Raw genomic sequence first — 89137 nt, 5'->3', positions numbered from 1 at the left:
GGTGTCAAACGGCCGAAAAGCGTGGCCGTTTGACACCCCTCCTCGCGTGCAGCGAGTGCTTGTAGCGCTAGACGGGGGAGCCACCACCGCGACCTCGCTTTGCTCGGGACTGCTCGGCTGCGCCATCGCTGGGCTCGCCTTCGGCTTCGCCGTCGCGTGTGCTTGCCTTCGGCCTCGCTTGATGCCGGCTCCACCGGGCTGCGCGACTCTGGTGTGACCCATCAGCCACTCGATTTAGTTGGCCTAGCTAACTATCTCCAGATATAGTTGTATGACATCAACTAATTACTGGAGGTGTGCTTGAACCGGCCCTCGTCGCATCGGGAGATCCTCGAAGCTCTGTCCGGCATCTGGGTGGCGCTTCTCGTCGCGATTCTCAGCTCCACCATCGTCTCCAACGCTCTCCCGACGATCTTGGCCGAGCTCAAGGGCACGCAGACCCAGTACACGTGGGTCATCACGTCGATGTTGCTGGCGTCCACCGCCAGCACGCCGGTGTGGGGGAAGCTCGCGGATCTCTTCGACAAGAAGAAGTTGTTGCAGGGCGGCATCGTCCTGTTCGTGGTCGGCTCCGTGTTGTCGGGGCTCAGTCAGAACATGGAGCAGCTCATCGCGTTCCGGGTCGTGCAGGGGCTCGGGATGGGTGGTGTGCAGGCGCTCGGGCAGGTTGTGGTCGGGGCGCTGTTGAGTCCGCGGGAGCGTGGGCGGTACAGCGGGTACACGGGCATGGTCATCTCGGCCGGGACGGTCGGTGGGCCGTTGGTCGGCGGGTTCCTCGTCGACTGGCCCGGGTGGCGGTGGTGCTTCTTCGTCTGCGTGCCGTTGGCGCTGGTGGCGCTGGCCGTGTTGCGCAAGACGCTGCACCTGCCGACGGTGAAGCGGCACGTGAAGATCGACTACCTCGGTGCCACGTTGATCACCGGTGGGGTGAGCCTGGTGCTGATGTGGGTGTCGTTCGCCGGCAAGGACTTCGCGTGGGTCTCTGGTGAGAGCGCGTTGTTCGCTGGCGGGGCGGTGCTGGCGATCGTGGGTGCCTACTTCGTGGAGCGGCGGGCGTCCGCGCCGGTCATTCCGCTGCACCTGTTCAAGAACCGGACCGTGGTGCTGGCGATGCTCGGGGGCGTGGCGGTGGGGACCGCGATGTTCGGGGCGTCGGTGTTCATGGGGCAGTACTTCCAGATCGCTCGCGGGTTCTCGCCCACCAAGGCCGGGTTGCTGACGGTGCCGTTGGTGCTCGGGCTGAGCATCTCGTCGACGGTCAGCGGGCAGTTGATCGCCAAGAGCGGGAAGTGGAAGAGCTACCTGGTGTGGGGCTCGTTCTCACTGGTCGCCGGGCTGGCGTTGCTCGGGACGATCGACCACTCCACGAACCTCGTGCTGATGGGGGCCTACCTGGCGCTGGTCGGTGTCGGGGTAGGGCTGACCATGCAGAACCTCGTGCTGGCCGTGCAGAACGGCGTGGGGATGGCGGATCTCGGGGCGGCCAGCTCCACGGCCACGTTCCTGCGGTCGTTGGGCGGGACGGCCGGCGTCTCGGTGCTCGGGGCCGTGCTGGCGGCTCACGTGAGCACGAAGACGCTCGACCGCGGCTCCCTCTCCCCGGTGGTGCGGGACTCCTACGGCGATGCGATGGGGCAGCTGTTCCTGATCGCCGCCGGGCTCGCGGTGTTCACGGTGATCGCGGTGCTGCTGATCAAGGAGCAGCCGTTGCGGGACTCCGTGGATGTCACTCCAACGGGTTCTGGTGCACAGACGGTCGCCACTGAACCTGATTCACCTGTGGATACTGACCAGCGGATTGTGGATAACCCGGCTCCTGCTGTGGACAAGCTGTTGGTGCTTTCGAGTGACGGTCGTCAGGAGGTCGCGGCGCGTTCGGCTGCGCTGCGTTCCACGCAGAACTCGTTGCCCTCGGGGTCGCGCATCGTCACCCAGCCCGTGCCGTCGGCCCTGCGCTGATCGTCGAAGACCGTCGCGCCCAGGGCGAGGAGGCGTTCGACCTCCTCGTCTCGGGTGCCGTCGGACGGTTGCAGGTCGAGGTGCAGGCGGTTCTTCAGCTCCTTGCCCTCCGGCACGTTGATAAACAGGTAGCGGATGCCGATCGGCAGCTCGATCAGGCACTCGGGGTCGCCCGGGTTGTCGTCGGCGTGCAGCGGGTGGCCGAGGACCTTGCTCCACCACGTGGCGATCTCGTAGGAGTCGCGTGCGTCGATGGTGATGCTGTGGATGATGGACGTCATGGGGTGATCTTCGCCCAACCCGGTCTCGCTGACGTGCGATTTTCGGGACGGCCGTCACGTTCTCGTAGTTGAGCGGAACAGACTCAACTTTTCTGACGTTGTGCGGGATGATGGTCCATGCTGGAGGCTGACCACGAGGTGGAGGAATGGACGCTTTCAACCCGACGACGAAGACGCAGCAGGCGGTTTCCGCCGCGGTCCAGGCCGCGACGCTCAACGGGAACCCGGACGTGGGGTCCGTGCACCTGCTCAGTGCACTGCTGGCGCAGACGGACGGGTTGACCGCGCCGCTGCTCGAGGCCGTGGGCGCCGACCCGACGCTCGTGCGCAAGGAGCTGGAGCAGCTCTCCCGGTCGTTGCCCAGCGCTTCCGGCTCGACGGTCTCCGCGCCGCAGCTCTCGCGCGACGCCGTGCGGGTGCTCGGCAAGGCGCAGGAGCTCGCGACCGAGATGGGCGACGAGTACGTGTCGACCGAGCACCTGCTGGTCGGTCTCGCGCAGCACGGTGGCCAGGTGGCCGACCTGCTGCGACGGCACGGTGCGACGCCCGACGCGTTGAAGGAGGCTTTCAGCCGTGTGCGTGGGTCGGCTCGTGTGACGTCCCCGGACCCCGAGGGCACCTACAAGGCGCTGGAGAAGTACGGCGTCGATCTGACCGAGCGCGCGCGCAAGGGCGAGCTCGACCCGGTGATCGGCCGTGACGCCGAGATCCGCCGTGTCGTGCAGGTGCTGTCGCGGCGCACCAAGAACAACCCCGTGCTGATCGGTGAGCCCGGTGTCGGCAAGACGGCGATCGTCGAGGGCCTGGCGCAGCGCGTCGTGGCCGGTGACGTGCCCGAGTCGCTGCGCGGCAAGAAGGTCGTGTCGCTCGACCTGGGCTCGATGGTCGCGGGCGCCAAGTACCGCGGTGAGTTCGAGGAGCGGCTCAAGGCCGTGCTGAAGGAGATCACCGACTCGGCCGGCCAGGTCATCACGTTCATCGACGAGCTGCACACCATCGTCGGCGCCGGTGCGACCGGGGAGTCGGCCATGGACGCCGGCAACATGATCAAGCCGATGCTCGCCCGCGGTGAGCTGCGCATGGTCGGTGCCACGACGCTCGACGAGTACCGCGAGCACATCGAGAAGGACGCCGCCCTGGAGCGCCGCTTCCAGCAGGTGCTGGTCGGCGAGCCGTCGGTGGAGGACACCGTCGGCATCCTGCGCGGGCTCAAGGAGCGCTACGAGGTGCACCACGGCGTGCGCATCACCGACGCCGCCCTCGTCGCCGCCGCGACGCTGTCCGACCGCTACATCACCGCGCGCTTCCTGCCGGACAAGGCGATCGACCTCGTCGACGAGGCCGCGTCCCGGCTGCGCATGGAGATCGACTCCCGGCCCGTCGAGATCGACACCGTCGAACGCGCGGTCCGCCGTCTCGAGATCGAGGAGATGGCGCTCGCGAAGGAGTCCGACCCGGCGTCGGTCGAACGGCTGCACGCGCTGCGCGCCGAGCTGGCCGAGAAGCGCGAGGAGCTGGCGGCGCTGACCGCCCGCTGGCAGAACGAGAAGGGCTCCATCGACCGCGTGCGTGATCTGAAGGAGCAGCTGGAGTCGTTGCGCGGCGAGTCCGAACGGGCCGAGCGCGACGGCGACCTCGGCCGTGCCGCCGAGCTGCGCTACGGCAAGATTCCGCAGCTGGAGAAGGAGCTGGGTGCCGCCGCGGAGTCCACTCAGGACGCCGCGATGCTGAAGGAGGAGGTCGGCCCGGACGACGTCGCGGACGTGGTGTCGGCGTGGACCGGCATCCCGGCGGGGCGTCTGCTGGAAGGCGAGACGGCGAAGCTGCTGCGCATGGAGGACGAGCTGGGCCGTCGTGTCGTCGGCCAGGCAGAGGCCGTGCGCGTGGTGTCGGACGCGGTGCGCAGGACGCGCGCCGGAGTCGCCGACCCGGACCGCCCGACGGGCTCGTTCCTGTTCCTCGGCCCCACCGGCGTGGGCAAGACGGAGCTGGCCAAGGCGCTGGCGGCGTTCCTGTTCGACGACGAGCGGGCGATGATCCGCATCGACATGAGCGAGTACTCCGAGAAGCACTCGGTGGCCCGCCTGGTCGGAGCGCCTCCCGGCTACGTCGGCTACGACCAGGGCGGCCAGCTGACGGAGTCGGTCCGCCGCCGCCCGTACTCGGTCGTGCTGCTGGACGAGGTCGAGAAGGCGCACCCGGACGTGTTCGACGTGCTGCTGCAGGTCCTCGACGACGGCCGCCTGACCGACGGCCAGGGTCGGACCGTGGACTTCCGCAACACGATCCTGGTGCTCACCTCGAACCTGGGCTCGCAGACGATCGTGAACCCGTCGCTGACCGAGCTCGAACGCCGCGACGCGGTGATGGGCGTGGTGCAGCGGCACTTCAAGCCGGAGTTCCTGAACCGGCTGGACGACGTCGTGGTGTTCCACGCGCTCGCCACCGAGGAGCTGACGTCCATCGTGGACATCCAGATCGCTCGCCTGGCGGACCGGCTGGCCGCGCGCCGGCTGACGCTGGAGGTCACGACGGCTGCCCGCGACTGGCTGGCGTTGAACGGCTTCGACGCGATCTACGGCGCCCGGCCGCTGCGGCGGCTCGTGCAGTCGGCGATCGGCGACCAGCTGGCGAAGGAGCTGCTGGCGGGTGAGGTGCGCGACGGCGACACGGTGCGGGTCGACGTGCTCGACGACCAGACGGGGTTGATCGTCGGCCGCACGGCGTGACGTCCGGATCCCCTGCGAGACCGGTAGGTTCGGTCTCGTGGGGGATCTTCGCTTCGTCCGGTACCAGGCGGTCGAGCCGAACGCGCGCGGGACCTTCCCGGGGATCTTCGGGCTGGTGAACGGCCTGCGGCGTGATGGGCGGCTCACCGCTGAGCAAGAGGCGTTCATGCGCGTGAACAACGCCTGGTACGACGCGGCGTACACCGATCCGTCGACAGTGGATCCGACGGTGTACGACCGCGAACTCAACCCCGGTGCCCACGCCTGGTTCAAGGCGGAGGCGACCCACCTGCTGGAGCGGGTGCACGGTTATCTCGCCCTTCTCGACGCGCACGGGGTGCGGTGGGCGCGGCTGACGTCGGACGCGCCCGGCAGGGTCGTCTACGAGGACGAGGTCCAGGTCGTCGTGGTGCCGGTCGCAACGCCAGCTTCACGAACCCCGCCACCGTGAGCCTGGCCGTGTACCAACGGCCCGGCGCAGCGGCGTGGTTCCGGTGCACCTCGCCGCACCTGATCGACCGGGTCTCCGGCTACCTCGCCGTCCTCGACGCCCACGGCGTTCCGTGGGTGCGGCTGGACCGCGACGACCCAGGCCTGATCGTCTACGCGGACGCTGAGCAGGTCGTCGTCGTTCCCCGTGAGCACCCGTGCGGCACCCCTCACCACCTCGAATAGGCACCTGCGGGCACGACGCGCGGAAGTGATCTTCGTTCCTCGCCCTCGACCCACTACGCTTCAGCTGTGGGCATACCGGCGTGGGTCTGGTTCACCGTCGCCGCGGTGGCGGGTGTGGCGGGGTTCGCCCTGCTCGCGACCGACCGGGCGCAACGAACCGCGCGTAATCGTGAACGGCGCCGTTGGGCTGCTCTGCGCGGCTGGCAGTTCGAGGAGACAGACCACGTGCTGCCGACCCGGTGGGAGGCCGGGGCCATCGCGTACTACGGCACCGGGCTCGCCCGTGACGTCGTCGCCGGCTCGACCTTCACCGCGGACGGGCGGCGGCAGGTCTACGTGCTCGACCACGAGACCAGCGGCAAGGTCAACTCCGTGCTGGTCGGCGTCCGGTGCCGGCGGGCGTTGTCGGTGGTGATCGAGCTCTGGCTGTCGACCGTGCCGTTCCAGCGCGACAACGAGAAGATGCCGATGCCCGACCTGCTCGGGCCGGTGGGCTCGCGGTACGCGTTCGTCACGGACGTGCCGGCCGCTCGCAAGATCATCACGCCCGACCTGATCGACGCCGCCGAGGAGATCGGCGGGGACGTCACGGTCGTCTGGATGGAGAACGACTGGGTGCTGGCCGCCGCGCCGCCCAACTCGTCGCCCGCGCGCCTCGAGCGGCTGCTGCGCGACGTCGGTGAGCTCGCGGACGTGATCGACCCGTTCGACCCCGACCCGTCGGAGGTCGAGGAACCGGTGTCCGAAGAGGACGAAGGTGGCGAGGTCTACCGGCCGTCGTTCGGTCGAAAGCAACAGTGAGTATTTGTACGGAGCGTGACGAACCGCACCGTAACCCGCTACCGCAAGCCCTCCACCAGCACGATTCCAATTAGTGACTAAAGTCCTGTGATCTAGATCACAGCACGCTCCGTGTAAAACATCCGAGTTTGATTCAGATACTCCCTTCGTAACACCGTCGTGTCCCCGAGCCCCCGGAAAGGGATCCACGATGTACGGAGGAAAAGCAGTTGCACCCGTTGCCGTCGCCGGCACGGCGTCCGTCGTGACGCTGGCCAACACCGGCGCGTCGGTCGGGTGGTTGCTCGCAGGTGGAGTCGCTCTGGTCATTTCCGGCCTCGCGCTGCGACTCGCGGTTCTCCGCCGCCCGGCGAAGAACGAAGTGTGATCATCGGCGGCCTTCGACCCCGGCGACTTTCCGACTACCGTGCGGTGGCATGCCAACCGCACTGGTGACCGGATCGACCGTCGGGATCGGGGCCGCCTTCGCCCGCAGGCTCGCGGCTGAGGGATATGACCTCGTGCTGGTCGCGCGCACCGCGTCCGCGCTCGAGGAGCTCGCGCAGCAGCTGCGCGACCGCCACGGCGTCCAGGTGGACGTCCTGCCCGCCGACCTCGGCGATGCCACCGACCGCGCCAAGGTCGAGGCCCGCCTCGCCGAGTCCGCCGTCGACCTGCTCGTCAACAACGCGGGCTTCGCCAACAGCGGCGAGTTCTTCGCCGCCGACGTGGAGAAGCTCCAAGCCCAGCTCGACGTGAACGTCGCCACGGTGCTGCGCCTGTGCCGGGCCGCGATCCCGCCCATGATGAAGCGCGGCAAGGGCGACGTGATCAACGTGTCCAGCGTCGCGAGCTTCCTGCCCGGCCGCGGCACCAGCTACAGCGCCGACAAGGCGTGGGTGACGACGTTCTCCGAGGGCATGGCGCTCGCGACGGAGGGCTCCGGCGTGCGGATCATGGCGCTGTGCCCCGGTTTCGTGCGGACCGAGTTCCACAAGCGCGCGAACATCGACATGTCCAAGACGCCCAACTTCCTCTACGTCGACGCCGACCGGTTGGTCCACGAAGGACTGCGCGACCTGCGCCGCGGCAAGCCGTTGTCGATTCCCGGCGGGCAGTACAAGGCGATCGTGACGATCTCGCGGCTGCTCCCGCGGGCGCTCGTGCGCAAGATGGCCTCCCGCATGGCGGGTGGGCGCGGACGCACGTGACGGCGGCGTGTGCGAAGGTAGCGACCTGTGCGAACTGAAGTGGTCTTGGACGCGAACGCGAAGTCGGAGCTCGCCCGTCTGGTGAGCGAGTTGGCCGTCGTGCACGGCAAGGTGACCCTGTCCAGTGGCAAGGAAGCCGACTACTACGTCGACCTGCGGCGGGCGACGCTGCACCACGCAGCCGCCCCGTTGATCGGCAAGCTCCTCCGTCAGCTCACGAGCGACTGGGACTTCGTCGCCGTGGGCGGTCTCACGCTCGGTGCCGACCCGGTCGCCTACGCGATGATGCACTCCGCCGCGGCCGACGGTGACGTGCTCGACGCGTTCGTCGTGCGCAAGGCCAGCAAGGCGCACGGCATGCAGCGCCAGATCGAGGGCATCGACGTGCGCGGGCAGCGCGTCCTGGCCGTCGAGGACACCTCCACCACGGGGGGTTCGGTGTTGACGGCCGTCACAGCGCTGCGCGAGCACGGGGCCGAGGTCATCGGCGTCGCCACGGTCGTCGACCGAGGTACGGGCGCCAAGGAGGCCATCGAGGCCGAGGGTCTGCAGTACCGCTACCTGCTCGACCTGGACGACCTCGGGCTGTCCTGAGGTTTTATCGAGAGCGCTGCGAGTCACCCCGTCCTAGTCTGGAGGGCGGGGTGGTGCGAATGGCCGGGTTGTTCGCAGAAGCGGTGGTGGTGCTGCACTTCACGGTGCTGGCGTTCCTGCTCGTGGGCGGGTTCCTGGCGTGGCGGTGGAGGTGGGTCATCTACCCGCACCTCGCCATGGGCGCCTGGGCGATCCTGAGCATCATCACGCCGACCGTGTGCCCGCTGACGGTGTGGGAGAACGACTTCCGCGTGATGGCCGGCATGCCGCCGCTGGAGACCGGGTTCATCGACCACTACATCGACGGCGTCTGGTACCCGGAGAGCGCGTCGACGCTGGTCCAGCTGGTGCTCGGGGCGGTCGTGCTGGCGTCGTGGATCGGCTTCTACGCTGGTGCGCGTGCTGCTCGAAGGCTTTCACACGGTTAAGCACGCGCTGCGCTTCGGCGCGGCCGTGGACCCGTTGCTCACCACGGACCTCGATGCCGCGGTGAAGCTCGCCGAGTCGCACGCGCCGGACCTCGTCGCCGCGTTCGCCCAGGCCACCGAGGTGGACCAGAAGGCGTTCACTCTGCGGGTCGGCCGTACGCACCCGACCGGTGTCGCCGGTTTCGCCGAACGGCCTGAGCTGCCGTTCGACCGCGGCGCACCGGTGGTGCTGCTCGACAACCCGCGCAACCTCGGCAACTTCGGCGCGGCCATCCGCGTGGCGGCGGGGCTCGACGCGGGCGGCGTGATCTCGACGGGCGACGTCGACCCGTGGCACCCCAACGTGCTGAGGGGGTCCGCGGGCCTGCACTTCGCGTTGCCGGTCGCCAAAGCGGAAAGCCTCGACTTCGCGGGCGAGCTGATCGCGTTCGACGCCGAGGGCGACCTGCTGAAGGGCCCGATCCCCGACGACGCCGTGCTGGCGTTCGGCTCGGAGCGCCACGGCCTGTCCGCCGAGGTGCGGGAGAGGGCCACCCGGATCGTGCGGCTGCCCATGCGCGACAAGGTCAGCAGTTACAACCTGACAACTTCTGTGGCCATGGGCCTGTACCACTGGGCGGTTCACCGAGCTTCTTGACCGATCAAGCACTCACGATGATCGGGTGGTGATCGCGAAACTGCTGGCGGCACGCGCGGGCGTCGCGGAGCGCGCGGTGTACTCCAGGCACCTGCGCCGGGTCTGGGGCGTGCCGGGCACGTTGCTGGGAGCCCGCGCGTGGCCCCCGCTGTTCCGGGACAAGCTGCACGCCAGCTTCAACTACTGGTGGCAGGCCCACCTGCTCGACTGCCTGGTCGACGGCTACCTGCGCTCGCCCACCGAGCTGCGCAGGGCCGCGGTCACCAAGGTCGTCCGCGGCATCCGGGTGCGCAACGTCCTCGGTTGGACCAACGACTTCTACGACGACGTCGCGTGGCTCGGCCTCGCCCTGCAACGCGCCGAGGAGCACGTCGGCGTGGCCAAGCCCAAGGCGCTGCAGGCCATCGCCGAACGGCTGCGCGACGGCTGGACCGACCACGCGGGCGGCGGCATCTGGTGGAAGCGCAACGACGACTTCAAGAACGTGCCCGCCAACGGTCCCGCCGCGATCTTCCTGGCCCGCCAGAACGAACGCACCGACCTCGCCCGCGCCCGGTCCACCGTGGACTGGATCGAGGAGCACCTGGTGGACGAGAGCAGCGGCCTCGCGTGGGACGGCCTGCACGTCCACCCCAACGGCGAGATCCGCGAGTACGAGAAGAACATCTACACGTACTGCCAAGGGGTGCTCATCGGCGCGTGCGTCGAGCTCGCGAAGCACGGCCAGCAGGACAAGTGGCTGGACAGGGCCGCGCGGACGATCACCGCCGTGCACGACGACCTCGCCACCAACGGCGTGATCAAGGGCCAGGGCGGCGGCGACGGCGGCCTGTTCGCGGGCATCCTCACCCGCTACCTCGCGCAGGCCGCGCTCACGATCCCCGACCTCGACCCCGAACGGGCGGTGACCGCGGACCTCGCGCGGGAGCTCGTGGTCCAGTCGGCGGAGGCCCTGTGGAGCAACCGCGTGTCGGCGGTGAGCGGGCCGCTCTTCGGTCCGGAGTGGACCGCGCCGGTGGTGGAGGACGAGGGCCGCGACCTGTCCGTCCAGCTCGGCGGCTGGATGTGCCTGGAAGCGGCCGCCCTGCTGGAGCGCAACGGCCTCGACGTCGCTCCCGCCTGACTACTGACCGAGGTAGCTCAGCAGGGTCTTCGCGTCCTCGCGGAACTGCTCCGGCGAGTCGTCACGCACGAACTCCAGCAGCGCGTTGCGTTCGACGCCGTCGCGCGCCAGCTCGCCCAGCACCGGTTTCCACAGGTCACGGCGGTCGGCGAGCGGCAACCGGTCCTGGAAGCCGCCGGGGCCCCACGAGAAGACGTGCGCCGTCACCGGTTCCAGCGTCCGCACCTCGTGCACGGCCGAGAACACGTCCTGGCCTCCCCGCGGCTGCCAGTACGAGACCACGCCGTCGACCTCGTCCAGCAGCTGCACGGCCGAGTCGAGCGTGTCCGTCAACGTGTTCGCGTGGTACTCCAGCGCGATCTTCGTGCCCATCGCGTCGGCGTGCTCGACCGCGTGCTGCAACGCCTCGACCACCGCGCCCCGGTCGGCGCACTCGGCCGACCCGGTCCTGCCCGCCCAGACCCGCACGAGCGGCGCGTCCAGCTCGGCCGCTGTCTCGAGGACCGGCGCCAGCTCCGCCCGGTCGGACACGCCGGCCCGGTAGTACGACCCGTACGCGGCGACCTTCAGCCCGGTGTCGAGCGCCTGCCGTGCCGCCGCGAAGTCGCCGGGCGGCACGTGCACGTCGGCGCCCCATTCCACGGCCTGCAGCCCGCACCCGGTCGCGAGGTCGCCGATCTGCGGGACCGTGAGCTGCCGGAACGTCACCGAGACGACGCCGGGGATCAGCATCCGCAGGACTGCCGGTGCATGAGCGAGGGCGCGAGCCGGATGGTCTCCGGCGCCCGGTCCGGGTCGGCGATCCGCGACAGCAGCAGCTTCACCGCGGTCCTGCCGATCTCCTCGACGGGCTGGGCCAGCGTCGTGAGCGGCGGGTCGATCAACGTCGCCCACTCGACCTCGTCGTAGGCGACCACGGCCAGGTCTGTGCCGAGCTTCAGCCCGCGGGCGCGCGCCTCGTGCAGCATGCCCACGGTCACGAGGTGGTCCGCCGCCACGACGGCGGTCGCCGGGTCGGCCTGGTCGAGCAGCGGCGCGAGCCAGCCGCTCTGCGACACCATCGCCTCGTCCCACTTGAGCCCCGCCCGGCCGAGGCCGAGCCGGTAGCCGAGGATGCGCTCCTCGGTGGTCGCCACGCCCGTCTTGCCGCAGACGATGCCGATCCGCCGGTGGCCCAGCTCCGCGAGGTGCTTGACCAGGCCCGACGTGGCCTGCACGTTCTCCGGGCCGACCTGGTCGATGTCCTTCGACACGGTCAGCCGGTCCACCAGCACGGTGGGGATGCCCAGCTTCTTGAGCTCGGGCAGCACGAGGCTGCCACCGCCCGCGGACGGCGTGAGCAGCAGCCCGTCGACGCGTCTGGAGCGCAGCATCCTGACGGCGGCCTGCTCGGACTCCGGGGTGTCCCGCGTGTCGATCAGCACGAGCGAGTAGCCGCTGCGGGTCGCTTCCGACTCGATGGCGGCGATGAGCTCGGCGAAGTACGGGTGGGAGACCAGCGACACCGCCAGGCCCAGCGACTTCGTGCCACCCATGACCAGCGACCGCGCGATGGCGTCACCGGTGTACCCGGTTTCGTCGATCGCCTTCTGGACGCGCTCGCGCGTGTCCCCGGCGACGGGCCTGGTCTCGTTGATCACGTGTGACACCGTGGTGATGGAGACCCCCGCGAGAGCCGCGACATCCCGCATGGTGACCATGACCTGGGACCATACCCGTTTGGAGGAAGCCCTGATGGCAGCCGTGCTGTGTGTCGGGCTCACAACCCTCGATGTGATTCAACGGGTGGAATCGTTCCCGGCGCCGGGACAGAAGGTCCAGTCGCTCGGCGCGGCCCTGTCCCCCGGTGGTCCGGCGGCGAACGCGGCCCGCGCGGTCGCCGCGCTGGGCGGCTCGGCGGCGTTGCTCACCGCATTGGGTGCGGATGCGCTCGGTGAGTTCGTCCGCGCTTCCTTGGAGCCGGTCCAAGTCACCGCCGTGGCGGGCACGACGCCCGTGAGCATGGTCGTCGTCAGAAGCGCTGATGGGGAGCGCACGGTCGTCTCCCGCAACGCGTCCGTGCCTGTCGTCGCGCCCGATCTGTCCGATCTCGTGGCCGCCGCGGACGTCCTCCTCTTGGACGGGCACCACGAAGGACTGGCCATCCCCGCCGCCCAGCAGGCGAAAGAGCGGGGATTGCCTGTGGTGCTCGACGCCGGGAGCTGGAAACCTGTCCTCGATCACCTGTTGCCGCTGGTCGACGTGGCCGCCTGCGCTTCGGGGTTCGAGCGGTCCGATGCCGAGGTGCACTCGTACGGGGTGCCGCTGGTGATACGCACGCAGGGTGCGGCACCGGTGACCTGGTCGCGGAACGGCTCGACCGGAGCCGTGCCCGTGCCGGCGGTGGAGGTGGTGGACACGAACGGTGCCGGTGACGTCTGGCACGGCGCGTACGCCTACGCGCTGGCGTCGGGGACGGACCCGGTGGCGGCCATCGGCTTCGCGTCGGAGGCGGCCGCCGTTCGCGTCGCTGCGGTCGGGGACTGGGTTGAGAGGCTGGCGCGGTGGCAGGACAGCAGGTCAGGTTCGAGGAGCTGCTAGAACGGGCTCGAGTGCTCACGGACCAGGGGGAACGCAAGATCCTGGGCATCGGCGGCGCTCCCGGTTCCGGCAAGTCGACACTCGCGCGGCGGCTCGTCGAGGCACTCGACGGCCAGGCCGTGCTCGTCGAGATGGACGGCTTCCACCTGGCGCAGAGCGAGCTCGAACGGCTCCGGCTCGTCGAACGCAAGGGCGCGCCCGACACGTTCGACATCCCCGGCTACGTCGACCTGCTCGGCCGGATCAAGGCGTGCGGGCCGGACATGATCTACGCACCGCAGTTCCGCCGCGAGATCGAGGAGCCGATCGCCTGCGCCGTGCCGGTGCACCCGGACGTCCCGCTCGTCGTCACCGAGGGCAACTACCTGCTGCTCAACTACGACAAGTGGAAGCGCGTCCGGATCATCCTCGACGAGGCGTGGTTCCTGTTCATCGACGAGGACGTGCGCGTGCAACGCCTGATCGACCGCCACCTGCGGTACGGGCGCACTCTCTCGGAGGCGGAGGAACGCGTGCTGCACGGCACGGACCACGTCAACGCGTTGATGGTGAACTCGTCGAAGGGGTCGGCCGACCTGCTGATCACCGAAGTGCTCTAGCGGAGCACGCTAGAACGCGACGTCGACGGGCTCGTCGATCGGCTTGGCCATCTCCTGGCGGTAGCGCCAGATGCCCCAGCCGGTGCCGCCGAGGAAGAACGCGACGCTGACGACGATGGCCGCCGTCTCGAGCCACGGGAACTGCTCCAGGACACCGGCGCCGTAGTAGCCGGCGAGCACCAGCGTCGGCACCCACGCGACGGCGCCGAGGGCGGTGGCCAGCGTGAACCGGCGAATGTCCATGCGGGCGGCACCGGCGATCACGGGTGCCAGCGTGCGGATCCACGGGATCCAGCGGGCGAGCACGACGGCCCAGAACCCGCGCCGGTCGAGGAAGTCGCCGGCGCGCTTGAGGTTGTGCCTGTTCAGCACCTTGCCGCCCTTGCGCGCGAGCACGCGCGTGCCGGTGGCCCTGCCGATGTAGTACCCGACCTGGTTGCCGACGACGGCCACGACGAGGGCGGCGAGGGACAGCATCCACGCCGACAGCTCGCTGCTGTGGGTCGCCAGCACCACACCGGCGGCGAACAGCAGCGAGTCACCGGGCAGGAACAGCCCGAAGATGAAAGCGCACTCGACGAAGATGAAGCTCAGCACGATGACCCAGACGGCCACCGGACCCGCGGTCTCCAACGAGGCGAAAGCATGCGCCACGGTGAGCCAGCGTACGTCGTGCTACGCCGTTGGCGTGGCGACATCGGTCCAACGGGTGGGCGAAATCTGGGTTGATCACACCGAGTCACCAGATGAACTGCCGCACGAGATCGCTCTCGAGTGAACCGCTCGAACCGGACTAGCGTGATCGGCATGGAGACGTTGCTCGCTGAACTCCGCACCGCATTGGGTGACGCCGGCGTCCTGACCGATGCCGACGTCACCGCGAGTTACCGACGCGACATGATGCCGCTGGCGCCGCACGGCAGCCCGTTGGCAGTGGTGTTCCCCCTGAACACGGAACAGGTCCAGGCAGTCGTGCGCGCGTGCGCGAGCCACCGGGTCCCGATCGTTCCCCGAGGCGCGGGCAGCGGTCTCTCCGGCGCGGCGAACGCGATCGAGGGCTGCGTCGTCCTGGTCACGACCAAGATGAACGCGATCGTCGAGGTCGACGCCGACAACCGCCTCGCCGTGGTCGAGCCGGGCGTGGTGAACCTCGACCTGCGCGGCGCCGTCGAGAAGGACGGCCTGTTCTACCCGCCGGACCCGAGCAGCTACGACTGGTGCACGATCGGCGGCAACCTCTCCACCAACGCCGGCGGTCTGTGCTGCGTGAAGTACGGCGTGACCACCGACTCCGTGCTGGGCCTGGAGGTCGTCCTGGCCGACGGCGAGGTGCTGCGGACCGGCCGCCGCACGGTCAAGGGCGTCGCGGGCTACGACCTGACCAAGCTCTTCATCGGCTCCGAGGGCACGCTCGGCGTGATCACCAGGGCGACCTTGGCGTTGCGCCCGCTGCCGCAGGCCCCGGCGACGCTGGTGGCCGCGTTCGGCAGCACCGCCCTGGCCGGTGCCGCGGTGAGCAAGATCGTGCGCGAGGGCCTGGTCCCGTCGCTGATGGAGATCATGGACCGCACCTCGATCGAGGCCGTGGAGCAGTACCTGAAGACCGAGCTCGGCGCCGGTCCCGGCTGCGCGGCGCTGCTGATCTGCCAGTCCGACGCGGGCGGCGAGCAGGCCCGCGACGAGCTGCGCAAGATCGAGGAGATCTGCCTGGAGGCCGACCTCGTCTACGCGACCCACGACGTCAACGAGGGCCGCGACCTGCTGACCGCCCGCCGTGCCGTGCTGACCGCGCTGGAGGTCTACGGCTCCTGGCTGACCGACGACGTGTGCGTGCCCCGCACCCGCATCGCCGAGCTGATCCAGGGCTGCGAGGACATCGCGGCGGAGGTCGGGCTGAAGATCGCCGTCGTCGGCCACGCGGGCGACGGCAACATGCACCCGACGATCGTCTACGACCCCGCCGACGCCGACCAGTTCGCCCGCGCCCAGAAGGCGTTCGACGACATCCTCGCCGTCGGGCTGGCGCTGGGCGGCACGGTGACCGGCGAGCACGGCGTCGGCAAGATCAAGCGCGAGTGGCTGGCGAAGGAGATCGGGCCGGTCGGGCTCCGGGTGCACCGCGAGATCAAACGCGCGCTGGACCCGGAGAACCTGTTCAACCCCGGCTCGATGTTCAGCCTCTGACGGAACGCGAGAGGCCCGCCTGCGTGGGCAGACGGGCCTCTCGCGGTGCGTTCGGTGTCAGCGTTCGACGCGCGGGATGATCTGCGTCGAGTCGTCCTGGACCTGGGCCTCCATCACCTGCGTGATGTCGTCGGCCTCGGTCTCCAGCAGCGCCTTCTTCTCCTTGCGCGCCTTGATCACCTCGATGATGATCGGCACGACCGACAGCAGGACGATGGCGATCAGCGTGATCTCCAGGTTCTCCCTGATGAAGGTGACCTGGCCGAGGAAGTAGCCGAGGATCGTCAGACCCGCGGCCCACGCCACGCCGCCGATCGCGGAGTAGGTGAAGTACTTCTTCGGGTCCATCCTGCCCACGCCGGCCATCGCCGTGATGAACGTGCGCACGATCGGCACGAACCGGGCGAGCACGATGGCGCGGGCGCCGTACTTGTCGAAGAACTCCTGCGTCTTGTCGACGTACTCCTTCTTGAAGATCTTCGACTCCGGCTTGCTGAACAGCGCAGGGCCGGCCTTCGCGCCGATGTAGTAGCCGGCGACGTTGCCGATGAACGCGCAGATCGTCAGGAGCGCGCAGACGAGCCAGAGCGGTGTGTCGATGGTGCCCGCGGCGACGAACAGACCCGCCGTGAACAGCAGCGAGTCGCCCGGCAGGAAGAAGCCGACGAGCAGCCCGCACTCCGCGAAGATGATGAGGCACAGCCCGATGAGCATGTACGGGCCGAGCCCGTTCAGCAGAACGGTGGGGTCCAGCCAGTCAGGGCCCAATGCAACAGTCACGCGCCCAACGGTACAGGTCAGCTGAGCGTGATCACTGCGGCCACCGTGCCCGCTGCCAGGCCCAACAGCAGCGCGAGGCCCAGCACCCACCACGCGGACATGGGTGCCGGACGCTCGTCAGCAATTGGGACATGTGCGGCAAATCCGGCATTCGTGCTGGTCGCCTGCGCTCTCAAGGCGTCGGTCACCAACCGTTCCGGATCGTCCGCCATGCACCTAGTCCTTGACCCACTCGCCCCTGACCAACACGTCCTTCGGCTTCAATTCTGCATCCAGCACGACGAGGTCGGCCGCACAGCCCGCCTGGAGCTTGCCCGTGTCGAGGCCGAGGAGCTCCGCGCCGCGGGTCGACGTGGCGTACGCGGCCTCCACGAGCGACAGCCCGCACGAGTTGACGGCGTTGCGGAACGCCACGTCCATCGTGAGCGTGCTGCCTGCCAGCGCGGCGCCACCGGCCAGCGTCGGCACGCCGTCGACGACGCGCACTTCGAGCCCGCCGACGTCGTACACGCCGTCACCGACACCGGCCGCCGCGATGGCGTCGGTGATCAGGACGGTGCGCTGGAGGCCGGCGTGCCGGGCGGCGAGGCGGACCGCGGTCGGGTGCAGGTGCACGAGGTCGCAGATGAGCTCGACGGTGACGCGTTCGTCGTCGAGCAGCGCGCCGATCGGGCCCGGTTCGCGGTGGTGCAACGGGCGCATGCCGTTGAACAGGTGCGTCGCGACCGAGGCGCCGGCGTCGACGGCCGGCCGGACCTGCGCCTCCGTCGCGTCGGTGTGGCCGATGGCGGCGATGACGTTGTTGTCGACCAGCTGGCGCACGGCCTGGACCGCGCCCTCCAGCTCGGGCGCGACGGTGATCATCCGGACGGTGCCCTTGCCCGCGTCGAGCAGCTTCGTCACCGCGGTCTGCTCCGGCGGGCACAGGATCGCCGGGTCGTGTGCGCCACAGCGGGCGGCGGACAGGAACGGGCCCTCCAGGTGGATGCCCGCGACGACGCCCTCCTGGACCAGCTCGGCCAGCGCGGACACCTGGTCGGCCAGCTCCGGGACCGGGCGCGAGACCAGCGAGGCCAGCATCGTCGTCGTGCCGTGCCTGCGGTGCGCGGCGGCCGCCTTGCGGATCTTCACCGGGTCGCTGCTGGTGAACGCGTCGCCGCCACCGCCGTGGCAGTGGATGTCGACGAAGCCCGGCACGACCGTGCCGCCGCCGACGTCGGTGGTCGGGCCGTCCGGCGCGACGCCGTCGCCGACCGCGACGATCCGGCCGTCCCTGACGCTGACCCACCCGTTCTCGAGCACCCCGTCCGGCGTGACGACCCGACCGTTGGTCAGGGTCACGTCGACAGGTCCACCCCACGTGCTCATCACGCCTCCAGCGTGTCGATGGCCAGCAGCGCCGCGCCGAGGAAGCCCGCCTCGTCGCCGAGCGCCGCGAGCCGCAGCTCCGGTCGGCGCTGGAAGGCGATCAGCCCGTCCAGCCTCTTCTCCAGGGGCTCCACCAGCAGGTCTCCTGCGAGTGCGAGCCCACCGCCGAGCACGACGGCCTCGGGGCCGAGCAGCGTCGCCAGCACCAGGATCCCCCTGGCCAGCGCGTCCACGGCCTCGTGCCACACGGCCACGGCGTCCTGCTCCCCGTCGCGCACCCTGCGTGCGACCTCGGCGGCGCCGTTGACGGGGGTGCCGGTACGTGCGGTGTACCGGCGGGCGATCGCCGCGGAGGACGCCACCGTCTCCACGCAGCCGATCTGGCCACAGGCGCAAGGCTCGCCGTGGCCGACGTTCACGTGTCCGATCTCGCCCGCGAAGCCGCCGGCGCTGAAGATCTTGCCGTCGAGCAGCAGCGCACCGGCGATCCCCGTGCCGATGGGCATGATCACGGCGTTGCGCAGGTCCTTGGCGGCACCCATGCGGCACTCGGCCAGGCCCGCCGCGCGCACGTCGTGGCCGAACGCGGTGGGCACGCCGAGCCGCTCGGTCAGGACGGTGCTGAACGGGAACCCGCTCCACGGCAGGTTGGCCGTGTACACGCCGACGCCGGTGGCCTCGTCCACGATGCCCGGCGCCACGACGCCGACGGCGTCGATCTCGTGCTCCGAGGCGCCGCTGAGCTCCTCGACGAGCTCGGCGATCACGGCGAGCAGGGGCTCCAGCTCGGTCGGAGTCGCCCTGCGCGCGTGCTTCTGGGCCGCCACCTCGTCCGAGGTGCCGGTGACCAGAGCCGCCTTGGTTTCGGTGCCACCGATGTCGACGGCGACCACGTGTCTGCGTGCCACGGGGACTGATCCTGCGGCATGAGAGGGCTATTGGTCTATACCAAGCACCGGATTGGGCGCGCGTTCCTACGAGCTGAAACCGCCCGCATCGGGCAAAACGGCGTCAGCTGGGGAAACCGCGGAGCTCGCTGCCGGTGGCCGTCAGCCAGCCATGATCTTCTGGAGGGCGTCGAGGGCACGGGACGCCGTCGACTTCACGGTGCCCTTCGAGATGCCGGTGGCCTCGGCGATCTCGGCCTCGGACAGGTCGCCGTAGTAGCGCAGCACGAGCACCTCGCGCTGGCGCGGAGGCAGCTGCTGCAACGCCTTGACCACGGCCTGGTGCTCCGCCGTCAGCATCGCGAGCGACTCGGCCGACCGCGCGTTCGCGACGTGCGGCGGTGTGTAGTCGCGCGCGGTCTTGCGGCGGCGCAGCACGCTGCGCGAGCCGTTGACCACGGCGGTGCGGAGGTAGCCCACGGCGGCCTGTGCGTCGCGCAGGCCCTTCCAGTTGCGGTGCAGGCCGGTGAAGGCCTCCTGCACCACGTCCTCGGCTGTCGCGGGCTCGTCCACGAGCAGCAGCGCGAGCCTGATCAGGCGCATGCGGTGCTGCTTGTACAGGTCTTCGAGCGTGAGCGGCCCTGTGGGAGGTCCTGCGACGCCGTCCTTGATTCGCAGGTTGGTCAGGGTGTCCTGCACGGTGCGCGGTGTTTCGTCGCCAACCACAAGGTAGGACGGTACCGGTCACCGTCGCTACGGTGGTCGCATGGCCCGCTTTGCAGTCGAATTGGTGTTCGGTCCCGATAACGAGAAGCGTCTCGCGGTACGTCCCGCGCACCGCGAGTACCTCGCCTCGCTCGTCGAGAAGGGCGTGCTCCTGGTGTCCGGCCCCTACGCGGACGACACCGGTGCGTTGATCATCTACGAGGCGGCCGACGAGGCCGCGGTGAAGGAGATCATCGCCGCCGACCCGTACACGCCGGCCGGCGTCGTGGAGTGGCGCATCCGCGAGTGGAACGTCCTGATGGGCTCTTGGCTGTGACATGGCCGCGCCTCCGGCGCGGCGGCGAGTCCGTCCTGAGGTCGGTCGTCCGGCCGAATCGCTCGTGCGCGAAATGGGCTTCGCCGATTTCGCGCACGAGCGGTTGACCGGACGACCGACACGGACTCGCGGTCAGCGATCCGCTGCTCGGCCGCCTGGTCCTACCAGGCCCGATGTGTCGTTCGCGGCCATCTGCCGGTCGGCGTCGGCCACCTCCTCGACCGCCTGGCGGTCCACGACCAGCGGCGTGAACGCGCGGAAGTACTTCAGAGCGCCGACCCAGCCGGGGACGTGGACCGCCTTCGACCGCTTCTCGATGCCCCTGACCACGGCCCGCCCGACGGTGCGGACCGGGTACTTCTTGCTCGCCAGTCCCGGCATGCCCTGCCGCAGCTTCCCGAACACGGGGTGCTCGTCGGCGCTGTTGACCATGTCCGTGGCGATCCACGAGAAGTACGCGGTGCCGACACCGACCCCGAGGTGCCTGACCTCGGCGCGGAGGCTGTCCGCGAACGCCTCGCTGCCGGCCTTGGCCGCCGAGTAGGCCGCGTTGCCGGGGATGTGGACGATCGCCGCGAGCGACGACACGACCAGGCAGTAGCCGCGGCTCTTGACGAGGTGCGGCAGCGTCGTGCGGACCGTGCGCCACACGCCGAGCAGGTTGACCTCGATGACCCGTTCGAACGCCTTGGGGTCCATCGAGCGCACGAAGCCGGTGGCCGCGATGCCCGCGTTCGCGACCACGACGTCGATGCGCCCGAAGTGCTCGGCGACCTCGTTCGTGACGCGGTCGAGCGCGTCCCAGTCGGTGACATCGGCTTCCCACGCCTTGCCACCGGTCTGCGCCGCCACCTCGTCGAGCTGGGCTTTCTCGAGCCCGACGAGCGCGAGACGAGCCCCGCGCGCCGCCAGCTGCCTCGCCACCTCGGCGCCGATGCCCCTGGCCGCGCCGGTGATCAGTACCACCTTGCCCGTGACGTCCATGCCGTCACGGTAACTCAACCTACTCGCAGTAAGCTACTGGCAAGTTAAATTGCGCTGAGCCGGTCGACCTCGTCCTGGGCGAGTTCGAGGTCGAGGACCGGCAGCAGGTCGTTGAGCTGCTCCAACGTCCGCGCGGACGCGATCGGCGCCGCGACCGTGGGCTGCTGCGCGAGCCACGCGAGGGCGACCGCGGACACCGTCGTCGCGTGCGTCTCGGCCAGCTCGTCGAGCACTTCGAGGACCGTGAGGCCGTGCTCGTCGAGGTACTGCGAGGCTGCCTGGGCGCGGACGCTCTCGACCTTGACGCCGGGCCGGTACTTGCCGCTCAGGAACCCCTTGGCGAGCGACGAGTACGGCAGCGTCGCCAGCCCGTGCTCGGCCACCGTCCGCTGCAGCGCGCCCTCGAACTTGGCGCGGCTGACCAGGTTGTACTCGGGCTGCAACGCCACGAACTTCGCGAACCCCTCGCGCTCCTGGATCGCCAGCGCCTCCGCCAGGCGTTCGGCGGAGAAGTTGGAGGCGGCGACGTAGCGGACCTTGCCCTCGCGGACGAGCTGGTCGTACGCGGCGAGGGTCTCCTCGAGCGGCGTGTCCAGGTCGTCGCGGTGGTTGTAGTAGAGGTCGATGTGGTCGAGGCCGAGCCGCTTCAACGACCGCTCGGCGCCGGTCAGGACCGTGTCGCGCTTCTGGTTGTCGAACCGGGTCAGCATGCCGACCTTGGTGGCGACGACGATCCGGTCGCGGTCGGCGCGCTTGGCCAGCCACCGGCCGACGATGGTCTCCGACTCGCCGCCGGAGTTCCCCTCGGCCCAGGCCGAGTAGGCGTCGGCGGTGTCGACGAAGTTGCCGCCCGCGGCCGCGTAGGCGTCGAGGACGGCGAACGACTGGTCCTCGCCGGCGGTCCAGCCGAACACGTTGCCGCCGAGGCAGAGGCGGGAGACGTCCAGATCGGTGCTGCTCAAGATCCCCATGCCTGAACGGTAGTTCGTCACGGGCGGGAGGACACGACGGCGGAGCGGCCGTCCAGGGGGTGGACGGCCGACCCGTGGCGTCAAGCCGTGATCTCCACGCCCTTCCAGAACGCGACCCGCCCCTTGATCTCCGCCGCTGCCTCCTTCGGCTCGGCGTAGTACCAGGCCGCGTCGCGGTTCTCCGCGTCGTCGACCTGCAGCGAGAAGTAGTTCGCGGTGCCCTTCCACGGGCAGACCGACGTGTGGTCCGACGCCTTCAGCACGTCCGGGTCCACCGCGTCGAGCGGGAAGTAGTGGTTGCCTTCGACGATCACCGTGTCGTCGCTCGAGGCGATGACCTTGCCGTTCCACCGTGCGGTTGCCATGTCATCCACTATGCCCCCACGCTCGGAGCGTGACGACTTTCGGAACTTTCGGCGTGTGGGGCACGGAGCACAACTGGTCGGTGGAGGAGGTCGTGGAGCTCGAACGGCTGGGGTTCGGCACGTTCTGGCTCGGCGGTTCGCCGCCGGTGGACCTGGATTTCGCGGAGAGCCTGGTGTGGGCGACCGAGTCGCTGACCGTCGCCACCGGCGTCGTGAACGTCTGGCAGTCCGAGCCGGAGGAGCTCGCCCGCTCCTTCGCGCGCATCGACAGCGACCGGCTCGTGCTGGGCGTCGGGGTCGGGCACCGGCAGATCGACCAGGCCTACGAGAAGCCGTACGGCAAGCTCACGAACTACCTCGACCGGCTGAGCGGCGTCCCCGCGGACAAGATCGTTCTCGCCGCGCTCGGGCCGAAGGTGCTCAAGCTCGCCGCCAAACGCACGCTGGGCGCACACCCGTACCTCGTCCCCGTCCAGCACACGGCGAACGCGCGCGAAGTCCTCGGGCCGGACAAGCTCCTCGCACCCGAAGTCACCGTCGTGGTCGAGGAGGACCCGGCTGAGGCGCGCAGGATCGCGCGCGAGCGGCTGGCGTACTACTTCGAGCTCACCAACTACACGAGCAACTGGTTGCGCTGGGGTTTCACCGAGGAGGACGTCGCGGATCGCGGCTCCGACGACTTGATCGATGCACTCGTACCGCACGGTAACCCCGGCCAGGTGGCCGAGAAGCTGCGCGCCCACCTGGCCGCGGGCGCCGACCACGTGGCCATCCAGTCCCTGAACGGGCACTATGCCGAGCTGGCCACCGCGTTGGGGTCGTGACCCGGCCTCGTAGGATGCGGTCGACACCCGTCAGGGCGCCTGAGGAGGACCACCGATGCCCATCGCAACTCCCGAGGTCTACGCGGAGATGCTGGACCGGGCCAAGGCGAACGAGTTCGCCTACCCCGCCATCAACGTCACGTCGTCGGAGACGCTCAACGCGGCTCTGCGCGGCTTCGCCGAGGCTGAGAGCGACGGCATCATCCAGGTCTCGACCGGCGGTGCCGAGTTCGCCTCGGGCACCAAGGTCAAGGACATGGTGACCGGCGCCGTGGCGCTCGCCGAGTACGCGCACGTCGTGGCCGCGAAGTACCCGGTCAACATCGCGCTGCACACCGACCACTGCCCGAAGGACAAGCTCGACGGGTACGTGCGGCCGCTGATCGCGATCAGCCAGGAGCGGGTGGACAAGGGCGGCAACCCGCTCTTCCAGTCGCACATGTGGGACGGCTCCGCCGTGCCGCTGGAGGAGAACCTCCAGATCGCGAGCGAGCTGCTCGACCTCTCCGCCAAGGCCAAGCTCGTCCTCGAGATCGAGGTCGGCGTCGTCGGTGGCGAGGAGGACGGCGTCGACAACGAGATCAACGACAAGCTCTACACGACGCCCGAGGACTACCTGAAGACCGTGCAGGCGCTCGGCGCCGGTGAGAAGGGCCGCTACCTCCTCGCCGCGACGTTCGGCAACGTCCACGGCGTCTACAAGCCGGGCAACGTCAAGCTGCGCCCCGAGATCCTCAAGCAGGGTCAGGACGTCGTGGCGGAGAAGCTCGGCCTCCCGGCCGGCTCGAAGCCGTTCGACCTGGTCTTCCACGGCGGCTCCGGCTCGCTGCTCGAGGAGATCCACGAGGCCGTGTCGTACGGCGTCATCAAGATGAACATCGACACGGACACGCAGTACGCGTTCACCCGTCCGATCGCGGCGCACATGTTCGCCAACTACGACGGCGTGCTGAAGATCGACGGCGAGGTCGGCAACAAGAAGGCCTACGACCCGCGCAGCTACCTCAAGGCCGCCGAGCAGGCCATGGCCGCCCGCATCGCCTCGGCGTGCGAGCACCTCAAGTCGTCGGGCCGCATGATCGCGGGCTGAGCAGGCTGAACGGCGAAGGCCCCGGCACGCGTGCCGGGGCCTTCTCGTTTCTCAGCGGAAAGCCTCGACGTGGCGGCGGGCCCAGTCCGCGAACGAGCGCGGCGCCCTGCCGAGCACCTGCTCCACGTCCGGCCTGACCCGCACCTCGTCCGGCGTCGGAGCACCGAGGATGTCCAGCGTGTCGTCCGCGAGCTCGCCCGGCATCATCTTGACCATCCCGGCCTTGGCCTCGGCGCGCGTGAACTCGTGGAACCGCACCGGCGTGCCCAGCACCTCGGCGAGCGCAGCCGCCTGCTCGCGCGGCGTGACCACCTGCGGGCCGGTGAGCTCGTAGACGCCTTCGCTGTGCCGGTCGTCCAGCAGGCACGCGGCCGCGACGTCGGCGATGTCCGCCGGGTCGACCACGGGCACCCCGACGTCCCCGAACGGCGCGGCGACGAGCCCGTGCCGGCGGACCGACTCCGCCCACCACAGGGCGTTCGACGCGAAACCGCCCGGCCGCAGGACCGCCCAGTCCAGCCCGGAGTCCCGCACCTCGCCCTCGAGCGCGCTCATCATGATCCGCGTCGGCCCGAACGGCCTGGTCACGACGCCCAGCGTGGACAGCAGCACGACCCGGCGCACCCCGTGGTCCGCCGCCAGCCGGACCGTGTCCGCGGGGTTCGACCCCGCGGCGTGCAGGTCGCCGGACAGCAGCAGGAACAACGACTTCGCCCCGGTCAGCGCCGGTGCGAGGCTCTTCGGGTCGCTCAGGTCGGCCACCACGTGCCGGACGCCGTCCGGCACCTCCGCCGGGTTCCGCGACACCGCCGTCACCTGCTCGCCCGCGGCCGCCAGTGCCCTCGTCAGCGGTCGACCGATGTTCCCGGTCGCCCCCGTCACCACGATCATGAACAGCTCCTTCGTCGATGTGCGGACGACGGTAGGAACCGGGCTTACCTTTCGTAAGGACGTACCTCGACGTAAGCTCCGTACGTGGCAGGAGGCGCGCAGATCACCCAGGACGAGGCGGACCGGCGGTATGAGGTGTTTCACACCGACTGCCCGGCCCGCGAGATGGTCGACCACGTCACCAGCAGGTGGGGTGTGTGGGTGCTGATCTCGCTGGGGAGCAACGACCTGAGGTTCTTCGAGCTGCGGGAGAGCATCCGCGGCATCAGCGAGAAGATGCTCTCCCAGACCCTGCGCGGGCTCGTCGACGACGGCCTCGTCTGGCGGCGGGTCGAACCGACGAACCCGCCCCAGGTCACCTACGGGCTGACCGAGTTCGGCCAGGAGGTCGGCGAGTCGCTGACCGACCTCCTCGACCGGATCACCCGGCGGTTGAAGCCCGTCAGCTGAGCTTCAGCCGGGACGCGATCATCTGCGCCTCCGGCCGGTGGATCACCATGTCCCCGACCGTCCACAGCACCGCCAGCAGCACGGCCGTGACCGCCGCCGACGCGAACGCGATCGGCGGACCCCACAGGTACTCCTGCTGGAACCAGATGCCGACGTACCCGACCGTCGTGACGGCCGCCGACCCCAGCAGGGCCGCGGCCGGCGTGGGCATCTTCACCGCGTGCGCCGCGTCGATCGCGAGCCCCACGAGGACCAGGAAGAACGGCACGGCGGACTTCGGGAAGTCGATGCCCGCGAGCAGCGGCCAGATCAGGCACCGGTACGCGACGTACCCGCCCACGACGGCGGTGGCCGCCCACGGCCGGTCGATCGTGCGCCGCGCGATGACCAGCACGATCGCCGCCGCGACGAGCCCCCACACCGGGTAGACCCAGTCCGCGATCGGCAGCGCGAAGTGCACGACCGCCTCCCGCCCGACCGGCACGCCGAGCTGGTCGGCGGCGAACTGCAGCAGGATCGGCTCGGCCTCGGGCTTGCCGTTGTCCCAGGCCTGCAACGCGCGCACGCCGTACTCCTGGTGCTGGTTGGGGAACCAGACGTTCTCCAGGAAGAAGAACCACAACGCGACGAGACCGAACGTGCGCGCGTTGCCCTCGGGGAAGTACTTCATCCACCCGCGGATCGCGCCGGCGAGCATCACCGCCGTGCCGAGGTAGAGCAGCGCGTGTGAACCACTCCACGACGTGATGTCGAGCCCGTTGATGCGGTGGTTGATGATGTCGATCGGCAGGGCGACGAGGAAGATTCCGCACCCGATCTGCATGAGCCGCAACGTCAGCTTGTCGACGCCGTACCCGGTGAACGTGTGGAACAGCGTCAGCGCCACCACGATGACCGTGCCGACCGTGTTGATCAGATGCGGCGGCGCCAGGTCGTCGCGCAGCCACTTGAAGTGCCACGACACGTCCCACGACGAGCCGATCAGCTTGAGGAGCAGTCCGACGAGCCACAGCCGGTAGAGCTGCTTCGTGAGCGTCGCCGGTGTCTCCCTGCCCGGAACGCCCCGCTCCCAGTACTGGTCCCGGAACTGCCTTGCCCCCTGAATCATCCGCACATCATGAGCCGGTGTTCACCTATCAGGAAGTCGAATCCACCCTGGTTTTACCCTGATGTTGTCAATTCGTGTGCACGACCGGGTGAACCACGTTGATCTGATCGGCCCAGCGCGGCAGCATGCACGGCCATGGGCAGGAAGTTGGTCGCGGCCGTGATCGTCACCGCGTTGGCGCTGGGTGTTGTGGCCACGGTCATGACGGTCTTCATCTCCTGAGCGGGACTCATGCGGTTGGATGAGCCGCATGGTTGAGAACCTCCTGGGGCCAGAGCCGACCCGCCTTCCCGACCGCCCCGAGGCGCAGGCCGCCGCGGACGGTGGCACCGATCCCGCCAAGATCGTGCGGGCCTATCCGGACTTTTCCGAGGCCTGGGCGTTGCTGGCTGAGCGTTCGCTGCACGCCGGCGACCCGGTTGCCGCCTACGCGTATGCGCGTACCGGGTACCACCGGGGGCTTGACCAGTTGCGTCGGGCCGGGTGGAAGGGGTTCGGGCCCGTGCCGTGGGACCACCGGCCCAACCAGGGGTTCTTGCGGGCGTTGGGGGCGTTGGCTCGGGCTGCTCGGGAGATCGGGGAGGACGAGGAGTGGGAGCGGTGCAGCACGTTCCTCGCTGACTCGGACCCCAAGGCTCCGGCTGCGCTCGGCCTGGTCTGAGCCGCGCTTGGACGAGTCGCGACTCTCGCGGGTGGTTGCCTTGCGGGCGGCGAGATTGCGGTTGCGTGCTTTCCCTCAGGGGCTCTGCCCCCGAACCCCCGGCAATCTGATCGGGGGCCCAGCGCCCTCGGCGGGTTGATGGCACGCCTGGTGCTTTGGGCGGCTGCCGGTTTCTTAGTTTGGTTGCGTTGCGGTGGGGTCCCCGTCACGAGTCGCACCAGGAGCTGGCCACACGCGAGGAGGGGTGTCAAGCGGGCGAAAAGCGTGCCCGCTTGACACCCCTCCTCGCGTGCAGCGAGAGCTGTGGCGCGACTCGTGACGGGGACCCCACCGCAGAGAGCTGCGCTCAAAGGCCAAGGGCGCTCGCCTTGCCTTCGGCTTCGGCTGGTCGTGGTGGGGCAGACTGGCCGAGCGCGTGTGGAGGCGGGTGGAGCGTGGGTGCTGTTCGGGACGCGGTCGGGCGTGGGCTGACGCGGTGGCGCGGGGCCGCGCTGCCGATCGTCCAATGTGCACTGTCCGCGGGACTGGCGTGGGTCTTCGCGACCCTCGTGATCGGGCACGAGCACCCGTTCTTCGCGCCGATCGCCGCTGTCGTCTGCCTCGGTGTCTCGTTGGGGCAGCGGCTGCGGCGGGTCGGTGAGCTCGTCGTCGGCGTGTCCGTGGGTGTCGGGGTGGGCGACGCCCTGATCGGCTGGATCGGCAGCGGGCCGTGGCAGATCGCGCTGGTCGTCGCCCTCGCGATGTCGACGGCGGTGCTGCTCGACGGCGGCACGGTCATCGCGTTGCAGGCCGGGAGCAGTGCGGTTCTGGTGGCCACGTTGCTGCCGCCCAGTGCCGGTGGCGGGTTCGACCGGATGATCGACGCCTTGACCGGCGGCCTGGTCGGGCTGGCTGTGGCGGCGCTCATTCCCGCGAACCCGATCACGGTGGCGCAGCGGCAGTTGAAGGCGTTGACGAACACGTTGAGCGGGGCGTTGCGGAATCTTGCCGACGCGTTGGACGAGAAGGACGCGGTCAAGGCGGCCGGGGTGCTGGCCGAGTTGCGGACCAGCCAGGACACGATCGACGCCTACAAGTCGGCGTTGCAGACCGGTAGTGAGATCACGAAGATCGCGCCTATCCGGTGGCGGTCCAAGGACGAGCTCAGCCGGTATCACACGGCGGCAGGGCCGGTGGACTACGCGATTCGGAACACGCGGGTGCTGGCGCGGCGGACCATGGCGGCGCTCAAGGCTGACGAGCAGATCCCGGACGGCGTGCCCGAGGTGTTGAAGAGCTACGCGGACGCCGTCGACTGTCTCAAGGGCGAGCTGGAGAAGGGCAAGGAGCCCAGCGGGACGCGGGAGGTCGTGCGGGACGCCGCGCGCCAGCTCACCGCGCGGCGTCTCGGTGGGGACGGGTTCTCGTCCAAGGTCGTGCTGGCGCAGATCCGCAGCATCGCAGTGGACCTGCTGCAGTCGACCGGACTCAGCCGGGGTGAGGCGATGGAGGCGTTGCCGCCGCTCAGCCCTCCGGCCGGTTCAGGATCCCCAGCAGCAGGGAGTGGACCTGTTCGTGGTCCTGAGGATCCGCCAGGGCGCACGAACCGCCCGTGATCGCGTACCACTCCTCCGCGCCCTCGTAGCGAACCAGTGCGCGCAGCTTCCCGTCGTCGGAGAGTTCCGTGCACAGCTCGAGGTCGCCGGTGACGACGCCGACCTCGTCGGTCATCACGCCGCCGGGGCCCGCCACGAAGAGCGAGGAGTGGGACGCCATCAGCACCTTCCGAGCATGCCCGTCAGTTCGGTCTTCTCCGCCGAGTTCACGCTGAGGCTCCAGCGGTACTTGGTGTGTACCCACATCTTCGCGTAGGTGCACCAGTACGACGTCAGCGGAGGCTTCCACGTCGCCGGCGTCTGGTCGCCCTTGGCCTGGTTCACGTTGTCGGTGACCGCGATCAGCTGCGGGCCGGACATGTCGTTGGCGAACGACTGGCGCTGCGCGGTCGTCCAGGACGCGGCCCCGGACCTCCAGGCGGCCGCGAGGGGCACGACGTGGTCGATGTCCAGGTCGGAGGCCGCGGTCCAGGTCGCGCCGTCGTAGGGCGAGAACCAGCGGCCCGAGGTGGCGGCGCACGACGAGTCGGTCACCACGTTCGTGCCGTCGCGCTTCAGCACGGCCTCGCGGGTGTTGCAGGTGCCCGACTGGGTGATCCAGTGGGGGAACTTGTCGCGCGAATAGCCCGTCATCGAGCCGTCCGCGCGCACGGTGAGACCGGCCAATTCCGACTTGGCCGTGGCAGTGCTGGGGATGTTCGGTGGTGTCGCGAGTGCAGGGGAAACGAAACCAATGGTGAGAGCCACCGCGGTGACCGCCACACCAATGATCCGTTGAACTTGTGACATCATCCCGACCTTCCTCGTTGGAAAGTGATCGGGATCCACCCTCAGTCACACTCTGGAATTAGGCAATGCCTTCGAGTGACACTCTGACGAATTACAAGTTGACAGATAGTCCCTCAAGACAATGCTCACACGCCTCGAACGAGCCTCAGGTCCTCGGTGTGGCGGTACCAGGTCCACTTGTCGACGGCCCGCGGGTGCTTGTGGCCGTCCAGCACGGCGGTGGTGGGCAGGCAGCCGAGCTGGAACGCGCGCGGGCGGCTCTCCTTGACCTTGGACCCGATCAGGCGCCTGTTGACGATCCTGACGACGAGCCCCAGCCCGCCCTCGGTGTCGGGCGTGCACTCGATCCGCGACGCCTGCCCGCGCAGCACGTTGTCCGCGTCGCTGTAGCCGACGCCACGAACGGGCGACAGCACGCCGAGTCCCATGAGGACACCGCCGACGTCGTCGCGCACGAACGGGACGGGATCCACGTCACCGTTCAGGGCGACGTCCAGCGCGCGTTCCTGGTTCGTCGAGAGGCCCCAGAGCGCGGCCACCGCGGACTCGCCGGTGGGCACGTAACCGAGCGCTACCGAGCCGAGCTTCTCCTTGCGCAGCAACCGGACCGCGACCGCCGCGAGGTCGGCGTCCGTGCCCACGACGACGAGCCGTTCCGCGTCCAGGAAGGGGTCGACGTGGTCCTTGCCGGGGCGGGACGGGACGACGTGGACGTCGTCACGTTGAGTGATCATTGGCGACTGCGTGTTTCCGCAGGCCAACACGATTCCGTGCACGGTCATCTCCTGGTCTACCCTCGCTTACCGGCGTTCGCTCGAACCAGTCCAAGCGCTTGGAGTTTCACATGCCGGCCGTCGTGCTGATCGGTGCCCAGTGGGGCGATGAGGGCAAGGGGAAGGCCACCGACATCCTCGGTGAGCGTGTCCAGTGGATCGTCCGCTACCAGGGCGGCAACAACGCGGGTCACACCGTGGTCCTCCCGGACGGCCAGAAGTTCGCCCTCCACCTCATCCCGTCCGGCATCCTCACACCCGGCGTGAAGAACGTGATCGGCAACGGCGTCGTGGTCGACCCCGGCGTGCTGCTCGAGGAGCTCGCGGGCCTGGAGGAGAAGAACGTCGACACCAGCAGCCTGCTGATCTCGTCCGACGCGCACTTGATCATGCCGTACCACGTGGCCATCGACAAGGTGACCGAGCGCTACCTGGGCAAGGCGAAGATCGGCACGACCGGCCGCGGCATCGGCCCCGCCTACCAGGACAAGCTCGCCCGCGTCGGCGTCCGCGCGCAGGACCTGCTGGACGAGAAGATCCTGCGGCAGAAGGTCGAGGCCGCCCTGGACTTCAAGAACCAGGTGCTGGTCAAGGTCTACAACCGCAAGGCGCTCGACCCCGAGCAGGTCGTCGACCAGGTCCTGGAGCGCGGCCAGCACTTCGTGCACCGCATCGCCGACACCCGCCTGCTGCTCAACCAGGCGCTCGACCGCGACGAGATCGTGCTGCTGGAGGGCTCGCAGGGCACCCTGCTCGACGTCGACCACGGCACCTACCCGTTCGTCACGTCGTCGAACCCGACGTCGGGCGGCGCGGCCGTGGGATCCGGTGTCGGCCCGACGCGGATCAACACCGTGATCGGCATCCTGAAGGCCTACACGACCCGCGTGGGCTCCGGTCCGTTCCCGACCGAGCTGAACGACGACATGGGCGAGTTCCTGCGCAAGCAGGGCGGCGAGTTCGGCGTCACCACGGGCCGGTCGCGTCGCACCGGCTGGTTCGACGCCGTGATCGCCCGCTACGCCTCGCGCGTCAACGGCATCACCGACTACTTCCTCACCAAGCTGGACGTGTTGTCGGGCCTGGAGAAGGTGCCGGTCTGCGTCGGGTACGAAGTGGACGGTCGCCGGGTCGACGAGATGCCGATGACGCAGACCGACGTGCACCACGCCGTGCCGGTGTACGAGGAGCTGCCGGGCTGGTTCGAGGACATCTCGGCGTGCCGCTCGTTCGAGGAGCTGCCGGCCAACGCGCGCTCCTACGTCGAGTACCTGGAGAGCATCAGCGGTGCCCGCGTGTCGGCGATCGGCGTCGGTCCCGGCCGCGACCAGACCATCGTCCGGCACGACGTTCTCGGCTGACCCAGACTATCTCGAAGTACGACGCATTTTCACGATTTGGGCGTCGTTGACGAAGGGCCACGGCTCGCCTGTAATTCGGCACCGTGGCCCTTTCGCTTGCTCGGAAAACCACGCTGCCGGTGCGCTGGATCAGCCCGGTGGCGCTGGTCCTGCTGTGGCAAACCGCCAGCTCAACCGGTGTGCTGCCGCCGGAGAAACTGGCTTCCCCGCTGACCGTCGCGCAGTCCGCCGGTGAGCTGATCGCCGACGGCCAATTGATCGACGCATTTCTGGTTTCGCTGGGCCGGGTTTTCTTCGGATTTCTCATCGGCGGCCTGGTCGGAGTCGTTCTCGGCCTTGTTTCCGGCCTTTCCCGGTGGGGCGAGACGCTGCTGGACCCGCCTGTCCAGATGTTGCGCACACTTCCGCACCTCGGCCTGATCCCGTTGTTCATCCTGTGGTTCGGCATCGGCGAGGAACCGAAGCTCGCGCTCGTCGCGGCCGGTGTCGCCTTCCCCCTCTACCTCAACCTGCACGCCGGAATCCGGCAGACCGATCCCGGTCTCGTCGAGGCCGCCCGCGCGCTCGGTTACAGCCGCTACGAACGGATCGTGCACGTCGTGCTGCCCTCCGCCGTGCCGCAGACCCTGGTGGGACTGCGGATCGCGCTCGGCACCGCGTGGCTGTCGCTGATCGTCGGCGAGCAGATCAACGCCGACTCCGGGCTCGGCTATCTGATCAACAACGCCCGTGAGTTCCTCCGCACCGACGTCGTGGTCGTCGGTCTCGTGGTCTACGCGCTCCTCGGACTCTCGACGGACGCGCTGGTCCGGTTGCTGGAAAGGAGAGTGCTGCGATGGCGAGCCCGGTGAGCGTGCGCGGACTGAGCAAGGCTTTCGGTGCGCGAACGGTTCTCGACGACATCGACCTGGAGATCGCTCCCGGCGAGTTCGTCGCCCTGCTCGGCCGCAGCGGCTGCGGGAAGTCGACGTTGCTGCGCATCCTCGCGGGCCTGGACCGGGAGGTCACCGGTGAGGCGCGGGTCGACGGCACGGTGTCGATCGCGTTCCAGCAGCCGCGCCTGCTGCCGTGGCGCAAGGTCTGGCGCAACATCTCCCTCGGCCTGCACAAGCCCGACGGCCGCGCGGTGGCGTTGAAGGCGCTGGAGGAGGTGCGGCTGGCCGGTCACGCCGACGCGTGGCCGCTCACGCTGTCCGGCGGTGAGGCGCAACGGGTCTCGCTCGCCCGCGCCTTGGTGCGCGAGCCGGACGTGCTGCTGCTCGACGAACCGTTCGGCGCGCTGGACGCGTTGACCAGGCTCGCCATGCACCACCTGGTGGAAGACCTGTGGGACCGGCACAAGCCCGCCGTGCTGCTCGTGACGCACGACGTCGACGAGGCGTTGCTGCTGGCCGACCGGGTCCTCGTGCTCGACGGGGGCCGGATCGTCGCCACGCACCACGTCGACCTGCCCCGCCCGCGCCGCCGGGCCTCCGTTGTGGAGCAACGCACCCGCGTGCTCGCCGACCTGGGAGTGGACGTTGAAGAAGCCGCATAGCCGGAGCTGGCTCACCCTGCTCGCCGCGATCCTGTTCACCACCGGCTGTTCGACGGCCACGCAGTCGCAGGACACCCCGGCCGCCGACGTCGTGCTGAAGGTCGGCGACCAGAAGGGCGGCGCGAAGTCGCTGCTGACCGCCGCCGGTCTGCTGAACGACTTCCCCCACAAGCTGGAGTGGTCGACCTTCACCTCGGGCCCGCCCCTGCTGGAGGCCGCCTCGGCCGGCGCGATCGACGTCGGCGGTGTCGGGAACACGCCGCCGATCTTCGCCGCCGCCGCGAACGCGAAGATCGCCGCGGTCGGCTCGTCCCAGGGCAACGTGGACAGCGACGCGATCCTGGTGCCCGCGAGCTCGCCGCTGAAGACGGTGGCGGACCTCAAGGGCAAGAGCATCGCCGTCGCCAAGGGGAGCTCGGCGCACGGGCAGATCCTCACGACCCTGCGCGCGGCCGGCCTCACGACCAAGGACGTGACGCTGAACTTCCTGCAGCCCGCCGACGCCTACGGCGCCTTCACCCAGGGCAAGGTCGACGCGTGGGCGACCTGGGACCCCTACACCGCGCAGGCCGAGAAGGAGGCCGGTGCGCGCGTCCTCGCCGACGGCAAGGGCACCGCGAACGGCTACGGCTTCCAGGTCGCCGGCAAGAAGGCGTTGGAGGACAAGGGGAAGGTCGCCGCGATCAAGGAGTACCTGATCCGGTACTACAAGGCGCAGAAGTGGGCCGACGAGCACCGCGAGGAGTGGGCCAAGGCGTGGTCCGCGGAGACCGGCCTGAAGTACGAGGTGGCGCTCGCCGCCGTGCAGCGGGGCGGTGACCTGCCGGTGAAGCTGGACGACACGGTGATCAAGTCGGAGCAGCAGCTCGCGGACGCGTTCACCGAGGACAAGACGTTGCCCGGCAAGGTCGACTTCGCGAAGTTCGTGGACACCCGGTTCCAGGGAGATCTCGCATGAGCATCACGCTGCACTGGTTCCTGCCGACGTCCGGCGACGGGCGCACGGTCGTGGAGCACTTCCACGCCAACCGCGCCCCGGCCGCGGGCGCCCGCCGCGAGCCGGACATCGACTACCTGGCGCAGATCGCGCGCACGGCCGAGCAGGTCGGGTTCACCGGCGTGCTGACGCCGACCGGGACGTGGTGCGAGGACGCGTGGCTGACGACGTCCGCGTTGATCGCGCAGACGAAGACGCTGAAGTTCCTGGTGGCGTTCCGGCCAGGCGTGCTGTCGCCGACGCTCGCCGCGCAGATGGCCTCGACGTACCAGCGGATCTCCCGCGGCCGGTTGCTGCTGAACGTCGTGACCGGCGGCGACTCCGTTGAGCAGCAACGGTTCGGCGACTGGCTCGACCACGACCAGCGCTACTCGCGTACCGACGAGTTCCTGCAGATCGTGCGCGGGATCTGGACCGGCAAGCCGTACACGTTCCAAGGTCAGCACTACCAGGTGCAGGACGCGACCGTGCTCGCGCCGCCGGACCCGGTGCCGCCGATCTACTTCGGCGGATCGTCGGACGCCGCTCTGCCGGTGGCCGCCGCCCGCGCCGACGTGTACCTGACCTGGGGCGAGCCGCCGGCCGACGTAGCGGCGAAGATCGCGCGCGTGCGGGCGTTGACGGACCGGCCGATCCGGTTCGGCATCCGGCTGCACACCATCAGCCGGGACACGTCGGCGGAGGCGTGGGAGGCGGCCGCGAAGCTGCTCGACGCGCTCGACCCCGAAGCGGTGGCGAAGGCGCAGGCTCAGCTCGGCGCGTCGGAGTCCGTGGGGCAGCAACGGATGGTGGCGTTGCACGGCGGCGATCTCAGCCGTGGCGTGCGCGGGCTGGAGATCTACCCGAACCTGTGGGCGGGCGTCGGTCTGGTGCGTGGCGGTGCGGGAACGGCGTTGGTGGGCTCGCACTCCGAGGTCGCCGACCTGATCGAGGAGTACCACTCCATCGGCATCGAGGAGTTCGTGCTCTCCGGCTACCCGCACCTGGAGGAGGCGTACTGGTTCGGCGAGGGCGTGCGGCCCCTGCTGAAGCAGCGCGGGCTGCTCGACGGGGACCGCACGCTTGCTCTGACCGGCGTTTGATTTCTCAGCGCTTGACCTTGGCCTCGACGGCCGTGTCCGGGTTGTCCGCGAACACGCCGTCAAGTCCCTGCTTGAAGAACAGGTCGTACTCCTCGAAGGCCCGGCCGTACGCGGCCGGGTCGGTCGAGGACCGGAAGTCGGCCGGCAGGAACGAGTTCTCGTTGCGGAACGTCCAGGAGTGCACGACCAGGCCGACCTTGTGCGCGTCCTTGACGACGGTCGTCGGCGCCTTCAGGTACCCGTTGGCGTCGCGCGGGATGATGATGTCCTTGGTGAGCCCGACGCCGTCCGCGTACGAACGCACCTCGCGCAGCCCGGCCGGGGTGACCAGGTCGGCGTAGGTGCGCTTGTCGCCGGCCACCACGAAGTCGTACGGCGCGCCCGACCCGTTGACGAGCTGGACGATCGGCACCCGCAGCGACTTGGTGAGCTGCTTGAGGTTCGCCACCTCGAACGACTGCACGTAGACCTTGGCGCCGCTGCGGTTGAGACCGTTGCGGTTCAGCAGGTCGACGAGCTTCGGCTCCAGCGCGAGACCGATCGACTGGAAGTACGTCGGGTGCTTGGTCTCCGGGTAGATGCCGATCTCACGGTGCAGCTCGCGGGACAGGCGCTTCGAGAGGTCGACGACCTCCTGGAAGGTCGGGATCTCGAAGCGGCCGTCGTAGAGCGTGTTGCGCGGGCGGATCGCGGGGATGCGTTCCTTGGCGCGCAACGTCTTCAGCTCGGCGAGCGTGAAGTCCTCCGTGAACCAGCCGGTGATCGCGACACCGTCGACGGTCTTGGTGGTCTTGCGCCCGGCGAACTCCGGCTTGGTGTCGACGTTCGTGGTACCACCGATCTCGTTCTCGTGCCGGGCGACGAGCTTGCCGTCCTTGGTGGGCACCAGGTCCGGCTCGATGAAGTCGGCACCCATCCGCGCCGCGAGCTCGTACGACGCGAGCGTGTGCTCTGGCCGGTACGCCGACGCGCCGCGGTGCCCGATGACGATCGGGCCCTTGTCGTCGTGTGCCGAGGCGGAGGGCAGGGTTGCCACGACCGCACCCGCGAACACGAGCACTACGGCGGCGAGACCTCTCCGATGCATCGTTCGACCTCCCATTTCGTGTTGAGAGCGCACCCAAGCATCGCAACACGAAATGCAGGTGAACGGTTACTCACGGGACAGTGCGGCTTCTTCCAGGTCCAGCTCGCGCAGCACCCGGAACAGCACCTCGTCGTCGATCTCGCCCTTGTCCCTGGCCTTGATGAACTCGTCACGTTCGGCGCCGAGCATCACCCGCCGCAGCCTGCGGTAGGCGGCCGCCGGGCTTTCCTCCTCCTGCCGCCCGAGCCGTTCCCACGCGGCGTTGCCCCGGTGTTCGGCCAGCGACCGCAGCTGGTCGCGGACGTGGTCGGGGGTGTCGTCGACCTCCTCGTCCAGCCTCGTCACCGCGGCCTGCGCGGCCCGGTGCTGGACCTGGGCCTCCGCCAGCGCGTCCTGGCGCGCGTCGTCGCCCTCGAAACCGATCTTGTTGATCACCCACGGCAGCGTCAGGCCCTGCAACAGCAACGTGGCGACCGTGACGACGAAGGCGCAGAACAGGATGACGTCGCGTCCCGGCACGTTCTCCGGGATCGCCGCGGCGGCCGCGAGGGTGACCACGCCGCGCATGCCGGCCCAGGCGATCACCGTGACCTGCCCGAGGTGCGGCGGCTTCTCCCGTTCGCGCAACCGCTTCGACAGGTACCGCGGGATGTAGGTGGCCGGGTACATCCACACGAACCGCGCGAGGATCGTCGCCAGCAGCACCGCTCCGGCGCCGAGCAGCAGGGCGGTGTCCAGCTCGACGTCCCGGATGATCGCCGACACCTGCAGGCCGATGAGCGCGAAGACGAACGCCTCCAGCAGCGCGTCCAGCGCCTTCCACACGGCGGCGTCCTGCAGCCGCGTCGAGTACTTGCCGCGCGGCGAGTGGTGGCCGACGTAGAGACCGGCGACGACGACCGCGAGCACACCGGAGACGTGCGCGACCTCCTCGGCGAGCAGGTAGGCGCCGAACGGCACCAGCAGCCCCAGCGCGCTCTCCAGCACGCCCTCGCAGAGCCGCTTGCGCAGGAACCGCACCACCACGCCGACGACCAGGCCGACCGCGATACCGCCGGCCGTGACCAGCAGGAACAGTCCGACGCCCTCGACGGGGTGCATGGCCGCTCCCGCCGCGGCGGCGACCGCGACCTTGAACGCGGTGAGCGCCGTGGCGTCGTTGATCAGGCTCTCCCCGACCAGCAACGTCATCGCGCGGCGTTGCAGCCCGAGCCGGCGGCCGATCGCGACGGCGGCCACGGCGTCCGGCGGGGCGACCACGGCACCCAGGACCAGTGCGGCGGCGAACGGCAGGTCCGGGAAGACCATCTTCGCCGTCACGCCGACCACGAGCGTCGTGAACAGCACCAGTCCCACCGCGAGCAGCCCGATCGGCCGCAGGTTCGCGCGGATGTTCAGGTACGAGCTGTCGAGCGCGGCGCTGTAGAGCAGCGGCGGCAGCACCACCAGCAGGATCAGGTGCGGGTCGAGCTCGAACTCCGGCACCCCCGGTATGAACGAGACGACGAGCCCGACGGCGACCAGCACCAGCGGTGCCGACAGGTTCAGACGGCGCGAGATCGACGTGACGACCAGCGCGCCGAGCAACAGCAGCAGGAGTTCAGGCCCGACCATGCGCTCATTCTGCGTAATGGCGGAAGCCCCGACAGCACGAGTCTTTGCACTCCCTTTGGAATGATCCTCTCCTGCTGTGATCGCGACCACAGTACGGTCGGTCCGTGGCCAACCCGGACCTCGCCCGCATCGTCGCGGAGCACGACGAGGAGATGCCGTCGCGCTCGCTCCCACCCCGGTGGGAACGAGCCCTGTGGGTCGCCGGTCTGCTGATCGCGCTCCTCGTGCTGAAGCAGGTGTTCTTCCCGTTCGCCAAGGGGAGCCAGTACTACCTGATCATCTTCCTGGCGGTGACGCTGCCACTGGTCTTCCTGGCCTACGGTCGCGGGCACACGCCGCCGTGGTGGGACTGGGTGCTGGCGTTCCTGGCGTTCGCCGTCGCCTCCTACCCGTTGTTCGGCGGCTACGACGAGTTCCTCGACCGGCAGGGCCTGCTGACGCCGCTGGACGTCGTGGCGGGCACGGTGCTGCTCGTGCTGATCCTGGAGGCCTGCCGGCGCACGACCGGCTGGGTGCTCCCGGTGGTGTGCCTGGCGTTCATCGCGTACGCCTACTACGGCGGGTACCTGCCGCAGACGTGGTCGCTCGCGCACGCCGGCGTCGACTTCTCGCAGATCATCAACGGCTTCTTCAACGACGCCAGTGGGTTCTACGGCACGCCGTTGGACGTGGCGGCGACCTACATCGTGCTGTTCACGATCTACGGCGCCGTGCTGGACGCGTCCGGTGCGGGCAAGTTCTTCGTGGACGTGAGCTTCGCCGCGTTCCGGAAGTCGCGGACCGCTCCCGGCCGCACGGCCGCCACCGCGGGCTTCCTGCTGGGCACGGTCTCGGGATCCGGTACGGCGACCACGGTGTCGCTCGGCGCCGTGACGTGGCCGATGCTGCAGAAAGCCGGGTATCCCAAGGAGAACGCGGGCGGGCTGCTCGCCGCGTCCGGCATCGGTGCGATCCTGTCGCCGCCCACGCTGGGCGCCGCGGCGTTCATCATCGCCGAGTACCTCGAGGTCTCCTACCTGGAGGTGCTGGTCTGGGCGATCATCCCAACGCTGCTCTACTACCTCGGCATCGCGCTGGCCGTCGAGGCCGACGCCCGGCGGTTCGGGGCCAAGCCGGTCGACGTGGACGCGCCGCGGTTCTGGGACGTGCTCAAGCTCGGCTGGTACCACTTCCTGTCGCTCGGGATCATCATCGTGTTCCTGGCGCTGGACATCCCGGTCTACAAGGCGGTCGTCTACGCGACCGGTGTCGCCGCGCTGTTCGCCTTGATCAACCACCGGCGCGAGTGGTTGCGGCTGATGGCGAACGCGCTGTCGACGGGGGTGCGGTCGGCGTTTCCGGTGATCGCGGTGTGTGCCGCGGCCGGTGTCGTGACCTCGACGATCACCAAGACCGGGCTGGGGGTGGTGCTCGCGGGGAAGTTGGTCGAGTGGGCTTCCGCGCTGGCGTCGTCCCCTGTCGCGATCCTGATGCTGACGGCGGTGTTCGCGGCCGTCGCGGTGTCGGTGCTCGGTCTGGCTGTGCCGGTGACGGCGTCGTTCATCATCTCGTGGGTCGTGATCGGGCCGGCGTTGATCACGCTGGGCGTCGAGCCCGCCGAGGCCGCGATGTTCATCTTCTACTACGCGGTGCTGTCCGAGGTGACGCCGCCGACCGCGCTCGCCGCCGTCGCCGCTGCCGCGCTGACCGGCGGCGACGTGATGAAGACGATGTGGCAGACGTGGAAGTACACGCTGCCGGCGTTCCTCGTGCCGCTGGCGTTCGTGCTGACGGAGTCCGGTTCCGCACTGCTGCTGCGCGGTCCGTTGCTCGACTCGGTGTGGACGTTCGGGGCGTCCGCTCTGGGGGTCGCCGCCCTCGCCGTGCTGACGGGCGGCTGGTTGTTCGGTCCCGCGCGCTGGCCGGAACGCCTGTTGTGCGTGCCGGCGGCGTTGTTCCTGCTCTACCTGCAGCCGTTGACGATCGCCATCGGGGCCGGGTTCCTCGTGGCGGCCGTGGCGGTCCACCTGGTCACCCGTGGGAGGGTTCGCGATGCAGTTGCGTAGGTACGCGATCGGTGCGGTCGCATTGGCGCTCGTGGTGTCCGGCTGTGGCGGCAAACGCACGCCCACGACCCCGGACGCCTCCGGCGGCGGGGCGTCCTGCGAGGCGTCCGACGGCAGGATCACGATCGCGACCGGCAACTCCGGAGGCGTGTACTTCGTGGTCGGCGGCGGGCTGGCGAAGCTGATCAGCGACAACTCGAAGCTGAAGGCGTCGTCGGCGGAGACCGGCGCGTCCGTGCAGAACATCCAGCAGCTCGTCGCCGGCACGTACGACATCGCGTTCTCGCTGGCCGACACGGCCGCCGACGCGGTGAACGGCACCGGTGCGTTCAACGGCAAGAAGGAGAAGGTCGCGGCGCTGTCGCGGATCTACCCGAACTACACGCAGGTGCTGGTCAGGGCCGACTCCGGGATCAACTCGGTGGCCGACATGAAGGGCAAGCGGATCTCGACGGGCTCGCCGAAGTCCGGCACCGAGGTCATCGCCGGCCGCCTGCTGAAGTCGGCGGGGCTGAACATCGACTCGGACGTGGCCGCGCAGCGCCTCGACCTGACCAAGACCGCGGACGGGATGAAGGACGGCAGCATCGACGGCCTGATCTGGTCGGGTGGTCTGCCGACGCCGCAGATCACCGACATCACGACGTCGTTGAGGGACCGGGTGAAGTTCATCGACATCACCCCGCTGCTGCCGGAGATGAAGAAGATCAGCCCGGTGTACGACTCGGCGCCGATCCCCGCGGCGACCTACGGCGTGGCCGAGGTCTCCACGATCGTGGTGCCGAACCTGCTGCTCGTGCGCGAGGACTTCGCGGCGAACAACGCGTGCGCGGTGACCAAGCTGATCTTCGACAAGAAGGCTGACCTGGAGAAGGTTCACCCGGCCGTGAAGGACATCGCGAAGGACAAGGCCTCGGCCACGGATCCCGTCCCGCTGCACCCTGGGGCGAAGCAGGCGCTCGGCTGAACTACGCTGGGCCATCGTGCGCGTCCTGGTCATCGGGTCTGGAGCCCGTGAGCATGCCCTTGTCCTCGCGTTGTCACGCGACCCGCAGTTGACTGCCTTGGCGTGCGCGCCGGGCAACGCGGGAATCGCGGGACACGCCGAGATCTACGGCGTCGACGTCGCGGATGCCTCGGCGGTCGCCACCCTCGCGAAGGAGTGGAAGGCCGACCTCGTCGTCATCGGCCCCGAACAACCACTGGTCGTCGGGGCCGCCGACGCGGTCCGCGAGCTCGGCATCCCGTGCTTCGGCCCTTCTCGTGCGGCTGCCTGCATCGAGGGCTCGAAGGCGTTCGCGAAGGACGTCATGAACGCCGCGGGGGTGCCGACCGCGCACAGCGAGGTCGTGGACAACCCGGCGCGTCTCGACGCCGCTCTCGCGCGGTTCGGGCCGACGTGGGTCGTGAAGGACGACGGCCTGGCCGCCGGCAAGGGCGTCGTGGTGACGTCCGACCTGGCCGCCGCCCGTGCGCACGCGATGACGTTGCTCGACGGCGGCCACCCGGTGCTGCTGGAGTCGTTCCTGGACGGTCCCGAGGTCTCCCTGTTCTGCGTCACCGACGGCGTGTCGGTCGTGCCGCTGCTCCCGGCGCAGGACTTCAAGCGCGTGGGCGACGGCGACGCGGGCCCGAACACCGGCGGCATGGGTGCGTACGCGCCGCTGCCGTGGGCGCCCGAGGGCTTGGTCGACGAGATCGTGTCGCGGTGCGTGCAGCCGGTCGTCGACGAGCTGCGTGCGCGCGAGACGCCGTTCGTGGGGCTGTTGTACGCGGGTCTGGCGCTGACGTCGACCGGTGTGCAGGTGATCGAGTTCAACTGCCGCTTCGGCGACCCGGAGACGCAGTCCGTCCTGGCGCTGCTGAAGTCGCCGATCTCGGCGCTGTTCCTGGCGGCCGCCAACGGTTCTCTCGGGGACCTGCCCGCTCTGGAGTGGGAGAACGGTTACGCCGTGACCGTCGTGGTCGCCGCCGAGGGCTACCCGAACCGGCCGCGCACCGGTGACGTGATCACCGGCTCCGAGGCCGAGGGCGTGCTGCACGCCGGGACGCGCCGCCGTGAGGACGGGGCGGTCGTGTCGTCCGGCGGCCGCGTGCTGTCGGTCGTGGGCACCGGCAAGTCGTTGTCGAAGGCCCGTGACCGTGCCTACAAGCGGATCGAGGACATCCACCTGACCGGCTCGCACCACCGTTCGGACATCGCCCTGAAGGCGGTCGACGGCAAGATCACAGTGCCGTGAACCTCCTCGGGTGTCTTCTCGGAGGGGCCGTCGGCGACGCACTGGGCGCGCCGATCGAGTTCTCGTCGATCGACGAGATCCGGCGCCTGCACGGCCCCGACGGCGTGGTCGACCTTCCGTTGCTGGAGATCACCGACGACACCCAGATGGTGTTGTTCACGTTGGAGGGCCTGATTCTGGCCCGCCGGCACGGTCTGGACCCGATGCTGACCGTGCGGGCCGCCTACGCGCGCTGGCTGCACACGCAGGGCGGCCCGCTCGTCGAGGACGACGGCTGGCTGATGTCGGACCAGCGCCTGCACTCGCGGCGGGCGCCGGGCCACACCTGCCTGACCGCGTTGAGGCACAACGAGAAGAACAACTCGAAGGGCTGCGGCGGCGTGATGCGCGCCGCCCCCGTCGCGGTGTGGTCGTCCGACGTCCGCGAGGTCTTCGAACTGGCCGTCGGCACCGCGCGCATGACCCACCACCACCCGAGCGGCTACCTGTCGGCAGGCGTCCTGGCGGTGATCGTGCGCGCGTTGTTCGACGGAGCGGATCTACCTTCGGCCGTGGCGGTGTCCCGTGCCGAACTGGTCCGCTGGGACGGTCACGAGGAGCAGACCACCTTGCTGGACAAGGTGATGGGCCTCGGCCCGCTGACCCCGGAGGAGATCGAGTCCTCGCTGGGCGGCGGCTGGGTGGGCGAGGAAGCCCTGGCCATCGGCCTGCACGCCGCCCTGGTGGGCGCGGACTTCCCGTCCGCTGTGCGGCTCGCCGTGAACCACTCGGGTGACAGCGACTCGACGGGGTCGATCTGCGGCAACATCCTCGGCGCCCGCGACGGCGTTGCCGTGATTCCTTCGTCGTGGCTTTCCGTGCTGGAGCTGCGAGACGTGACCGAACGCCTCGCGCTCAGCTGGTGACCGGAATCCACAGCTCCGCTCGCGCCGTGTCGCCGTCGATCTCCGTGTGCAGGATCGACGGCCCCTCGACGCTCTCGTAGCTGTTGGACGGGAACCACTGCGTGTAGACGTCCCGCCACATGTACTGGATCGTCTCCGGATACGGCCCCTCGCTCTTGAACACCGCCCACGTGTTCTTGGGCACCGTCATGACCTCCATGTCCTCCAGCGCTTCCTGGCTGGTCACGACCCCCTGGAAGTAGTCGAGCATGCTGCCCTCCTCGACGCCCTCCTGGTTGGACGTGAGCGCCAGCATCCCGGCCGGCTCCCCGTCGCTCAGCTGTTTGATGCGCTCCAGCGTCGGCATCCCGATGCCCTTGACGAACTCGACGATCGCGGGGTTCTGCCCCAGGTGCACCAACGGCACTCGCGTTCCGCGGCCCACGACCCGGAACTCGTCCTTCTCCACGATCCGGTACTCCATGCTCGTGCTCCCTTCGACAACCAGTCTGAACGTGAGAATCTGCTGTGACTGCAACGGTTTCTTCTGCGTCCGCGCCTCTTGCGGGTTGACCCCGTGCACGGCCCTGAACGCCCGAGCGAAGGCCTCGTTGGACCCGTAACCCCACTTGGTCGCGATGTCGAGCAGTGAGCCCTGTCCACTGAGGACCTCTGCCGCCGCTCTGGTGAGCTTCCTTCTGCGCACGTACTCGCTGAGCGGCAACCCGGCCAGCGCGCTGAACATCCGCCGGAAGTGGTACTCGCTGGTCCCGGCGATCCGGGCGAGCCTGGTGACGTCGACCTCACCCTCGAGGTCGTCCTCGATGCGGGCCATCGCTTCGTTGAGTCGTTCCAGCACGCCCCGAACGCTAGGCGGCTGAGTTCCCGGGCACCCGACTTCCTGTGCCCGATCCGATCGGCCCTGCGTACCGAGGGTGACGTGGGAACCGACAGCGGGTGGAGTTCGTCCAACCACAGGTCCGTATTACGCAGGCGTTGGTAACCTGCGAAGTGGGACCGAACCGTTACCGACCGTACGGGGGTAGGACGTCGTGACACAGGAGAACGCGGGGGCGGATGCCGTTCTCGGTGCCGCTGCGGGACTGGCTGGTGGCGCGGTGGCTGGTGCGGTCAGCGCCTTCGCGGCTGCTTCGGCGGTGATGGACCGGCTTTCGTCGGGCCCGTCGACCCAGAAGTTCCACGTCGAGAAGGACACCGTCATGCAGGCGGGCAAGGTCATCAACGACCAGTGGCTGCTCCTCAACGAGGCTTACATTCGCATCACGCCCAAGCTCCGGATCGTGACGATGGACGGCAAGGTCACTTCGGACGTCGTCAACGCCTGGAATGACCGCCTGCTGTTCCACGATGATTCGTACGCGAGCCGCATTCAGGCTTACATGAAGTCCCTGGAGAGCCTTTCTGATCAGCTGAGGGAGTCGGCGAAGCAGTACGGCTTCACCGAGGAAGAGATCCAGGCGACGTTCAAGCCGAAAGCGTGAAGATGCGTATCTCCAAGGTGGCTGCCGTGGTGGCCTTCGCGGCAATCCTGTCGGCTTGTACGGGAACTGCCGGCGAGAAAGGCACCCCCACTCCGGCGCCGCAGACAGGCTCGTCGTCCGGGTCCGACAGCAAGTTGCCGGAGCGTCCGGCGAGCTTGAAGGTCGACTCTGTGGACACCTGCAAGCTGCTGACGGCTGACCAGATGAAGCAGGTCGAGACGCTCGCCTCCCGGCCGGAGAACCTCGAACTGGTCGAGGGCAAAGAATCGGCCAGCTGCCACTATTCGAATGCCGGCCGCTACACTTACACAATTGGCGCCGTCACTCACAAAGGTGTCGACTACTGGCTTCAGGGTGGAAACTTCACCACCAAACTGATCAAGGTTGCCGACTACGGTGCGGTGAAGATCGAGCTGTCCGGCGGTAGCGGCTTCGACTGCTCCGTGGCGGTTGACGTGGCCGAGGGTGAGCAGCTGATGGTGAGCTACATCCCGACCACGACAGGTGAAAAAGACCAGTCCGTGCTCTGCGGCAAGGCCGAGAAAGCCGCTGGTTTCGCGCTCGCGACGCTCAAGACATTGAAGTGAGGGGGAGCCATGTCGGGATATCGGCAGCTCAGTGACTGGAACTTCGACGGTTGGTCCAACCAGGATCTCGCCAACGAGGTCCAGAAGCTCTCGGGCACCACTGCCGCCATCAAGTTCGGCGAGGCTTCTGCGGCGCTGCGAGAACTGGCCGGCACCCTGGAGTCCGTCGACAAGACGATCCAGGGCGAGCTGAAGAAGCTCGAGATCGACTGGGGCGGCGCGGCCGGCGAGAAGGGCCAGCAGAAGACCGACGTGGTCGCCAAGGGCATCGACGACAGCAGCCAGGCGTCGGACCAGAACTCCCAGGCCATGACCCAGCAGGGCGAGAGCACCAGCACCGCCCGCTACAGCACCCCGCCCGCCCAGGACCTCCGCGGCGACACCCAGCAGAACTTCGGCGACAAGGTCGCCGGTTTCGTCGGCATCGAGACCGACCACGCCGCCGAGGTCGAGCAGACCAACCAGGCGCGCCAGCAGGCCATCGACAGCCTCAACGGCTACGTCTCGAACAGCCAGGGCTCCCTCGACGGCTTCCGCGCCCCCGACAAGGCACCCGACATCGTCGTGACGAGCGGCGCCGTGGCCACGCCCGTCGGCACTCCGGTCGGCCAGCCGCAGGTCGGCACGCCCGGCATCCCCGGCGGACCCGGCTTCACCGGCACGCCCGGCAGCCCCGGTGCGCCCGGTGTCCCGCTCACCCCGACGCCCGGCATCACCGGCGGCGGCGTGCCCGGCAACTCCACCGGCATCCTGCCCGGTGTCACGCCCGGCGGGATCCCCGGTGTGTCCGGCCTGCCCAAGCCGATCCCCGTTCCGTCCGCGCTCAACACCGCGCTGACCGCCGGGGCGAGTGGTCTCGCCGGCGCGACCGGTGGCGCTCGTGGACCGCAGGTCGTCGGCGGTGGGCGTGGGCCCAGCCAGGCGCCGAAGACTCCCATCGCGCCCGCCGGTCCGAAGGGTGCGCCCAGCACCATCGGTGGCGGCAAGGGCGGTGCGGGCGGGGCTGGTGCCGGTGCGGCCGGCAAGGGTCCCGGCGGCGCGATGACGCCCGGTGGCGCCAGCGGTGTCGGTCCCGAGGGCAACCGTCCCGGTGCCGCTGCCGGCCGGGGTGGCGTCGGGGGCAAGGGTTCCGGCTCGCTCATGTCACCCGCGGCCGGCGGTGCCAGGGGCGAGGGCGAGGAGGACGGCGAGCACGTGAACAAGTACGGCGTCGACTCCGACGAGATCTTCGGCGACGACCGCATGGTGGTCCAGTCCGTCATCGGCGAAGACCCGAAGGACCAGTAAAACCTTGAGCTCACCAGGTTCTGTGGTGCTGTCCACAGTGGAGTTCGCCGTGGTCTGGGAGGCGCAACGCCTCCCGGCCGCGCACGTCGCGCTGGACACGCGGATTCCGTCCATCACCCACACCGAGAAGGCCGAGGTGGTGAAGCGGGCCTGGGAGTCGCTCGAGTCACGAGACCTGGCCCGCAACGGCCGGGTCTCGCCAGAACTGGCCGACGGGTTCGCGTTGCTGGGCAACCACCAGGTCGCGATCGACCTGTGGATCTGGGCCGACCGGGAGATCAAGGGACTCGCCGCGGCCATCGGTGACGAGGCGATGCTGGCGGTGCAGGACCGCGACGAGATGTGGCTGATCCCGGCCCGCGGCACCGCACTCGCCGAGGCCGCGGTGTCGGTCGCCGGCGAAATGCCCGCCGGGTTCGGGCGGTCGATCAGCCTGCCCTACGACGACCTGGTGGCCGCCGCCAAGAACGTCGGCCTCGACGCCCAGCGCATGATCACCACGTTGGAGCGCCAGGGACTGCGCCTCGGCGACGCCCAGGAACTCGCCGCAATGCTCGACGGCATCTCCACCCGCGGTCAGTTCGGTGTGCAGCGCAACGGACGACGTGCCGGCCGAGTTGTTTCCTTCCACGACACGCACAACGGCCGCTATCTCCGTCAGCTCAAGCCGAGCAGCGACGGGCGTCAGTGGTGCACGATCACCCCGGTCGACAACCACCGCCTCGCCGGTTCCGTCTGGGAGCTGTTGCAAGAAGTCTGATCACGGAACCCCCACCCGTGCCCGCCCGTCGAACAATCGACGGGCGGGCACGGTCGTTCGAAAGAGCGAATCGACGCCCCGCCCGGTGAAAATCGTTCTATGGTCTTCGAGGGAACGGCGAGGGGGTAGGTGCGCGTGGCTGTCGCGAAGTTCAACAGTGAAGCCATGGAACAGTGCCGCACGACCGTGAGCAGTCAGGCCGGACAATTCGGCGCGATCGGCGACGGCTTTTCCAATCAGTACGGCAATCCGGACATTTTCGGGAAACTCGGATCTTCCGGCGCCGTCTCCGGCGCGGTGACCGCGATGGACCAGGCGGGCGCGCAGGAGTTCGACGCCGCCGAGAAGGTGCTGCGCAAGGTCGAGAGCACGATCGACGTGATCCAGACCAACGTCGACGACGTCGAGGAAACCACCAAGAACTCCTTCAGGGCGGTGTGACGTGAGCGCGATGGACGAGGTCTCCGCACTGCCCGGCGGCGCCGAGCTGGCCGCACTCGCCGACAAGATCGAGACTGCTCAACCCCAAGCCGTGCGCGACATCGCGAGCCGCTGGAAGCAGGCGGCGGGCAAGTGCGGCGACCAGACGAACGTCCTGCAGAAGTCCGTAACGCAGCTCGACGGCGCCTGGGAGGGCAAGTCCGCGGACGGCTTCGTCGCCTACATGGGCACCGTGACGAAGTGCGGCACCTCGATGGCCGACGCGCTCAACGGCGCCGCGACCGACCTGGAGGCGGCCGCGACCGCGTTGGACACCGCGAAGACCTCGATGAGCCGCACCTGCGAGACCCTCCTGAGCCGCGCCCGCCAGACGCGCCAGCAACTCCACGGCCAGCCGCAGGAGGACGTGGACAGCGTCATCCGCAGCTACGTCGCCGAGGCCGTCTCCGATGCCAGCCCCGTGATCGCCCAGGCAGAATCCGCCGTGAGCTCCGCGGCCGGCAGCCTGAAGGGCCGCCCCGGCGCCCTGGCACCGAAGTTCTCGACCCTCGAAGACCCGAACACGCAGTCGTTCGTCCCGGCACCCGGCAAGCCGATCGAGTGGGCCCCGACCCCGCCGCCCGACGACTCCACGAAGCAGTCCGCCGTCGCGGACACCAAGCCGCAACCGACTGCCACTCCGGCCTCTGGTGATCACGGCGGCGGTGGCGGCGGCGCTTCCGGTGGTGGAGGAGGCGGCGGTGGCGGCGGTGACATGGGCGGCCTCGGACCGAGTGGTGGTCCGCCCTCGGGCAGCCCGCCGCCTGGCAACGTCGAGGAGTGGATCCGCGAGGCCATCAAGATCCTTCAGGCCAACGGCATCCCCGTCACCGACGAGAACATCGACGAGATCTGGAAGATCATCGAAAAGGAGTCGAGCGGCAACCCGCACGCCATCAACCTCTGGGACTCGAACGCCCAGGCGGGCACCCCGTCCAAGGGCTTGATGCAATGCATCGACTCGACGTTCAACGCCCACAAGCTGCCGGGCCACGACGACATCTGGAACCCGGTCGACAACATCATCGCCGGCGTCCGCTACACGTTCTCGCGCTACGGAGGCTTCGAAGGCCACCCGGGCCTCAAGGCAATGGCTCAAGGCGGCGGCTACCAAGGGTATTAGTGTCGCTCGATCGGGTGAGCTTTGTCCGGAATCCGGCCCAGCTCCGTCCTGTAGGTCGTGACGGAAAAAGGCCGGGTTTCGTTTGTCCACACCCACACGGGTAGTGAATGTCCTGAAACACCTCGTCGTTTCTCCCGCATATGGGGAAGCGCGGGGACAGCGGCCGGAGGCGAAGGGCGGAACGGGTCGAGGAGGTGTGGCGTGTGGAACGGCGAACGAGCCGCCTCGCCGGGGGACGACGGGGTCCGATGACGGGCGCGAGTGATGGGCGACGGACGGGCGCACGCGCGCGTGGGGTGTTGCGGGAGAAATGGCCGCCGCTCGTGACGACGTATCGGCGCGAGATGGGTGGTGGCCGCAGGAGTGTTGGGCTCGGGCTGGGAGCGGCACGGCTGCGATGGGCACGGGCTGCGATGGGCTTGGACTGCGAGGAACTCGGGCTGCGTTCGGGTGCGGTGGATGGACTGGCAAAACCCGCAAGGGTGCGTGAGTGAGGCGGCTACCGGTGTGCGCGTCGAACCCGCTGGGCGGCATGTGAGCGGGATGGCAAGGCGAGCGCCCGGAAAGCGGAGCCTCGGCTGGGCGATGGGGAGTTAGCCTGGCGGCATGTTGACCGTGGCTGCTCGCGCCGACGTCCCGCCCTTCCACGTCATGGACGTGTTGTCCGCCGCCGCGCGCAGGCAGCGGACTCACGGCGACGTGATCTCGCTGGCTGCCGGCCAGCCGTCCAGTCCGGCGCCGCGGCCTGTGCGGGGGGCGGCGGTTCGGGCGCTGGGTGAGCAGGCGCTGGGGTACACCGAGCAGTTGGGGATTCCTGAGCTCCGCGGGGCGATTGCCGGGCACTACCAGCGGCAGTACGGGCTGGCGGTCGACGCGGATGATGTCGTGGTGACGACCGGGTCGTCGGGGGCGTTCACGTTGGCGTTTCTCTCGGCGTTCGACGCCGGGGATCGGGTGGCGTTGGCGCGGCCCGGGTATCCGGCTTACCGGAACATCTTGAAGGCGTTGGGGTGCGAGGTTGTCGAGTTGCCGTGTGGGCCGGAGACGCGGTTTCAGCCGACGGTCGAGATGTTGGATCCGTCGCTCAAGGGTGTGATCGTGGCCAGTCCGGCCAATCCCACCGGGACGGTCGCGGATGTCGAGCCCATCGCGAAGTGGTGTGAGGGCAACGGGGTTCAGCTGATCAGCGACGAGATCTACCACGGGATCAGCTACGGCGAGCCGCTCCGGTGTGCCTGGGAGGTCTCGCGGGAGGCGATCGTCGTCAACTCGTTCTCCAAGGCGTTCGCGATGACCGGGTGGCGGCTGGGGTGGATGTTGCTGCCGGAGAGGCTGCGCAGGGCTGTGGACTGTCTGACGGGCAACTTCACGTTGTGTCCGCCGGCGTTGGCGCAGTACGCCGCGGTCGAGGCGTTCCACGAGGACTCGTACGCGGAGACGGCTGCGGATCTCCAGCGGTACAAGGTGAACCGGGACCTGCTCGTCGGAGGGTTGAGCGATCTCGGGATCGACAAGCTCGCGCCTGCGGACGGGGCCTTCTACGTGTACGCGGACGTCCGGCACCTCACGGACGACTCGATGGGGTTCTGCCGCCGGCTGCTCGACGACACCGGTGTGGCGATCGTGCCCGGCATCGACTTCGACCCTGTGGACGGGCACCACTTCGTGCGGCTGTCGTTCGCGGGCGCGACCCAGGACATCGAGGAAGCCCTGCGGCGGTTGAAGGCCTGGCTCTGAGCGACCGAGCGACCGAGCGAGCAACCGGGCCCCAACGCGGCTGGGCGAGCAACAAAACGGGCCGCCGGGACGTTCACAGCGAAAGAGGGAGGAACGTCATGTGGGCGATCATCGGGTGGCTGGTGGCGATCTGGATCGTGCTGGCCGTTGTCGGCGCCGTCGTGAAAGGGTTGTTCTGGCTCGCTGTGATTGGAGGACTACTCCTCGCAGGCACCGCGGCTTACGGTGCGATCAAATCCAGGAGATGACCCTCGAATCCGGGAGCTGACCCCTGGATTAATTCCAGAACTCCGCTCACCATGAACTGGTGCTGGTTGCCGGTGAAGCCCGCCTCGAGCGGTGGGAGCGGAAGGTCGAGTGGCCGTTGACGGCGCTCGCCGTGCTGTTCCTCGTCGCTTACGCCTGGCAGGTGCTGGACGACCACGCGGCGTTGCACCTGCCGCTCGAGGTCGTGTTGTGGCTGGTCTGGGGTGTGTTCGCGGCGGACTACGTGATCCGGTTCTCGTTCGCGGTCGACAAGTTCCGGTTCATCAGGACGCACCTGTTCGAACTTGCTGCCGTCGTGCTGCCGATGATCAGGCAGCTGCGGGTTCTGCGGTTGATCACCGTCATCACGTTGCTCAACAAGAAGTTCCAGCACAAGATCAGGCAACGGGTCAGCATTTACGTCGCCGGCGTGACGATAATCGTCGGGTTTTGCGCGAGCCTCGCCGTTCTCGATGCGGAAAGGCACGCGGAAAACGCCAGCATCACCACGTTCGGCGACGCGTTGTGGTGGACGCTGACCACCATGTCGACGGTCGGGTACGGCGACCGCTACCCCGTCACGGCCGAGGGGCGGATGGTCGCCGGGTTGCTGATGGTCGGCGGCATCGCGCTCCTCGGTGTCATCACCGGCACGATCGCCAGCTGGCTCGTGGAGAAGCTGCGCGGTGTCGAGGAAGCGGAGCTCGAGACCGCGCAGGAGCTCCGGAGCCTACGGGCCGAGATCGCCGAACTCCGCGCGCAGCTGGGTGCGCGCAGCGAGGGCTGAGGTCCACAGGCGGGCGTCCCAGCCCGCGGCCAATGCACCGTCCACGTTGGACTGGCGGTCGTCGTAGAAGACGATCTCCGACGGCGAGCAGCCGAGCACCGACTCCACGTGCTTCCAGATCGTCGCGTCCGGCTTCGCGTGCCCGAGGTCGCCCGAGAACACCAGGTGACGGAAGTGCCGGGCCCACGACACCTTCTCGGCCAGCCGCGCGAACGTCGACGGCGCATTGGAGAGCAGTGCCAGCGGCACGTCCAGGGCGGCCAGGTCCTCGATCAGCGCCACGGTCTGGAGCACCGGGTCGTCGAGCCAGCCCGCGTTGTCCATCGCGGTGAGCTCGAAGACGAGGGCGTCGTCCAGGTCCACGCCCAGCGCGGTGCCGATGCCCGCCCAGTACGCGGCGTCGGTCCCGCCGCGGTCGTAGGCGTCGCGGTCCCAGTACGCGGTCTCGAACACCTCCAGCGTCACCCCGAGCTTCGCCGCCATCGCGGGCCGCGCCGGGTTCCGCTGGCTGATCACCTCGCCGAAGTCGAACACGATCCAGCGCATCTCAGACGTCCTCTCGTAGGCGGCGCAGCACCTCGGCGACGTCGGAGGAACCCACGTCGCCGTGCGTCACGAACCGCACCTTGCCGGACATCGGACTGGCGGCGACTCCGACCTCGCGCAAGGACAACAGCGTCTTCTCCAGGTCCGGCACGGTGGCCAGCACGATGTTCGTGGCGGGCTCGTCCACCTCCCAGCCCAGCGCCCGCAACCCGGAAGCCAATTCATAGGCATTGGAATGATCGTCGGCGAGCCGGTCGATCCGGTCGAGAGCCACTAGACCCGCCGCGGCGAGCACCCCGCCCTGCCGCACCCCGCCGCCGAGCATCTTCCGCACGCGACGCGCCTCGACGACGAACGACGCCGACCCGGCCACCACCGACCCGACCGGTGCCCCGAGTCCCTTCGACAGGCACACCTGCACGGTGTCCACACCCGCCGCCAGCGCGGAGGGAGACACCCCGAGCGCTACCGACGCGTTCCACAGCCGGGCGCCGTCGAGGTGCACGGCCAGCCCCGCGGACCGGGCGGCGGCGACCAGCGCCATGTGGTCGTCGACCGACGTCACGGTGCCGCCGGACGAGTTGTGCGTGTTCTCCAGCGACAACAACGTGGTCCGCAGCCCGTAGTAAGGAGACTCGCCGCCAGCCGCGGCGACCACGGTCTCGGGCGTCACGACGGGCAGCGCGTGCGGCATCCCGCCCGCCAGCCACGCGGCGGTTCCGAGCTCCGCGTCCAGCACGTGCGCGCCCAGCGGTGCCAGGAACCGGTCGCCTCGCGAGAGGTGCAGGTACAGCGCGATCAGGTTGCCCATCGAACCCGAGGGCACCCACAGCGCGGCCTCGACGCCCAGCAGCCCGGCGACGCGCTCCTCCAGGGCCGCCATCGTGGGGTCGTGGTCGAGGACGTCGTCGCCCACCTCGGCCGACGCCATCGCGCGGCGCATCTCCTCGTCGGGGCGGGTGACGGTGTCCGAGCGCAGGTCAATGGGGGTCACGACGCCGATCACATCACATCAGGTGAACGACCGAGGGGGTGATGTAGCTCTCCCCTCAGGTTCGTGCAACCGTTGGTGCCTCAGTTTCCGTCCAGTCAGTGCAACCGAGGAACGAGCGGAGAGCAGTCCGCGTGGATCAGCGCGACGAGCAGGAGTTCGCGGAGTACTTCGTGGCTCGCCGTGAGGCCGTGCGCCGAACGGCATACCTGCTGTGCGGCGACTGGCACCGCGCCGACGACTTCGCGCAGACCGCGTTCGTGGCACTGCACAGGAGGTGGCGGAAGATCCGGGACAAGCAGGCTCTCGACGCCTACGTCCGGCGCAGCGTCGTGCGTGCGGTGATCGACGAGTCGCGGCGTCCGTGGCGGCGCGAGAAGTTCACCGACGAGCTGCCGGAGTCACCGACGCCGGACAACGAGGTCGGCGACACCGTCGCGACGCGCGAGGCGTTGATGAAGGGCCTGCGCAGAGTCCCGCCCAGGCAACGGGCCGTGCTCGTGCTGAGGTTCCTCGAGGGCCTCGACGTGACCGCCACGGCCGAGGTGCTGAAGTGCTCGGAAGGAACTGTGAAGAGTCAGACCGCGCGCGGGCTGGCGGCGCTGAGGGAAGCTCTCGGCGACGCCATCGAAGACCTGCGACCGGCGTCGTGACCGGCGAGAGGAGGACGTAGATGGACGAGCAGAAGCTCGCGGACCTGTTCCGCGACGCCGCGCACGACGCGCCACCGGCGTCCTTCGACGCGGGCGACGTCCGCACGGCCTCCCGCCGTGCCGCGCTGCGCAGGCGCAACTCGATCGCCGCCGGCACCACCCTGGTCGTCGTCCTGGGTTTCGGCGGCGTCCTCGCTGCCAACTCCTGGTACGGCCAGGACGGCGGCAGTCCGACGGCCGCGGGACCTGTGCAACAGCAAAGCGACACGGCACAATCGCCGATGACCCTGCTGGAGGCCCAGCCTCCGCCGAACAAGGACTTCCCAGGCGACGACTCGTCCACGCAGGGGGACGCGTCGAAGCCCGGGAGCACCGGTTTCTCGACCGGTGCACGCGCAGTGCAGGGCTGCGCGGCGGTGGACCGGGAGCTCGCGGACGCCCTCGCCGGCGAGCTTTCGGTCCCACCCAGCTCCGCGGAGCCGCCCTCGGTCGGGTGCTCGACCGACTCGCGCTCGGCCGCGTTCAAGATCGACGGGCTCACCATCACCGCGATCGTCACGCCAGACGAGTTCGTGCCGCCCGCCGGCGCCGAGAAGGTCAGGACCTCCGGCGGCCAGGACCTCTACGTGTTCACGCAGGGCGACGGCGAGCTGAAGGGCCAGGCCAGGCGGGTCGCCGAGGCGCTGGCCCCCCGGTTCTGACCTCCCGCCCAGTACCCTGGCCCGACTATGACGGCAGCAACCCCGAAGGGTGAGCGCAGGCGGCAGGCGCTCGTCGAGGCCGCGTCCGCCCTGCTCGTGGAGGGCGGGTTCGACGCGGTCCGGCACCGCGCGGTCGCCGAACGCGCAGGTCTGCCGCTCGCGTCGACCACGTACTACTTCGACTCGCTGGACGAGCTCGTCACCGCCGCCGTCGAGTTCCACGGCCGCGGCGAGCTGGAGAGCTCCCGGCAGCGCCTCGCGACGATGGCGCAGCGGCTCCCCGACGACGACGTGCTGATCGAGTTCATCCTCGACCTGCTGGTCGGCGAGTCCGTGACCGACACCGAGACGATGCTGCTGCGCTACGAACGCCTGGTCGCGACGGGCCGCCGGCCGTACCTGCGGCCGCTGATGCGCGTGCTGTCGAAGGAGCTGCACGAGCTGATCGCCGAGATCTTCGCGCGCTCCGGCAGGGAGATCTCCCGAGACCGCGTCGAGGAGCTGATCGCGCTCGTGGACGGCTCGGTCGTCAACTCGTTCATCGAACTGAAGTCGGACCCGCGCGGTGTCGCGGCCAGGATGCTCCGTTCAGCTCTTTCGCGTCAGGAGTGATGCAACCTCACGTTCCCCTGATGCGTTCCCCTGGGTGAGGACGCGAGAGGGGATCGCATGCGCAAGGCCGATGAGCAGGGCTTTCGCGAGTTCGCGGCAGCCAATGCCGCGTCTTTGCGACGCACTGCCTATCTGTTCTGTGGCGACTGGCACACGGCTGAGGACCTGATGCAGTCGAGCCTCATGAAGATGTACATGGCCTGGAAGCGCATCAAGGACCTCGACAACCTGATCGCGTACGCCCGCAAGGTGCTGTTGCGCACCTGGCTTGACGAGAAGCGCAGGCCGTGGCGCAGAGCCGAGCAGCGCGACGGGGAGCTGCCCGACGCCGCCGACGCCACCGTCGACCCGGACACCACCAGCGCGAAGCTGTGGGCACGTGAGCTCGTGCACACCGCCTTGCTGCAGGTGCCTCCGAGGCAACGGGCGGTGCTCGTGCTGCGTTATTTCGAAGACCTGTCGGTCGCCGAGGTGGCGGTGGCCATGGGTTGTACTGAGGGAACGGTCAAAAGCCAGACGGCGCGCGGTCTCGCGACACTGCGCACCATCGTGGAGAAGCTCGACAACAGTTCGGGGAGGGTCGCGTCGTGAGTGAGCAGGAGATCCGCGAGGGAATGCTGCTGGCCGTCTGGGACGAGCCGCCGCTCGACTTCGACCCCGACCAGCTGATCAGGCGGGTCGAGCAGAAAAAAAGTCGTCGACGAGCGCTGGTCGCTGTGGGCGTGGCTACGGCGATGATCGCCGTGGCGTCGTTCTCGCTGCCCGGGCTGCTGCCGCGCGACGGTGACGGCCAGCTCGCCTCCGAGGTCCAGACGACCCAGTCGTCCCACGCCTCCGCCGAGTCGGAGGAGAAGCGGGTGCAGCGCATCGGCGACACGCTCGCGGACAGGCTCAAGGACGTGAAGGGCGACGCCAAGGACATCTACGCGAGCCTGCGCGTCGGCGAGTACGGCTATCCGGGCTACCAGTCGGTGCCGACCACGACGAAGCGGCCGAGCGACCCGGACTTCTCCGGCTTCGTCATGTTCACCGACATGATCGGACCGACGGCGGTGCGCGTGGAGGCCGGCCGGTTCGGCTTCTCGGAGGCCTCCTTCTGCGGTGGCGCGACCACGTGCCGGCAGGTGCCGCAGAGCGACGGCACGGTCGTCCACGAGGCCGAGTACGACGAAGGCGGCCCCGACGTCGCACGGGCGCAGGTCGCCAGGGTGTACCAGAGCGGGTTCGTCGTGCGCATGTCGAGCCACAACTACAACCCGTCGACGCAGGCCGGTCTCCGGCAGACGGTGCCGGTGCGCGTGGGGGTGCTCACAACGCTCGTCACGGACCCCGCGGTCGCCTGGCAGTGAGGTCGGCGTGCACTAGCCTGGCGGCGTGAGCAAGCCGCGCATCGCCAACGTCCTCGCAGGTCGCTACGCCTCCACATCGCTCGCGACGCTGTGGTCGGCCGAGCACAAGATCGTGCTGGAACGCCAGCTCTGGCTCGCGGTGCTGCGCGCCCAGGCCGCCGCCGGCATCGACGTGCCGGAGACCGCGGTCGCCGACTACGAGCGCGTGCTGGAGCAGGTCGACCTCGAGTCGATCGCGGCGCGCGAGCGGGTGACGCGGCACGACGTGAAGGCGCGCATCGAGGAGTTCAACGCGCTCGCGGGCCACGAGCAGGTCCACAAGGGCATGACCTCGCGCGACCTGACCGAGAACGTCGAGCAGCTGCAGGTGCTGCGCTCGCTCGAGCTGGTCCGGTCCAAGGCCGCCGCCGTGCTGGGCCGCCTCGCGCGCCTGGCCGCCGAGCACTCCGACCTCGTGATGGCCGGTCGTTCGCACAACGTGGCCGCGCAGGCCACGACGCTGGGCAAGCGCTTCGCCACCGGCGCCGACGAGCTGCTGGTCGCGTTCTCCCGCCTCGACGAGCTGATCTCGCGCTACCCGTTGCGCGGCATCAAGGGCCCGGTCGGCACCGCCCAGGACATGCTCGACCTGCTCGGCACCCCGGAGAAGCTGCAAGAGCTGGAGGAGACCGTCGCCGGGCACCTCGGCTTCGAGCGCGTGCTCACCAGCGTCGGCCAGGTGTACCCGCGCTCGCTCGACTTCGACGTCGTCTCGACGCTGGTGCAGCTCGCGGCGGCGCCGTCGTCGGTCGCGAAGACGATCCGGCTGATGGCGGGCCACGAGCTGGTGACCGAGGGCTTCAAGCCCGGCCAGGTCGGCTCCAGTGCCATGCCGCACAAGATGAACACCCGCTCGTGCGAGCGCGTGAACGGCTTCGCGGTGATCCTGCGCGGCTACCTGTCCATGGTCGGCGAGCTGGCGGGCGACCAGTGGAACGAGGGCGACGTGTCGTGCTCGGTGGTCCGCCGGGTCGCGCTGCCCGACGCGTTCTTCGCGTTCGACGGGCTGCTGGAGACGTTCCTGACCGTGCTCGACGAGTTCGGTGCGTACCCGGCCGTGGTTGCCCGCGAGCTGGACCGCTACCTGCCGTTCCTCGGCACGACGAAGGTGCTGATGGCGGCGGTGCGCGCGGGCGTCGGCCGGGAGACCGCGCACGAGGCCATCAAGGAGAACGCGGTGGCCGTGGCGCTCGCGATGCGCGAGCAGGGCCTCGCGGAGAACGACCTGCTGGACCGCCTGGCCGCCGACGAGCGCCTGCCGCTCGACCGCGCCGCGCTCGACGCGCTGCTGGCCGACCGCCTGTCGTTCACCGGCGTGGCGTCGGCGCAGGTCGCCTCCGTCGTCGAGCAGGTCGCCGCGGTCGTCGACAAGTACCCGGCCTACGAACCGGAGCCCATTCTGTGATCGTCTCCGGCCTGCACGTCTATCCGGTGAAGGGGTGCGGCGGGTACTCCGTCGCCTCCTCGCCCGTCGACCTCACCGGGTTGCGGGGCGACCGGATGCTGATGCTGGTCGACGACGACGGCGTGTTCCTGTCGCAGCGCAAGATGCCGGCGATGGCCGCGCTGCGACCGTCCCTCGTGGACTCCTCGCTCGTGATCGGCGGCGAGTCGTTCCCTGTCGTCGTCGAGGGACAACGGGTTCCGGTCGTCGTGCACAAGTGGCAGGGCTCCGGGATCGACCAGGGCGACGCGGTCGCCGCGTACTTCTCCGACGCGCTGGGGAAGTCCGTGCGGCTCGTGCGGACGCCGCCGGACCTGCACCGGGAGTCCGCCGGCCTGACCACGGGCCTGGTCGGGTACGCGGACGCGCACGCGGTGCTGGTGACCTCGCTGTCCTCTTTGGACGGCCTGAACGAGCGGATCCTGGAACGCGGCGGGGAGCCGGTGCCGATGAACCGCTTCCGCCCCAACGTCGTCGTGTCCGGCTGGCCGGAACCGCACACCGAGGACCGGGTGCGGTGCGCGGTGATCGGCGACGTGGAACTGGGCTACGCCAAGGACTGCGTGCGGTGCGCCGTGCCGATGGTGGACCAGGAGACCGGTCTGCGCGACGGCCCGGAACCGACCAGGACGCTCGCGACCTACCGGCGTGACCCGGACGGCGGCGTGACCTTCGGGATGAAGGCGGCCGTCGTCGCCACCGGCACCGTCGCGGTGGGCGACAAGATCGACGTGCTGGAGTGGGCCCCGGCCTCCTGAGCGCTTCCCGGGGCGCTTCCTAGGCCTTCTGCCAGCGCAGGCGGTCGCCGCGCTGCGGGTCTTTGCGGCACACCAGCGGTTCGTTGAGCAGGCCGATGCCGCGGGCGCCCTCGGGATCGCACGTCGCGCCCTCGTTGACGAGCAGGCCCCGTTGCGTGGACTCGGTCGTCGTCGGCGGCTGCTGCACGGGCGGGGCGCTCTGGACGGGCGGCGGTTTCGGCTGCGTGGTCCGGGTGGTGGACGTCGTCGTGGCCGAGGTGGTGGTCTGGACCGTGATCTCGGCGAGGTCCGGGGTCGGCACGATGCTGACCGACTGGGTGCCGCTCGTGCTCGGCGCACCCGACGGAGGTGTGGAGGACACGGGGCTCGAGTCGAAGCTCCACCCGACGATGCCCAGCACGACGAGCAGTCCCGCGCTGATCAGCACGGGGATCCACAGCGACTTTCGGGTGAACACGGGTGCACTGTAGGTGTCTTTGTCCCAGGTTTGTAGTAGTGCGGGGTGTGCATCGTCGACCGGTGTATTCCCACGTAGGCTGACCGCCGTGCCCACGCTCGCTGATTACCAGCACGTCGCCCGCGGCAAGGTTCGCGATCTGTACGACGTCGACGACGAGCTGCTGCTGTTCGTCGCGTCCGACCGCATCTCGGCCTACGACCACGTCCTGAGCTCGGAGATCCCCGACAAGGGCCGTGTGCTCACCGCGATGAGCGTGTTCTGGTTCGAGCGGCTCACCCCGAACCACCTGGTCTCCTGCGACGACCCGCGCATCCCCGCCGAGGTCCGCGGCCGGGCGCTGCTGGTGCGCAAGCTGCAGATGGTCGACGTCGAGTGCGTCGCGCGCGGGTACCTGACGGGCTCCGGCATGGCCGACTACACGGCGACCGGCGCGGTGTGCGGGATCGAGCTGCCCGCCGGGCTGGTCGAGGCGTCCGAGCTGGACCCGCCGATCTTCACGCCCGCGTCGAAGGCCGAGCTGGGCGCGCACGACGAGAACGTGTCGTTCGAGGTCATCGCGGAGAAGCACGGCGTCGAGCTGGCGTCGAAGCTGCGCGACCGCACGATCGAGCTGTACAGCGAGGCGCGCGCGTACGCGTTGACGCGCGGCCTGATCCTGGCGGACACGAAGTTCGAGTTCGGGCTCTCCCCGGACGGCGAGCTGATCCTCGCGGACGAGGTCTTCACGCCGGACTCGTCACGCTACTGGCCGGCCGAGGGCTACGAGCCCGGTCGCGTGCAGCCGTCGTTCGACAAGCAGTACGTGCGCGACTGGCTGACGTCGCCCGCCTCGGGCTGGGACCGCAAGAGCGACACCCCGCCGCCCGCGCTGCCCGCCGAGGTCGTCGCGGCCACGCGGGCGCGGTACGTGGAGGCCTACGAGAAGCTCACGGGCCGGGCTTTCGCTGACTGGCTCGCGTGAGTTAGCTCTGCTTTCACGCGGATGTCACCACGGCGTGGCGCACTCATTGCGTGCACTCACAGCTCGTGGTCTCACTGTCCGGCATCGGTCCGCAGACACTCGACCGATGCGCTGATCTCGCCGCGGCCCTCGGCCCGCGGCAGGTGCCGTTGTCCCTGCTCGTGATCCCCCGCGAGCTGGGCAGGGCGCAGGACTGGGTGCGGCACCGCGCCGCGCTCGGCGACGCCGTCGTGCTGCACGGCCTCGGCCAACGGCGGCTGCCCGCCTACGAAGCGGGGCTGCTGCTGACGGGCGCGCGTGTGCAGATGGAAGCCATCGGGCTCACCGCGGACACGTTCGCCCCACGGCGTTGCGTGGCGTCGCCCGGCACGTTGATCGCGCTGGCCAAGCACAAGTTCACCCGGTGCGCCGACGCGCTGGCCGTCCGCGAGGTCGGCAGCGGCCTGGCGACGCTCGGGCGCCTGCACGCGCTGACCGAGCGCACCAGCTTCGGCGAGCTGCGGTCGTTGGCGCTGGTCTACGCCACGGCTCGATCCGCCCGCCGCGGTGGTCTGACCCGGGTCACCGTGGACGCCCGCGACCTGCACCGGCCCGGTGCGCGGCAGGCCGTGCTCGACGCCGTGGACATCGCGCTCGCCCACGCCGCCGAGCCCACCACCTACGTCAGACTGCCGTCGCCTCGCCAGGCTTCAGCTGCCTGACCTCGGTGCCCTCCGGCTTCAGCATCTCGAAGAACCGGGTCGCCATCCCGACGCTCGCGAGCGTCTTCTCGTGGATCGGCACGGCGACCCGCGGCTTCACGGCGCGCAGGAAGTCGACGGCCTCGCCGGTGCGCAGCCACGGCGCGCCGGCGGGCACGCCGAGCACGTCGACGTCCTCGTCCGGCACGAACAGCGAGTCGCCGGGGTGGTAGAACGCGCCGTCGCCGATCACGTACCCGGCGTTCGGGACGACCGGGATGTCCTCGTGGATCAGCGCGTGCCGGCCGCCGACGGCCTTGACCGCCAGCTCGCCGATCTTGAACACGTCACCCGGCCTCGCGACCGTCGGGTTCTCGACGTCGGGCACCGTGCCCTCGTCGACGATCAGCTGGGCCTGCGGGTTCGCCTCGAGCAGCGCCGGCAGCCGTTCGGGGTCGATGTGGTCGAAGTGCTGGTGCGTGATCAGCACCGCGTCCAGGTCCGTGAGGTCCTCGAAGCCCGCGGAGAACGTGCCGGGGTCGATCAGGATGCGCGTCGCCCCCGAGTCCAGAAGCACGCAGGCATGACCGAAATGGACAAGTTGCACAGAATCCTCCATTACCGACGTTTGGCGGGCTGACACGGTCAGGTGACGTCGGAAGTATCAAAGGGCATGAGGAAAACCCTGCAACTCCTCACGGCACTGGCACTCGCCCTGCCGATGACGACCTTTGTCCCTGCTACCACCACCTCTACACCTGCTCAGGCCTCGTCGCCGCAGTCCCAGGAAATCGGCACCGAGGAATCCGTCTCGGTCCGCGTGGGTGGTCCGGTTCGGTCGACCTCGATCGAACGACCGGGATCCGGATACGTGAAACTGCATTTCACGGACCTGCGGATTCTTCCGGGTGACGTGCTCACGGTGTCGAACCCTGACGGCACCGAGAAGTACACGTACACCCGTGACCTGCGTTCCTCGCTGACGGCGACTCCCGACTCGACCGGCTTCTGGGCCATGTCGATCACCGGCTCCACCGCGGTGGTCTCGGTGACCAACCCGCTGTCGCGCGTCCGGGTCGACAAACTGACCCGCGGCTACACCGAGGCGGAGATGTCCGCGCAGCCGTCCGTGAAGAGCATCTGCGGCACGAACGACTACAAGGACGCGGTCTGCTACCAGTCGAGCAACCCGACCGAGTTCGGCAAGACCGCGTCCGTGGCGAAGCTGCTGCGCAACGGCAGCTCGCTGTGCACGGCGTGGCGCGTCGGCCCGAACAACCGCATGCTGACCAACAACCACTGCTTCACCAGCGTCAGCGGCATCGAGGTGTGGTTCAACTACCAGTGCCCGACCTGCGGCGGCACGGCTTCGGCCACCGTCACGAAGGTGCTGGCGTCCCAGGTCCTCAAGACCGACGCACCGCTCGACTACACCCTCTTCTCCGTGAACAACTTCGCGGCCATCAGCTCGTTCGGCTACCTCGAGCTGGACGCGCGCGTTCCGGACGTGGGTGAGGAGATGTACGTCATCGGCCACCCGGCCGGGAAGCTCAAGAAGCTGTCGTTGCGCGACACGCAGAACGGCAGCGGCTACTGCATCGTGCGAGCGGTGCGCGTGGCCGGCAACGTGTCGCAGTCCGACATCAGCTACATGTGCGACACCGAAGGCGGCTCGTCCGGTTCGCCGGTCCTGTCGAGGCGCACGCACAAGGTGATCGGGCTCCACCACTTCGGCGGCTGCCCGAACCAGGGCGTGCGCATCGACCTCGTCGCCGCGCAGATCAGCTCACTGCTGTAAGGATCTCCTGCTCCTCCTGCTCGCTGAGCCCCGCCTTGCGGGGCCGGTCGAGCCCGAGGCCGCGCTCGTACTCCAGCGAGTCGAGCGCGGTCTCGGCCACCGGGCGCGGCTTGAGCCCGTTGGCCAGCGCGGTGCTCGCGTCCCGCCCGACCATCCCGGCCCACGCCTTGGGCAGCCACAACGGCAACGACCGCGGCCCGGCCCACGGGTTGATCTCCAGCTGCTTCAGGACGTCCTCGCTGACCGGCACCAGCTGCGTTCCCGCCGGCGCCGTGGCCCCCGCGATCTCGCCGATGGCCATCTGGAACGGCATGACCGGCCCGGTCGAGTCGTACGTGCCGGTGACGCGCTGCTCAGCGGCGAACACGATCCACTGCGCCAGATCCCGCACGTCGATGTGCTGGAACCCCAGGTCGGGGCTGTCCGGCACGACCACCCGGCCGCCCCGGGACATCCGCGCGGGCCAGTAGCCGAACCGGTCGCTGGGGTCGTCCGGCCCGGTGATGAGCCCCGCGCGGACGATGAACTCCCTGCCCCTGACGGCGTCGTTCACGGCGTTCTCGCTGGCCACCTTGACCCCGCCGTACCGCTCGGCGGTGAACTCGGCGTCCGGGTCGTCCTCGAGCGCAGGCAGGAGCTCGTTCGTCGCGTGGTCGGCGTAGACCGAGATGCTGGACACGAACGTCCAGTGCGGTGTCGTGTCGCCGAACGCCTGGAGTGCCTCGCGCACCCAGTCGACCGAGTACTTCGAGACGTCGATGACGGCGTCGAACCGCTCGTCCGCGATCTGGTCGTACGCGCCGGGCTGGTCGCGGTCGATCGGGATCAGGCGCGCGCCGTCCGGGACGGTGCCGGAGGTGCCTCGCGCGCCGCAGAGGACTTCGTGGCCCCGGCGGACCGCCTCCGCCGTGACGGCCTTGCTGAGGAACACGGTTCCGCCGAGCACCAGGATCTTCATGATCCCAGCATCCGTCCGATCGGGGCGGGGTGCCACCGCGATCCGCTGTCGGCGGAATAGCTCGTTCTGATGGATCCGGTGAAGATTCGTTCGGACCCGGCCGATGAACGTTCCGTGAGTCTGCACGCCTTCGTCGACGAGTCGCGGCGAAACAACACGTACCTGCTGGCCGTCGCGCTGGTATCGCCAGGCGAACTGGCCAGGTTCCGCAAGTTCCTCCGCTGCATGCTGATGCCGGGGCAGCACGAGTTGCATTGCAAGAAGGAGACGTCCAGTCGGCGAAGGCTGATCGCATCGCGGCTGGTTGCCGAGCGGGTCTCCGTGCGCCTCTACACCCGGAGATGTGACCTGGGAGACGAGGCAGCCAGGCAGAGGTGTCTCGAGAGCCTGGTCGCAGACCTGCTGAAGGTCGGCGCGCACCGGCTCGTTCTCGACTCCCGCGACCAGCGCGACCGCCTCGACGCTCGGACGATCCACGCAGCACTGGGCCCCGGCGCCCCGTCGTTCCACCTGGTCTACGAGCACCGCCGCAGCAGCAGCGAAGAGCTTCTGTGGATCGCGGACGTCGTGGCCTGGTGCTACGGGTCCGGCGGTGAATGGCGGGAACGGGTGTTGCCGGTCGTCGAGTCGATCGTCGACCTCGACTGCCCCAGATAGCGCAATACCCAGCCGCCGACCGTCCGGACGTGGGCTGGGTACACTTCCTCGGCCTACAGGGCCTTGGCGATATCCACACTACCAAACAGTGTCGCCAGTACAAGCGAGTTCACCCGATGGTGAGGCTGCCCGAATATGTGCTGCCCAACACCTGTCGAGTTGATGAACACCCAGGTCAGGTAGGCTCTCCGGGTACCGCCAGCCCCCTCAAACCCGGGAGCAGTCTGTCGTGGCCCGAGTCGTCGTCGACGTCATGCCGAAGCCCGAAATTCTCGACCCGCAAGGCCAGGCGGTGGCGAACGCGCTGCCGCGTCTTGGCTTCGACGGCATCACCGCCGTCCGCCAGGGCAAGCACTTCGAGCTGGAGGTCGCCGACGACGTCGACGACGCCACGCTCGCCAAGATCGCTGAGACCTTCCTCGCGAACCCCGTGATCGAGGACTGGACCGTGCGCAGGGTCGAGGCATGAGGGTCGGTGTCATCACCTTCCCCGGCACCCTCGACGACGTCGACGCGCAGCGTGCCGTGCGGTACGCCGACGGGGAGGCCGTGCCGCTCTGGCACGGCGACCACGACCTGAAGGGCGTTGACGCGGTCATCGTGCCCGGCGGGTTCTCCTACGGCGACTACCTGCGTTGTGGTGCCATCGCGCGGTTCGCGCCGGTCATGCAGGAAGTGATCGAGGCCGCGAACAAGGGGATGCCGGTCCTGGGCATCTGCAACGGCTTCCAGATCCTCGCCGAGGCCCACCTGCTGCCGGGCGCGCTCGTCCGCAACAGCGGTCTGCACTTCGTGTGCCGCGACCAGTGGCTGAAAGTCGAGAACAACAGCACCTCCTGGACCACCAGGTACGACCTGAACGCCGAGATCCTCGTGCCGTTGAAGTCCGGCGAGGGCGGTTACCAGGCGAACGAGGACACGCTGAAGGAACTGGAGGACGACAACAGGATCGTCTTCCGGTACGTCGGCGAGAACCCCAACGGCAGTCGGAACAACATCGCCGGCATCACCAACGCCAGGGGCAACGTCGTCGGCCTCATGCCGCACCCCGAGCACGCCATCGACGCGCTCACCGGCCCGACCGACGACGGACTGGGCATGTTCCTGTCCCTGCTGGACTCGGTGGTGAAGGCATGACCGTGGACACCGTCAAGAACGCCGAGAGCACGCCCGAGCAGGACCAGCCCTACAAGGAGCTGGGCCTCAAGGACGACGAGTACGCGCGCATCAAGGAGATCCTGAAGCGCCGCCCGACCGACGCCGAGCTGGCGATGTACTCGGTCATGTGGAGCGAGCACTGCTCCTACAAGTCGTCCAAGGTGCACCTCAAGTACTTCGGCGAGACCACGACCGACGAGATGCGCTCCAAGATGCTCGCGGGCATCGGCGAGAACGCGGGCGTCGTCGACATCGGCGACGGCTGGGCCGTCACGTTCAAGGTCGAGAGCCACAACCACCCGTCGTACGTCGAGCCCTACCAGGGTGCGGCCACTGGGGTCGGCGGCATCGTGCGCGACATCCTCGCGATGGGCGCCCGGCCGCTCGCCGTCATGGACCCGCTGCGCTTCGGCAAGCCGGACGCGGCGGACACGCGCCGGGTGCTGCCCGGCATCGTCGCGGGTGTCGGCGGCTACGGGAACTGCCTCGGCCTGCCGAACATCGGCGGCGAGGTCGTGTTCGACGAGTCCTACCAGGGCAACCCGCTGGTCAACGCGCTGTGCGTCGGTGCGATGAAGGTCGAGGACCTGCACCTCGCGCACGCGTCCGGTGCGGGCAACAAGGTCATCCTCTACGGCGCGCGCACCGGCCTCGACGGCATCGGTGGCGTCAGCGTGCTGGCGAGCGAGACGTTCGACGACACCGCCGGCAAGCGCAAGAAGCTGCCGAGCGTGCAGGTCGGCGACCCGTTCACCGAGAAGGTGCTGATCGAGTGCTCGCTCGAGCTCTTCGAGAAGGGCATCGTCGTCGGCATCCAGGACCTCGGCGGCGCGGGCCTGTCCTGCGCGACGAGCGAGCTGGCGTCCGCCGGTGACGGTGGCATGCACGTCTACCTGGAGCGGGTGCCGCTGCGGGCGACGGGCATGACCCCGGCGGAGATCCTCTCCAGCGAGTCCCAGGAACGCATGTGCGCGGTGGTCGAGCCGGCCAACGTCGAGGCGTTCATGGCGGTCTGCGAGAAGTGGGACGTCATCGCCACCGAGATCGGTGAGGTGACGGAAGGCGACCGCCTGGTCATCACGTACCACGACGAGGTCGTCGTGGACGTGCCGCCGCGCACCGTCGCCCACGAGGGCCCGGTCTACAACCGGCCGATCGAGCGCCCCGCCGACCAGGACGAGCTGCAGGCGAACACGCCGGACAGCCTGCCGAAGCCGGCGCGCGACGAGCTGCTCGCGCTGATCAAGTCGCAGGCGGCCAGCCCCAACCTGGCCTCCAAGCGCTGGGTCACCCAGCAGTACGACCGCTACGTCCGCGGCGGCACGGTCCTCGCGCAGCCCAGCGACGGCGGCATGATCCGCATCGGCGAGGAGACGCACCGTGGTGTCGCCCTCTCGACCGACTGCAACGGCCGCTACACCAAGCTCGACCCGTACGAGGGCGCGAGGCTGGCGCTGGCCGAGGCCTACCGCAACGTCAGCAGCACCGGTGCCACGCCGGTCGCCGTCACCAACTGCCTCAACTTCGGCTCGCCGGAGGACCCGGCGGTCATGTGGCAGTTCGAGCAGGCCGTGAAGGGCCTCGCGGACGGCTGCGCGGAGCTCGGCATCCCGGTGACCGGCGGCAACGTCAGCTTCTACAACCAGACCGGCTCCACGGCGATCCTGCCGACGCCGGTCGTGGGCGTGCTCGGCGTCATCGACGACGTGCGGCGCCGCATCCCCACCGGGATCGGGGCCGAGGCCGGCGAGACGCTGCTGCTGCTCGGCGAGACCAAGGCCGAGTTCGGCGGGTCGGAGTGGGCGCACGTCGTCCACGGCCACCTCGGCGGTCTGCCGCCGAAGGCCGACCTGCAGCGCGAGAAGCTGCTCGGCGAGGTCCTCGTCGCGGGCTCCCGCGACGGCATGGTCTCCGCCGCGCACGACCTCGCCGAGGGCGGCTTGGCCCAGGCGCTGGTCGAGACGTGCCTGATCGGTGAGACGGGTGCGCGGGTCTTCCTCGAGGGCGACCTGTTCACCGAGCTGTTCAGCGAGTCCGCCGGTCGCGTGCTGGTCGCCGTGCCGCGGACCGAGGAGCAGCGCTTCACCGACATGTGCACCGCGCGCGCTCTGCCGTGGCGCAAGGTCGGCGTCGTCGACCCGGAGTCGAACGCCCTGGAGATCCAGGACCTCGGCGAGCTCCCGCTCGACGAGCTGCGCGAGGCCTGGGAGGGCACCCTCCCGGCGCTGTTCGACTAGGAACGAGAAGAAGGGCCTCGTCGGGAGACGGGGCCCTTCTCAGCTCGCGGCGACGCGCTGGAGCTGCTCGAACACGCCGTTGAACAGGTTCTGGTCGCCGGGGAAGTACCCGGCCGCCTGCCACTGCCAGATCGTGTGGAAGTCGAACCCGGCCGGCAGCGGCCCGACCTCGGAGCTGTAGCGCGCGATCCACAGCGGGTTGTCGTCGCCGAACTTCATCGAGCCGCCGACGCACTTGTTCCACCAGCTCGTGGACGTGTAGATCATCGGATGGCGGCCCGTGCGCGCGAACACCGTGTCGCTGAACGCCTTGACCCACGCGGTCATCGCCGCCTGGTTCATGTTGTAACAGGTGTCGCCGTACGGGTTGTACTCCATGTCCAGCGCCGGCGGCAGCGTCTTGCCGTCGGGCGACCAGCCACCGCCGTTGGACACGAAGAAGTTCGCCTGCTCGGCGCCACCGGCCCAGTCGGGCAGCGCGAAGTGGTACGCGCCGCGGATCATGCCGATGTCGTGGGCGCCGTCGTACTGCTGGGTGAACTTGGGGTTGCGGTAGCCCGTGCCCTCGGTCGCCTTCACGTACGAGAACCGCGCGCCCTTGTCCCAGGCGGACCTCCAGTCGACGTCGCCCTGGTGGCTGCTGACGTCCATGCCGGGCACCTTGCCGGCTGTCGGAGGTGAGTCCTCTGCTGTTCGCAGGTCACCTGTGCCCTCGTGCTTGAGGATCTGCGAGCCTGCCGTGTGGTCCGCGGAACCCTCTGGCAAGGGCTCCGCGGACGCGGGGGCGGGAGTCAGTCCGGTGACGATCGCAACGATGCTGATCAAGGTCCGCATGGACTAGATCGTCCGACCATTCGGACCAATTTTCCACCAGGGTCACCCGTCCAGGCGGGTCAGCTCCTCGGCGGTCAACTCCACGTGCGTGGCGGCGGCGGAATCGGTGATGCTCGCCGGTCGAGAAGCACCCGGAATGGGGACTACCACTTCCGACTTGGCCAGCATCCACGCCAGGCACACCTGGTGCGCGCTCACGCCGTGGGCGTCACCGACCTCCTTGAACGGACCCGCGAGCTTCCCCGCCTTGCCGATGCCGCCGAACGGGCTCCACGGCAGGAACGCGATGCCGAGCTTGTCGCACAGCTCCAGCTCCGGCTCGCTCGACCGGAACGACGGCGAGAACTGGTTCTGCACGGCCGTGAGCCGGCCGCCCAGGATCTCGTTGGCCTGCGAGATCTCGTCGGGGTTGAAGTTCGAGACGCCGGCGTAGCGGATCTTGCCGTTGTCCAGCAGCTCGGCCAGCGCGCCGACCGACTCGGCGATCGGCGTCTTCGGGTCCGGCCGGTGGAACTGGTACAGGAAGATCTGGTCGACGCCGAGCCGCCGCAACGACGCGTCGACGGCCTGTCGCAGGTACTCCGGCCGGCCGTCGCGGCCCCAGCCGCCGCCGGGCTCGCGGGTGTGACCGCCCTTGGTGGCGACGAACACCTCTTCCGAGCGCCCCTGGAGCGCCTCGGCGATCAGCTCCTCGTTGTGGCCGAAGTCGCTGTCGTCGAGCGAGTAGGCGTCCGCGGTGTCGATGAAGGTCACGCCCGCGTCGAGCGCGGCGTGGATGGTCTCGATCGACCGCGCCCGGTCCGGCCTTCCCTCGATGGACATGGGCATGCCGCCCAGGCCGATGGCGCTGACTTCGGTGTCCCCGATACGACGCTTCTGCATGCCAACCACTCTGGACCCTTCCGATTAAGCTGTCCAACGCAAGGATGTGATCTGATTCAGCAGCTTGGGTGATGAATCATGGAGCTCAGACAGCTCGAGTACTTCCTCGCGGTCGCCGAGGAGTGCCACTTCACGCGGGCGGCGAAACGCATGCACGTCGCCCAGTCGGGCCTGTCCGCGTCGATCCGCGCGCTGGAGGTGGAGCTCGGCGCGCCGCTGTTCCTGCGCACGACCCGGCAGGTCGAGCTGACCCAGGCCGGCCGGGCGCTGCTGCCCGAGGCACGCCGGGCGCTGGGCAGCATCGAGTCCGCCAAGGACGCCGTCGCCGCTGTGCAAGGACTGCTGCGCGGCACGTTGTCGGTCGGCAGCCTGCAGTGCCTGCACGTGGTGCACCTGCCCGCGGTGCTGGCGCGGTTCCACGAGCTGCACCCCGGCGTCGAGCTGCGGATGCGCCAGTCCGGCAACGCCGAGCTGGTCGAGGAGGTTCGCGCCGGTCGCCTCGACCTCGCGTTCGTCACGCGCCAGCCGAGGATCGCCGACGACCTGCGGGTGTCCGCCGTGGCCGGTGAGCCGCTCGTGCTGGCGTGCGCACCGGGCAGCCCGTTCGCCGCGAGGGAGTCCGTCGAGCTCGGTGAGCTGCGCGGACAGTCGTTCGTCGACTTCAACGCCGACTGGGGCACGCGCGACGAGGCCGACCGCGCCCTCGCCGCCGCCGGGGTCGAACGACGCGTCGCGGTCGAGGTCAACGACGTCCACTCGCTCCTGGACTTCGTCGCCTTCGGGCTCGGCGTCGCGCTAGTCCCGCAGTCCTTCGCCCTGAAGACCGACCGGGTGCACTTCGTCGGGCTTCGCGGGGACGTTCCGGTCGCCGAGACCGTCGTCGTCACGGGCGGCACGGTCGGCGCCGCCGCGAGCGTCCTGCTCGACATGGTCGGGCAGGCCAAGGCCGGCCGCCTCCGTGCTGCCGGTTAGCCGCCACCCGGTGGCCGGCCGGCGGAACTCGGTCTTCGGCAGCACCGTCAGCTCGCCGAACTGGTCGGCGGGCGGCTCGTTCGACGGGTGGAAGAACCGGCCGACCGCGGCGGGGCCGAAGTGCGGGGTGCCCAGCTCGACCTGACCCGCGAAGGTGACCTCCTGGAACGAGATGCCGCCCTCGAACTTGCCGCCGGCGAGCTGCAGCCTGCCGTGGAACGCGCCGCCGGAGAACAGCGCGACGCTCTGCACGTGCAGGTTCCGCAGGTTCGTGATGCCGTAGAACTGCGCGCGCCTGGCCACGAACCGGTTGACGTGCCTTCCGTCCAGCGAGAAGTACTCCAGCGTCGCGCCGGTGAGGTCGAGGTCCAGGTGGTCGTGCTCGGTGCGGTCGCCCCACGACAGCGTGTCCCTGATCAGCCGTTGCGCGGTGAGCCGCACCTGGTGCTCCAGCCGGATCTCCTGGTCCACCTCCAGGAACACCTGGTCGGGGTCCTCCGGCTTCGCCTCGTGCGCGGGGTGCGTGAACGGCCGGCGGAGGTAGGCGCAGAGGACGTCGACCACCGTCTGCCGGTACCGGGGCGTGGACTTCGCGAGCCACGCCAGCGCGTGCATCGCGCCCACTCGCACCTGGTCGGCCTCGTTGCCCAGCATCTCGACGGACCGGGCGAACCGCTCGTCGGCGACCTTCTCGCTCTCCAGGCCGTGCCGGGCCTCCTCCGTGCGGCGCCTCTTGTCGTTGAGCCACAACGCGTACAGGGCGACGATCGCACCGCCCGCGACGCCCGAGGTCTTCACGATCTCCACCGGTGGCGCCTTCACGAGCACCAGCACCACCGCCGTGGCCGCCGTCGTGAGGAGCGCGGCGAGCACCGCCATCAGCCAAGGTGCGCGCACGTCAGTTCCTCCACGCTTCGGGCAGATCGGGCTCCACCGCGAACGTACAGCCGTCCGCCTTCACCTCGGCCCACTCCGAGTTCGCGAACTTGGTCTCACCGCCGAACTTCGTGTCCGTGAACACCGCGAGCCCGGTCGAGCGGAACCGGCTGAACCACGCCCTGCCGCGGATCTCCGTGTGGTGCACGTGGAACCGGCCGTTCGCCTCGGCCTCGGTGACGTAGAAGTGGCCGTGGACCACCATGTGGTGGAACGAGTTGGAGTCCTCGAAGCGCGCGACCCGCATGTACAGGTCGCCGACCTGCCGGTACGACAGGTCCATGAACTCCAGGTGCGCCTTGGTGAGGTTGAGGTCGTAGAGCGGCGGGTTCTTCTCGTCCAGGCGCGGCAGCAGGTCCTCGATCAGCCGCTGGGCGGTGAGCCGGACCTCCAGCTCGATCTCCGTCGCGTCCACGTCGGTTCGCGACTTCTTGAACGGGCGGCGCAGGTAGGCGCAGAGGATGTCGAGGACGGTCTGCGTGTACTCGACCCGCGACTTCGCGAGGCCGGCCAGCGCGTGCATCGCGCCCACCCGCACCTGCGCCGTCTCGTGACCCAGCAGCTCCACGGCACGCGCGAACCGTTCGTCGGCCACGCGGGACCGGTCGTGCTCGATGCGCTGGCTCTCGAGCTCCTGGCGGGCCTCCTCGACCTTGCGCCGCCGGTCGTTCAGCCACAGCGCGTACAGGGCGACGATCGCACCGCCCGCGAGACCGCCGGTCTTGATCGCCTCGTGCTTCGGCGCGCCGGGGTCGACCAGCAGCAGCACGCCGCCGACCAGCAGGAACGCACCGATCGAGGCGACGATGGTCGACAGCAGCAAACTTTTCCTCACGAGCCCGGCATTCTGCCAAGCGGCGGGTGCATGATGGGTCGGAACGGGTGCGAACGGGGTGAGAGGGTGGATCGGCCGAACTGGGCGCCGGGGGACATCGACCTGGAGCGGCCCAGCGTCGCGCGCGTCTACGACTGCTGGCTGGGCGGCGCGCACAACTTCGCCGCCGACCGCGCCGTCGCGCAGAAGACCCTGGCGGCCATGCCCGGCCTGCGCGGCGTCGTCCTCAACCACCGCGCGTTCCTGCGCAGGGCCGTGCGGTACCTGCTCGGGCAGGGCGTCCGGCAGTTCCTCGACCTCGGCTCCGGCATCCCGACCGTCGGCAACGTGCACGAGATCGCCCAGCACGCCGACCCCGAGGCGCGGGTCGTCTACGTCGACGTCGACCCGGTCGCCGTCGCGCACAGCCGGTCGCTGCTCGACGGCAACGGCCGGGTCGGCGTCCTGCAGGCCGACATCCGCGACTTCGAGGACGTGCTGACCTCGCCGGAGGTCGACAAGCACCTCGACCTCGACGAGCCCGTCGCCGTGCTGATGATCGCCCTGCTGCACTTCGTGTCCGACAAGGAGGACCCGTGGGCGGTCGTCGGCGGCTACCGCGACCGGCTCGCTCCCGGCAGCTTCCTCGCCCTCTCCCAGGCGGGCTACGAGGGCGACGAGGAACCGGCCGACTCGCGCGAGGCCAGAAAGATCTACGACACGCGCGTCGCGCCGACGACGTTGCGCGACCAGGCCCAGCTCACCCGCCTGTTCGACGGGTTCTCGCTGGTGGAGCCCGGTGTGGTGCGCGTACCCGCGTGGCGGCCGGAGTCGCCGGACGACCCGGACGCGGCAGGCAAACGTTTTCCCGGGTTCGCCGCGCTGGGCAGGAAGGCTTGAAGGTGACTGCGGAGGGCGACCGGCCGTATGCTGCGCGTTCGTGGCGTTAGGGCCGAGACGATGAGCGAACGGGTTGACCAGCGAGTGCGCGATGACCGCTCTCCTTTGGATCCGGCCGTTTTGGCCGGTGCCGAGGCGTTCGCACGCAGCTGGGCGACGGCCGTCATCGGGTCGAGCTACGTCCCGATGACCAGGGCCGAGGTCGCGCAGCACCTGCAGGACCTCACCGAGCTGCTCGTCGAGGCGCTCTTCGCGAGCCCGTTCCGCACCGCCCCCGGCTACGAGATCGGCTCCAAGCTGGTCGACGCCCACTTCACCGGCACCGACACGCTCGGCCGCACCATCCAGCTGCTCGGCGACGACCTGCTGTCCGAGCTGGGCTTCCCCGGCGACGAACGGCTGCAGTCCCGCCTGGCGGCCCTGCAGGGCTCGCTGTCCGCCGGCTACGCCCGCGCGTTGCGCGAACGCACGCTCGCCGAGCAGGAGGCCATCAGGGCGGCCGTGCTGGACGCCCGCGACCAGGCGGAGGCGATGCTGCGGGCGTCGGAGGCCCGGTTCCGCGCGATGTTCACCGAGGCCGCGATCGGGATCGGCATCGCCGACATCGACGGCCGGATCCTCGACGTCAACCAGGCCCTGCAGGACATGCTCGGCTTCACCGTCGACGAGATGCGCCAGTACAACGTGCGCGACCTCATGCACCCCGAGGACGCGGGCAGCGTGTGGCGGCTCTACGACCAGCTCATCGCGGGCGAGTGCGACCACTACCGCGCAGAGAAGCGCTTCCACCGGGCCGACGGCGAACAGGTGTGGACGCACCTGACGCTGTCGCTGGTCCGCGACGACCACGGCGAGCCGCAGTACCAGGTGGCGATGATCGAGGACGTCACCGACCGCCACCTGCTGCAGAACCGGCTGCGCTACCAGGCGCTGCACGACCCGCTGACCGGCCTGCCGAACCGGGCGCTGTTCCTCGAACGGCTCGGGCGCGTGTTCACCAACCGCGGCAAGCAGGCGCGGGCCGGCCTCTGCTACCTCGACCTGGACGGCTTCAAGGTCATCAACGACTCGCTCGGCCACGACACCGGCGACCAGCTGCTGGTCGAGGTCGGCCGTCGGCTCGACCACTCGGTGTCGGGCGAGGGCAAGCTCGTCGCCAGGATGGGCGGCGACGAGTTCGTGATCCTGGTCGAGGGCTCGTCCGGCGAGCAGGACATCGTCGACGTGGCGGCCCGCGTGCTGACCGAGCTGGAGGCCCCGATCCGGATCGCGGGGCACGAGCTGTCGGTGTCGGCGTCGATCGGCATCGTCGAACGGCAGCTGTCCGGCACGACGTCGGCCGACCTGATGCGCGACGCGGACATCACGCTGTACTGGGCGAAGGCGGACGGCAAGGCCCGCTGGGCGCTCTACGACCCGGAGCGCAACGCCAAGGAGGTCGCGCGGTTCACGCTGTCGGCCACCATGCCGCGGGCGCTGGAACGCGGCGAGTTCTACGTCGAGTACCAGCCCCTGGTGCGGCTGGAGGACTCCAAGGTCACCGGCGTCGAGGCACTCGTGCGCTGGCAGCACCCGGAGTTCGGGCGGCTCGCGCCGGACCGGTTCATCGAGCTGGCCGAGGAGACCGGCCTCATCGTGTCACTGGGCCGCTGGGTGCTGCAGAAGGCGTGCGAGGAGGCGCGGCGCTGGCTGGAGGAGTTCGGCGACGCGGCGCCGTTCGTGTCGGTGAACCTCGCCGTGCGCCAGTCCCGCGACCCCGAGCTGGTCCGCGACGTGAAGCGGATCCTCGACGAGTGCGGGCTCCCGCCGCACCACCTGCAGCTGGAGCTGACCGAGTCGGCGATCATGGGCACCGCCGACGAGCCGCTGGAAGCCTTGCGGGCGTTGTGCGACATGGGTGTGCGCATCGCGATCGACGACTTCGGCACCGGCTACTCGAACCTCGCCTACCTGAAGCACCTGCCCGTGCACGAGCTCAAGATCGCGGGCTCGTTCATGGAAGGGCTGAGGGCCGAGAACGAGGAGGACCCGGTCGACTCGCAGATCGTCGCGACGCTGGTCCAGCTCGCGCACGCGCTGTCGCTGGGCGTCACGGCCGAGGGCGTGGAGACGCCCGCACAGGCCGCCCGGCTGCTGCGGCTGGGCTGCGACACCGGGCAGGGCTGGTTCTTCGCGCGCCCCGGCCCGCCGGAGAACATCGACAGCCTGCTGCGTGGTGATCTCTGACCCGGGGAACACCCAGTGGCATGAAGCCACTGGCCCTGGTCGTGCTCCTGCTGGTCATGTCCGCCCCGGTGGCTCGCGCCGCCGCCGAGGTCGTTCCACTCCCGGCGGACAAACAGGCGTTCGGCACAGCCAGGTCCACCGCGAGCCCGGTGTGGTTCACGCTGGGACACCAGGGACTCTCCGAGATCTTCCACCCGGACCTCAGCACGCCCGCGACCCGCGAGACCCGGCTGCTGGTCGACGGGAAGCCCGGTGAGGCGGTCACCGAACCCGCCGACCCCCGGTCGTTGACGTTCCGGCAGCGGCTGCGCGGCGACGGGTGGCACGCCGAGATCCTTTACGTCACCGACCCGCAGCGCGCCGCCGTGCTGGCGGAGGTCGAGATCACCGCGCAGCGGCCCGTCCGGTTGTCGGTCGACCACGTGCCGATGAAGGGCGCGAGCGAGGTCGTCAGCACGTTGCCGTCGGAACCCGTCCGGCACGCCCGCGGCACGGTCGTCGTCGGGTTCGGCAAGGGCGTGGCGAAGGCCGCGCTGGACCGCGGGTTCGGTGTGGTGGCACGGGAGTACGCGCAGGGCTGGCACACGTACCTCGACGGGCTGAAGCGGCCCGGGTCCGCTGATCGCAGGCTCTACGACATGTCCGTGATGGTGCTCGCGGCGACCGAGGACAAGACCCATCCCGGTGCGTCGATCGCGTCGCCGAGCTTCCCGTGGGCCTTCGGCTCCGACCGCTCGCTGGCACCGGAACTGGGCCCGTACGCGCTGGTCTGGCCGCGCGACCTCTACCACGTGTCCACGGCCATGATCGCCGCCGGCGACCGCGGGTTCGCCCAGCGCGCACTGGACTTCATGCTGCGCGAACAGCAGCAGCCCGACGGCCACCTGCCGCAGAACACCCGCGTCGACGGCACCCCGGTGTGGACCAAGGTCCAGCTCGACCAGGTCGCCGCGCCCTTGCTGCTGGCCTGGCAGCTCGACCGCCGCGACCAGTCCACTGTGGACGCGCTGCGGCGCTCGGCCGACTACCTGGTGAGCTACCCGAACGCGCCGTTCAGCGAGCAGGAGCGGTGGGAGAACCAGGACGGCTGGTCGCCCGCCACGATCGCCTCGGCCGTCGCCGGGCTGGTGTGCTTCGCGGATCTGTTGCGGCGCAACGGGGAGAACGCCGACAGGTACCTCAGGATCGCCGACGAGTGGCAACGGCAGGTCGAGGGCTGGACGGCGACGACGACCGGGCCGTACGAGCCCAAGCCGTACTACCTGCGCGTCACCAAGGACGGCCAGCCCGATCTCGGCACGAAGTACGACCTCGGCGACAACAACCCGACGGACATCGACCAGCGCGCGGTCGTCGACCCGAGCTTCCTCGAACTGGTCAGGCTCGGCGTGAAGCGGGCGGACGACCCGGTCGTCGTGAACACCGTGCAGGTCGTGGACCAGCAGCTGAAGGAACAGGGCTACTGGCACCGGTTCACGCAGGACGGCTACGGCGAGACGGCCGACGGCAGGCCGTGGAACATCACCTGGCCGACGCCGACCCGCACGTACGGGCGGCTGTGGCCGTTGCTGACCGGCGAACGCGGCGAGTACGAGCTGCTCACCGGCGACAAGAGCAGCGCGGCGAAGCGACTGAAGGAGATCGCGGCCACCGCGAACAGCGGCCTCATGCTCCCCGAACAGGTGTGGAACGGCCGCGGCACCACCGCGGCCACCCCGCTGGCCTGGACGCACGCGCAGTACGTGCGGCTGGCGTGGTCGCTCGACGCGGGCCGTCCCGTGGAACGGCCCGACGTCGTCGCGAACCGGTATGCCCGCTAGCGCTTCGACACGTTGTGACCGGACAGTTCGACCACCGGCTGCGCGCCGCCGAGGTCGGACGTCCGGTACTCGGCCCGGATCGTCTCGGTCTCACCGGGGAACAGCGTGATGTAGTTGTCGGACCAGTCGACCGGCAGCACCTCGGCGCCACCGGTGCCCTTGCGCAGCGACGCCCGCAGGAAGAACGCCACGGACGTGCCGGTGTTCTTGACCGTCACGCTCGTGGCCTGCCTGCCGTCAGTGCCGGGGGTGGTCGTCGAGGAGACCGACACCTGACCGGCCTTCAACGAGCTCAACGACTTCAGGTCCGTGTACTGGGCCTGCGGCGTGTACCACCAGTCGCCGCCGTTGTAGTTCAGCGTGTCGGCCTTGGTCGACAGCCAGTACACGTTGCGGTCGACGACCTTGCCGCTCGCGTCCTTGAGCAGCAGCCGCACGAAGTACGCCGTCGACAGGCCCGACGGCTGCGGCAGCGTTCCGACCCGCACGGACCCGTTGGCCTTCGCAGGAACCGAACGCGTCTCGTTCGCCTTCTGCGTGCCGTCGGAGTTGAACACGGTCACCTGGAGGCTGAGGCCGTCACGAGCCTGCAGACCCGTGTTCACCACGGCGAGCGACTTGTCGTCGTAGGAGTACTGGGCGTGCAGCGGCCTGTTCGCCGTCTTGGCGCCGAAGTACGACCCCGCCGTGGCGAGGTTGTAGTTGTAGAGGTGCCAGTAGAGCTTGGGCCACGGGTCGTTCTGCATCCAGTAGATGACGCCCTGCGCCTGGTTCGCGCCGGTGTCGGAGAAGTCGCGGCCGAACGCCTCGAACTGCGCCCGGTTCGTCTCGTACTGCTGCAGCTGGGCCTTGCGGATGAAGTCGTCCGCAGTGGACGGCTTGCCGTAGCGGTTGTCGAGCGCCGTGCCCCAGATGCCGATCTTGCTGAAGTTGCCCGACGGCGACAGGTGGTACTGCTGTGCGGTGTAGTCCGTCAGTTTGTTGATCTCCGCGTCGCTGAGGAACTTCTTCAGCTCGTCGCGCTCCGGGATCGCGAGGCCCGGACCGATCTCCGACGCGAAGCCCGCGCTGCCGCCCTTCTGGTTGTTGTACCAGTAGACCGGCGGCTCCCACCAGTACGGGCCGTCCATCTTCATGCCCGAGTCACCCAGCTGCGGTGAGCTGCGGCGGGCGGCCGCGGTGACGATCGGCGTCTGCCAGTCGGCGCGCTTCAACGCGTCCAGGTAGATCGTCTCGACGTCGGCGACCGGAGCCTCGTCCGAGCCGATCAGGAACGTGAACACGCTGGGGTGGTTGCGGATCCGCTTGGCCTCGCCCTCGGCGGACGCGCCGGCGACCCGCTTGTCCTCGTCGCTGAACCCGCCCGTGTCCTGCCACTTCGAGCAGCACTCCCAGCCGGTCATGACCAGGATGCCGGCGCGGTCGGCCAAGTCGTAGATCTCGTCGTTCTCGGGCTTGCCCTCCAGGCGGATCGTGTTGAGCCCCATGGACTTCGTGAGTGCCAGCTCGTCGGCGATCTTGCGCGCGTTCGTGCGCAGGAAGAGGTCCGACGCCCAGCCGCCGCCGCGGATCAGGATCGGCTTGCCGTTGACCTGGTACTGGATGTTGCCGCTGACCTTGGTGGAGGTGACCTCGCGGATGCCGAACGTCGTGGTCTGCTCGTCGGTCTTCGCGCCCGCGACGGTCGAGGTGGCGGTCGCGGTCTGCAGCGGTTGCGCGCCCATCTGGAACGGCCACCAGACCTGCGGGTTCGCGACGTTCAACGTGAACGTGACGGTCTTGGTCTCGTTCGCGGCGAGGCTCACGTTCTTGCTGTAGCTCTGGCCCGCGGCACTGCCGGCGACGGTCGTGGTGACCGCGTTGCCGGTGTTGTTGCGCGCGTCGACCTTCACCGTGACGGTGGCGCTGCTCAGGCTCGGCAACGGCAGGTCGGTCAGCACGTGCAGGCCGCGCAACGACACCGCGCCGCTCTGCACCAGGTCGACGTCGCGGAACAGGCCCTGGTTGCGGTCCGGTGGGAGCTGCGACCAGTCGATGAAGTGGATCACCAGGTCCCTGGCGGGGTCGGCCGGCGACGCCTTGATCGCGAGCGCGTTGTCGCCCTTGCGCAGCAGGCCGGTGACGTTGAACTCGTGCGTCGGGTAAGCCCCGACGACGGTGTCCGTGCCGGCGACCTTCGTGCCGTTCAGCCAGATCTCGCCGCGGGCGATCACGCCGCCGTTGAGCTTGAGGAACGTGTTCACGCCCGGCTGCGGGTCGGCCTGGAAGACCTTGCGGTACCACCACGGCACCTTGAAGTCGTTCGGGTCGACCTGCTTGAGGTTCTGCGAGTAGTTGACGTCCGGGTACTTGCCGTTCGCGATCAGACCCGCCATCACGGTGGACCGCGCGGGCACGGTCAGCCACCCGGAGTCCGAATAGGCCGGTCCCGAGATGACGGCACCGGACTGCGTGGCGGTGGCGCTGCTCTGCAGGCGCCAGTCGGGGACGGTGGAGGTCGTTCCGGGGCTCGCGGCCACCTTGAGCGCCGCTCCCGTGCCGGGCACGGGGCCCGCGGTGGCGGAGGTGCCCGGCACCAGCAGGGCCAGGCCCACCGCGGCCACGACCAGGGTCGGCAGTGGTCGGTTGCGCAGCATGTCGCTCCTCGACGCATCGGGGCGGCGGCGCTTCGGGGTATCGTTAAGAAGGTTTCCTTTATGTGCGGGCGCCCGGCAATGCACCTTCCGGGTGACGCGGGACACACCCTTGGCGACCCTGCGTGTGCGGCGACCGGGTAACTTGTCGCGCATGCGTCGACTTGTCGTCCCGTTTGTGCTGGTAGCGGTCCTGTCCGCGTGTACTTCGACCGATCAGGGGTCGCCCACGACGGGCAATCCCGCGCCGACGACCGAAACGTCCACCGGTTCTCCCGCGGGCAACCGGCCCAAGGCGGTCGACCTGAAGGCGCTCGACCCGTGCTCGCTCTACACGGACGAGGTGAAGACCGCGCTCGGCGTCCGGCTCGTGACCCCACGCGACCCCCAGGCCGACTACGGCGAGGGCAGCAAGACGTGCAGCAACAACTACGAGAACCCCGCGTACTCGTCGTCGATCTACACGCTCCTCAACGGCGGGGTCGACCGGCTCAAGAAGACGGTCGGCGAGGCGAAGCTCACCGCTGTGCGAGTGACCGGTTACCCGGCGTACATCGACAAGCGCGAGACCGGCGCCGGTCCGGCCTGCGATGTTTACGTCGACGCCAATGACGGGCAATTGTTGCTGGTGAACGCCGTGGGCGGGTTCGGAGAGGACAAGACCACAGTGGACGGGGCGTGCGAACAGGCGACCAAGCTCGCGATGGCGGTCGGGCCTGTTCTCATGACCAGGTGACGATGAGTAGAAGTACTCGGCTTGTACCGGGAACCGGTCACTCGCGTCACGCATCAGAGCTAAAGTCGTTTCAAAAGCACACGCGGCCCAATACTGGGGGGCCGTACTGAGGAGGGTGTGCCGTGCAACTCGCGGACGGAGGAGGCGGCGCTTCGCTGCCACCGGAGTTCGGGCAGCGAAAGCTGAAGGTCGAGCCACACGCCATTCCGCAGGCGCGGGCCGCGTTCCAGCGCGCGCTCGACGAGTTCGACGCCAAGATCAAGCCGGCTGTCCACGACCTGCCGACGAAGCCCTGGGCGGGCGACCCGATCAGCAGTGAGACGTCGAAGGCGTTCAACGATCAGACCTCGGAGAAGGCGCTCGCGGCGCTCAAGGTCTACCGCGAACAGCTCGTCGGCGTGATCGACCAGCTGAAGATGATCGAGGAGCAGTACCGCCAGACCGAGGGCGACAACACGGCCATGTGGGGCAAGCACCTGCGGGACAGGGACTGAGAGGAGGCCTGACCGATGACGGACCACCGCTTCCAGGGGTACGGACACCCCGAGCTGTACAAGATGATCAACTCCGGTCCCGGCGTCTCCGCCTCGATCCCCGTCGAACAGGGGTGGAAGGCGATCGCCGCGACGCTCGCGCAGATCGACGGCGACCTGCACACCGGTTTGACCAAGATGGGCGCGGACTGGGAGTCGGACGCCTCCGACGCCGCCCAGGGCGCGCTGTCGCCGCTGGCCGAGTGGGCCGGGTTCGCCGAGACCGGCGCGACCACGATGGAGAGCTCCGCCCGCCTGCAGGGCGAGTTCATCGCGGACGCGCGCAAGAAGATGCCCGAGGTCGTGCCCGTCACGACCGAGAAGCCGGGCCTGCTCGACATCGCGGCAGGCGCGCTGACCGGTCCGGTCGGCATGGCGCACGTCGTGGGCCAGCAGCTCGACCACGAACGGCAGGAGGCGGCGGCGGACAACGCCGCGGCCCAGGCCGTCAAGGTCATGGAGGACTACCAGTCCGACAGCCGCTGGAACTCCTCGACGCTCGGCGAGTTCCCGAACCCGCCGCAGGTCGTGATCGACACGCCGCCGCCCGCCGACACCGGTACGGGCAGCACGCGCGCGGGGTACAGCTCGCCGTCGCCTGCCGGCTACACGCCTTCGGGTGGCAACACGGGCACCACGCACGCGTCCTGGACGCCGCCCACGACGACGACCGGCAACCCGGTCACGACGACGTGGACGCCGCCCACCGACACCACGAACGTGTCGTGGACGCAGCCTCCGACGGTGACGCCGCCGATCAACACGCCGACGCCGCCGCCGAGCCTGCCGACGCCCACCCCGACTCCGACCCCCACGCCGACCCCGCCCGGTGGCCCGATCTTCACCAGGCCCGGCACGGGTGGACCCGGCGGCACGGGTGGTCCCGGTGGCGGTGCGGGCAAGGGCCTCACGGGTACCGGCAAGGGTCTCGCCGGCGGTGGCAAGGGCCTCGGCGGCGTGCGCGGTGGCCAGCTCGGTTCCGGCAAGGCGTTCGGCCCGATGTCCGGGTCGCTCGGCTCGTCCGGCCAGGGCTCGGTGAAGCCCGGCGGCCTGTCCGGCATGGGCTCGGGTCCCGGCGGTGGTGCGACGGGCGGCGGTACCGCCGGTCGTGGTGGCGCCGCGGGTGCCGGGGGCAGGGGCGGTGCCGCGGGCGCCGGCGGAGCTCACGGCCAGCGGGGCGAGGGCGAGGAGGACATCGAGCACAAGGCGGCCGACTACCTGGTCGAGACCGAGGACGTGTTCGGCGACGATCGCATGGTCGCACCGCCGGTCATCGGCGGTTTCTCCGAATGAGCAGGTAGATGTCACTGTTCGGCGGTCCGGTGGAGAGGGAGCCGATCACCCTCTCCGCCGAGGAGTTCGACGTGGTGTGGGACCGGCTGAACGTCGGTCCCATGCCGCTCGTCCTCAAGGTTCCCTCACCCGGCAGGACCCGGGACGAGCGCATCCAGCTCGAGAACCGCGTCTACCAGCAGCTGGACCACCGCCGGCTGGGCAACTCGCGTGGCTTCGCCTCGGAGCTCGAGGGGTTGCTGCGCATGTTCGTGAAGCCGGAGCGGGAGGCGGACGGCCGCCTCTGGCTCGGCCACAGCCTGCGCGTCCTCGCCGTCGCGAACGGTGACTGGGGCGCGCTGGCGACGTTGCGGGACGACCAGCTGACGTTCCAGCCGTGGGCGGGCTCCGGGCTCGCCTCGGCGGTGCTGTCCGTGCTGCCCTCGCACCCCGCCGGCACCGGTCTCTCGGTGACGCTGCCCAGCGCGGACATCGAGAAGGCGATCTCCAGGACCGACGGCTCGCCGAAGTCGATGGAGGCCGCGTTCCGCGAGGTCGGCCTGCGCGAGGCCGACGCCAAGGCGCTGGTCACGATGTTCACCGGGCTCGTGCACACCGGCAACTTCGGCGCCGCCGCCCGCGACAAGTACGGCAAGCGCTGGCGGCCCGAGCGCGTGATCGCCTTCTTCGACACCGAGGAAGGCCGTTACCTGCAGCAACGCCGTTCGTCGAACGGCCAGCCGCCGTGGAGCACGTTCACGCCGACCGACGCGCGCCGGATGATGCACCAGGTGGACGAGCTGATCGCCGAAGCGGAACGTTCCGCGACCGGCTGATCTCTGGTTTGATCTGACCACCGCCGCCGTGGCCCCTTGGGAGACGGCGAAATGAACATCGACAGACGACGGTTCCTGCTGGCTACGGGGGCCGCGCTGGTCGGCTCGGCAGCGTTGCCGGGGACTGCCTCGGCAGCGTCCCCCTCCTCGCTGTGGCAGGAGTTCGCGGCGAACCCGCACGACCACCCGCAGATCCCGAACATCGCCTACGCCGGGTACCGCACCGGCGAGAAGCCTCCTCGTCGTCCCGTGCTCGCGAACGTGCTGTTCTTCGGCGCACGCGGTGACGGCTCGGCCGACGCGGCGCCGGCGATCAACCGCGCGATCGAGTTCGTCGGGAAGCTGGGCGGGGGCACCGTGCTCGTGCCCGCCGGCCGGTACCGGATCGACGACATCGTCCGCATCGGCTACGACAACGTGGTGCTGCGCGGTGCGGGCAGCGCGCGGACGACCTTCTGCGCGACCCGGTCGCTGGAGGAGATCGTCGGAATCAACCGCAGCCGCTACGGCTCGGAGAACTCGGCGTGGAGCTGGTCCGGCGGTCTGGTCTGGGTGTGTCACCGCGATCGTTACCAGCCGCTGGTCGACGCGATCAAGGCCCACCGCTGGCCGTTCGAGGGCTGGACGGGCAACGAGCTGGAGGCCGGTGAGGTCCTGACCACCGTCCCCGGTTCCGCCGCACGGGGTTCGTTCGTGCTGACCGTCGAGAATGGACGGTCGTTGCGCGCGGGTCAGCGGGTTCTGCTGCGGCTGGACGACTCCGGGTACTCGCTGCCGAAGCACCTGTGCGGCGACGTTCCCGGGACGGCGGACTATCGGTGGGACGACAAGGACAAGCTCCTGTCGTACTTCCCGTTCCTGTGGCCGGTGCGCGTGGAGTGGGTGCGAGGCAACAGGGTCAAGCTCGCGCAGCCGTTGCCGGTGGCGATCCGCCCGGAGTGGAAGGCGCGGCTGACGACGATGGCCCCGGTGGTCACGGGTGCGGGCGTCGAGGGCATCAGGATCGAGATGGTCAAGGTGCCGACGCCGAAACACCTGCTGGACAAGGGGTACAACGGGCTGGCGTTCCAGTGCGCGTGGGACTGCTGGGCCGACGACGTGCACGTCCACGACGTCGACAACGGGTTCCTGCTGGTGTCCTCCAAGGGGATCTCGCTGCTGAACACGCGGGTCTCCGGCCGCGGTCACCACCACGCGTACGCGACGCGCGAGCAGTCGCACGACAACCTGACCGACGGGTTCGTGATCGAGGCGCCGTCCGAGCCGTCGCAGGCCGGTGCGGGCAACCACGGCCTGAACGTCGAAGGCCTGTCGTGCGGCAACGTCTGGACGCGCGGCCGGATGGACCACGACGTCTTCGACACCCACCGCGGCCTGCCGTTCGGCAACGTCCGCACCGAGATCACCATCAACAACGTCGGTGCGCACGGCGGCAGCGCGAACGCCGGTCCGTTGTACGGCGCCCGTTTCGCGCACTGGAACGTGACCGTCACCAACCAGCGCGCCGGCAACGTCCGCATCGACCAGGTCGCGCCGTGCAGTGCGACGGTCGCGATCTCCGAGGTCCGCGACTTCGGCCAGGTCGACAAGCCGGACTTCACCGGCGAGCTGAACTCACGGCTGGAGTTGTACGGGACGACGGACGCGGTGCCCCGCAACCTCTACGACGCCCAACGGAAGTTGCGCCGGTCATGAGGTCGCGATCCGCACCTGTCGCTTGACCTGCACGCAGAGACCCGTGCCCGGCCGGTCGGGGAGGTTCGCCTGGCGGCGTTCGTCCACGGCCGACCAGGACGGGTCCGCGAGCTTCAGCTCCACGCCCCACGCGAGGTCGTCCCTGATGAACTGCGGCACCTCCGCCCACGTCGAGGCGGTCACGACGACGTGCCGCTCCTCGGGGCGGCCGTAGAGGGGGCCGTCCGCCAGCCGGAAGCCGTCGGTGGAGCCGAAGGTCCTGGTGATCGACTCGGTCAGCGTCCGCATCGCGGTGGTGCGGCCGGAGCCGGGCTTGCCGACGATCGCGCCGTGCCCGCCCTGATCGCCCTGGCCGAAGGTCGCGTAGAAGACCTCGACGCCGTGCTCGAAGGGGTTGTCGCGCAGGCCGAGCGGCACGGCGCCGTGCTCGGGCGAGATGGTGCCGAGGTCGTCGAGCGCGAGCCTGGACCACTCGTGCAGCGGTGGCGGCAGGAACGGGTCGTGCAGGGGCTCGACCTTCTGCATCGCGTGCGGGAGCGACCTGGCCTGCCGGTCGAGGTCGGGTGGCAGGACGAGGTTCTCCACCGACCTGCTGATGCGCCGCGTCCAGTTGCCGGCGAACTCGAACCGGTAGCCCAGGAAGCTCCTGAGCTCGGCGGTGGGCGTCGAGCCGGACAGCAGCAGGTGCTCGCCGTAGCTGCGGCCCAGCCGGCCGAACCCCTGGAGGACCTCCAGGAAGTCCGGGTACGTCCGCAGCAGCTCGGGCGCGCCGTCGAGGCAGAGCAGCAGCTCCGGGAGCGGGTCGAGCGGTGCGCCGTTGTCGCGGGCCGCGCGGTAGTCCCAGGTCGTCCGGTACTCGGCCGCCACGAGGATCCGGGTGCGGCGTTCGTGCTCGCCCTTCAGCGCCTCCACGAGCCGGTCGGCCGTCGCCGGGGTCAGGCCGCGGTGGTGCCCGTACGCGTGCGGCGCCTTGTCGAGCCCGGCGAACACGCCGGTGCCGTGGAAGTCGACCAGGACGAGCTGCAGGTCGTCCGGCGGGTGCCACAGCATCTGGCCGAGCAGCAGGGCGCGGAGGAGGTCCGTGCGGTCCGGCCCGACGACCTCGCCGTGCGGGCCCATCCCGTCCTGCAGGCTGGAGGTCTTGAGGTCGATCTCGACCGGTTGCCCGTGCTCGTCGACGCCCGTCCGGACGCGGAACTGCCGGCGGGCAGGGCGTCGGCGCCAGGTCCGTTGCCGGTCGAAGCCGTCCGGGAGTCCGTGCAGGGCCAGGAAGTCCGGCACGGGTTCGTCCGCGCGCATCAGCTCCGGCAACGACTTCGCCGCGTCGTCGAGGTTCTCGGGCACGGAGCACGCGGGGACATGCTGCGGTGCGGTGTCGTGCGGGCTGTCGAGCAGCAGCTGCATGCCGGACTTGCCGACGTCCTGCGCGACGGTCGCGAGGGCGGTGGCGAACTCCGGGTGCGCGGCGAGGATGTCGCCCAGCCCGGCGACGCAGACCAGGAGCTGCGGGAGCACCTGGTCGAGGCCGCGGTGGTCGAAGATCGTCCAGGTGTTGCCGACGAGGTCGAGCCGGCGTTCCGACTCGGCCAGCAGCATCGTGATGACCGGCGCGGGATCCGTTGCCACGTGGTGGAAGTGGCTGTGGACGTGCGGAGCCTTGTCGAGCCCCGCGAACGCGTCCGTGTCGTGCGCGTCGACGAGCAGGACCTGGAACAGCTTCGGCGAGTGCGTGGTCATCAGGCCGAGGACCAGGCTGCGCAACGTCTCCCGCGTGGTCGTGTGGAAGTGCGACCCCGTCCGGTACTGCCCGTCGTAGTGGGTGAGCTCGACCACGACCCGTGCGCCGTCGTGGCCGATCGGGATCCGCGACCAGTCGCCCTTCCACGCATTGGACTTCGTGAAGCCGTCCAGGTCGTGCAGGGCGAGGAAGTCCGTGCGCACCAACGACCTCAGGTGCTCCGGCACGTCGTCCGGAGCGCCCGCGGTGATGACCACCCGCACGTCGCGGACCGTCGCGATGATCCACCGCAGCGACTCGGCGAGGCCGGGATCGCTTGCCGCGCAGAGCTTCCAGTTGTCGACCAGCAGGGTCGCGCCCGGCTCTCCGCCGCGTTCGAACCACGCCACGAGGTCGTGGTCGGACGGCCCGATCCGGTAGACCTTCGAGCTCACGGCAGGGCGATCTGGACGGCGGTCTTGTCGCGCACGGACAGCCCGATGCCGGGCAGGATCGGCACGCTCGCGGCGCTGCGGGCGTTGACGAGCGACGTGGCCGGGTCGTCGAGGCGCAGCTCGATGCCGAACGCGAGGCTGTCCTTGATGAACGGTGGCACCTGGGCCCACGTGCGCGCGGTGACGACGATGTGCCGTTCCGGGTCGAGGGGTTCGCCGGGGCCGTCGAGCAGCTGGTAGGCGCTGAGGTCGCCGAGGACCGTCGCGAGCGTGCGCAGCGCCGTCGACTTGCCGGTGCCGGGCGCGCCGACGATCGCGCCGTGCCGCAGGTCCTTGGTGAACCGCGGGACCAGCACGTCCCGGCGGTGTTCGTAGGGCTTGTCGACGACGCCGAGCGCACCGGGCGGCAGCATGTCGAGCGTCAGCGGTGTCCCGTCGTGGCCGAGCGGCGGCAGCATGATCGCGTGCGCCGTGCCGGCACCGGGGGCGTGCGGCAGGAGGTCGAGCATCTCGTCGAGGTCGTAGTTCGGCGTGGCGAGCGGCCACTCCGGCAGCTCGTACGGGGTCTGCGGGATGCCGCCGGAGTAAAGGACGTGCATGCCGAGCGCGCGCCCCGCCCGCATGACCGACAGCAGGATCTCGCGCAGCCGCGGCTCCCGCCCGAACACCTCCTCGGGCCCGTCGACGCAGATCAGCAGCTCGGGAACGCGCTCGCCGTTCTTCTTGAGCTCCTGCCGGCGGCTGAGCTCGCCCGCGAGTGCGTCGATCAGCCGGACCAGGAGGGCGTCGTCCTCCGGCGTGATCGTGTGCGCGACCTGGGTGGCGTAGGACAGGGGCTCGAAGACCTCGCTGCCTGTGCCGTCGACCAGGACGTACTGCAGGTGTTCGGCCGAGTGCGTGGCCATGAGCCCGAGCAGGGCGCTGCGCAGCTGGTCAGGGTTGCCGCGGTGCAGGGCGCTGCCGATCCCGAGCCGCAGGTGGACCGGCCAGCCGCGGTCGTCGACCCCGGCCGCCGCCGTCAGGTCGTCGCGCAGCCACATGTCGCTGAGGTCGGCGTCGATGCCGTGCAGCGCGAGGAAGTCCGTCGGTTCGCCGTGCAGCAGCCCGCGCAGCCGCGGCGGCAGGTCGGCCCACTTCCGCGCGGTGACGACGGTCTGCACACCGCGCCGCGGCCCGAACGCCGCGATCCACTCGACGGTGCGGTCGAGCTCCGGGTCCTGCTCGAAGCACAACGCCCAGTCGTCGACCAGCAGCACGGCCCCCTTCGGCGCACCGCGCTCGAACCAGTCCAGCAGGCTCCGGCACCCCGACTGGTCGGCGGGGTCGAACGTGGCCGAGACGGGCAACGGGTCGGCACCGCGGCCGATCCGGTAGACGGCCATGCCCGGCGCGGCCTGCACAGCCGCCGTCAACCGCTCCCTGGTCGCCTGCCCGGGACCGACGACGGCGAAGTTCCTGATCACCGACCACATATACCAACAGCGCCGGGACCGCCGCTGCCCCTTCGCTAATGTGGGCGCCGTGCCAGCCAAAGCCGTCGACCCGGCCGAGATGCGCGCCGCGGTGCAGGCCGTCCTGCCGTGGCTGCGCGGCGAGGCCGACCAGCCGGAACGTCCCGTGCTCGCCGCCGCCGTCCGCCTGAGCCTGCGCACCCTGGAACAGATCGCTCCTGGTCGCAGTGTCGAGGTCCGCGTTCCGCCGTTCGCCGCCGTGCAGTGTGTGGAGGGGCCGCGTCACACCCGTGGGACGCCTCCGAACGTCGTGGAGACCGATCCGCGCACTTGGTTGGAGCTGGCTATCGGGACGTTGTCTTGGGGTGATGCTTTGGAGGGTGCTCGGGTTGCCGCTTCTGGGACTCGGGCGGATCTGTCGGTGTTGTTGCCGGTCGTGCGTTTTTAGGCGGCGTGCGTTGGGTGGGTGGTTGCGTTGTTGCGTGCGGGTTCCTGTTTCGTGCGCGGGGCTCTGCCCCGGACCCCGCCAACTGATCAAAGACCGGCCAGCGCCGCCTGCGGGTTGATGGCACGCCTGTTTGGGTTGGGCGGCTTGCTGTTGTGGTGGTGGTTCGGTTCGGGTGGGGTGGTCCCGTCACGAGCCGAGGCAAGAGCGAGCCACACCTGAGGAGGGGTGTCAACTCGCCGAAAAGCGTGGCGAGTTGACACC

Annotated in this window: 92 protein-coding genes; 61 read left to right on the top strand and 31 right to left on the bottom strand. The window is 69.5% G+C overall.

The genetic code is table 11. The annotated features are described in order from the left end of the window. Positions 1 to 300 precede the first annotated feature (300 nt). The gene (locus tag ACFWV3_RS38850) at positions 301 to 1959 is read left to right on the top strand and encodes an MDR family MFS transporter (protein ID WP_382418929.1); all 1659 of its coding nucleotides are present in this window, start codon (positions 301 to 303) and stop codon (positions 1957 to 1959) included. Here ACFWV3_RS38850 and ACFWV3_RS38845 read toward each other — a convergent pair. Then, positions 1857 to 2240, bottom strand: a complete 384-nt coding sequence (locus ACFWV3_RS38845) for a VOC family protein (RefSeq protein WP_382418928.1) — start codon at positions 2238 to 2240, stop codon at positions 1857 to 1859. The two genes, ACFWV3_RS38850 and ACFWV3_RS38845, sit on opposite strands and share 103 nt — an antisense overlap. A 146-nt stretch (positions 2241 to 2386) precedes the next feature. Between ACFWV3_RS38845 and clpB the strand changes: the two genes are divergently transcribed. The 9 genes from clpB (at position 2387) to ACFWV3_RS38800 (ending at position 10417) form a co-directional block, all read left to right on the top strand. Then, entirely contained in the window at positions 2387 to 4969 is a 2583-nt protein-coding gene (clpB, locus tag ACFWV3_RS38840; RefSeq protein ID WP_382418927.1) for an ATP-dependent chaperone ClpB, read from the top strand. Positions 4970 to 5006: 37 nt separating this feature from the next. Next, on the top strand, positions 5007 to 5420 hold the full coding sequence (locus ACFWV3_RS38835; protein ID WP_382418926.1) for a hypothetical protein: 414 nt from the start codon (positions 5007 to 5009) through the stop codon (positions 5418 to 5420). Continuing rightward, on the top strand, positions 5417 to 5644 hold the full coding sequence (locus ACFWV3_RS38830; RefSeq protein ID WP_382418925.1) for a hypothetical protein: 228 nt from the start codon (positions 5417 to 5419) through the stop codon (positions 5642 to 5644). The genes ACFWV3_RS38835 and ACFWV3_RS38830 overlap by 4 nt, the downstream gene beginning before the upstream one ends. A gap of 66 nt (positions 5645 to 5710) precedes the next feature. Next, complete coding sequence (locus ACFWV3_RS38825) at positions 5711 to 6445, top strand: hypothetical protein (RefSeq protein ID WP_382418924.1); 735 nt, start codon at positions 5711 to 5713, stop codon at positions 6443 to 6445. Between the two features lie 416 nt (positions 6446 to 6861). Beyond that, complete coding sequence (locus ACFWV3_RS38820) at positions 6862 to 7635, top strand: SDR family NAD(P)-dependent oxidoreductase (RefSeq protein ID WP_382418923.1); 774 nt, start codon at positions 6862 to 6864, stop codon at positions 7633 to 7635. Positions 7636 to 7674: 39 nt separating this feature from the next. Beyond that, complete coding sequence (pyrE, locus tag ACFWV3_RS38815) at positions 7675 to 8229, top strand: orotate phosphoribosyltransferase (protein ID WP_382418935.1); 555 nt, start codon at positions 7675 to 7677, stop codon at positions 8227 to 8229. Between the two features lie 59 nt (positions 8230 to 8288). Next, positions 8289 to 8657, top strand: coding sequence for a DUF2784 domain-containing protein (locus ACFWV3_RS38810; protein WP_382418922.1), 369 nt, complete (start codon positions 8289 to 8291; stop codon positions 8655 to 8657). After that, entirely contained in the window at positions 8629 to 9294 is a 666-nt protein-coding gene (locus ACFWV3_RS38805; RefSeq protein ID WP_382418921.1) for a TrmH family RNA methyltransferase, read from the top strand. Before ACFWV3_RS38810 ends, ACFWV3_RS38805 begins: the two co-directional genes overlap by 29 nt. A 25-nt stretch (positions 9295 to 9319) precedes the next feature. Beyond that, complete coding sequence (locus ACFWV3_RS38800; RefSeq protein ID WP_382418920.1) at positions 9320 to 10417, top strand: glycoside hydrolase family 76 protein; 1098 nt, start codon at positions 9320 to 9322, stop codon at positions 10415 to 10417. On the opposite strand, the gene ACFWV3_RS38795 is transcribed toward ACFWV3_RS38800, so the two are convergent. Beyond that, entirely contained in the window at positions 10418 to 11149 is a 732-nt protein-coding gene (locus tag ACFWV3_RS38795) for a sugar phosphate isomerase/epimerase family protein (RefSeq protein WP_382418919.1), read from the bottom strand. Further along, the gene (locus ACFWV3_RS38790) at positions 11143 to 12117 is read right to left on the bottom strand and encodes a LacI family DNA-binding transcriptional regulator (RefSeq protein WP_382418918.1); all 975 of its coding nucleotides are present in this window, start codon (positions 12115 to 12117) and stop codon (positions 11143 to 11145) included. The genes ACFWV3_RS38795 and ACFWV3_RS38790 overlap by 7 nt, the downstream gene beginning before the upstream one ends. On the opposite strand from ACFWV3_RS38790, the gene ACFWV3_RS38785 reads away from it, so the two are divergent. Together ACFWV3_RS38785 and ACFWV3_RS38780 are read left to right on the top strand one after the other, a co-directional pair. Beyond that, complete coding sequence (locus ACFWV3_RS38785) at positions 12107 to 12997, top strand: PfkB family carbohydrate kinase (RefSeq protein WP_382418917.1); 891 nt, start codon at positions 12107 to 12109, stop codon at positions 12995 to 12997. The genes ACFWV3_RS38790 and ACFWV3_RS38785 overlap by 11 nt on opposite strands. After that, complete coding sequence (locus ACFWV3_RS38780) at positions 12961 to 13596, top strand: nucleoside/nucleotide kinase family protein (RefSeq protein ID WP_382418916.1); 636 nt, start codon at positions 12961 to 12963, stop codon at positions 13594 to 13596. Before ACFWV3_RS38785 ends, ACFWV3_RS38780 begins: the two co-directional genes overlap by 37 nt. A 9-nt stretch (positions 13597 to 13605) precedes the next feature. Here ACFWV3_RS38780 and ACFWV3_RS38775 read toward each other — a convergent pair whose 3' ends face one another. Next, positions 13606 to 14250, bottom strand: a complete 645-nt coding sequence (locus tag ACFWV3_RS38775; protein ID WP_382418915.1) for a DedA family protein — start codon at positions 14248 to 14250, stop codon at positions 13606 to 13608. Positions 14251 to 14403: 153 nt separating this feature from the next. On the opposite strand from ACFWV3_RS38775, the gene ACFWV3_RS38770 reads away from it, so the two are divergent. Continuing rightward, entirely contained in the window at positions 14404 to 15780 is a 1377-nt protein-coding gene (locus tag ACFWV3_RS38770; RefSeq protein WP_382418914.1) for an FAD-binding oxidoreductase, read from the top strand. Positions 15781 to 15837: 57 nt separating this feature from the next. Here the strand turns inward: ACFWV3_RS38770 and ACFWV3_RS38765 are convergent, their stop codons facing one another. The 5 genes from ACFWV3_RS38765 to ACFWV3_RS38745 all read right to left on the bottom strand — a co-directional run bounded on the left by ACFWV3_RS38765 (position 15838) and on the right by ACFWV3_RS38745 (position 19541). After that, positions 15838 to 16560, bottom strand: a complete 723-nt coding sequence (locus ACFWV3_RS38765) for a DedA family protein (protein ID WP_382418913.1) — start codon at positions 16558 to 16560, stop codon at positions 15838 to 15840. 17 nt (positions 16561 to 16577) lie between these two features. Next, complete coding sequence (locus ACFWV3_RS38760; protein WP_382418912.1) at positions 16578 to 16772, bottom strand: hypothetical protein; 195 nt, start codon at positions 16770 to 16772, stop codon at positions 16578 to 16580. Positions 16773 to 16776: 4 nt separating this feature from the next. After that, positions 16777 to 17928: an N-acetylglucosamine-6-phosphate deacetylase gene (nagA, locus tag ACFWV3_RS38755; protein WP_382418911.1), complete on the bottom strand. Its 1152-nt coding sequence runs from the start codon at positions 17926 to 17928 to the stop codon at positions 16777 to 16779. Further along, positions 17928 to 18836, bottom strand: a complete 909-nt coding sequence (locus tag ACFWV3_RS38750; protein ID WP_382418910.1) for an ROK family protein — start codon at positions 18834 to 18836, stop codon at positions 17928 to 17930. The genes nagA and ACFWV3_RS38750 overlap by 1 nt, the downstream gene beginning before the upstream one ends. Before the next feature lie 141 nt (positions 18837 to 18977). Next, positions 18978 to 19541, bottom strand: coding sequence for a SigE family RNA polymerase sigma factor (locus tag ACFWV3_RS38745; protein WP_382418909.1), 564 nt, complete (start codon positions 19539 to 19541; stop codon positions 18978 to 18980). Between the two features lie 40 nt (positions 19542 to 19581). Here ACFWV3_RS38745 and ACFWV3_RS38740 point away from each other — a divergent pair, with 40 nt between their 5' ends. Further along, a complete protein-coding gene (locus ACFWV3_RS38740; RefSeq protein WP_382418908.1) occupies positions 19582 to 19857 on the top strand; it encodes a YciI family protein in 276 nt (91 codons plus the stop codon). A 132-nt stretch (positions 19858 to 19989) separates the two neighbouring features. Here ACFWV3_RS38740 and ACFWV3_RS38735 read toward each other — a convergent pair whose 3' ends face one another. The 3 genes from ACFWV3_RS38735 to ACFWV3_RS38725 form a co-directional block, all read right to left on the bottom strand. Then, entirely contained in the window at positions 19990 to 20841 is an 852-nt protein-coding gene (locus ACFWV3_RS38735; RefSeq protein ID WP_382418907.1) for an SDR family oxidoreductase, read from the bottom strand. Positions 20842 to 20885: 44 nt separating this feature from the next. Beyond that, positions 20886 to 21812 (bottom strand): aldo/keto reductase, encoded by a 927-nt coding sequence (locus tag ACFWV3_RS38730; protein WP_382418906.1) that lies wholly within the window; start codon positions 21810 to 21812, stop codon positions 20886 to 20888. An 80-nt stretch (positions 21813 to 21892) separates the two neighbouring features. Continuing rightward, entirely contained in the window at positions 21893 to 22177 is a 285-nt protein-coding gene (locus ACFWV3_RS38725; protein ID WP_382418905.1) for a DUF427 domain-containing protein, read from the bottom strand. Positions 22178 to 22206: 29 nt separating this feature from the next. Between ACFWV3_RS38725 and ACFWV3_RS38720 the strand changes: the two genes are divergently transcribed. After that, on the top strand, positions 22207 to 23001 hold the full coding sequence (locus ACFWV3_RS38720; RefSeq protein WP_382418904.1) for an LLM class F420-dependent oxidoreductase: 795 nt from the start codon (positions 22207 to 22209) through the stop codon (positions 22999 to 23001). 55 nt (positions 23002 to 23056) lie between these two features. Next, positions 23057 to 24091, top strand: a complete 1035-nt coding sequence (fbaA, locus tag ACFWV3_RS38715) for a class II fructose-bisphosphate aldolase (protein WP_382418903.1) — start codon at positions 23057 to 23059, stop codon at positions 24089 to 24091. Positions 24092 to 24142: 51 nt separating this feature from the next. Here fbaA and ACFWV3_RS38710 read toward each other — a convergent pair whose 3' ends face one another. Continuing rightward, positions 24143 to 24982, bottom strand: a complete 840-nt coding sequence (locus tag ACFWV3_RS38710) for an SDR family oxidoreductase (RefSeq protein WP_382418902.1) — start codon at positions 24980 to 24982, stop codon at positions 24143 to 24145. A gap of 84 nt (positions 24983 to 25066) precedes the next feature. On the opposite strand from ACFWV3_RS38710, the gene ACFWV3_RS38705 reads away from it, so the two are divergent. Beyond that, complete coding sequence (locus ACFWV3_RS38705) at positions 25067 to 25432, top strand: winged helix-turn-helix transcriptional regulator (protein WP_382418901.1); 366 nt, start codon at positions 25067 to 25069, stop codon at positions 25430 to 25432. Here the strand turns inward: ACFWV3_RS38705 and ACFWV3_RS38700 are convergent. Continuing rightward, entirely contained in the window at positions 25425 to 26540 is a 1116-nt protein-coding gene (locus ACFWV3_RS38700; protein ID WP_382418900.1) for a hypothetical protein, read from the bottom strand. The two genes, ACFWV3_RS38705 and ACFWV3_RS38700, sit on opposite strands and share 8 nt — an antisense overlap. 250 nt (positions 26541 to 26790) lie before the next feature. On the opposite strand from ACFWV3_RS38700, the gene ACFWV3_RS38695 reads away from it, so the two are divergent. Continuing rightward, on the top strand, positions 26791 to 27201 hold the full coding sequence (locus ACFWV3_RS38695; protein WP_382418899.1) for a DUF3151 domain-containing protein: 411 nt from the start codon (positions 26791 to 26793) through the stop codon (positions 27199 to 27201). A gap of 434 nt (positions 27202 to 27635) precedes the next feature. Further along, on the top strand, positions 27636 to 28796 hold the full coding sequence (locus ACFWV3_RS38690; protein WP_382418898.1) for an aromatic acid exporter family protein: 1161 nt from the start codon (positions 27636 to 27638) through the stop codon (positions 28794 to 28796). On the opposite strand, the gene ACFWV3_RS38685 is transcribed toward ACFWV3_RS38690, so the two are convergent. The 3 genes from ACFWV3_RS38685 to ACFWV3_RS38675 all read right to left on the bottom strand — a co-directional run bounded on the left by ACFWV3_RS38685 (position 28705) and on the right by ACFWV3_RS38675 (position 30319). Next, entirely contained in the window at positions 28705 to 28956 is a 252-nt protein-coding gene (locus tag ACFWV3_RS38685) for a hypothetical protein (protein ID WP_325521055.1), read from the bottom strand. The two genes, ACFWV3_RS38690 and ACFWV3_RS38685, sit on opposite strands and share 92 nt — an antisense overlap. Beyond that, a complete protein-coding gene (locus tag ACFWV3_RS38680) occupies positions 28956 to 29585 on the bottom strand; it encodes an HNH endonuclease family protein (RefSeq protein WP_382418934.1) in 630 nt (209 codons plus the stop codon). The genes ACFWV3_RS38685 and ACFWV3_RS38680 overlap by 1 nt, the downstream gene beginning before the upstream one ends. A 125-nt stretch (positions 29586 to 29710) precedes the next feature. Continuing rightward, positions 29711 to 30319 (bottom strand): hypothetical protein, encoded by a 609-nt coding sequence (locus ACFWV3_RS38675; RefSeq protein ID WP_382418897.1) that lies wholly within the window; start codon positions 30317 to 30319, stop codon positions 29711 to 29713. Positions 30320 to 30429: 110 nt separating this feature from the next. Here ACFWV3_RS38675 and ACFWV3_RS38670 point away from each other — a divergent pair, with 110 nt between their 5' ends. The 5 genes from ACFWV3_RS38670 (at position 30430) to ACFWV3_RS38650 (ending at position 35335) form a co-directional block, all read left to right on the top strand. After that, positions 30430 to 31719 carry an adenylosuccinate synthase gene (locus ACFWV3_RS38670; RefSeq protein WP_382418896.1) on the top strand — a complete coding sequence of 430 codons (1290 nt, stop codon included), beginning with the start codon at positions 30430 to 30432 and terminating at the stop codon, positions 31717 to 31719. Between the two features lie 83 nt (positions 31720 to 31802). Beyond that, positions 31803 to 32570 carry an ABC transporter permease gene (locus ACFWV3_RS38665; protein ID WP_382418895.1) on the top strand — a complete coding sequence of 256 codons (768 nt, stop codon included), beginning with the start codon at positions 31803 to 31805 and terminating at the stop codon, positions 32568 to 32570. Next, positions 32555 to 33256 carry an ABC transporter ATP-binding protein gene (locus ACFWV3_RS38660; RefSeq protein ID WP_382418894.1) on the top strand — a complete coding sequence of 234 codons (702 nt, stop codon included), beginning with the start codon at positions 32555 to 32557 and terminating at the stop codon, positions 33254 to 33256. Before ACFWV3_RS38665 ends, ACFWV3_RS38660 begins: the two co-directional genes overlap by 16 nt. After that, positions 33240 to 34214 (top strand): ABC transporter substrate-binding protein, encoded by a 975-nt coding sequence (locus ACFWV3_RS38655; RefSeq protein ID WP_382418893.1) that lies wholly within the window; start codon positions 33240 to 33242, stop codon positions 34212 to 34214. Before ACFWV3_RS38660 ends, ACFWV3_RS38655 begins: the two co-directional genes overlap by 17 nt. Next, positions 34211 to 35335, top strand: coding sequence for an LLM class flavin-dependent oxidoreductase (locus ACFWV3_RS38650; RefSeq protein WP_382418892.1), 1125 nt, complete (start codon positions 34211 to 34213; stop codon positions 35333 to 35335). The genes ACFWV3_RS38655 and ACFWV3_RS38650 overlap by 4 nt, the downstream gene beginning before the upstream one ends. Before the next feature lie 4 nt (positions 35336 to 35339). On the opposite strand, the gene ACFWV3_RS38645 is transcribed toward ACFWV3_RS38650, so the two are convergent. After that, positions 35340 to 36422 carry a glycerophosphodiester phosphodiesterase gene (locus ACFWV3_RS38645; RefSeq protein ID WP_382418891.1) on the bottom strand — a complete coding sequence of 361 codons (1083 nt, stop codon included), beginning with the start codon at positions 36420 to 36422 and terminating at the stop codon, positions 35340 to 35342. 66 nt (positions 36423 to 36488) lie between these two features. Next, complete coding sequence (locus tag ACFWV3_RS38640) at positions 36489 to 38036, bottom strand: Na+/H+ antiporter (RefSeq protein WP_382418890.1); 1548 nt, start codon at positions 38034 to 38036, stop codon at positions 36489 to 36491. A 152-nt stretch (positions 38037 to 38188) separates the two neighbouring features. Between ACFWV3_RS38640 and ACFWV3_RS38635 the strand changes: the two genes are divergently transcribed. The 4 genes from ACFWV3_RS38635 to ACFWV3_RS38620 are packed head-to-tail and all read left to right on the top strand — an operon-like array spanning position 38189 to position 43226. Beyond that, positions 38189 to 40081: a TRAP transporter permease gene (locus ACFWV3_RS38635; RefSeq protein ID WP_382418933.1), complete on the top strand. Its 1893-nt coding sequence runs from the start codon at positions 38189 to 38191 to the stop codon at positions 40079 to 40081. Continuing rightward, positions 40068 to 41048 (top strand): TAXI family TRAP transporter solute-binding subunit, encoded by a 981-nt coding sequence (locus ACFWV3_RS38630; RefSeq protein ID WP_382418889.1) that lies wholly within the window; start codon positions 40068 to 40070, stop codon positions 41046 to 41048. Before ACFWV3_RS38635 ends, ACFWV3_RS38630 begins: the two co-directional genes overlap by 14 nt. Positions 41049 to 41064: 16 nt before the next feature. Further along, a complete protein-coding gene (purD, locus tag ACFWV3_RS38625; protein ID WP_382418888.1) occupies positions 41065 to 42321 on the top strand; it encodes a phosphoribosylamine--glycine ligase in 1257 nt (418 codons plus the stop codon). Then, a complete protein-coding gene (locus ACFWV3_RS38620; protein ID WP_382418887.1) occupies positions 42318 to 43226 on the top strand; it encodes an ADP-ribosylglycohydrolase family protein in 909 nt (302 codons plus the stop codon). Before purD ends, ACFWV3_RS38620 begins: the two co-directional genes overlap by 4 nt. Here the strand turns inward: ACFWV3_RS38620 and ACFWV3_RS38615 are convergent. Then, positions 43216 to 44064 (bottom strand): GyrI-like domain-containing protein, encoded by an 849-nt coding sequence (locus ACFWV3_RS38615; protein ID WP_382418886.1) that lies wholly within the window; start codon positions 44062 to 44064, stop codon positions 43216 to 43218. The genes ACFWV3_RS38620 and ACFWV3_RS38615 overlap by 11 nt on opposite strands. A gap of 193 nt (positions 44065 to 44257) precedes the next feature. Here ACFWV3_RS38615 and ACFWV3_RS38610 point away from each other — a divergent pair, with 193 nt between their 5' ends. The 9 genes from ACFWV3_RS38610 (at position 44258) to ACFWV3_RS38570 (ending at position 51714) form a co-directional block, all read left to right on the top strand. Beyond that, positions 44258 to 44707, top strand: coding sequence for a hypothetical protein (locus tag ACFWV3_RS38610; RefSeq protein ID WP_382418885.1), 450 nt, complete (start codon positions 44258 to 44260; stop codon positions 44705 to 44707). Between the two features lie 2 nt (positions 44708 to 44709). Then, positions 44710 to 45294, top strand: a complete 585-nt coding sequence (locus ACFWV3_RS38605) for a DUF3558 domain-containing protein (RefSeq protein ID WP_382418932.1) — start codon at positions 44710 to 44712, stop codon at positions 45292 to 45294. 9 nt (positions 45295 to 45303) lie between these two features. Then, positions 45304 to 46581, top strand: coding sequence for a hypothetical protein (locus tag ACFWV3_RS38600; RefSeq protein WP_382418884.1), 1278 nt, complete (start codon positions 45304 to 45306; stop codon positions 46579 to 46581). A gap of 25 nt (positions 46582 to 46606) precedes the next feature. Further along, the gene (locus ACFWV3_RS38595) at positions 46607 to 47341 is read left to right on the top strand and encodes an ESX secretion-associated protein EspG (protein ID WP_382418883.1); all 735 of its coding nucleotides are present in this window, start codon (positions 46607 to 46609) and stop codon (positions 47339 to 47341) included. A gap of 135 nt (positions 47342 to 47476) precedes the next feature. Next, on the top strand, positions 47477 to 47782 hold the full coding sequence (locus ACFWV3_RS38590) for a hypothetical protein (protein WP_382418882.1): 306 nt from the start codon (positions 47477 to 47479) through the stop codon (positions 47780 to 47782). 1 nt (position 47783) lies between these two features. Beyond that, positions 47784 to 48944 carry a transglycosylase SLT domain-containing protein gene (locus ACFWV3_RS38585; RefSeq protein WP_382418881.1) on the top strand — a complete coding sequence of 387 codons (1161 nt, stop codon included), beginning with the start codon at positions 47784 to 47786 and terminating at the stop codon, positions 48942 to 48944. A gap of 606 nt (positions 48945 to 49550) precedes the next feature. Beyond that, on the top strand, positions 49551 to 50681 hold the full coding sequence (locus tag ACFWV3_RS38580; RefSeq protein ID WP_382418880.1) for a pyridoxal phosphate-dependent aminotransferase: 1131 nt from the start codon (positions 49551 to 49553) through the stop codon (positions 50679 to 50681). 98 nt (positions 50682 to 50779) lie between these two features. Continuing rightward, entirely contained in the window at positions 50780 to 50929 is a 150-nt protein-coding gene (locus ACFWV3_RS38575; RefSeq protein ID WP_030465871.1) for a hypothetical protein, read from the top strand. Between the two features lie 59 nt (positions 50930 to 50988). After that, entirely contained in the window at positions 50989 to 51714 is a 726-nt protein-coding gene (locus tag ACFWV3_RS38570; RefSeq protein WP_382418879.1) for a potassium channel family protein, read from the top strand. Here the strand turns inward: ACFWV3_RS38570 and ACFWV3_RS38565 are convergent. Together ACFWV3_RS38565 and ACFWV3_RS38560 are read right to left on the bottom strand one after the other, a co-directional pair. Continuing rightward, complete coding sequence (locus tag ACFWV3_RS38565) at positions 51658 to 52260, bottom strand: HAD-IA family hydrolase (RefSeq protein ID WP_382418878.1); 603 nt, start codon at positions 52258 to 52260, stop codon at positions 51658 to 51660. The genes ACFWV3_RS38570 and ACFWV3_RS38565 overlap by 57 nt on opposite strands. A 1-nt stretch (position 52261) precedes the next feature. Beyond that, positions 52262 to 53203, bottom strand: a complete 942-nt coding sequence (locus tag ACFWV3_RS38560) for a threonine aldolase family protein (protein WP_382418931.1) — start codon at positions 53201 to 53203, stop codon at positions 52262 to 52264. A gap of 182 nt (positions 53204 to 53385) precedes the next feature. Here ACFWV3_RS38560 and ACFWV3_RS38555 point away from each other — a divergent pair, with 182 nt between their 5' ends. Genes ACFWV3_RS38555 through ACFWV3_RS38525 form a run of 7 tightly spaced genes read left to right on the top strand, consistent with a single transcriptional unit; the run spans position 53386 to position 58807 of the window. Continuing rightward, a complete protein-coding gene (locus tag ACFWV3_RS38555; protein WP_382418877.1) occupies positions 53386 to 53904 on the top strand; it encodes a SigE family RNA polymerase sigma factor in 519 nt (172 codons plus the stop codon). Between the two features lie 20 nt (positions 53905 to 53924). Continuing rightward, on the top strand, positions 53925 to 54605 hold the full coding sequence (locus ACFWV3_RS38550; RefSeq protein WP_382418876.1) for a hypothetical protein: 681 nt from the start codon (positions 53925 to 53927) through the stop codon (positions 54603 to 54605). A 27-nt stretch (positions 54606 to 54632) separates the two neighbouring features. Further along, positions 54633 to 55217, top strand: coding sequence for a TetR/AcrR family transcriptional regulator (locus ACFWV3_RS38545; protein ID WP_382418875.1), 585 nt, complete (start codon positions 54633 to 54635; stop codon positions 55215 to 55217). A 57-nt stretch (positions 55218 to 55274) separates the two neighbouring features. Beyond that, positions 55275 to 55808 (top strand): SigE family RNA polymerase sigma factor, encoded by a 534-nt coding sequence (locus ACFWV3_RS38540; protein WP_329788600.1) that lies wholly within the window; start codon positions 55275 to 55277, stop codon positions 55806 to 55808. Continuing rightward, positions 55805 to 56566 carry a hypothetical protein gene (locus ACFWV3_RS38535; protein WP_382418874.1) on the top strand — a complete coding sequence of 254 codons (762 nt, stop codon included), beginning with the start codon at positions 55805 to 55807 and terminating at the stop codon, positions 56564 to 56566. Before ACFWV3_RS38540 ends, ACFWV3_RS38535 begins: the two co-directional genes overlap by 4 nt. Positions 56567 to 56591: 25 nt before the next feature. Continuing rightward, entirely contained in the window at positions 56592 to 58010 is a 1419-nt protein-coding gene (gene purB / locus ACFWV3_RS38530) for an adenylosuccinate lyase (protein ID WP_382418873.1), read from the top strand. Continuing rightward, positions 58007 to 58807 (top strand): MOSC domain-containing protein, encoded by an 801-nt coding sequence (locus ACFWV3_RS38525; protein WP_382418872.1) that lies wholly within the window; start codon positions 58007 to 58009, stop codon positions 58805 to 58807. The genes purB and ACFWV3_RS38525 overlap by 4 nt, the downstream gene beginning before the upstream one ends. Positions 58808 to 58826: 19 nt before the next feature. On the opposite strand, the gene ACFWV3_RS38520 is transcribed toward ACFWV3_RS38525, so the two are convergent. Continuing rightward, positions 58827 to 59264 (bottom strand): hypothetical protein, encoded by a 438-nt coding sequence (locus ACFWV3_RS38520; RefSeq protein ID WP_382418871.1) that lies wholly within the window; start codon positions 59262 to 59264, stop codon positions 58827 to 58829. A gap of 88 nt (positions 59265 to 59352) precedes the next feature. Between ACFWV3_RS38520 and ACFWV3_RS38515 the strand changes: the two genes are divergently transcribed. Then, complete coding sequence (locus tag ACFWV3_RS38515) at positions 59353 to 60228, top strand: phosphoribosylaminoimidazolesuccinocarboxamide synthase (protein ID WP_382418870.1); 876 nt, start codon at positions 59353 to 59355, stop codon at positions 60226 to 60228. A 50-nt stretch (positions 60229 to 60278) separates the two neighbouring features. After that, positions 60279 to 60929, top strand: a complete 651-nt coding sequence (locus tag ACFWV3_RS38510) for a DUF2334 domain-containing protein (protein WP_382418869.1) — start codon at positions 60279 to 60281, stop codon at positions 60927 to 60929. On the opposite strand, the gene ACFWV3_RS38505 is transcribed toward ACFWV3_RS38510, so the two are convergent. Then, positions 60892 to 61515, bottom strand: a complete 624-nt coding sequence (locus ACFWV3_RS38505; RefSeq protein ID WP_382418868.1) for an MBL fold metallo-hydrolase — start codon at positions 61513 to 61515, stop codon at positions 60892 to 60894. The genes ACFWV3_RS38510 and ACFWV3_RS38505 overlap by 38 nt on opposite strands. 264 nt (positions 61516 to 61779) lie before the next feature. Between ACFWV3_RS38505 and ACFWV3_RS38500 the strand changes: the two genes are divergently transcribed. Further along, positions 61780 to 62706, top strand: a complete 927-nt coding sequence (locus ACFWV3_RS38500; RefSeq protein WP_382418867.1) for a trypsin-like serine peptidase — start codon at positions 61780 to 61782, stop codon at positions 62704 to 62706. Here the strand turns inward: ACFWV3_RS38500 and ACFWV3_RS38495 are convergent. Continuing rightward, positions 62690 to 63664 carry an NAD-dependent epimerase/dehydratase family protein gene (locus ACFWV3_RS38495; RefSeq protein ID WP_382418866.1) on the bottom strand — a complete coding sequence of 325 codons (975 nt, stop codon included), beginning with the start codon at positions 63662 to 63664 and terminating at the stop codon, positions 62690 to 62692. The two genes, ACFWV3_RS38500 and ACFWV3_RS38495, sit on opposite strands and share 17 nt — an antisense overlap. Before the next feature lie 114 nt (positions 63665 to 63778). On the opposite strand from ACFWV3_RS38495, the gene ACFWV3_RS38490 reads away from it, so the two are divergent. The 4 genes from ACFWV3_RS38490 to purL all read left to right on the top strand — a co-directional run bounded on the left by ACFWV3_RS38490 (position 63779) and on the right by purL (position 67716). Further along, positions 63779 to 64321 carry a hypothetical protein gene (locus ACFWV3_RS38490; RefSeq protein ID WP_382418865.1) on the top strand — a complete coding sequence of 181 codons (543 nt, stop codon included), beginning with the start codon at positions 63779 to 63781 and terminating at the stop codon, positions 64319 to 64321. A gap of 229 nt (positions 64322 to 64550) precedes the next feature. Next, complete coding sequence (purS, locus tag ACFWV3_RS38485) at positions 64551 to 64790, top strand: phosphoribosylformylglycinamidine synthase subunit PurS (RefSeq protein WP_030465889.1); 240 nt, start codon at positions 64551 to 64553, stop codon at positions 64788 to 64790. Next, complete coding sequence (gene purQ / locus ACFWV3_RS38480) at positions 64787 to 65458, top strand: phosphoribosylformylglycinamidine synthase subunit PurQ (protein ID WP_382418864.1); 672 nt, start codon at positions 64787 to 64789, stop codon at positions 65456 to 65458. Before purS ends, purQ begins: the two co-directional genes overlap by 4 nt. Then, the gene (purL, locus tag ACFWV3_RS38475) at positions 65455 to 67716 is read left to right on the top strand and encodes a phosphoribosylformylglycinamidine synthase subunit PurL (protein WP_382418863.1); all 2262 of its coding nucleotides are present in this window, start codon (positions 65455 to 65457) and stop codon (positions 67714 to 67716) included. Before purQ ends, purL begins: the two co-directional genes overlap by 4 nt. Before the next feature lie 39 nt (positions 67717 to 67755). Here purL and ACFWV3_RS38470 read toward each other — a convergent pair whose 3' ends face one another. Both ACFWV3_RS38470 and ACFWV3_RS38465 read right to left on the bottom strand, forming a co-directional pair. Further along, on the bottom strand, positions 67756 to 68367 hold the full coding sequence (locus ACFWV3_RS38470; protein WP_382418862.1) for a lysozyme: 612 nt from the start codon (positions 68365 to 68367) through the stop codon (positions 67756 to 67758). A 225-nt stretch (positions 68368 to 68592) separates the two neighbouring features. Continuing rightward, positions 68593 to 69432: an aldo/keto reductase gene (locus ACFWV3_RS38465; protein WP_382418861.1), complete on the bottom strand. Its 840-nt coding sequence runs from the start codon at positions 69430 to 69432 to the stop codon at positions 68593 to 68595. Between the two features lie 78 nt (positions 69433 to 69510). On the opposite strand from ACFWV3_RS38465, the gene ACFWV3_RS38460 reads away from it, so the two are divergent. Continuing rightward, positions 69511 to 70404, top strand: coding sequence for a LysR family transcriptional regulator (locus tag ACFWV3_RS38460; RefSeq protein ID WP_382418860.1), 894 nt, complete (start codon positions 69511 to 69513; stop codon positions 70402 to 70404). 898 nt (positions 70405 to 71302) lie between these two features. On the opposite strand, the gene ACFWV3_RS38455 is transcribed toward ACFWV3_RS38460, so the two are convergent. Further along, positions 71303 to 72175, bottom strand: coding sequence for a hypothetical protein (locus ACFWV3_RS38455; RefSeq protein WP_382418859.1), 873 nt, complete (start codon positions 72173 to 72175; stop codon positions 71303 to 71305). Between the two features lie 66 nt (positions 72176 to 72241). Between ACFWV3_RS38455 and ACFWV3_RS38450 the strand changes: the two genes are divergently transcribed. From ACFWV3_RS38450 to ACFWV3_RS38440, 3 genes are read left to right on the top strand one after another with little or no spacing between them, the layout of a single operon-like run. Beyond that, positions 72242 to 73054 carry an SAM-dependent methyltransferase gene (locus ACFWV3_RS38450; protein ID WP_382418858.1) on the top strand — a complete coding sequence of 271 codons (813 nt, stop codon included), beginning with the start codon at positions 72242 to 72244 and terminating at the stop codon, positions 73052 to 73054. A 60-nt stretch (positions 73055 to 73114) separates the two neighbouring features. Then, positions 73115 to 75280 (top strand): putative bifunctional diguanylate cyclase/phosphodiesterase, encoded by a 2166-nt coding sequence (locus tag ACFWV3_RS38445; protein ID WP_382418857.1) that lies wholly within the window; start codon positions 73115 to 73117, stop codon positions 75278 to 75280. Positions 75281 to 75300: 20 nt separating this feature from the next. Next, positions 75301 to 77100: a glycoside hydrolase family 15 protein gene (locus ACFWV3_RS38440; protein ID WP_382418856.1), complete on the top strand. Its 1800-nt coding sequence runs from the start codon at positions 75301 to 75303 to the stop codon at positions 77098 to 77100. On the opposite strand, the gene ACFWV3_RS38435 is transcribed toward ACFWV3_RS38440, so the two are convergent. Further along, positions 77097 to 79736 (bottom strand): glycoside hydrolase family 2 TIM barrel-domain containing protein, encoded by a 2640-nt coding sequence (locus tag ACFWV3_RS38435; protein ID WP_382418855.1) that lies wholly within the window; start codon positions 79734 to 79736, stop codon positions 77097 to 77099. The two genes, ACFWV3_RS38440 and ACFWV3_RS38435, sit on opposite strands and share 4 nt — an antisense overlap. A 151-nt stretch (positions 79737 to 79887) precedes the next feature. Between ACFWV3_RS38435 and ACFWV3_RS38430 the strand changes: the two genes are divergently transcribed. The 5 genes from ACFWV3_RS38430 (at position 79888) to ACFWV3_RS38410 (ending at position 84805) form a co-directional block, all read left to right on the top strand. Continuing rightward, positions 79888 to 80469, top strand: a complete 582-nt coding sequence (locus ACFWV3_RS38430) for a DUF3558 domain-containing protein (RefSeq protein WP_382418854.1) — start codon at positions 79888 to 79890, stop codon at positions 80467 to 80469. 122 nt (positions 80470 to 80591) lie between these two features. Then, positions 80592 to 80963 (top strand): transcriptional regulator, encoded by a 372-nt coding sequence (locus ACFWV3_RS38425; protein ID WP_382418853.1) that lies wholly within the window; start codon positions 80592 to 80594, stop codon positions 80961 to 80963. 15 nt (positions 80964 to 80978) lie between these two features. Next, positions 80979 to 82295 (top strand): PPE domain-containing protein, encoded by a 1317-nt coding sequence (locus ACFWV3_RS38420; protein ID WP_382418852.1) that lies wholly within the window; start codon positions 80979 to 80981, stop codon positions 82293 to 82295. A gap of 8 nt (positions 82296 to 82303) precedes the next feature. Next, positions 82304 to 83110, top strand: coding sequence for an ESX secretion-associated protein EspG (locus ACFWV3_RS38415; RefSeq protein WP_382418851.1), 807 nt, complete (start codon positions 82304 to 82306; stop codon positions 83108 to 83110). Positions 83111 to 83161: 51 nt separating this feature from the next. Further along, a complete protein-coding gene (locus ACFWV3_RS38410; protein ID WP_382418850.1) occupies positions 83162 to 84805 on the top strand; it encodes a glycosyl hydrolase family 28-related protein in 1644 nt (547 codons plus the stop codon). Here ACFWV3_RS38410 and ACFWV3_RS38405 read toward each other — a convergent pair. Continuing rightward, the gene (locus ACFWV3_RS38405; RefSeq protein WP_382418849.1) at positions 84800 to 86977 is read right to left on the bottom strand and encodes an FtsK/SpoIIIE domain-containing protein; all 2178 of its coding nucleotides are present in this window, start codon (positions 86975 to 86977) and stop codon (positions 84800 to 84802) included. The genes ACFWV3_RS38410 and ACFWV3_RS38405 overlap by 6 nt on opposite strands. Next, positions 86974 to 88440 (bottom strand): hypothetical protein, encoded by a 1467-nt coding sequence (locus ACFWV3_RS38400; protein ID WP_382418848.1) that lies wholly within the window; start codon positions 88438 to 88440, stop codon positions 86974 to 86976. The genes ACFWV3_RS38405 and ACFWV3_RS38400 overlap by 4 nt, the downstream gene beginning before the upstream one ends. 88 nt (positions 88441 to 88528) lie before the next feature. Between ACFWV3_RS38400 and ACFWV3_RS38395 the strand changes: the two genes are divergently transcribed. Then, positions 88529 to 88876: a sterol carrier family protein gene (locus ACFWV3_RS38395; RefSeq protein ID WP_382418930.1), complete on the top strand. Its 348-nt coding sequence runs from the start codon at positions 88529 to 88531 to the stop codon at positions 88874 to 88876. The last annotated feature ends 261 nt before the right edge of the window (positions 88877 to 89137 follow it).

This window comes from Lentzea sp. NPDC059081 (assembly GCF_042738015.1).
GTDB lineage: Bacteria > Actinomycetota > Actinomycetes > Mycobacteriales > Pseudonocardiaceae > Lentzea.
Note: the sequence above shows the minus strand (reverse complement) of the source record. Positions and strands in the feature narration are given on the sequence as shown.

Bases quoted from the DNA above. Each gene is read 5' to 3' on its own strand.
- ACFWV3_RS38845 (WP_382418928.1), bottom strand. From the start codon at position 2,240: ATGACGTCCATCATCCACAGCATCACCATCGACGCACGCGACTCCTAC.
- clpB (WP_382418927.1), top strand. From the start codon at position 2,387: ATGGACGCTTTCAACCCGACGACGAAGACGCAGCAGGCGGTTTCCGCC.
- ACFWV3_RS38820 (WP_382418923.1), top strand. From the start codon at position 6,862: ATGCCAACCGCACTGGTGACCGGATCGACCGTCGGGATCGGGGCCGCC.
- ACFWV3_RS38810 (WP_382418922.1), top strand. From the start codon at position 8,289: ATGGCCGGGTTGTTCGCAGAAGCGGTGGTGGTGCTGCACTTCACGGTG.
- ACFWV3_RS38795 (WP_382418919.1), bottom strand. From the start codon at position 11,149: ATGCTGATCCCCGGCGTCGTCTCGGTGACGTTCCGGCAGCTCACGGTC.
- ACFWV3_RS38785 (WP_382418917.1), top strand. From the start codon at position 12,107: ATGGTGACCATGACCTGGGACCATACCCGTTTGGAGGAAGCCCTGATG.
- ACFWV3_RS38790 (WP_382418918.1), bottom strand. From the start codon at position 12,117: ATGGTCACCATGCGGGATGTCGCGGCTCTCGCGGGGGTCTCCATCACC.
- ACFWV3_RS38770 (WP_382418914.1), top strand. From the start codon at position 14,404: ATGGAGACGTTGCTCGCTGAACTCCGCACCGCATTGGGTGACGCCGGC.
- ACFWV3_RS38760 (WP_382418912.1), bottom strand. From the start codon at position 16,772: ATGGCGGACGATCCGGAACGGTTGGTGACCGACGCCTTGAGAGCGCAG.
- nagA (WP_382418911.1), bottom strand. From the start codon at position 17,928: ATGAGCACGTGGGGTGGACCTGTCGACGTGACCCTGACCAACGGTCGG.
- ACFWV3_RS38740 (WP_382418908.1), top strand. From the start codon at position 19,582: ATGGCCCGCTTTGCAGTCGAATTGGTGTTCGGTCCCGATAACGAGAAG.
- ACFWV3_RS38735 (WP_382418907.1), bottom strand. From the start codon at position 20,841: ATGGACGTCACGGGCAAGGTGGTACTGATCACCGGCGCGGCCAGGGGC.
- ACFWV3_RS38730 (WP_382418906.1), bottom strand. From the start codon at position 21,812: ATGGGGATCTTGAGCAGCACCGATCTGGACGTCTCCCGCCTCTGCCTC.
- ACFWV3_RS38725 (WP_382418905.1), bottom strand. From the start codon at position 22,177: ATGGCAACCGCACGGTGGAACGGCAAGGTCATCGCCTCGAGCGACGAC.
- fbaA (WP_382418903.1), top strand. From the start codon at position 23,057: ATGCCCATCGCAACTCCCGAGGTCTACGCGGAGATGCTGGACCGGGCC.
- ACFWV3_RS38710 (WP_382418902.1), bottom strand. From the start codon at position 24,982: ATGATCGTGGTGACGGGGGCGACCGGGAACATCGGTCGACCGCTGACG.
- ACFWV3_RS38700 (WP_382418900.1), bottom strand. From the start codon at position 26,540: ATGATTCAGGGGGCAAGGCAGTTCCGGGACCAGTACTGGGAGCGGGGC.
- ACFWV3_RS38695 (WP_382418899.1), top strand. From the start codon at position 26,791: ATGGTTGAGAACCTCCTGGGGCCAGAGCCGACCCGCCTTCCCGACCGC.
- ACFWV3_RS38685 (WP_325521055.1), bottom strand. From the start codon at position 28,956: ATGGCGTCCCACTCCTCGCTCTTCGTGGCGGGCCCCGGCGGCGTGATG.
- ACFWV3_RS38680 (WP_382418934.1), bottom strand. From the start codon at position 29,585: ATGTCACAAGTTCAACGGATCATTGGTGTGGCGGTCACCGCGGTGGCT.
- ACFWV3_RS38675 (WP_382418897.1), bottom strand. From the start codon at position 30,319: ATGATCACTCAACGTGACGACGTCCACGTCGTCCCGTCCCGCCCCGGC.
- ACFWV3_RS38670 (WP_382418896.1), top strand. From the start codon at position 30,430: ATGCCGGCCGTCGTGCTGATCGGTGCCCAGTGGGGCGATGAGGGCAAG.
- ACFWV3_RS38660 (WP_382418894.1), top strand. From the start codon at position 32,555: ATGGCGAGCCCGGTGAGCGTGCGCGGACTGAGCAAGGCTTTCGGTGCG.
- ACFWV3_RS38650 (WP_382418892.1), top strand. From the start codon at position 34,211: ATGAGCATCACGCTGCACTGGTTCCTGCCGACGTCCGGCGACGGGCGC.
- ACFWV3_RS38645 (WP_382418891.1), bottom strand. From the start codon at position 36,422: ATGCATCGGAGAGGTCTCGCCGCCGTAGTGCTCGTGTTCGCGGGTGCG.
- ACFWV3_RS38640 (WP_382418890.1), bottom strand. From the start codon at position 38,036: ATGGTCGGGCCTGAACTCCTGCTGCTGTTGCTCGGCGCGCTGGTCGTC.
- ACFWV3_RS38635 (WP_382418933.1), top strand. From the start codon at position 38,189: ATGCCGTCGCGCTCGCTCCCACCCCGGTGGGAACGAGCCCTGTGGGTC.
- ACFWV3_RS38630 (WP_382418889.1), top strand. From the start codon at position 40,068: ATGCAGTTGCGTAGGTACGCGATCGGTGCGGTCGCATTGGCGCTCGTG.
- ACFWV3_RS38605 (WP_382418932.1), top strand. From the start codon at position 44,710: ATGCGTATCTCCAAGGTGGCTGCCGTGGTGGCCTTCGCGGCAATCCTG.
- ACFWV3_RS38600 (WP_382418884.1), top strand. From the start codon at position 45,304: ATGTCGGGATATCGGCAGCTCAGTGACTGGAACTTCGACGGTTGGTCC.
- ACFWV3_RS38580 (WP_382418880.1), top strand. From the start codon at position 49,551: ATGTTGACCGTGGCTGCTCGCGCCGACGTCCCGCCCTTCCACGTCATG.
- ACFWV3_RS38575 (WP_030465871.1), top strand. From the start codon at position 50,780: ATGTGGGCGATCATCGGGTGGCTGGTGGCGATCTGGATCGTGCTGGCC.
- ACFWV3_RS38565 (WP_382418878.1), bottom strand. From the start codon at position 52,260: ATGCGCTGGATCGTGTTCGACTTCGGCGAGGTGATCAGCCAGCGGAAC.
- ACFWV3_RS38560 (WP_382418931.1), bottom strand. From the start codon at position 53,203: ATGCGCCGCGCGATGGCGTCGGCCGAGGTGGGCGACGACGTCCTCGAC.
- ACFWV3_RS38550 (WP_382418876.1), top strand. From the start codon at position 53,925: ATGGACGAGCAGAAGCTCGCGGACCTGTTCCGCGACGCCGCGCACGAC.
- ACFWV3_RS38545 (WP_382418875.1), top strand. From the start codon at position 54,633: ATGACGGCAGCAACCCCGAAGGGTGAGCGCAGGCGGCAGGCGCTCGTC.
- ACFWV3_RS38540 (WP_329788600.1), top strand. From the start codon at position 55,275: ATGCGCAAGGCCGATGAGCAGGGCTTTCGCGAGTTCGCGGCAGCCAAT.
- ACFWV3_RS38495 (WP_382418866.1), bottom strand. From the start codon at position 63,664: ATGAAGATCCTGGTGCTCGGCGGAACCGTGTTCCTCAGCAAGGCCGTC.
- purQ (WP_382418864.1), top strand. From the start codon at position 64,787: ATGAGGGTCGGTGTCATCACCTTCCCCGGCACCCTCGACGACGTCGAC.
- purL (WP_382418863.1), top strand. From the start codon at position 65,455: ATGACCGTGGACACCGTCAAGAACGCCGAGAGCACGCCCGAGCAGGAC.
- ACFWV3_RS38470 (WP_382418862.1), bottom strand. From the start codon at position 68,367: ATGGACGTCAGCAGCCACCAGGGCGACGTCGACTGGAGGTCCGCCTGG.
- ACFWV3_RS38465 (WP_382418861.1), bottom strand. From the start codon at position 69,432: ATGCAGAAGCGTCGTATCGGGGACACCGAAGTCAGCGCCATCGGCCTG.
- ACFWV3_RS38460 (WP_382418860.1), top strand. From the start codon at position 69,511: ATGGAGCTCAGACAGCTCGAGTACTTCCTCGCGGTCGCCGAGGAGTGC.
- ACFWV3_RS38445 (WP_382418857.1), top strand. From the start codon at position 73,115: ATGAGCGAACGGGTTGACCAGCGAGTGCGCGATGACCGCTCTCCTTTG.
- ACFWV3_RS38440 (WP_382418856.1), top strand. From the start codon at position 75,301: ATGAAGCCACTGGCCCTGGTCGTGCTCCTGCTGGTCATGTCCGCCCCG.
- ACFWV3_RS38435 (WP_382418855.1), bottom strand. From the start codon at position 79,736: ATGCTGCGCAACCGACCACTGCCGACCCTGGTCGTGGCCGCGGTGGGC.
- ACFWV3_RS38430 (WP_382418854.1), top strand. From the start codon at position 79,888: ATGCGTCGACTTGTCGTCCCGTTTGTGCTGGTAGCGGTCCTGTCCGCG.
- ACFWV3_RS38420 (WP_382418852.1), top strand. From the start codon at position 80,979: ATGACGGACCACCGCTTCCAGGGGTACGGACACCCCGAGCTGTACAAG.
- ACFWV3_RS38415 (WP_382418851.1), top strand. From the start codon at position 82,304: ATGTCACTGTTCGGCGGTCCGGTGGAGAGGGAGCCGATCACCCTCTCC.
- ACFWV3_RS38410 (WP_382418850.1), top strand. From the start codon at position 83,162: ATGAACATCGACAGACGACGGTTCCTGCTGGCTACGGGGGCCGCGCTG.
- ACFWV3_RS38395 (WP_382418930.1), top strand. From the start codon at position 88,529: ATGCGCGCCGCGGTGCAGGCCGTCCTGCCGTGGCTGCGCGGCGAGGCC.